The 106,607-nt window shown below is 70.1% G+C and carries 109 protein-coding genes; 46 read left to right on the forward strand and 63 right to left on the reverse strand.

The window, feature by feature from the left end:
• Positions 1-192: 192 nt before the first annotated feature.
• From QN152_01295 to QN152_01310, 4 genes are all read left to right on the forward strand, one after another.
• A complete protein-coding gene (locus QN152_01295) occupies positions 193-2,103 on the forward strand; it encodes a histidine kinase (protein MDR7538153.1) in 1,911 nt (636 codons plus the stop codon).
• Between the two features lies 1 nt (position 2,104).
• Positions 2,105-2,761 (forward strand): response regulator transcription factor, encoded by a 657-nt coding sequence (locus QN152_01300; protein MDR7538154.1) that lies wholly within the window; start codon positions 2,105-2,107, stop codon positions 2,759-2,761.
• Between the two features lie 132 nt (positions 2,762-2,893).
• The gene (locus QN152_01305; protein MDR7538155.1) at positions 2,894-3,328 is read left to right on the forward strand and encodes a transcriptional repressor; all 435 of its coding nucleotides are present in this window, start codon (positions 2,894-2,896) and stop codon (positions 3,326-3,328) included.
• Positions 3,285-3,779, forward strand: a complete 495-nt coding sequence (locus tag QN152_01310) for a ferritin-like domain-containing protein (protein ID MDR7538156.1) — start codon at positions 3,285-3,287, stop codon at positions 3,777-3,779. Before QN152_01305 ends, QN152_01310 begins: the two co-directional genes overlap by 44 nt.
• A 511-nt stretch (positions 3,780-4,290) precedes the next feature.
• On the opposite strand, the gene hypE is transcribed toward QN152_01310, so the two are convergent.
• From hypE to QN152_01360, 10 genes are read right to left on the reverse strand one after another with little or no spacing between them, the layout of a single operon-like run.
• Positions 4,291-5,349: a hydrogenase expression/formation protein HypE gene (hypE, locus tag QN152_01315; protein MDR7538157.1), complete on the reverse strand. Its 1,059-nt coding sequence runs from the start codon at positions 5,347-5,349 to the stop codon at positions 4,291-4,293.
• Between the two features lie 58 nt (positions 5,350-5,407).
• On the reverse strand, positions 5,408-6,511 hold the full coding sequence (gene hypD / locus QN152_01320; GenBank protein ID MDR7538158.1) for a hydrogenase formation protein HypD: 1,104 nt from the start codon (positions 6,509-6,511) through the stop codon (positions 5,408-5,410).
• A 30-nt stretch (positions 6,512-6,541) separates the two neighbouring features.
• Positions 6,542-6,826, reverse strand: coding sequence for a HypC/HybG/HupF family hydrogenase formation chaperone (locus tag QN152_01325; GenBank protein ID MDR7538159.1), 285 nt, complete (start codon positions 6,824-6,826; stop codon positions 6,542-6,544).
• Between the two features lie 6 nt (positions 6,827-6,832).
• Positions 6,833-9,190, reverse strand: coding sequence for a carbamoyltransferase HypF (gene hypF / locus QN152_01330; GenBank protein ID MDR7538160.1), 2,358 nt, complete (start codon positions 9,188-9,190; stop codon positions 6,833-6,835).
• On the reverse strand, positions 9,183-9,653 hold the full coding sequence (locus QN152_01335; GenBank protein ID MDR7538161.1) for a hydrogenase maturation protease: 471 nt from the start codon (positions 9,651-9,653) through the stop codon (positions 9,183-9,185). Before QN152_01335 ends, hypF begins: the two co-directional genes overlap by 8 nt.
• Positions 9,654-9,656: 3 nt before the next feature.
• Positions 9,657-10,988, reverse strand: a complete 1,332-nt coding sequence (locus QN152_01340; protein ID MDR7538162.1) for a Ni/Fe hydrogenase subunit alpha — start codon at positions 10,986-10,988, stop codon at positions 9,657-9,659.
• Entirely contained in the window at positions 10,936-11,721 is a 786-nt protein-coding gene (locus QN152_01345) for an oxidoreductase (protein MDR7538163.1), read from the reverse strand. The genes QN152_01340 and QN152_01345 overlap by 53 nt, the downstream gene beginning before the upstream one ends.
• Complete coding sequence (locus QN152_01350; protein MDR7538164.1) at positions 11,721-12,566, reverse strand: FAD/NAD(P)-binding protein; 846 nt, start codon at positions 12,564-12,566, stop codon at positions 11,721-11,723. The genes QN152_01345 and QN152_01350 overlap by 1 nt, the downstream gene beginning before the upstream one ends.
• Entirely contained in the window at positions 12,550-13,017 is a 468-nt protein-coding gene (locus QN152_01355; GenBank protein MDR7538165.1) for a cyclic nucleotide-binding domain-containing protein, read from the reverse strand. The genes QN152_01350 and QN152_01355 overlap by 17 nt, the downstream gene beginning before the upstream one ends.
• Positions 13,004-14,161, reverse strand: a complete 1,158-nt coding sequence (locus QN152_01360) for a 4Fe-4S dicluster domain-containing protein (GenBank protein MDR7538166.1) — start codon at positions 14,159-14,161, stop codon at positions 13,004-13,006. Before QN152_01360 ends, QN152_01355 begins: the two co-directional genes overlap by 14 nt.
• 149 nt (positions 14,162-14,310) lie before the next feature.
• Here QN152_01360 and QN152_01365 point away from each other — a divergent pair, with 149 nt between their 5' ends.
• Complete coding sequence (locus QN152_01365; protein ID MDR7538167.1) at positions 14,311-14,415, forward strand: helix-turn-helix domain-containing protein; 105 nt, start codon at positions 14,311-14,313, stop codon at positions 14,413-14,415.
• Positions 14,416-14,473: 58 nt separating this feature from the next.
• Here the strand turns inward: QN152_01365 and QN152_01370 are convergent, their stop codons facing one another.
• The 15 genes from QN152_01370 to QN152_01440 all read right to left on the reverse strand — a co-directional run bounded on the left by QN152_01370 (position 14,474) and on the right by QN152_01440 (position 30,696).
• Positions 14,474-14,824, reverse strand: coding sequence for a hydrogenase/urease maturation nickel metallochaperone HypA (locus QN152_01370; protein ID MDR7538168.1), 351 nt, complete (start codon positions 14,822-14,824; stop codon positions 14,474-14,476).
• The gene (locus QN152_01375; protein MDR7538169.1) at positions 14,806-15,360 is read right to left on the reverse strand and encodes a hydrogenase maturation protease; all 555 of its coding nucleotides are present in this window, start codon (positions 15,358-15,360) and stop codon (positions 14,806-14,808) included. The genes QN152_01370 and QN152_01375 overlap by 19 nt, the downstream gene beginning before the upstream one ends.
• Positions 15,357-16,844 carry a Ni/Fe hydrogenase subunit alpha gene (locus QN152_01380; GenBank protein ID MDR7538170.1) on the reverse strand — a complete coding sequence of 496 codons (1,488 nt, stop codon included), beginning with the start codon at positions 16,842-16,844 and terminating at the stop codon, positions 15,357-15,359. Before QN152_01380 ends, QN152_01375 begins: the two co-directional genes overlap by 4 nt.
• Before the next feature lie 160 nt (positions 16,845-17,004).
• Positions 17,005-17,997 (reverse strand): oxidoreductase, encoded by a 993-nt coding sequence (locus QN152_01385; protein MDR7538171.1) that lies wholly within the window; start codon positions 17,995-17,997, stop codon positions 17,005-17,007.
• Positions 17,997-18,497, reverse strand: coding sequence for a hydrogenase iron-sulfur subunit (locus tag QN152_01390; protein MDR7538172.1), 501 nt, complete (start codon positions 18,495-18,497; stop codon positions 17,997-17,999). The genes QN152_01385 and QN152_01390 overlap by 1 nt, the downstream gene beginning before the upstream one ends.
• Positions 18,490-20,481: a CoB--CoM heterodisulfide reductase iron-sulfur subunit A family protein gene (locus tag QN152_01395; protein MDR7538173.1), complete on the reverse strand. Its 1,992-nt coding sequence runs from the start codon at positions 20,479-20,481 to the stop codon at positions 18,490-18,492. The genes QN152_01390 and QN152_01395 overlap by 8 nt, the downstream gene beginning before the upstream one ends.
• A gap of 5 nt (positions 20,482-20,486) precedes the next feature.
• Entirely contained in the window at positions 20,487-22,595 is a 2,109-nt protein-coding gene (locus QN152_01400) for a (Fe-S)-binding protein (protein MDR7538174.1), read from the reverse strand.
• Positions 22,595-23,581, reverse strand: a complete 987-nt coding sequence (locus tag QN152_01405; protein ID MDR7538175.1) for an electron transfer flavoprotein subunit alpha/FixB family protein — start codon at positions 23,579-23,581, stop codon at positions 22,595-22,597. The genes QN152_01400 and QN152_01405 overlap by 1 nt, the downstream gene beginning before the upstream one ends.
• A gap of 13 nt (positions 23,582-23,594) precedes the next feature.
• Entirely contained in the window at positions 23,595-24,377 is a 783-nt protein-coding gene (locus tag QN152_01410) for an electron transfer flavoprotein subunit beta/FixA family protein (GenBank protein ID MDR7538176.1), read from the reverse strand.
• Positions 24,378-24,405: 28 nt separating this feature from the next.
• On the reverse strand, positions 24,406-25,278 hold the full coding sequence (locus QN152_01415; protein MDR7538177.1) for a CoB--CoM heterodisulfide reductase iron-sulfur subunit B family protein: 873 nt from the start codon (positions 25,276-25,278) through the stop codon (positions 24,406-24,408).
• Positions 25,275-25,838 (reverse strand): 4Fe-4S dicluster domain-containing protein, encoded by a 564-nt coding sequence (locus QN152_01420; protein ID MDR7538178.1) that lies wholly within the window; start codon positions 25,836-25,838, stop codon positions 25,275-25,277. Before QN152_01420 ends, QN152_01415 begins: the two co-directional genes overlap by 4 nt.
• 9 nt (positions 25,839-25,847) lie before the next feature.
• Positions 25,848-26,267, reverse strand: coding sequence for a response regulator (locus tag QN152_01425; GenBank protein MDR7538179.1), 420 nt, complete (start codon positions 26,265-26,267; stop codon positions 25,848-25,850).
• Positions 26,264-27,418, reverse strand: coding sequence for a hybrid sensor histidine kinase/response regulator (locus tag QN152_01430; protein ID MDR7538180.1), 1,155 nt, complete (start codon positions 27,416-27,418; stop codon positions 26,264-26,266). Before QN152_01430 ends, QN152_01425 begins: the two co-directional genes overlap by 4 nt.
• 2 nt (positions 27,419-27,420) lie before the next feature.
• Positions 27,421-29,430 (reverse strand): cache domain-containing protein, encoded by a 2,010-nt coding sequence (locus tag QN152_01435; GenBank protein ID MDR7538181.1) that lies wholly within the window; start codon positions 29,428-29,430, stop codon positions 27,421-27,423.
• A gap of 54 nt (positions 29,431-29,484) precedes the next feature.
• Positions 29,485-30,696 carry a (Fe-S)-binding protein gene (locus QN152_01440; GenBank protein ID MDR7538182.1) on the reverse strand — a complete coding sequence of 404 codons (1,212 nt, stop codon included), beginning with the start codon at positions 30,694-30,696 and terminating at the stop codon, positions 29,485-29,487.
• A 352-nt stretch (positions 30,697-31,048) separates the two neighbouring features.
• Here QN152_01440 and QN152_01445 point away from each other — a divergent pair, with 352 nt between their 5' ends.
• The 4 genes from QN152_01445 to QN152_01460 all read left to right on the forward strand — a co-directional run bounded on the left by QN152_01445 (position 31,049) and on the right by QN152_01460 (position 34,321).
• The gene (locus QN152_01445; GenBank protein ID MDR7538183.1) at positions 31,049-31,360 is read left to right on the forward strand and encodes a hypothetical protein; all 312 of its coding nucleotides are present in this window, start codon (positions 31,049-31,051) and stop codon (positions 31,358-31,360) included.
• Between the two features lie 4 nt (positions 31,361-31,364).
• Positions 31,365-32,258, forward strand: a complete 894-nt coding sequence (locus tag QN152_01450; protein ID MDR7538184.1) for a 4Fe-4S dicluster domain-containing protein — start codon at positions 31,365-31,367, stop codon at positions 32,256-32,258.
• Positions 32,255-33,379: a Ni/Fe-hydrogenase cytochrome b subunit gene (hybB, locus tag QN152_01455; protein ID MDR7538185.1), complete on the forward strand. Its 1,125-nt coding sequence runs from the start codon at positions 32,255-32,257 to the stop codon at positions 33,377-33,379. Before QN152_01450 ends, hybB begins: the two co-directional genes overlap by 4 nt.
• 96 nt (positions 33,380-33,475) lie before the next feature.
• The gene (locus QN152_01460) at positions 33,476-34,321 is read left to right on the forward strand and encodes a hypothetical protein (protein MDR7538186.1); all 846 of its coding nucleotides are present in this window, start codon (positions 33,476-33,478) and stop codon (positions 34,319-34,321) included.
• A 90-nt stretch (positions 34,322-34,411) separates the two neighbouring features.
• Here the strand turns inward: QN152_01460 and QN152_01465 are convergent, their stop codons facing one another.
• From QN152_01465 to QN152_01530, 14 genes are all read right to left on the reverse strand, one after another.
• A complete protein-coding gene (locus QN152_01465) occupies positions 34,412-34,615 on the reverse strand; it encodes a DUF86 domain-containing protein (GenBank protein MDR7538187.1) in 204 nt (67 codons plus the stop codon).
• Positions 34,561-35,112 carry a nucleotidyltransferase domain-containing protein gene (locus QN152_01470; GenBank protein ID MDR7538188.1) on the reverse strand — a complete coding sequence of 184 codons (552 nt, stop codon included), beginning with the start codon at positions 35,110-35,112 and terminating at the stop codon, positions 34,561-34,563. The genes QN152_01465 and QN152_01470 overlap by 55 nt, the downstream gene beginning before the upstream one ends.
• Before the next feature lie 69 nt (positions 35,113-35,181).
• Entirely contained in the window at positions 35,182-36,201 is a 1,020-nt protein-coding gene (locus tag QN152_01475) for a radical SAM protein (GenBank protein ID MDR7538189.1), read from the reverse strand.
• 466 nt (positions 36,202-36,667) lie between these two features.
• Complete coding sequence (gene hemG, locus QN152_01480; GenBank protein MDR7538190.1) at positions 36,668-38,104, reverse strand: protoporphyrinogen oxidase; 1,437 nt, start codon at positions 38,102-38,104, stop codon at positions 36,668-36,670.
• Complete coding sequence (hemH, locus tag QN152_01485) at positions 38,101-39,075, reverse strand: ferrochelatase (protein ID MDR7538191.1); 975 nt, start codon at positions 39,073-39,075, stop codon at positions 38,101-38,103. Before hemH ends, hemG begins: the two co-directional genes overlap by 4 nt.
• Positions 39,072-40,091: a uroporphyrinogen decarboxylase gene (gene hemE, locus QN152_01490; protein ID MDR7538192.1), complete on the reverse strand. Its 1,020-nt coding sequence runs from the start codon at positions 40,089-40,091 to the stop codon at positions 39,072-39,074. The genes hemH and hemE overlap by 4 nt, the downstream gene beginning before the upstream one ends.
• Positions 40,088-41,356, reverse strand: coding sequence for a glutamate-1-semialdehyde 2,1-aminomutase (gene hemL, locus QN152_01495; GenBank protein ID MDR7538193.1), 1,269 nt, complete (start codon positions 41,354-41,356; stop codon positions 40,088-40,090). Before hemL ends, hemE begins: the two co-directional genes overlap by 4 nt.
• Positions 41,353-42,513, reverse strand: a complete 1,161-nt coding sequence (locus tag QN152_01500) for a TIGR04053 family radical SAM/SPASM domain-containing protein (GenBank protein MDR7538194.1) — start codon at positions 42,511-42,513, stop codon at positions 41,353-41,355. The genes hemL and QN152_01500 overlap by 4 nt, the downstream gene beginning before the upstream one ends.
• 8 nt (positions 42,514-42,521) lie before the next feature.
• A complete protein-coding gene (locus QN152_01505; protein MDR7538195.1) occupies positions 42,522-43,178 on the reverse strand; it encodes a chlorite dismutase family protein in 657 nt (218 codons plus the stop codon).
• 14 nt (positions 43,179-43,192) lie between these two features.
• Positions 43,193-44,182 carry a porphobilinogen synthase gene (hemB, locus tag QN152_01510; GenBank protein MDR7538196.1) on the reverse strand — a complete coding sequence of 330 codons (990 nt, stop codon included), beginning with the start codon at positions 44,180-44,182 and terminating at the stop codon, positions 43,193-43,195.
• The gene (locus tag QN152_01515; GenBank protein ID MDR7538197.1) at positions 44,157-44,948 is read right to left on the reverse strand and encodes a uroporphyrinogen-III synthase; all 792 of its coding nucleotides are present in this window, start codon (positions 44,946-44,948) and stop codon (positions 44,157-44,159) included. Before QN152_01515 ends, hemB begins: the two co-directional genes overlap by 26 nt.
• On the reverse strand, positions 44,945-45,856 hold the full coding sequence (hemC, locus tag QN152_01520; GenBank protein ID MDR7538198.1) for a hydroxymethylbilane synthase: 912 nt from the start codon (positions 45,854-45,856) through the stop codon (positions 44,945-44,947). Before hemC ends, QN152_01515 begins: the two co-directional genes overlap by 4 nt.
• Complete coding sequence (gene hemA, locus QN152_01525; GenBank protein ID MDR7538199.1) at positions 45,849-47,072, reverse strand: glutamyl-tRNA reductase; 1,224 nt, start codon at positions 47,070-47,072, stop codon at positions 45,849-45,851. Before hemA ends, hemC begins: the two co-directional genes overlap by 8 nt.
• Positions 47,069-47,689, reverse strand: a complete 621-nt coding sequence (locus QN152_01530) for a helix-turn-helix domain-containing protein (GenBank protein ID MDR7538200.1) — start codon at positions 47,687-47,689, stop codon at positions 47,069-47,071. Before QN152_01530 ends, hemA begins: the two co-directional genes overlap by 4 nt.
• Before the next feature lie 271 nt (positions 47,690-47,960).
• Here QN152_01530 and QN152_01535 point away from each other — a divergent pair, with 271 nt between their 5' ends.
• The 21 genes from QN152_01535 (at position 47,961) to QN152_01635 (ending at position 67,668) form a co-directional block, all read left to right on the forward strand.
• Positions 47,961-48,896: a Phenylacetic acid catabolic protein gene (locus tag QN152_01535; GenBank protein ID MDR7538201.1), complete on the forward strand. Its 936-nt coding sequence runs from the start codon at positions 47,961-47,963 to the stop codon at positions 48,894-48,896.
• 14 nt (positions 48,897-48,910) lie between these two features.
• On the forward strand, positions 48,911-49,267 hold the full coding sequence (locus QN152_01540; GenBank protein MDR7538202.1) for a metal-sulfur cluster assembly factor: 357 nt from the start codon (positions 48,911-48,913) through the stop codon (positions 49,265-49,267).
• A gap of 47 nt (positions 49,268-49,314) precedes the next feature.
• Entirely contained in the window at positions 49,315-49,509 is a 195-nt protein-coding gene (locus QN152_01545) for a hypothetical protein (GenBank protein ID MDR7538203.1), read from the forward strand.
• Positions 49,506-49,715 (forward strand): hypothetical protein, encoded by a 210-nt coding sequence (locus QN152_01550; GenBank protein MDR7538204.1) that lies wholly within the window; start codon positions 49,506-49,508, stop codon positions 49,713-49,715. The genes QN152_01545 and QN152_01550 overlap by 4 nt, the downstream gene beginning before the upstream one ends.
• Complete coding sequence (locus tag QN152_01555; protein ID MDR7538205.1) at positions 49,712-50,476, forward strand: Phenylacetic acid catabolic protein; 765 nt, start codon at positions 49,712-49,714, stop codon at positions 50,474-50,476. The genes QN152_01550 and QN152_01555 overlap by 4 nt, the downstream gene beginning before the upstream one ends.
• Positions 50,477-50,692: 216 nt before the next feature.
• On the forward strand, positions 50,693-52,141 hold the full coding sequence (locus tag QN152_01560; protein ID MDR7538206.1) for an aldehyde dehydrogenase family protein: 1,449 nt from the start codon (positions 50,693-50,695) through the stop codon (positions 52,139-52,141).
• A gap of 42 nt (positions 52,142-52,183) precedes the next feature.
• The gene (locus tag QN152_01565; GenBank protein MDR7538207.1) at positions 52,184-52,984 is read left to right on the forward strand and encodes an enoyl-CoA hydratase/isomerase family protein; all 801 of its coding nucleotides are present in this window, start codon (positions 52,184-52,186) and stop codon (positions 52,982-52,984) included.
• Between the two features lie 8 nt (positions 52,985-52,992).
• Positions 52,993-54,183 (forward strand): ABC transporter substrate-binding protein, encoded by a 1,191-nt coding sequence (locus QN152_01570; protein ID MDR7538208.1) that lies wholly within the window; start codon positions 52,993-52,995, stop codon positions 54,181-54,183.
• On the forward strand, positions 54,167-54,943 hold the full coding sequence (locus QN152_01575) for an ABC transporter ATP-binding protein (GenBank protein ID MDR7538209.1): 777 nt from the start codon (positions 54,167-54,169) through the stop codon (positions 54,941-54,943). The genes QN152_01570 and QN152_01575 overlap by 17 nt, the downstream gene beginning before the upstream one ends.
• A 4-nt stretch (positions 54,944-54,947) precedes the next feature.
• The gene (locus QN152_01580; GenBank protein MDR7538210.1) at positions 54,948-55,649 is read left to right on the forward strand and encodes an ABC transporter ATP-binding protein; all 702 of its coding nucleotides are present in this window, start codon (positions 54,948-54,950) and stop codon (positions 55,647-55,649) included.
• Positions 55,650-55,680: 31 nt separating this feature from the next.
• The gene (locus tag QN152_01585) at positions 55,681-56,538 is read left to right on the forward strand and encodes a branched-chain amino acid ABC transporter permease (protein MDR7538211.1); all 858 of its coding nucleotides are present in this window, start codon (positions 55,681-55,683) and stop codon (positions 56,536-56,538) included.
• A 23-nt stretch (positions 56,539-56,561) separates the two neighbouring features.
• Entirely contained in the window at positions 56,562-57,488 is a 927-nt protein-coding gene (locus QN152_01590; protein MDR7538212.1) for a branched-chain amino acid ABC transporter permease, read from the forward strand.
• Positions 57,489-57,525: 37 nt separating this feature from the next.
• Complete coding sequence (locus tag QN152_01595) at positions 57,526-58,965, forward strand: aldehyde dehydrogenase family protein (protein MDR7538213.1); 1,440 nt, start codon at positions 57,526-57,528, stop codon at positions 58,963-58,965.
• Between the two features lie 15 nt (positions 58,966-58,980).
• Positions 58,981-60,537 carry a benzoate-CoA ligase family protein gene (locus tag QN152_01600; protein ID MDR7538214.1) on the forward strand — a complete coding sequence of 519 codons (1,557 nt, stop codon included), beginning with the start codon at positions 58,981-58,983 and terminating at the stop codon, positions 60,535-60,537.
• Between the two features lie 72 nt (positions 60,538-60,609).
• Positions 60,610-60,831, forward strand: a complete 222-nt coding sequence (locus tag QN152_01605; GenBank protein MDR7538215.1) for a hypothetical protein — start codon at positions 60,610-60,612, stop codon at positions 60,829-60,831.
• 221 nt (positions 60,832-61,052) lie between these two features.
• A complete protein-coding gene (locus QN152_01610) occupies positions 61,053-61,916 on the forward strand; it encodes an IclR family transcriptional regulator (GenBank protein MDR7538216.1) in 864 nt (287 codons plus the stop codon).
• Position 61,917: 1 nt separating this feature from the next.
• The gene (locus tag QN152_01615) at positions 61,918-62,448 is read left to right on the forward strand and encodes a (2Fe-2S)-binding protein (GenBank protein ID MDR7538217.1); all 531 of its coding nucleotides are present in this window, start codon (positions 61,918-61,920) and stop codon (positions 62,446-62,448) included.
• 1 nt (position 62,449) lies between these two features.
• Positions 62,450-64,810 (forward strand): molybdopterin-dependent oxidoreductase, encoded by a 2,361-nt coding sequence (locus QN152_01620; protein ID MDR7538218.1) that lies wholly within the window; start codon positions 62,450-62,452, stop codon positions 64,808-64,810.
• Complete coding sequence (locus tag QN152_01625; GenBank protein ID MDR7538219.1) at positions 64,807-65,838, forward strand: FAD binding domain-containing protein; 1,032 nt, start codon at positions 64,807-64,809, stop codon at positions 65,836-65,838. Before QN152_01620 ends, QN152_01625 begins: the two co-directional genes overlap by 4 nt.
• A gap of 8 nt (positions 65,839-65,846) precedes the next feature.
• Positions 65,847-67,178 carry an AMP-binding protein gene (locus QN152_01630; protein ID MDR7538220.1) on the forward strand — a complete coding sequence of 444 codons (1,332 nt, stop codon included), beginning with the start codon at positions 65,847-65,849 and terminating at the stop codon, positions 67,176-67,178.
• 64 nt (positions 67,179-67,242) lie between these two features.
• Positions 67,243-67,668 carry a MaoC/PaaZ C-terminal domain-containing protein gene (locus tag QN152_01635; protein MDR7538221.1) on the forward strand — a complete coding sequence of 142 codons (426 nt, stop codon included), beginning with the start codon at positions 67,243-67,245 and terminating at the stop codon, positions 67,666-67,668.
• On the opposite strand, the gene QN152_01640 is transcribed toward QN152_01635, so the two are convergent.
• The 12 genes from QN152_01640 to QN152_01695 all read right to left on the reverse strand — a co-directional run bounded on the left by QN152_01640 (position 67,665) and on the right by QN152_01695 (position 78,232).
• Entirely contained in the window at positions 67,665-68,390 is a 726-nt protein-coding gene (locus QN152_01640; GenBank protein ID MDR7538222.1) for a TetR family transcriptional regulator C-terminal domain-containing protein, read from the reverse strand. The genes QN152_01635 and QN152_01640 overlap by 4 nt on opposite strands.
• 232 nt (positions 68,391-68,622) lie before the next feature.
• Positions 68,623-70,614 (reverse strand): ferrous iron transport protein B, encoded by a 1,992-nt coding sequence (gene feoB / locus QN152_01645; protein ID MDR7538223.1) that lies wholly within the window; start codon positions 70,612-70,614, stop codon positions 68,623-68,625.
• On the reverse strand, positions 70,611-70,871 hold the full coding sequence (locus QN152_01650) for a FeoA domain-containing protein (protein MDR7538224.1): 261 nt from the start codon (positions 70,869-70,871) through the stop codon (positions 70,611-70,613). The genes feoB and QN152_01650 overlap by 4 nt, the downstream gene beginning before the upstream one ends.
• A gap of 116 nt (positions 70,872-70,987) precedes the next feature.
• On the reverse strand, positions 70,988-71,692 hold the full coding sequence (locus tag QN152_01655; GenBank protein MDR7538225.1) for an ABC transporter ATP-binding protein: 705 nt from the start codon (positions 71,690-71,692) through the stop codon (positions 70,988-70,990).
• Positions 71,679-72,410: an ABC transporter ATP-binding protein gene (locus QN152_01660; GenBank protein ID MDR7538226.1), complete on the reverse strand. Its 732-nt coding sequence runs from the start codon at positions 72,408-72,410 to the stop codon at positions 71,679-71,681. The genes QN152_01655 and QN152_01660 overlap by 14 nt, the downstream gene beginning before the upstream one ends.
• A complete protein-coding gene (locus tag QN152_01665) occupies positions 72,376-73,350 on the reverse strand; it encodes a branched-chain amino acid ABC transporter permease (protein MDR7538227.1) in 975 nt (324 codons plus the stop codon). The genes QN152_01660 and QN152_01665 overlap by 35 nt, the downstream gene beginning before the upstream one ends.
• A gap of 1 nt (position 73,351) precedes the next feature.
• Positions 73,352-74,227 (reverse strand): branched-chain amino acid ABC transporter permease, encoded by an 876-nt coding sequence (locus QN152_01670; GenBank protein MDR7538228.1) that lies wholly within the window; start codon positions 74,225-74,227, stop codon positions 73,352-73,354.
• A gap of 63 nt (positions 74,228-74,290) precedes the next feature.
• Positions 74,291-75,487 (reverse strand): ABC transporter substrate-binding protein, encoded by a 1,197-nt coding sequence (locus QN152_01675; GenBank protein ID MDR7538229.1) that lies wholly within the window; start codon positions 75,485-75,487, stop codon positions 74,291-74,293.
• A 119-nt stretch (positions 75,488-75,606) separates the two neighbouring features.
• Positions 75,607-76,353, reverse strand: a complete 747-nt coding sequence (locus tag QN152_01680; protein ID MDR7538230.1) for a cytochrome C — start codon at positions 76,351-76,353, stop codon at positions 75,607-75,609.
• Positions 76,350-77,303: a cytochrome c3 family protein gene (locus tag QN152_01685; protein ID MDR7538231.1), complete on the reverse strand. Its 954-nt coding sequence runs from the start codon at positions 77,301-77,303 to the stop codon at positions 76,350-76,352. The genes QN152_01680 and QN152_01685 overlap by 4 nt, the downstream gene beginning before the upstream one ends.
• Before the next feature lie 306 nt (positions 77,304-77,609).
• Positions 77,610-77,861 carry a hypothetical protein gene (locus QN152_01690; protein ID MDR7538232.1) on the reverse strand — a complete coding sequence of 84 codons (252 nt, stop codon included), beginning with the start codon at positions 77,859-77,861 and terminating at the stop codon, positions 77,610-77,612.
• A gap of 14 nt (positions 77,862-77,875) precedes the next feature.
• Positions 77,876-78,232: a hypothetical protein gene (locus QN152_01695; GenBank protein MDR7538233.1), complete on the reverse strand. Its 357-nt coding sequence runs from the start codon at positions 78,230-78,232 to the stop codon at positions 77,876-77,878.
• 343 nt (positions 78,233-78,575) lie between these two features.
• Here QN152_01695 and QN152_01700 point away from each other — a divergent pair, with 343 nt between their 5' ends.
• Positions 78,576-79,325 carry a metalloregulator ArsR/SmtB family transcription factor gene (locus QN152_01700; GenBank protein ID MDR7538234.1) on the forward strand — a complete coding sequence of 250 codons (750 nt, stop codon included), beginning with the start codon at positions 78,576-78,578 and terminating at the stop codon, positions 79,323-79,325.
• Between the two features lie 186 nt (positions 79,326-79,511).
• On the opposite strand, the gene QN152_01705 is transcribed toward QN152_01700, so the two are convergent.
• Both QN152_01705 and QN152_01710 read right to left on the reverse strand, forming a co-directional pair.
• Entirely contained in the window at positions 79,512-80,162 is a 651-nt protein-coding gene (locus QN152_01705) for a response regulator transcription factor (protein MDR7538235.1), read from the reverse strand.
• On the reverse strand, positions 80,134-81,771 hold the full coding sequence (locus tag QN152_01710; GenBank protein ID MDR7538236.1) for a sensor histidine kinase: 1,638 nt from the start codon (positions 81,769-81,771) through the stop codon (positions 80,134-80,136). Before QN152_01710 ends, QN152_01705 begins: the two co-directional genes overlap by 29 nt.
• On the opposite strand from QN152_01710, the gene QN152_01715 reads away from it, so the two are divergent.
• Together QN152_01715 and QN152_01720 are read left to right on the forward strand one after the other, a co-directional pair.
• On the forward strand, positions 81,770-82,546 hold the full coding sequence (locus tag QN152_01715) for a hypothetical protein (protein ID MDR7538237.1): 777 nt from the start codon (positions 81,770-81,772) through the stop codon (positions 82,544-82,546). The two genes, QN152_01710 and QN152_01715, sit on opposite strands and share 2 nt — an antisense overlap.
• A gap of 6 nt (positions 82,547-82,552) precedes the next feature.
• A complete protein-coding gene (locus QN152_01720) occupies positions 82,553-83,503 on the forward strand; it encodes a cytochrome c3 family protein (GenBank protein ID MDR7538238.1) in 951 nt (316 codons plus the stop codon).
• 85 nt (positions 83,504-83,588) lie between these two features.
• Here the strand turns inward: QN152_01720 and QN152_01725 are convergent, their stop codons facing one another.
• Together QN152_01725 and QN152_01730 are read right to left on the reverse strand one after the other, a co-directional pair.
• Positions 83,589-84,290 (reverse strand): CBS domain-containing protein, encoded by a 702-nt coding sequence (locus QN152_01725; GenBank protein MDR7538239.1) that lies wholly within the window; start codon positions 84,288-84,290, stop codon positions 83,589-83,591.
• 29 nt (positions 84,291-84,319) lie between these two features.
• Positions 84,320-86,593 (reverse strand): NADP-dependent malic enzyme, encoded by a 2,274-nt coding sequence (locus QN152_01730; GenBank protein ID MDR7538240.1) that lies wholly within the window; start codon positions 86,591-86,593, stop codon positions 84,320-84,322.
• A gap of 424 nt (positions 86,594-87,017) precedes the next feature.
• On the opposite strand from QN152_01730, the gene QN152_01735 reads away from it, so the two are divergent.
• Genes QN152_01735 through QN152_01750 form a run of 4 tightly spaced genes read left to right on the forward strand, consistent with a single transcriptional unit; the run spans position 87,018 to position 92,054 of the window.
• Positions 87,018-88,376, forward strand: a complete 1,359-nt coding sequence (locus tag QN152_01735) for an NADP-dependent malic enzyme (protein MDR7538241.1) — start codon at positions 87,018-87,020, stop codon at positions 88,374-88,376.
• A gap of 45 nt (positions 88,377-88,421) precedes the next feature.
• On the forward strand, positions 88,422-89,321 hold the full coding sequence (locus tag QN152_01740) for an NAD(P)/FAD-dependent oxidoreductase (GenBank protein MDR7538242.1): 900 nt from the start codon (positions 88,422-88,424) through the stop codon (positions 89,319-89,321).
• Between the two features lie 19 nt (positions 89,322-89,340).
• The gene (locus tag QN152_01745) at positions 89,341-90,759 is read left to right on the forward strand and encodes an NAD(P)-dependent oxidoreductase (GenBank protein MDR7538243.1); all 1,419 of its coding nucleotides are present in this window, start codon (positions 89,341-89,343) and stop codon (positions 90,757-90,759) included.
• Between the two features lie 23 nt (positions 90,760-90,782).
• Positions 90,783-92,054: a Glu/Leu/Phe/Val dehydrogenase gene (locus tag QN152_01750; protein MDR7538244.1), complete on the forward strand. Its 1,272-nt coding sequence runs from the start codon at positions 90,783-90,785 to the stop codon at positions 92,052-92,054.
• A gap of 83 nt (positions 92,055-92,137) precedes the next feature.
• Here QN152_01750 and QN152_01755 read toward each other — a convergent pair whose 3' ends face one another.
• From QN152_01755 to QN152_01765, 3 genes are all read right to left on the reverse strand, one after another.
• Positions 92,138-94,087: an aconitate hydratase gene (locus QN152_01755; protein MDR7538245.1), complete on the reverse strand. Its 1,950-nt coding sequence runs from the start codon at positions 94,085-94,087 to the stop codon at positions 92,138-92,140.
• 66 nt (positions 94,088-94,153) lie between these two features.
• The gene (locus QN152_01760) at positions 94,154-94,582 is read right to left on the reverse strand and encodes a response regulator (protein MDR7538246.1); all 429 of its coding nucleotides are present in this window, start codon (positions 94,580-94,582) and stop codon (positions 94,154-94,156) included.
• Positions 94,583-94,769: 187 nt separating this feature from the next.
• Complete coding sequence (locus QN152_01765; protein MDR7538247.1) at positions 94,770-95,462, reverse strand: response regulator transcription factor; 693 nt, start codon at positions 95,460-95,462, stop codon at positions 94,770-94,772.
• 154 nt (positions 95,463-95,616) lie between these two features.
• Between QN152_01765 and QN152_01770 the strand changes: the two genes are divergently transcribed.
• The 3 genes from QN152_01770 (at position 95,617) to QN152_01780 (ending at position 97,478) form a co-directional block, all read left to right on the forward strand.
• Positions 95,617-96,177, forward strand: coding sequence for a TlpA disulfide reductase family protein (locus QN152_01770; protein ID MDR7538248.1), 561 nt, complete (start codon positions 95,617-95,619; stop codon positions 96,175-96,177).
• Between the two features lie 47 nt (positions 96,178-96,224).
• Positions 96,225-97,001, forward strand: a complete 777-nt coding sequence (locus QN152_01775; protein MDR7538249.1) for a vitamin K epoxide reductase family protein — start codon at positions 96,225-96,227, stop codon at positions 96,999-97,001.
• A gap of 123 nt (positions 97,002-97,124) precedes the next feature.
• On the forward strand, positions 97,125-97,478 hold the full coding sequence (locus QN152_01780) for a DUF3795 domain-containing protein (GenBank protein MDR7538250.1): 354 nt from the start codon (positions 97,125-97,127) through the stop codon (positions 97,476-97,478).
• A gap of 54 nt (positions 97,479-97,532) precedes the next feature.
• Here the strand turns inward: QN152_01780 and QN152_01785 are convergent, their stop codons facing one another.
• The 5 genes from QN152_01785 to QN152_01805 all read right to left on the reverse strand — a co-directional run bounded on the left by QN152_01785 (position 97,533) and on the right by QN152_01805 (position 100,664).
• Complete coding sequence (locus QN152_01785; GenBank protein ID MDR7538251.1) at positions 97,533-98,648, reverse strand: HAMP domain-containing sensor histidine kinase; 1,116 nt, start codon at positions 98,646-98,648, stop codon at positions 97,533-97,535.
• Entirely contained in the window at positions 98,641-99,339 is a 699-nt protein-coding gene (locus QN152_01790; GenBank protein ID MDR7538252.1) for a response regulator transcription factor, read from the reverse strand. The genes QN152_01785 and QN152_01790 overlap by 8 nt, the downstream gene beginning before the upstream one ends.
• Positions 99,340-99,357: 18 nt before the next feature.
• Positions 99,358-99,696, reverse strand: a complete 339-nt coding sequence (locus tag QN152_01795; GenBank protein ID MDR7538253.1) for an SHOCT domain-containing protein — start codon at positions 99,694-99,696, stop codon at positions 99,358-99,360.
• 12 nt (positions 99,697-99,708) lie between these two features.
• Entirely contained in the window at positions 99,709-100,455 is a 747-nt protein-coding gene (locus QN152_01800; protein ID MDR7538254.1) for a hypothetical protein, read from the reverse strand.
• A gap of 86 nt (positions 100,456-100,541) precedes the next feature.
• The gene (locus QN152_01805) at positions 100,542-100,664 is read right to left on the reverse strand and encodes a hypothetical protein (protein ID MDR7538255.1); all 123 of its coding nucleotides are present in this window, start codon (positions 100,662-100,664) and stop codon (positions 100,542-100,544) included.
• 226 nt (positions 100,665-100,890) lie between these two features.
• Between QN152_01805 and QN152_01810 the strand changes: the two genes are divergently transcribed.
• From QN152_01810 to QN152_01835, 6 genes are all read left to right on the forward strand, one after another.
• Complete coding sequence (locus tag QN152_01810) at positions 100,891-101,484, forward strand: DoxX family membrane protein (GenBank protein ID MDR7538256.1); 594 nt, start codon at positions 100,891-100,893, stop codon at positions 101,482-101,484.
• Between the two features lie 195 nt (positions 101,485-101,679).
• Complete coding sequence (gene glyA / locus QN152_01815) at positions 101,680-103,005, forward strand: serine hydroxymethyltransferase (GenBank protein ID MDR7538257.1); 1,326 nt, start codon at positions 101,680-101,682, stop codon at positions 103,003-103,005.
• Between the two features lie 86 nt (positions 103,006-103,091).
• Positions 103,092-103,778 (forward strand): hypothetical protein, encoded by a 687-nt coding sequence (locus tag QN152_01820; GenBank protein ID MDR7538258.1) that lies wholly within the window; start codon positions 103,092-103,094, stop codon positions 103,776-103,778.
• Complete coding sequence (locus QN152_01825) at positions 103,775-104,893, forward strand: hypothetical protein (protein MDR7538259.1); 1,119 nt, start codon at positions 103,775-103,777, stop codon at positions 104,891-104,893. The genes QN152_01820 and QN152_01825 overlap by 4 nt, the downstream gene beginning before the upstream one ends.
• 95 nt (positions 104,894-104,988) lie before the next feature.
• A complete protein-coding gene (locus QN152_01830) occupies positions 104,989-105,672 on the forward strand; it encodes a phosphopantothenoylcysteine decarboxylase (GenBank protein MDR7538260.1) in 684 nt (227 codons plus the stop codon).
• A gap of 76 nt (positions 105,673-105,748) precedes the next feature.
• Positions 105,749-106,607 (forward strand): hypothetical protein (locus QN152_01835; GenBank protein MDR7538261.1); only part of this gene is annotated, 859 nt, incomplete at its 3' end.

Consider the following 106,607-nt stretch of genomic DNA (forward strand, 5'->3'; position numbering starts at 1 on the left):
CCGTCTACCCCAGAGGCTGTCTGCAGCCAGTGCGCGTGCGGACTCCCGAGAAGACGGGTGGATGTGGATACTCTGTCGGCCCGATGGTTCAGCCTGTCCCTGAGGGGGCATGCTGGAGGTGTGGCGCGCTCCGGCGGACATCGGCGGGCCGCTGGCGGCGCGCCCGGGTGGGAGGCCCCGGGGGGCGGGGCGGTGCGTCTGCACCTGAAGATCACCCTGTGGATCGTGGCCATCTTCCTCATCGTGGGAGCATTCTCCATCTACGCCCTGGTCCTCTTCCAGCGCAGCGCCACCCTGCAGCAGTTCGAGGCCATGGCCAAGACCCTCACCGGGACCATCCTGCACAGCCTCACCACCACCATGATCAACAACAACCCCCGGGAGATGAAGCAGATCATCGGGCACATCGAGGAGACGCCAGGGATCCATCGCGTGCGCATCTACTCCCCCAACGGGAGGGTCTGGGCCTCCTCCCGGGTGGAGGAGGTGGGCGTTCTGCGGCCCTCCGCCCTCCTGGCCCGCGTCCTCAGCCGCCGGGAGGCGGCGGCGGAGGAGCGCCCGGAGGCCGGGGAGCTGCTCGTCCTCACCCCCGTCGAGAACCGCGCCGAGTGCCGCGCCTGCCACGCCGCCGACGGCCCGGTGCTGGGGGCCATCGGCGTCTCCCTGGGCACGGGGCAGGTATCGGCACACCTGCGCTCCACCGCCCAGCTTCTGGCCGGCCTGGTGGGCTTTACCTTCCTCCTGGCGCTGGGGACGCTCAGCGTCCTCCTTGGCCGCTTCGTCCTGGATCCGCTGTCGGCCATGGTGGCCGCGGTGCAGGAGCTCTCCCGGGGGAACTACCGGGCCCGGGCCGCAGTGAGCACCGGGGACGAGCTGGGGGTGCTGGCGGCGGCCTTCAACGACATGAGCGCCCGGATCGAACGATCCACCGCCGCGCTGGCCGAGGAGATCAGCGACCTTACCCGGCGCCTCTCCACGCTCACCGTCTTCAGCAGGACCCTTACTGCGGCGGCAGACCTCTCTTCAGCCCTGCACGAGGCGGCGGCGGCCATGCGGGAGGCGGTCCGCGCCGATGCCTGCGTTGTCTACGGCCGCAGCGACGGGGGCCTGCATCCCATGGCCGCAGCCGGAGACCCCACACCGGTCGCCCCCTGGGGGGCGGCGGTGGCGGAGGAGCTGGCCGGCCGCTCCCTCTCCACTCCGGGCGGCCCAGGCGAGGTCCAGCACCCCATCCCCGGGGTCGGCGCGGTCCTGGCCCTCCCCCTGCGCACGCGGGACCAGGACCTGGGAGCCATGCTGGTGGCCCGGGCGCAGGAGCAGCCGTTCGAGCGCACCGACCTGATGCTGCTGCACACGGTGGCCAACCAGCTGGCCATCGCCATCGAGAACGTCCGTCTCTTTGAAGAGGTGCGGGAGAAGGAGAACCTGCGTCGCGAGCTGCTCAGCCGGCTGATAAGCGCTCACGAGGACGAGCGCTTCCGCATCTCCCGCGAGCTGCACGACGAGGTCAGCCAGTCGCTGACCGGGCTGATGATGCGCCTCAATGCCGCTGAGGAGGTTGTCCCCCAGGACCTGGAGCAGGCGCGGGCCACCCTGGCCGCGGTGCGGGGGGTGGCCGAGCAGACGCTGGAGGAGGTGCGCAAGATCATCTTCGCCCTGCGTCCTACGCTGCTGGACGACCTGGGCCTGATCCCCGCCGTGCGCCACTACGCCAAGAACCTGCTGGAGCCGGCGGGCGTGCAGGTCCGCCTCTCCGCCAGCGGGTTCGGGCAGCGGCGGCTGCCCCGGCCCGTGGAGACCACAGTCTTCCGCGTGGCCCAGGAGGCAGTGACCAACGTCGCCCGCCATGCCCAGGCCCGCCTGGCCACCATCACCCTGGAGCTCACCGACGGCACCGTCCGCCTGACGGTCACCGACGACGGTGTGGGCTTCGACCCGGAGGCGACCCGGGCCGACCCCGCCCGGCGGCGCCTGGGGATCGTGGGGATGGAGGAGCGGGTGGCCCTGCTGGGCGGCAGGCTGCGGATCAGCTCACGCCCCGGGGAGGGGACGACGGTGCAGGTGGAGCTGCCCGTGGACTTGGCTGTCCCCGGTGGGGTGTGAGATGGCCCTGCGGGTACTGATCGTGGACGACCACACCCTGGTCCGGGCGGGCATCCGCGCCCTGCTCCAGGCGGCCCCCAGCGTGGAGGTGGTGGGAGAGGCGGAAGACGGACTGGGCGCCCTGGATCAGGTGCGCGCCCTGCGCCCGGACGTGGTCCTGATGGACGTGGCCATGCCCCGGCTGGGCGGCGTGGAGGCGACGCGGCGGATCAAGGAGGAGTTCCCCCAGATGCAGGTGCTGGCCCTGACAGTGCATGACAACGAGGAATACCTGTTCCAGATGCTGCGCGCCGGCGCCTGCGGCTACGTGCTGAAGAAGGCCAGGCCGGCAGAGCTGGTGGACGCCATAGAGGCCGCCTCGCGCGGCGAGACCTATCTGTACCCGTCCATGGCCACAGCCCTGGTAGCGGACTACCTGCGACGGGTGGAATCCGGCGAGGAGACCGGAGCCTACGAGGAGCTGACGCCGCGGGAGCGGGAGATTCTCAAGCTTATCGCCGAAGGGTACACCAGCGCTGAGATCGGCGAGCTGCTGCACCTCTCGGTGAAGACCGTGCAGGCCCACCGGCAGCACATCATGGAGAAGCTGGACCTGCACCGGCCGGCGCAGCTCATCAAGTACGCCATCCGCAAGGGGCTGGTGGAGGCCGACTCCTGAGGCCGGGGCAGCGGCGGTCCACCTCCCTCTTGCGTCGCTACCTCAATGGCGATAGAATCTTTGTTGAGAATGAATCTCAACAAGCCAGAGGTTCTGCCCTTCCTCCGGTCTCTGCGGGCGGCCGGGCACCGGGTGACCCCGCAGCGCCTGGCCCTTTTTGCGGCGCTGCGCGCCGCCGTCGACCACCCCTCGGCGGAGACACTGTTCCGCCGGGTGCGGCAGCGCCACCCCACGCTCAGCCGGGCGTCGGTCTACAAGACCCTGCACCTGCTGAGCGCACTGGGGCTGGCGGTTCCGCTGGAGGGCGCCGACGGCGTCACCCGTTACGACGGCCGCTCCGTCCCCCACGTGAACGCCGTCTGCGTGAGCTGCGGGACCGTGGTCGACCTGGCCGCGGATGTGAGCCGGCTGCTGCCGCGGCTGGCCCGGGCCTCCGGGTTCCTCCTGGAGCGCCACCTCACCGTGTACGGTCTCTGCCCGCGGTGCCGGCAGGCAGGGCAAGCCCACTCCAAGGAGGTGCAGCATGGGAGAGCAAGGTCGGTCCGTCGTCGAGGTGGACGTCGCTGAGGTCATCCGCGAGTTGAAGAAGGCCTACCTGGATGAGCTCCTGGCGTTCTACTCCTACTGGATCACCTCCCAGGTGGCAGAGGGCTTCCACGGGGAGGAGCTGATGGAGCACTTCAAGGAGGAGGCCACTGACGAGCTGGGCCACGCGGCCAAGCTGGCCGCCCGCATCATCGAGCTGGGCGGGGATCCGGTGGTCCACCCCCGTGACTGGGAGGCAGGGGCGAACGCGCCCTGGACCGCCCCCCGGCAGGACTGGGCGGACGCGGACGGCATGGTGGAAGACCAGATCAAGGCCGAGCGCGGCGCCATCGCCGCCTACAACCGTCTGGCCAAGCTGACCCTGGGCAAGGACCACGCCACCTACGCTCTGGCCACGGAGCTGCTGCGGGACGAGGTTCGCCACGAAGAGTTCCTGGAGAACCTGCTGGCGAAGCCGGGTACGCGGCGCTAGATCCCCTTCAGGTTCGAGGCCGGCCCGCGACTCTTTCCCCTGAGCCAGAGGAGACGGCGTGGGGCTCGTCGGTGCGGGCGGTGCTGCTGCTCCCGGAGGCGCTGGTGGCAGCTACCAGCGCCTCCGGGACACACCACCCCCGTTGTCTGTAGTGCACTTCGCTGGAGAAGACGACGGATCGGGCTGGGGGCGTTATGTATTCTTGATCCGATTCTCTTTACCTTTTAATTGAAGTATGAAAAGCAGGATCTCCTCCAAGGGTCAGGTGACCGTTCAGGTAGAGGTGGGGAACAAGCTGGGGCTGCAGCCTGGCACCGTGGTGACGTTGGAGATTCATAAGGACGGCGTTCTACTGCGGAAGGGGGGTGCGGGCGGAAGCCCTGTCGACCTCATCTTTGGGATCCTCAGGCTTCGCAAGTCCACAGATTCCCTCCTGGACGAGATGCGAGGGCCCAGAGGGTGAAGAGTCGCGATGGCGCGCCGACGCCGACCCGGGGCGCGAGCTCATCGATCAGCAGATCCGTGGCAGCTGCTCACCACTTAGCATGTCAACAACCCGCGAAGCACCGATGGTCGTCGTCATGGTGACGAGACCTCCCTTGCGGGCGGCCTCCACGCGGCCGATGATCCGTGCCTCTGCGCCCAGAGCGGTGCCCCACAGGATCTCCAGCGCCCGCTGTGCGTCCTGTGGCGCCACAAAGGCCACGAAGCGCCCCTCGTTGGCCACGTAGAGGGGGTCCAGGCCCAGCATCTCGCAGGCGCCCTGCACGTCGGGGCGCACGGGGATGGCCCGCTCCTCCAGCTCCACGTGCACCCCGGCGGCGCGGGCGATCTCGATGACCGCCCCGGCCAGCCCCCCGCGGGTGAGGTCGCGCAGGCAGTGCACCTGAACCCCACCCTCCAGCAGGGCCATCACCGGCTGCACCAGCGGAGCGCAGTCGGAGGTGATCTCGCTTTCGAAGCTCAGCCCCTCGCGCACGGCCATGACCGCCATTCCGTGCCGGCCCACGTCGCCGTTGAGCAGGAGGACGTCGCCGGAGCGGACCCGCTGCGGGCGGATGTCCCGCCCGGGGGGCACGATCCCCAGGCCGGCCGTGGTGACAAAGAGGCCGTCCCCCTTGCCCCGGTCCACAACCTTGGTGTCGCCGGTGACGATGGGCACACCGGCGGCGGCCGCAGCGTCCTGCATGGAGCGGACCACGCGCCACAGCGTCTCCATGGGCAGCCCCTCCTCCAGGATGAAGGCGGCGCCCAGCGCCAGCGGCCGGGCGCCGCACATGGCCAGGTCGTTGACGGTGCCGTTTACGGCCAGCGTGCCGATGTCCCCCCCGGGGAAGAAGAGCGGGCGGACCACGTAGCTGTCGGTGCTCAGGGCGATCCGACCCCCGTCCGCCTGCAGCACCGCCCCGTCGTGGCGCACCTCCAGGGGCGGATTGCGGAAGGCAGCAAGAAACATCTTCTCGATCAGCCCGTGCATCAGCTTGCCCCCGCCGCCGTGCGCCAGCAGGACCTGCGGGTACTCGCTGATGGGGATGGGGCAGGAGAGGACGAAGTCCTCCGCGTCCCTCATGGCGGTGCGCACCTCCCTGGCGTCGTGGCGGAACACCCTGTGCCGGCGCGCAGCGCTGTCACAGCGCCCCCTGCGCTGGAACGCGCCGGTAGCGGTAGTAGGCGGCGCAGGCGCCTTCCGATGACACCATGGTGGCCCCCAGGGGGTGCTCCGGGGTGCAGCGGGTGCCAAAGGCCGGGCACTGCGGCGGCTTGAGCACCCCCTGCAGCACCAGGCCGCTGCGGCACTCGGTGGACTCCTCCACGCCCCGCCCGGCCAGGCCGAAGCGCCGCTCCGCATCGAAGTCGGCGTAGGCCGGCTGCAGCCCCAGGCCGCTTTTGGGGATCTCCCCGATGCCCCGCCAGCGCCGCGGCACCACGCAGAAGACCTGGGCGATCAGCTCCCGGGCTGCGCGGTTGCCCTGGGGGCGAACGGAGCGGACATACTGGTTCTCCACCTCCGCCCGCCCTTCTTCAAGCTGCCGCACGCACATGTACACTCCCTGCAGGATGTCCAGGGGCTCGAAGCCGGTGACCACGATGGGCACACCGTAGCGCGCGGCCAGGGGACGGTATTCTTCGTAGCCCATCACCGTGCAGACGTGCCCGGCGGCCAGAAAGCCCTGGACCCGGTTGCCCGGCGAGGCCAGAATCGCCTCCATCGCCGGCGGGACCAGGACGTGGGCCACCAGCAGGCTGAAGTTGCGCACGCCCTGCCGCTGCGCCTGGACCACCGCCAGGGCGTTGGCCGGTGCCGTGGTCTCGAAGCCCACGGCGAAGAAGACCACCTGCCGCCGGGGGTGGGCCCGGGCCACGGCCAGGGCGTCCAGTGGGGAGTAGACCACGCGCACGTCTGCCCCCCGCGCCCTGGCCGCCAGCAGGTCGCCGTGCGTCCCGGGGACGCGCAGCATGTCGCCGAAGGAGCAGAAGATCACCCCGGGGATACTGGCGATCTCCACGGCCTTGTCGATGAGCTCCAGCGGCGTTACGCACACCGGGCAGCCCGGCCCGTGCACCAGCGTGATCTGTGGCGGGAGCAGCTCGTCGACACCGAACTTGACGATGGTGTGGGTCTGACCGCCGCAGACCTCCATGATGGTCCAGGGGCAGGTGGTGGTCCGGGCGATGGCCGCGGCCAGCCGCCGCGCGGCCCGCGCGTCGCGGTACTCGTGGATGAACCTCACGGCCTCCTCACCCGCCTCCGGTCAGGTCGGTCACTCCCCGGAGTAGCGCGGCGGCAGCTCCGCGGACACCGCGTCTCCCGCTGGCTCCTGCGCCTCCAGCTCGGCCAGGTAGGCGAAGATTTGCTCCGCCTCCCGCTCGTCCACCCGGCTGAGGGCGAATCCCACGTGCACCATGACGTAGTCGCCGACCTGCGCCTCGGGGACGAAGGCCAGGTTGACCTCCTTGATGACGCCCCCGAAGCTCACCCGGCCGCTGCGCTCCAGACCCTCACCGGGGGTGATGCTGACGATCTTTCCGGGAACCGCCAGGCACATCTGGTCTCACTCCTCCCGCTGCAACCGCGCCCCCACCACCTGGCCCAGGGACAGGCCGCCGTCGTTGGGCGGAATGCGCTGGTGCCAGTAGGGGCGGAATCCCTCACCGCGCAGCCGCCGTACCGCCCGTTCCAGTAGGTAGGCATTCTGAAAGCAGCCGCCGGTGAGGAGGACACGTTCCTCCCCGATGCGGCGGGCTACGGCCAGCGTAGCCTCTACCAGCGCGTTGTGGAAGCGGGCGGAGATGAGCCCGGCAGGTGAGCCCCCGCCCTGGTCGTCGAGGACGGCCCGCACCATTGGCTCCCAGTCCAGGAGAAAAAGGAGCCGGCCGGCGGCGTCTGCGGACTCGGTCACCGGCAGGGGGTAGGCCTCCCGGGTGGTCACGCCGTCCAGCAGGAACTCCAGCTCCATCGCCGCCTGTCCCTCGAAGCTGCACCGCTGCCGGATCCCCAGAAGGGCCGCCATTGCATCGAAGAGGCGCCCCACGCTGGAGCAGGCCGGCGAGTTGACCCCGCGGGCCAGCATCTGCCGCAGCACCTGCCGTTGGGCTGCGGAGAACGAGGCGACCGGAGCCAGGTGCACCATCTCCAGAGCGGGGTCACCGAAGGCAGCGTGGAGCAGGCCGACCGCCGTCCGCCGCGGCTCCCGCACCGCCTGCTCGCCACCCGGCAGGGGGAAGCGCCGGAAGGAGGCGACGCGGCTGAAGCCCTCCGCAGTCACCAGGAGGAACTCCCCGCCCCAGACCGTGCCGTCCATCCCGTCCCCGCTGCCGTCCCAGGCCACACCCAGGACAGGGCCGTCCAGCTCGTGCTCGGCCATGCAGGCCAGGACGTGCGCGTGGTGGTGCTGCACCCGCAGCAACGGCAGGCCCCAGCGCTCCGCGTGCTGCGTGGAGAGGTAGTCGGGATGCGCGTCGCAGGCCACAACGCGGGGCGGAGCCTGATAGAGGCGGGAGAAGTCAGCGATGACCCTGATGAAGGCCTCGTAGGCCGGGGCGGTCTCCAGCGTGCCGATGTGCTGGCTGATGAAGACCTGCTCCCCCACTGCCAGGGCCACGGTGTTCTTCAGGTGGCCGCCTACGGCCAAGAGGGTCCCGTCTCCAGCAGCCGGGCCGCGCAGGGTCACGGGCAGAGGGGCGTAGCCGCGAGCCCGCCGCAGTAGCAGCGGGCGTCCCAGCACCACCCGGGCCACCGAGTCGTCCACATGCCGGGCGATGGGCCGGTCGTGCACCAGGAAGAGGTCCGCGATCCCGCTCAGGCGATCCAGAGCCTCTCGTTCGTCGGTGACGATGGGCTCCTCCGCCAGGTTCCCGCTGGTGGCCACCACGGGGAACCCGAGCTCGGTCATCAGCAGGTGGTGCAGGGGGCTGTAAGGGAGCATCACTCCCAGGAAGGGATTGCCCGGGGCTACCGCGGCGGCGACGGATGCACCGGCCCGGCGGCGCAGCAGGACGATGGGGGCCTCAGGCGAGACAAGGAGCGCCGCCTCTTCACCCGAAACCAAGCAGTCTCTCCTTGCCGCCTGCAGCGACGGGTAGAGAAGGGCGAAGGGCTTCTCCTCGCGCCGCTTGCGGTGGCGCAGACGCTGCACCGCCTCCTCGCTGCGCGCATCCACCAGGAGCTGGAAGCCGCCCAGTCCCTTGAGCGCCACGATGGCGCCCCGGCGCAGCGCCGCGGCCGCCTCCTGCAGCGCCGCCTCCCGGACAGCCAGAACGCGCCCCCGCTCGTCCCACAGCGCCAGGTGCGGGCCGCATACGGGGCAGGCGATGGGCTGGGCGTGGAAGCGGCGGTCCAGCGGGTCGTCGTACTCCGCCCGGCAGGCCGGACACATGGCGAAACCGCGCATGGTGGTGTTGGGACGGTCGTAGGGCAAGTTCTCGATAATGCTGAAACGCGGCCCGCAGTTGGTGCAGTTGATGAAGGGATAGCGGTAGCGGCGGTCTCGTGGGTCGAAGAGCTCCCGCAGGCAGTCCGGGCAGGTGGCAATGTCTGGGAGTACGGCAACCGTCCTGGCGCCCTCCACCGTGCTCTCCCTGATCTGGAACCCCACAAATCCCACCGCATCCAGGTAGACGGCGTCCAGGCTGACTACCGCCGCCCGCGGGGGCCGCTCCCGCTGCACCCGCCGCAGGAAGGCGCGCAGGGCCTCTTGCGGGCCTTCCACCTCGATGAAGACCCCTTGCGTGGTGTTGCTCACCCATCCGGCCAGGCCCGTCTCCGTGGCCAGGCGGTAGACGAACGGCCTGTAGCCCACCCCCTGGACGGCGCCGCGGATGGTCACCCGGAGCCGCTGCGCAGGGGACTCCTGCGCGCGGGGCCGCTTCCTCACCTGCCGGGAAACGTGCTGCACGCGCAGGTCAGCCATCCCGCTCACCGCCAGCCTGCAGGTCCTGCAGGATCGATGCTACCACCCCGCGCACCGCCCTCCTCACCTCCGGGGAGAGCCCCACACCGGCGGTAAAGTGCTCCCCCTCGATCCCGTAGACCAGCAGGCGGCGCGGCAGCCGCCCCAGGGCCCGGGCCAGCTCCACCGCGTCCGCCACCCCCACGGCGTGCGTGGAGTCCCGAAGCAGCGTCGCCGGCAGCGGGCCGTCCGCCGCGTCGAAGCGGTACACCGTGCCCGCCGCCGCCCCCGAGGCTACGGCGTCCACCAGGATCACCAGGTCGGCTCCCTCCCACGCCTCCAGCAGGGCAGCCCCCTCGCCGCCGTGTTCCGCCAGGCGGACGTCACCCCGCACCCGCCGCCGCAGGCGGCGCACCACCTCCCGCCCCGCAGCGTCGTCACGCCGGTAGGGATTCCCCACTCCGATCACCAGAGCCGGCCGCATGCCCTACTCCCGGTCCACTCGCAAGGTTAGGAAGTGGGTGGCGCAGGAGATGCAGGGATCGTAGTTGCGGATGGCCTGCTCGCACTGCCAGGCGAGCGTGGCGTGGTCCAGGTCGATGCGTGGCGCGACGAACGCCCGCAGGTCCTCCTCCATCGCCTTCTGGTTCTGCGCCGTGGGGGGGACGATTTTCGCCTCGGTAATCACCCCGTTCCCGTCGATGGTGTAACGGTGGTAGAGGATGCCCCGCGGGGCTTCGGTGCACCCGTAGCCCGTCCCCGCCCGCGGACGGACCTCCACGAACGGCCGCTGCGGGGGCTGGTACAGGTCGATCAGCCGCAGGGCTTCCTCGCAGGCGTAGAGGACTTCCACGCTGCGTACCACGATGCTCTGGAAGGGGTTACGGCAGACCGGACCAAGCCCCCCCTCCCGCGCCGCCTGCTGTACCGCGGCGGGGAGGCGGTCGAAGTTCAGGTTGTAGCGGGCCAGCGGCCCCACCAGGTAGGCTCCCCTGACCCGCAGCCGGGAATGCAGGGCGTTGGAGTGGGGGATGTGCTCCTCGACGAAGTGGGTGTCGTAGTCGCGCACGGGAATGTCCAGCCCCCGGGTGGAGACGAGCCGCCCCTCGATGATGGGGTACTCGGTGGGATGGCGCAGGGCGACGAACTCGTAGTCGTGTTCGTAGTCGGGGAACGGCAGCGTCCCCGCCCAGCGCACCGTCTCCAGTGCCGCATCGCGCGCCCACTTCAATTGCTCGGCGACCCGGGCCAGGTCGGCCCTGACCGGCACATGGTAGAACCCGCCCACGCGCACGGTGATGGGGTGGACTTCCCGCCCGCCAAGCAGAGCCATCAGGTCGTTGCCCGCCTTTTTCAGCCGCAGCCCCCGCTGCACCACCTCCGGGTGGTCGCGGGCCAGGTGGATGGCGCTCTCGTAGCCCAGGAAGTCCGGGGCGTGCAGGAGGTAGATGTGCAGGGCGTGGCTTTCCATCCACTCGCCGCAGTAGAGCAGGCGGCGCAGCAGGCGCACCGGCTCCTCCACCTGGACGCCGCAGACATCCTCCATGGCCGCCACCGCGCTCATCTGGTAGGCCACCGGGCAGATGCCGCAGATCCGTGCCGTGATGTCCGGGGCCTCGGTGAAGCGGCGGCCCCGCAGAAAGGCCTCAAAGAAGCGTGGCGGCTCGAAGATGCGCAGGCGGGCCTCGGTCACCCGGCCGCCGCGGACGCGCACGTCCAGGGCGCCCTCGCCCTCGACGCGCGCCAGGTAGTTCACTTTGATGGTCTTAGTGCGCTTCACGGCGCTCGCTCTCCGCACGGAAAGCCTCTGCTCCCGCATTGAAGGTGCGCAGCACCCGCACCAGGTCACCGTCCTCCACCCCCAGGCCCTTCCACCAGGACATCAGGGAGGTGGGGTTGGGCGTCTCCGTGGGGCCGTAGCAGCCGTAGCAGCCGCGGCCGTAGGCGGGGCAGATGGCCCCGCAGCCGGCCTGCGTGATGGGACCCAGGCAGGGCGTCCCCCGCGCCACCATGACGCAGGGCGTGCCCCGCCGCTTGCACTCCATGCAGACGCTGTGGGACGGGACCGCCGGGCGCCTGCCGTGGAGGAAGGCGCTGATCACCTCCACCAGCTGCGTCTTGCTGATGGGGCAGCCGCGCAGCTCGAAGTCCACGGGCACGTGGGCGGCTACGGGCGTGGAGGTCTCCAGCGTCTGCACGTACTCGGGACGAGCGTAGACCAGCCTCCGCCACTCCTCCACCTGGGAAAAGTTGCGCAGCGCCTGGATGCCCCCCGCGGTGGCGCAGGCGCCGATGGTCACCAGGACCCGGGAGATCCGCCGCACCGCCTTGATGCGTTCCGCGTCGTGCGGAGTAGAGATCGACCCCTCCACCAGGGAGATGTCGTAGGGACCGCGCCCTGTGGCCCGCGAGGCCTCGAGAAAGTAGGCGATCTCCATCTGGCTGGCGATGGCCAGCAGCTCCTCCTCGCAGTTCAGCAGGGAGAGCTGGCAGCCGTCGCAGGAGGCAAACTTCCAGACGGCCAGCTTCGGGCGGCGAAGGCTGCGGACCATCACAGCTCCCTCAGGCGGAAGAACGGGGCGATTCGCCGGTAGGGGAAGACCGGTCCGTCCCGGCAGACGAAGAACGGTCCGCACTGGCAGTGGCCGCACTGCCCGATGCCGCAGTGCATGTTGCGTTCCATGGAGAGGTAGATGCTCCCGTCCGGCACGCCACGGGCCTGCAACTCGCGCACCACGAAGCGCATCATCACCTCCGGCCCGCAGACCAGGGCCACGGTGCTGGCCGGCTCGAAGCGCGCCCGCGGGATCAGCGTGGTCACCACTCCCACGTCACCCCGCCAGCCGTCGGTGGCCGCGTCCACCGTCACCTCCACCTCCAGATCCATCCGAGCACGCCACCGCCGCAGGTCCGTCACGTACAGCAGATCTCCCGGGGTGCGCGCCCCGTAGAGCAGGACGATGCGCCCGAAGCGCTCCCGCCGCGCCAGGAGAGCGTACAGCGCGGGGCGCAGCGGCGCCAGCCCCATACCCCCGGCCACCACGACCACGTCGCTGCCGGCTGCCTCCTCCAACGGCCAGGAGGTGCCGAAGGGACCGCGCACGCCCACGGCCCCGCCGCGGGGGAGGCGGCCCAGGGCGCGCGTCACCGCCCCCACCATGCGCACCGTGTGCACCAGCCGGCCCGGGTGCGCCGGGTCGCCGCTGATGGAGATAGGGACCTCGCCCACGCCAAAGACGTACAACATGTTGAACTGCCCGGGGGCGAACTCTCCCAGCCCCGGCCCCACCGCCTCCAGCTCCAGGGTGACGGTGTCCCGGGTCTCCCGTCGCCGCGCGTGCAGGCGGCAGGGGAGGGGCCACAGGGGTGCAGGGGAGGCCTCAACGGTGGGGGACATGGCCGTAGACGTCCAGCAACTGCAGCCTGGTGGCCTGCAGCCGCTCCACGATGACCTGGGCGAAGCGCTTTACCAGCTCGTAGCCCAGACTGTGGTCCTGCTCGCACTTGTCCCTCAGGCACTGGCCGTCCATGGCGATGGCCCGCACCAGCTCCACGGCCCGCGCGTCGAAGTGCCAGCGGTGGGGAGGAAAGAGCCACGCCCAGCCCAGTACGTCCCCCTCCCTGATGGTCTGGATGGTCAGGGAGCCCCGTCCCGGTACGGCCATCTCCAGAGCCACCCGGCCGTGGCGGAGGAGGTAGAAAGTCTTCGCCTCCTCCCCTTCCCTGAAGATGTACTGCCCCGCCTCGAAGCGCACGTTGGCGGCGCAGCCCACCAGCACCTGGAGGTGCTCGGGGCGCAGGTCCTTGAAGAACGGATGTGCGGCCAGCAGCCGCTCAAGAGTCTCCATCGGTCTGCTCCTTCCCTCCGCTCGTCGCGGCCCGCTCTTCCCCGCGCAGGGCGCGGACCTCTTCCGTGATGTCGATCCCCACGGGACACCAGGTGATGCACCGCCCGCAGCCCACGCACCCCGACGTCCCGAACTGGTCGATCCACGCTGCCAGCTTGTGGGTCAGCCACTGCCGGTAGCGGGAAGCTGTGGAGACGCGCACGCTGCCGCCGTGGATGTAAGAGAAGGTCAGGGAGAAGCAGGAGTCCCAGCGGCGCCAGCGCTCCGCGTGCTCCCCGGTCAGGTCGGTGACCTCCACTACCGCGTGGCAGAAGCAGGTGGGGCAGGCCAGAGTGCAGTTGCCGCAGGCCAGGCAGCGGGCGGCGGTCTCCTGCCAGCGGGGGTGCTCCGCGTTCCGGTAGAGCACCTCCCGGATGTCGCGGGTGTCCAGACGGCGGCCCATCTGCGCCGCGGTGCGGGTGACGATGGCCGCGGCGGCCTCCCCGTCGGCGGCTTCGGCCGGGCGGGAGGGTACATGACTCAGGATCTCCGCCCCCCGCGCCGTACCCACCTCCACCAGGAACTCATGGCGCCCTTCTCCCACCATCTCGGTGAGCGCCAGGTCATACCCCTCGCTGGCCCGGGGTCCGGTGCCCATGGAGGCGCAGAAGCAGGTCCCCCCGGCCCGCCCGCAGTTGACTGCTACGATGAAGGCTCCCCGGCGCGCGGCGTAGGCGGGGTCGGGGACAGCGCCCTGCAGGAAGACCCGGTCCTGGATCTGGATGGCATGCAGGTCACAGGCCCGCACCCCGAGGAAGGCGTACGGCCTGCTCTCCTCCTCCCGGTCCACCCGCTGCCACCCGCCGTCGGCCCGCCGGGCCCTCCACAGGCGCAGTTCCGGAGGAAAGAGGTAGCGCTTCCAGGAGGCGGGGCTGGAGGCGTAGCCAAAGAGAGCCCCGTCGTCGCGGCGCTGCAGGCGGTAGGCCCCCGGCCCCTGCTCCTCAGTCCACCCGGCGGGCAGGTCGGCCAGGGAAGAGATCTCCTCGTAGACGATGGCGCCCTCGCGCCTCACCGGGCCGACCAGCGTATAGCCAGCCTCCCGCAGCCGGGCCAGGAGCTCATCCAGGCCCTGTCGGTCGATGACCCGCTGCTTTGCGGGCTGCATGCTCAGGCTCCCCTATGACTGTATCGGTCTCCACCCTGAGGTCCTATCGGGCTCATGCTCGATCTGCGGGTCGGACAGACGTCCGATCGCCGGTGGTACTATACCCATCGATGGGACTGAAAATGGCGCAGAAGGAAAATCCTGTCCGCATGACCCACCAGGAGATCGCACCCGAGCTGGGCACTTCCCGGGAAGTCGTCAGTCGCGTTCTTGAGGATTTCACGGCCGGAGGAATGATCCGGTCGGCCAGCTAGTGGCCGCTGGAGTCAGTGCGGGACCGGAGCGGCGCGCGGCTCCGGTGAAGCGCCGGCATCAACCCGCGGGCACGTCGACCTCGATGTCTTCCAGGGTCATTTCGGGGTCCGGGGGCTCGGGCAGGGCCGGCGCGCCGCAGGCGGGGCAGGTGAGGTCGGCCGTCACCACGAACTTGCGGGCACAGTAGCGGCAGGTCTTTTCCACGGATCGCCTGGTGAAGACCAGCTCGGCGCCCTCGGCCGGCGTGCCCTGGCTGACCAGGGCGAAGTGCAGGCGCACCGTCTCCGGCTCGATGTGCGAGGCGCTGGAGAGCACCAGGTGCAGGCGACGGATGGCACAGGCGCCCGCCCGCTGCGCCGCCTCCAGGGCTGCGGCCAGAAGCTCTTCGGTCAGAGCCAGCTCGTGCATCTGGAGACGGGCGCCGGCTGGGCCCAATCCTGCAGAATGCCCACCACCAGCTCCACGACCAGGGAAACCGCCTCCTGCAGGGCCGGGTGCATCGCCCCGCCAATAGTGGTGCAGTCGGAAGCTTCCACGGCCAGGACCACCACTTCCTGCGGGGCCGGCAACCCCAGCGTGCGGGCCAGGTGCAGCATCTCCAGCAGGCCCACATAGTGGGGTGACGGGCCGGGCGCGGACCGCAGGTCATCCTCCCGGATGAGGTGCACTGTGCCGGGCGGGCCCGTCCCCGTGCGTACCGTGTCCACGACCACCAGGCGCGGGACCTCCAGGAGGTCGTCCAGCAGCCCGAACCCCGTCAGCTCGTTCTGCACTACCTCCGTCCCGGGAGGCAGACGCCCCGCCAGCGCACCGGCCACCTCCGCCCCCAGGGCGTCATCGGCCAGCAGTGGATTGCCCAGGCACAGGACCCGGGCGGCCACACGCTCCCGCGGCTCTGGCGGAGAGGCATACATGCTCAACCTGCCCACCTCCCCTCCGGTCACGTCCGGTGCACCCTGCCGTCGTGGTCCCGTCGCAGCAGCCCCAGCACGTTGCCCTGCCGGTCGCGCAACCGCAGCACCAGCGGCATGCTTCCGGGGAGAGAGTGGGTGGCGCAGGCGTGACAGGGGTCGTAGGCACGGAAGGCCATTTCCACCATGTTCAGCAGCCCCTCGCTGAGCTCCCGTCCGGAGAGCACCCCCTTCGCCGCCTTCTCCACGCTCATGGCGATGCGCGCAGCGTTGTTCTGCGTGGCCACGATGAGGTTGGCCCGCTGGATCACCCCTCGCTCATCGGTCTCGTAGTGGTGGAAGAGCGTCCCCCGCGGCGCCTCCACCACGCCCACTCCCGCACGCGGTGTGGCCGTGGGCAGGGTGCGCACCACTGGGTCGATGATCTCCGGGTCGTTGGCCAGCTCCCGCATCCGCTCTGCGGCGTAGAGCAGCTCGATCACCCGCGCCCAGTGGTTGGCCAGGGTGTGGTGCACCGGCTTGCCGCCCAGGGTGGCGTAGAACTCCTCGTAGGCCTCCTGGGCCAGAGGCGTGGCCATGCCGTCGGCCGCGTTCAGCCGGGCCAGGGGGGCGACGCAGTAGATGCCGCTGTCGGGCCCGTCAACAAACCCCTTCCACCCCACCGGCTTCAGGTAGCAGAACTTGACGTAGCTCCACGGCTCCACGTGTTCGGCCACGTAGTCCAGGTAGTCGGCCGCGGCGAACGTGGTTAGCTCTCTCCCCTCGGGGGAAGTCACGCGAATCCGTCCGTCGTAGAAGTTGACTCGGTTGCGATTGTCCACCAGCCCCATGTAGTAGGTGCGGTGGGTGAAGGCGTCGTCGCGGATGAGGGCCACGTAGTCGGAGTTCTTCAGGACCACATCCTGGAACAGCTTCAGGGTGAAGCGGGCAAACTCCACCGCCTCCCCCGCCACCTCCTGGAAGCGGGCCTGGTCCTGGGGGGTGAGGCGCCTGGCCACCCCGCCCGGCAGCCCCAGCACCGGGTGAACCGCCTTTCCCCCGACCAGAGCGATCAGCTCGCGCAGCCGTCGGCGCATGGCGATAACCCTCTGCCCCACCTCCAGCCCGACGCGGGCGATCACTCCCAGGACGTTGCGCTCGGCGGCGGGCGCGGTGGGCCCCACGACGAAGTCGGGGCCGCCCAGGAAGTAGAAGTGAAGGGCGTGGTCCTCCGTCATGAAGGTGCTGTAGACCAGCTCACGGATCTTCCGCGCTGCCGGCGGGGGGGTCACCTGGTAGAGGGCATCCAGGGCCTTGGTGGAGGCCATGTGGTGCGCGGTGGGGCAGACCCCGCAGATGCGGGAGGTGATCTGCGGCATCTCCTCCGCCGGCCGCCCCTCGGCAAATTTCTCGAAGCCGCGCAGCTCGGGCACCTGGAAGTAGGCCCGCTCCACCTGCCCCTGCTCGTCCAGGAAGATGTCGATCTTCCCGTGCCCTTCCAGGCGGGTGATGGGGTCGATGGTGACGCGTCGCCGCACGTACTCGGCGGTGGCCCGCCTCGCTCCCTCCTGCCACGCCCTCTGAGCTGTCTGCTGCTCTTCCTGCGCCATCCCAGCCACCTGCCTTGCCCGCCCCCCAGAGTTCGCAGGCGAACTCTGGGGACCCCGGGCCCGTTATGCGCTGTTTCCCCGCATACTCCTAAGCCGCCCTGACCTCCCGCCGGCGGCGCAGCAGTGAGGCGGGCAGACTGTACCGGTACAGCGTCCCGGTGGGATCCGGGATCTGCTGGAAGATGCGCACGATCTCCTCCCCGGCGTTGCTGGCCACGATGGAGGCCAGGGCCGAGAGGGCCTTGCCGCCGTAGTCACGCACCCGGCTGGTGGGCCCGAAGCACCCCGAGCAGGGCATGTTGCCCTTGACGCACAGCGCCCCACAGCCCGCCCGCGTGGCCGGGCCCAGGCAGAGCAGCCCCTGCGCCAGCAGGCACGTCCCCTCGTCGACCAGTACCTGGTGTGGCCGCTTGAACTCCACCAGGCCCAGGCGCTCCGGCTTGGAATCCTTGCGCGGGCACTCCTCGCACAGCGCCTGGTCGGGGGCGAGGACCGATCCCCGCGCCGGCAGCTCGCCGCGCAGCAGGGCCCGAACCGCCTGCAGGATGATGTTGGGCGTGGGCGGGCAGCCGGGGAGGTAGTAGTCCACCGGGACCACCTGGTCCAGGGTGCGCACGGTGTCGAAGAAGCCGGGGAGGGTGAGGGGACGGCCGTCGTCCTCGTAGCGCACCTGGGGCAGGACGCCGTCCGGGTTGTCGGTGCTGGGCGACTCCAGGTAGACCCGGCGGAAGATGCTCTCCCGGTCCCAGAGGTTGGCCAGCCCGGGAATCCCGCCCAGATGGGCACAGGCGCCGAAGGCAATCACCAGCTTCGACTTCTGCCGCAGCAGCTGCGCCATCTCCGCCTGCTCCGTGGTGCGCACCGCCCCGTTGATGAACGACGCCGCCAGGGATCCGTCCTCCATGGCCTCCACGTCCCGGCGCTTGAAGTCCAGGGCCACCGGCCAGAAGGCGATGTCCACCGCGCCCACCACCTCCAGGATGGCCTCGGCCAGGTCCACTACGGCCTCCTCGCAGCCGCCGCAGGAGGCGCACCAGTAGAAGGCCACCTTGGGCTTGCCCGTTTGCGGCGCATCCGCCATCAGGCCGCCACCTCCTCTCGCTGCCGCGGCACCGGGACCTCCTGCGGCACCTCCAGCCGCAGCGGCCCCAGAGCGCGCACCTGCTCCACCATTTCGTTGACCACCGCCCGCACCCGCTCCGCCTCCGAGGCCGAGATCCACTCCAGGCGGAAGCGCTGCGGCTCGATGCCCAGGGTGGCCAGCACCTGGCGCAGGAGCGTGTAGCGGCGCAGGGTCTTGTAGTTGCCCTCCTGGTAGTGGCAGTCCCCGGGATGGCAGCCGCCGATGAGCACCCCGTCCGCGCCGCGGGCGAAGGCCTCCAGCACGAACTGGGGATCGACCCGCCCCGAGCACATAGTGCGGATGACCCGCACGTTGGGAGCGTACTTCATCCGGGAGGTCCCCGCCAGGTCGGCGGCGATGTAGGTGCACCAGTTGCAGAAAAAGGCGACGATCCTGGGCTCGAAACCTTCCGGCGCCGCCCGCGCCCCGCCTTCCGTAGTGTGTGTTGCCTCAGGCATGGGTCAGCACCCCCTCGATCTCCTCGAAGATGGCCTCGTCCTCGAAGAGGTTCTGCTTGATGGACCCCGAAGGGCAGGCGGCGACACAGACCCCGCACCCCTTGCACAGCACCTCGTTGATCTGGGCCTTCTTCGTCTCGGCCACAAAGCTGATGGCGTTGTAGGGACACAGGGGGATGCAGGTCTTGCAGCCGGAGCAGTCCTCCTCCACCACGTAGGCGGTGTAGGGCTCCAGCTCCACCGCCCCGGCGTCGATCAGGGCCAGGGCTTCCGCGGCGGCCGCCCCCGCCTGGGCCACGCTGTCGGGGATGTCCTTGGGGCCCTGGCAGGCTCCCGCCAGGAAGATCCCGTCGGTGAAGGTGGACACCGGGGCCAGCTTGGGGTGTCGCTCCAGGAACCACCCCTCGGTGGAGCAGCTGATGTTGAACAGGCGGCGCACCTCTTGGGCATCCGGGCGTGGCTCCAGCCCCACGGAGAGCACCACCATGTCCACGGGGATCTTGCGCACCTTGCCCAGCAAGGTGTCCTCCACCTGCACCACCAGCCGCCCATCTCCGCCAGGGTAGAGGTCGGCCACCTTCCCCCGGATGAAGTGGGTGCCCTCCTCCTGCACTCGGTTGTAGAACTCCTCGAAGCTCTTGCCCGGGGCGCGGATGTCGATGTAGAAGTTGTAGACCTCCGCCTGGGTCTTCTCCTTGATCAGGTGGGCCAGCTTCAGGGAGTACATGCAGCAGACCCGGGAGCAGTAGCGGTTGGTGTTCTCGTCCCGGCTGCCCACGCAGTGGATGATGGCCACGCTCTCCGGCCGCCGGCCATTGCGCAGCACCACCTCACCTCCGGTGGGCCCGGCGGCGTTTACCAGCCGCTCCACCTCCAGCGCCGTGTACACCTGCGGATAGGTGCCGTAGCCGTAGTAGGGGATGCGCCGGGCGTCGAAGATCTTGAAGCCGGTGGCCAGGATGATGGCCCCCACCCGGATGGTCTCCAGACGCTCCTGCTGGCTGAAGTCGATGGCCCCCCGCTCCCCGCAGGCCTCCACGCAGGTCTTCTTGCACTTCCCGCTCTTGAACTCGATGCAGGCCTCCCGGTCGATGACCACCACCTGAGGCACGGCCTGAGGGAAGGGCATGTAGATGGGTTTGCGCCGGGACAGCCCCAGGTTGAACTCGTCAGGCGTCTTCCCTTCCTTGTAGACGCAGGCCTCGATGCACTCCCGACAGCCCACGCAGAGGTCCTCGTTGACGTAGCGCGGCTTGCGGCGCACGGTCACCTGGTAGTTCCCCACATAGCCGCCGACCTGCGTCACCTCCGAGTAGGTCCACAGGGTGATGTTGGGGTGGGCCTTCACCGCGGTCATCTTCGGGGTGAGGATGCAGGCCGCGCAGTCCAGGGTGGGGAAGGTCTTGTCGAACATGGCCATGTGCCCGCCGATGGTGGGCTCCCGCTCCACCAGGTAGACGTGCTTGCCGGCGTTGGCCAGGGTCAGGGCAGCGTGGATCCCGGCTATCCCCCCGCCCACCACCAGCACGTCGGGGTTGATGGTCACCCGCCGCCGCTCCAGGGGGCGGTGCAGGGCCACACGGCGCACGGCCGCCCGGATGAGGTCCCCGGCCTTGGCCGTGGCCGCCTCCCGGTCTTCGTGCACCCAGGAGTCGTGCTCGCGGATGTTCACCATCTGCACCTGGAAGGGGTTTAGGCCGCCACGGGCGGCGGCGCCGCGGAAGGTGTGCTCGTGCAGCAGCGGCGAGCAGGAAGCCACCACCACACGCTGCAGGCGGTGCTCGGCGATATCCTTGACGATGAGCTCCTGGCCGGGGTCGGAGCACATGTAGCGGTAGTCCCGCGCCACTACCACCCCGGGCAGCGTGGTCGAATAGGCTGAGAGCGCCTGCACGTCCACGGTGCCGGCGATGTTGGTGCCGCAGTGGCAGATGTAGACGCCGATCCGGGGTCTGCCGTTGGGACCTCCAACTCCTTCCGCCATATGCATCATCCCTCCGAGGGAGCTGTGGCCTCGTCCACCAGCTCCACCACGTCCCTGATGGTCAGCTTCCCCTCCAATCCGGTGGTCTTCAGGGCATCCTGAAACATGACGCGGTCCTTGGGGCAGGCCACCACCAGGGTGTCCACCCCCAGCGCGGCCGCCTCCCGCACGCGGCTCTCCGCGGGACGCTCTCTGACTCCCGGAACCTCCTCCATCCAGATCCTCCCCCCGCCGGCACCGCAGCAGTAGCTGCCGCGGCGGTTGCGTCGCATCTCCCGCAGCTCCACCCCCAGGGCCCGCAGCACCCGGCGCGGCGGGTCGTAGATCCCGTTGCCCCGTCCCAGGTAGCATGGGTCGTGGTAGGTGGCACGCAGCCGCAGCGGCCGGGCCACCCTAAGGCCACCTGTCCGCAGCAGCTCCTCCACCACCTCGGAGTGGTGGCGCACGGGCGGAGGGCCCTGTCCGTCGCCGGCGAGGGCGTACTCGTTGCGCAGCGCGTGCAAGGTGTGCGGGTCGGTGGTGAGCAGGCGGCGGAAACGCGCCCTGGCCAGCGCCTGCAGGTTCTTCTCCCGCAGCATCTCGAAAAGGCCCTCCTCGCCGGCACGACGCGCGTCAGTGCCGGCGTTGCGCTCCTCCTCGTAAAGGATGGCCACGTCCAGGCCGGCGCGGTGGAAGACCCGGGCCGCCGCCCGGGTGGCCGGCTGCACCCGCGGGTCGTAGGAGGCGTAGTCGCCGAGGAACCACAGGTAGTCGGCTGCCTCCTTCCGTGCATCTTTGAGGGAGAAGCCCAGCCCCTGCGTCCAGCGGGTGCGGGCGCGGGAGGGCTGCCCCATGGAGTTGCCGTAGCGGGACAGGTTCTGCAGAGCCGCCTGCAGGCGCTCTTCCACTTCGCCCTGCGCCACCAGGAAGCGTCGCAGCTGCAGGATGAGCTCAAACGGCGAAGCACCCACCGGGCACCGGTCGACGCAGCCCAGGCAGGCGGTACACGACCACAGCCAGTCCACCGGAACCAGGCTGACCCCGGGGGGGACCGGAGGGCCAGGATTGGCCGGGGCAACCGCCGGCGTCGCCGGTCTGCCCGCAGCAGGAGAGGCCAGTCGATCGGCCAGCCCGCGCAGCGCGAGCATGAAGTCTCTCGGGGACAGAGGAAACCCGCTCCCCGCCGCCGGGCAGGCGGCATGACACCGACCGCACCGGGTGCAGGCGTCCAGCATGAGCAGCTCACCGCGGCTGAAGTCTTCCAGCCGGGTGTACGAAGGTGCCTCGCCGAGGATGGGTGCGCGGACCGTCCCGGGAGGGGCATTCCCTCCCAGGGCCAGGCTGAACCACCCGGCCACCATGTGCCAGGCCTTGCCGTAGGGGATGTAGGCAACAAACACCAGGGCCATCAGCGCGTGTGCCGACCAGGCGTAGGGAAAGGCCAACCGCGCGGCTTCCGGGGCCAAGCCTACCCCGAGCAGCACCTGTGCCAGGCCCCACCCGGCAAACGACACTCGTTCGAAGGCCGGCTGTGTGGTGCTGATGCGCAGCGCTTCCACCACGAACCCGCCCAGGCCCACAGAGAGCAGCAACAAGAGGAACAGCCAGTCCTCACGCACCAGTGACCGGGGCGAATACGGCGTATCCGCCGAGGACCTGTACCTCAACTGGGGTGGAGGAAACACCCAGCGGCGCAGGGCAAACATTACCAGACCGCCAAGCAATGCCAGGCCAAAGAGGTCTGCGGCGAGAGAGAAGCCCAGGTAGAACGCCCCGGAGAGGAACCTCCACTGGGGAGCCAGCGGCTTGAGCAGGTCGTTGTCTACCAGCACCAGGAGGGTGGCGACGAACAGCGCAGCAAATCCCCAGAAAACGGCCAGATGCGCCAGCCCCGGGTACAGATTTCCCTGCAGGACCGTCCGGTTCCCCAGGATCGACAGGACCGCAGAGCCCAGTCGTCTCCAGGTCAGCCGCTCTTCAGGCTGCCGCCGGCCGCGGAGGTACTTGCGCACCTTAAAGTAGACGCCACGGAAGAACAGACCGAGTGCCCCGGCACTCAGGAGGTAGAAGACCACCACCAGCCAGGCAGGCAGCAGGAAGAACACCGGGCGTCCGATAAGCTCCGCGTCCGTCATCAGCTCGCCGCCTTCTGCCGTGCGGCCCTTATCCGGTCGATCAGGAGCGGCACAATGTCAAACAGGTCGGCCGTCACCCCGTAGTGCGCGACTCCGAAGATGGGGGCCCGCGGATCGGTGTTGATGGCAATGATCAGCCTGGCGCGCTTCATCCCCTCCACGTGTTCCGGCGCTCCGCTGATGCCAAGGGCCAGATACATCTGGGGCTCCACGATCATCCCGGAGGTGCCGACCTGGCGGGATGCGGGCAGCCAGCCCTGGTCGACCACGGGCCGCGACCCACAGACGGCACCCCCCAGCGCTGCGGCCAGCTCTTCTGCCAGGGCCACGTTCTCCTGGCGCTGAATCCCTCGTCCCACGGCCACCAGAACGTCCTCCCGGGTGATGTCTACATCACCGGGCGGCGGCTCGGTGTAGCCGCGGAACTGGACCGGCGGCGTTGCCGGGAGGTCGACGGAGACCGCCGCGCATGGAGGCGTGCGATCAATCCGCCCCTGCTCCCGGGGGCGAGCTCCAGGCAGGATCCCCAGCACAACAGGCGTCCTTTCTGGGACCACGGCTGCCTCGACCTTTCCGCCGTAGAGCAGACAGCGGGCCAGGAGTCGCCCCTGGTCCAGGTGGACGTCCCGGCAGGAATTGATGCAGGACAATCCCAGTCGCGCCGCCAGTAGCGGTCCACACCCCATCAGGGCGTTCGTCTGGGGGATCAGCAGCGCCTCCGGCTGGCGCCGGGGAATGACCTGCGCCAGGACCAGAGCATAGAGATCCGGTTCTGGTTCCCCCAGCGCGGTGTTCTCGGCGACCAGAACGCCGTCGGCGGCTCCCAACGAGGGAGGCACCTCGGCAACGCCGGGCCCCAGCAAGACTGCCTGAAGACTTCCGCCCGTGGCTGTGGCGAGTTCGCGACCAAGCGCCAGCACCTCGTACGTCACGTCGGTGACCTGGCCCCGCCACTGTTCCACCAGCACCCAGATGTCCCCGGCCATCTGCCTCACCGCCTCAGACCAGCCCGCGTTCTCGCAGGAGGTCGCAGATCTGTGCGGCGACCTCCTCGGGCGACCCTTCCAGCATCACGGCGCCACCGCCAACCTGCGGCTTGCTCAACTGGAGCACCTCCAGATGCGCCGGCTCCTCCTCTACCGCCGCCGGCAGCACCTCCAGGCGCTGAGCCTTCATGGCCGCGCGCACCCTGGCTACCGGCACGTAGCGCGGCGGCTTCTCGGCGGACTGAACGCCCAGGACCACCGGCAGCCGCACCTCGAAGGTGCCGGTGACGCCTCCGGCGTACTCGCGCGCCACGACGGCCTCATGCCCGGCCGGGTCAACCTCCACCCGGGAAACCATGCTGACATAGGGCAGCTCCAGCAGCCGGGCCACCACAGGACCGGTCTGGCCGTCCAGGTCGTCGATAGCCTGTACGCCGGTGAGGATGAGGTCCGCGGGCAGCAGCCCCGGCGTTACGCGCAGGGTCCTGGCCAGGGCCGCAGCGGCTGCCCAGGTGCTCATCCCCGGCTCCACCCCGGAGACCTTCACCGCCCGGTCCGCGCCCTTGGCCAGGGCGGTGAAGAGGACGTCGTCCACCTCGGGAACGTCCAGGGCCACGGCGGTGACGGTCCCCCCGTAGCGCTCCTTGAGCAGAAGCGCCTCCTCCAGGGCATGCTCGTCCCGCTCGCTGACCACCAGACGCACCGAGCTCGGATCCAGCGACCGTCCGTCCGCAGCGATCTCCGGCTCTTCCACCACGTCCGGGACCAGCTTGAGCAGCACCAGCACCTTCACCATGCCACCTGCCTCCTCACCCCTCCGGCCATCATCCCGCCACCTTTGCCAGCACCGGGGCCGGGGAAACCAGCTCCGTGCCCACGCCCAGCCGCTGCGGCGGGATCCCCAGCGCCAGCCCCACCAGTTGCGTGAAGTAGAGGACGGGCAGGCGGAAGCCGGTGCCGAAGGTCCGATTGACCTGCCGCTGGTAGCACTCCAGGTTCACCTGGCACAGGGGGCAGGCGGTGGCCACCACCTCCGCGTCGTGGTCTGCCGCGTCCTGCAGCAGGGCGTAAACCATGCTTAGAGCCGCGGGCCGGTGGGTGACGATCAGCGAGCCCCCGCAGCAGCGGTCCCGCAGGGGGAACTCTACCGGGGTGGCGCCGATGGCGGTCAGGAGATCCTCGAAGAAGCGAGGTGCCTCTTCTCTCGCCCCGGGCTTGTGCGGCCGCAGGATCTGGCAACCGTAGTATGGGGCGACACGCAGGCCGGCAAGCGGCCGGGTGACGCGCCTGCGGATCTCTGTCAGGCCCACCTCCTGCACCAGGACCTCCAGCAGGTGACGCACGTGCACGGTCCCCCGGAACTGCAGCCCGTCCTCGGCCAGGGCCGTGTTCACGTGCTCCGCCAGGTCGGGGTCCTGTCGCAGGTGCTCCCGGGCGAAGTACATGTTCTTGTAGCAGCCGCTGCAGGGCGTGACCACGTCCAGCCCCTGCTGCTCCGCCAGGGCCAGGTTGCGTGCGGAGAGGGTGGTGGCCAGCAGCTCGTCGATGTGGAAGTAAGCCGTGGCCCCGCAGCAGTTCCAGTCCTCCAGTTCGCGCAGCTCCACCCCCAGCGCCCGCGCCGTCTCCATCGCCGAGCGGTGATAGGACGCGGCCATTCGTTCCAGGGAGCACCCGGGGTAGTAGCTGTAGGCCCTCATGCCAGCCCTCCTGCCGGCAGGATCTGTCCGATCACCCGCCGCAACCGGTCCACGCGCCTGATGCGCCGCGGCAGCAGGGGCAGCCGCCCCCGCCGCAGCAGCCCCAGCGCCGTGCGCACTTCGTCCAGCAGGTCGCGCAGGCCGCGCCGCAGGAGGTAGGGAGCGGCCAGAGCGGGCTCGTAGGAGCGGCCGTAGCGGGTGATCAGGCGGACGAAGCGGCGGGAAAAGTCCGCGCCCGGGGGGACCCGGCGGTAGTGGTTGCGCCAGAGGGCGTAGCGCTTCAGCCCGTACATCATCGCCGCCACGTCGATCCCCTGGGGACACTTCACGCTGCAGGCGTAGCAGGAGGCGCAGGCCCAGTAGGCGTTGCTGGCCAGGACTGCCGTCTTCTGCCCGGCCCGAATCATGGCAATGATCGCCCGGGGAGAATGCTGCATGAAGGCCACCGCCGGGCAGGTCCCGGAGCAGAGCCCACACTGGATGCACGCCTGCACCGGATTGCTGTCCATGACGTAGAAGAGGTTGGCGATCTCCTGCTCGAAGGTCAGCGCCCGGGCCATGCTCGCTTCCTACCCCGCCTCCCGCCGGGCGGCGGCTGCCTGCAGCAGCGCCCGCACCCGATCCAGAAGCAGCTCCGGGTCCACGGGCTTCTCCATCAGCTCGTCCACAGGGAGGATGTGCGGGTGGACCGCCTGTCCCGGGAACAGGAAGGCGATCTGCTCCCGGATGCCGGTGATGATCAGGGTGGGAATCCGGGAAAGCTGGGGGTCCTTGCGCATCTTCCGCGCCAGCATCACCCCTTCCGCTCCCCGGCCCATGAGGATGTCCAGCAGAAGCAGGTCGGGGGGACGGCGCTTCAACGTCTCAAACCCGCTTCGGGGATTGTAGGCGGCCTCCACCTCGTACCCCGCCCCCTCAAGCACCCCGCGGATTGCATCCACGAATTCCGGGTCGTCGTCGATGATCAGCAGCCTGGCCTTCTCCTTCATGCCGCACCCTCCAGTGATGCCGCGGGCCGGTCCAGCCCCACCGCCACCTGCCCCGCCTGCCCGGCTACGGGCAGAGCCACGGTGAAGGTGCTGCCCTTCCCCGGCGTGCTCTCCGCCGTGATCACCCCGCCGTGCGCCTCCACGATCTTGCGCGTCACCGCCAGCCCCAGCCCCGCACCCACCTCCCCGGCCATCCCGGCCCGCCCGCGGTAGAAGGCGCCGAAGATGTGAGGGAGCTCGTCGGGGGGAATACCCACGCCCTGGTCGCTGACGCCGATGTGTACCTGCTCCCCCTCGACCCGCGCCGCCACGGTGATGCTGCCACCGGGGTAGGAGTACTTGACCGCGTTGTGCAGGAGGTTGACCAGCGCCTGCACCAGGGTCACTTCGTCCCCGACCACCGGAGGCAACCCTTCGGGGAGAGCCGTGCCGATCTGCAGATCCTTGCGTCGGGCGAAGGGCTGTACCGCCTCCACCGCCCGGGCCACCAGGTCTGCCACGGCCGTGGGCCGGAAGCGTTCCCGGATGCCACGCAGGTCCACGGAGATCGCCCGAAGCCAGGTATCCACCATCTGCAGGAGGTCGGCCAGGCGCGCCTGCAGGCGGGCCAGCCGCTCCCGTTGCGCCTCGGTCAGGGCTTCCCGCAGCTCTGCCGCCAGCAGATAGAGGCTCTGCTGAACCGCCGCCAGAGGGGACTTCACCTCATGGGCGATGATGGCGGCGAAGTGCTCCCGCAGCATCTCCTGCTCTCGACGCAGGGCCATCGTCTCCTGCACCAGCCGCCTTCGCTCCAGGCCGCGGCGGGTGATCAGTCGCAGCTCCTCCGGGGTGAAGGGCTTGGGCACGAAGTCGTAGGCCCCCCGCTGCATGGCCTCCACAGCTGAGGCCAGCGTGGCGTAGCCGGTGACGACGATGGTGACCACGGAGGGATCGGCGGCGCGGATGCGCTCCAGTACCTCCATCCCCGACATCCCCGGCATCTTCAGGTCCAGGTAGACCAGGTCGGGGCGAAACTCTTCCACCTGCCGCAGTCCCTGCGCCCCGTCGGAGGCTGTGGCCACGGCGTAGCCGGCGGCGCGGAGGATCTCGCTGCAGGAATCCAGAACGATCTCCTCGTCGTCCACGATGAGGATGCGCCCGGTGACCTCCACCGCTACGCCTCCTGTCCGGCGGCGGGCAGGCTCACCGTGAAGGTGGTTCCCCTGCCCACCTCGCTCTGCACGTTGATGGCACCCCGGTGTTCCTGGACGATGCGGTAGCTGATAGCCAGCCCCAGCCCGATCCCCCGGCCTGAGGGCTTGGTGCTGAAGAACGGGTCGAAGATCCGCTCCAGGTCCTCGGGGCGGATGCCGCGCCCGGTGTCGCTGATGGCGATGTGGATCATCCGGGCCACAGGGTCGTAGGACGTGGTGGCGATCAAGGTGCCGGTCCCGTCCATGGCCTCCGCGGCGTTTACGATGATGTTCATGAACACCTGCTGCATCTGGGCGGGGTCCGCCATCACCGACGGCAGGCCTGGCTGCAAGTTGCGGATGACCCGGATGTTGTGGAACATCGCCTGGTGCTCCACCAGGCCCAGGCATTCCTGGAGGATGCTGTTAACGTTGGCCGGTCGCACCTGCGGCGGGCGCGGTCGGGCAAAGTCCAGCAGCCCCTGGATGATCTCCCGGCTGCGGTCGGCCTGGACGGCGATCTTCTGCAGCGCCGGCCGCAGCGGGTCATCCGACGGGACCTTCTCCAGCAGCATGTGCGCGTAGGCCAGGATCCCCTGAAGGGGGTTGTTCAGCTCATGCGCCACCCCGGCGGCCAGCTGCCCGGTGATGGCCAGCCGCTCGGACTCGCGGATGCGGCTCTGGGCGTACTCCCGCAACTGCGCATCGCGCTGCTGCAGGGAGGCGGCCATAGCATTGAAGGCCTCCGCCAGCTCCTGCAGCTCATCGTTGGTGCGTAGGAACACACGCACATCCAGCTTCCCCCGGGCCATCTCCTGCGCGGCGTGAGTCATCCGGGCGATCCCGGCGGAGACACGGCGAGAGATGTAGTAGGAGACGACCATGGAGAGAATCCCGCCCATCAGGCTGATGGCCAGGAAGGCGGCAATGGTCCGCCGCCGGATAGCCACGTACTTCCCCTCCAGCACGCCCACGTAGAGGATCCCGATGATTCGGTCATCCAGGGCACGGATGGGCTCGTAGGCTGCGATGTACCAGTTGTTCACCACGAAGGCCCGGCTGGTCCAGCGCTGTCCCTGCTCTACCACCCGGCGGTAGACGTCCGAGGCGACACGGGTGCCCACGGCACGGCTGCCGTCAGCATTGGGCACGTTGGTGGCGATACGCAGGTCGTCAAGGAAGATGGTGGCGGTGCCCACGTCCCGCCCGCCGTAGCGCAACCCCTGGAAGACGGTCTCCTTCACCCTGTCCACGATCTCGTAGTTGCGGTTCAGCAGCACGCCGCCGTAGAGAAAGCCGATCAGCCCGCCGCGCCCATCCAGGACGGGCGCCACTGTCTCCAGCACCATGCCGGCGGTTTCCTCGGTCTCCGGGCGCGGCCGCGCCCTGGGCGTGGGAACGAAACGGATGTAGGCCCGGTCCGCCAGGAGCGGCGACTCCAGTCGCAGGTCGGTCCCGGGTATGACGCTCACCGCAGCCACCGGCACCTTCCGCGCCCGTGCCGCGGCCAGCAGCGGGTCGTGGTTGCGGTAGTCGCCAGCCACCCCCGGATTGCTGGTTCGCAGCAGAACCCTGCCGGCGGCGTCGGTCACCGTGAGGAAGTCCAGCCCCTCGCTGCGGGCGACGCGGGCCAGCTCCGCCGCCGCCTCCTCGATTTTCCCCCTCTCCAGAGCGCTCCTGAGGAAGAAGCGGTCCGCGGTCAGCCGGACCACGGCGTGCACGTTGTTCAGGCGGCCATAGAGGAGCTCCCGCGCCGTGTTCAGGGCGTTGGTGACCGAGGTCTGCGCCTCGGAGAGGATCAGCCGGCCAACCAGCTGCGTCCCCACCACCATGAAGACGATTACGGCGATGAAGATGATCAGCAGGTAGCTGAAGACCAGCTTGGCGCCGATGGACAGCCGTCGCCGGACGGCCGGTGCCAGCCAGCGCCGCACCGCGGGCAGCACAGGCCGTGCGCTCGCCTGGCGGAAAAGCTGATGCACCGTACTCACGTGCGTCGTCGCCCTACCGCTCCTCCTGCGGCAGATCAAGCCGCGTCACGCCGGCTAGCTGACCAGGGCTTCGGCCAGCAGTTCCACCACATCGCGCACGACCATCCGCTTCTCGTAGCCCAGCACCTTCAGCGCGTCCTCGAAGCGGGCGACCTCGTAGGGGCAGGAGACGGCCAGCACGTCCGCACCGGTGGCCACCGCCTCCTGCACCCGCCGCTCCGACAGCCGCTCGTAGCCCTTGGCCTTGTAGTAGGCGTCCAGCCACATGCCTCCACCGCCCCCGCCGCAGCAGACCGTGTTTACCCGGTTGTGTGCCATCTCCAGGAGTCGTATCCCGGGGATCGCCGTCAGGAGCTGCCGTGGCTCGTCGTAGTAGCCGTTGTGCCGGCCCAGACAGCAGGAGTCGTGATACGTTACGGCATATCCCAGGCGTCGTCTCAGCAACGGCCGGAGGCGCTCCAGGTGCCGCACCAGGAAGGGGACCGTGTGTTCCACTGGGAAGGCAAAGCCCAAGGCGGGGTATTGATACTTGAAGGCGTCGTAGGCGTGCGGGTCCCCGGTGACCAGACGGTCAAAACGGTACTTCTGCAGTACGGCCATGTTGTAGTCAGTGAGGGTACCGAAGAGGCCCGCTTCGCCCACCAGCCGGGAGCACTCCCCGGCGCACTTCTCTTCGTGGGCCAGGATGGCGAAGTCCACGCCCAGGGCGTGGAAGACCCTGGCGGTGGCGCGGCTGACCTCCTGCCCGCGCGGCGTGTAGGAGGGGTAGCACTCCACGAACCAGAGGACGTCCACCGGTCGCGGCGTCTCCGCCAGGATGCGCACAGGTACCTCCGCACCCTTCGTCCATTCGCCCCGGCGCCGCGGCGGGAGGCCCATAGGGTTGCCGTAACGCAGGGTGTTGTCCAGGGCCCGCCGCAGCTCCGTCGGCACGTCGGGTAGGCGGAGGAAGACCTCCTCTTTGACCAGGGGCAGGAGGACCTCGGTCAGACGGATGCCTCGGGGGCACTTGGCCATGCAGGCGTAGCAGGCGACGCAGGTGAGCATGCTGTCACTGGAGAGCGCCTCCTCCAGCATCCCCGCGCGCAGCAGTCCGATGATCCGCCGCGGCGGGTAGTCCATCACCTCCCCGTGGGGGCAGGTCCCCGCGCAGACACCGCACTGAATGCAGGTGAGGATCCGCCGCCCCTCAGGAGTCGCCAGCAGATTTGCCAGTGCCGGCTCCGCTACAAACTCCGAGCCGCCGGCCGCGACTGCGTCAGACATCGGCCCACCGTCCTCGCAAGATGTATCTCCGGGACCATGGTAGGCGCGGCCGGCCGCCGGTGGCATCGGGCAGGCAGTTGAAACACCCTGCGCAGGGGTGCTGCGGAAACCGCACGGCCACTGTATGCGCACCACCCGTTAGAACTATTCCCATTGTCCCATCGGGCCAGAGGTAGGCCGCAGGCAGATCGGGCCCGGCACCCTCCTGGCCGCTATCCGCAGTGCGCATACCGCCGGCACCGGGAGTGGGACAACACCGCCCCGGTTCAGGCTCTTCTCCCCCGGGATACTAGGGAGCTTGCTCGATGCGCCGCCCTGGCCCCGCACCTAGCGTGAGACGGGGGTGGGTTCTATGACGTCCATCGTGCCGCGGCAAGCGGGGCAGCCAAACCCCGCCGGAGCGGCCGACCGGTCGGTCTGCCCGGCCGCCGCCCTCAGCTTCGCCCTGGGGCTAATGGCCCTGCGGCTGTGCTGGTTGCCGGGGGTGAACTGCGCGCTGGCCCTGGGGGCGGTGGGGGCGGGCGTCCTGGGGTTCTTGCGGGTGGTGCGCAGCCGGGGCGGCCTGTGCGGGCTTGACGAGGCCGTCTCCGGCATCGTCCTGGGGGTGATCGTGCTGGGCCTCTCAGTGTTCTTCGTCTCGGCATTCGTGGGGGCCTGGCGCTAGGACCATGGCTGTACGGCTGAACAGGCGCCAGTTCCTGCAGCTGGCGGCGGCGGCAGGCGCCGGGGTGACGGTGCTCTCGGCGGCGCCGCCTGTCGCGGCCCGGGCGGGTTGGGCCACGGGAACCGCCGCGGCAGCGATCCTCATCGATATCGCTCGCTGCATCGGCTGCCGGTCCTGCGAGGCAGCCTGCAAAGCCTATCACAACTTCCCGCAGGGCGAGGCGCGGGACCTGAGCCCTACCGCCTGGACCTATGTCCGGACCATAGCGCTGCAAAGCCCGCGCCCACACCTCAACCTGGGGGATGGGGGAGCTGGTCGTCGGACGTTCAAGGTCCAGTGCATGCACTGCCTGACGCCGGCGTGCGCCTCAGCCTGCCCGGTGGCTGCACTGCAGAAGACGCCGCAGGGACCCGTGGTCTACGATGCCAGCCGCTGCATCGGCTGCCGTTACTGCATGGTGGCCTGCCCCTTCCAGGTGCCCCGCTTCGAATGGCGCAGCCCGCTGCCCCGGATCACCAAGTGCAACATGTGCGCGGAGCGGCAGCAGCGGAGGGAACTCCCCGCCTGCGTGGAGGCCTGCCCTGTGGGGGCGCTGCAGTTTGGCCTACGCCCCGCCCTGCTGGCCGAGGCGGCCCGGCGGATCAGTGCGGACCCTCGCTACGTGCCGGCCATCTTCGGAGCGGAGGAGGCAGGCGGCACGTCCGTCCTGTACATCTCCGACGTCCCGTTTGAGGAGCTCGGCTTCCCGGTGGTGGTCTGCGAGCCTCTTCCCGCGTACACCTGGCGCGTCCTGGGCAAACTGCCTGGGATCGTCCTTACGCTGGGGGCGTTGCTCACCGCCGTGGAGGCCCTGGCCCGCCGCCGCAATACCCTGCCGCCTCCGGGGGGCGCAGCATGAGGATGTGGCGGCGGCGTCCCTCTCCTGGACGGCTCGTGCTGTGGGTGCTGTTTCTGGGCGCGCTAGCCATCAGCGCACGCCGCTTCGCCTTCGGCCTCGGGTCCGTCACGCACCTCTCGGACCGCTTCCCCTGGGGGCTGTGGGTCGCCGTCGACGTGCTCGGTGGGGTGGCCTTGGCCGCGGGAGGCTTCACCATGGCCGCCGCCGTCTACGTGCTGCACAACGAGCGCTACCGCCCTCTGGTGCGGCCCGCGGTGGTCACGGGGTTCCTCGGGTACGTACTGGTCATTGCCGCCCTGCTGGTGGACCTCGGCCGCCCCTACCGGATCTGGCATCCGGTGATCATGTGGAACCCGCACTCGGTGATGTTCGAGGTAGCCTGGTGCGTGCTGCTCTATACGCTGGTGCTCGCCCTCGAGTTCGGACAGATGGTGCTGGAGCGGCTGGGACGCCTGACCATGCTGCGCCTGACCCGTCTGGCCATGCCCCCCCTGGTGGTGGCGGGGGTAATCCTCTCCATGCTGCACCAGTCGTCCCTGGGGACGCTCTTCCTCATCGTGCCCGGCAAGCTCCACCCGTTGTGGTACACGCCGCTGCTGCCGGTCTTCTTTTTCGTCTCCGCCCTGGCCGTCGGGCCGGCCATGGTCCTGGTGGAATCGTTCCTGAGCTCCCGCGCCCTCAAGCGCGAGCTGGAACTACCTCTCCTGAGGGACCTGGCCCGTATCTCCTTTGTCATTCTCTCCATCTACCTGGGGCTAAAGGTCACGGATCTGACCGCCCGGGGGGCCTGGACGCACGCCCTGACTCCGTCGGTAGAGGGACGCCTGTTTGCCGCAGAGCTCCTGCTGGGCGTGGTCATTCCCCTGGTCCTTCTGGCCACGAACGGCGGCCCAGGGGCGAGCCGGCATGTGCTGGCCGCGACGCTGGTGGTCCTGGGAGTGCTGCTCAATCGCCTGAACGTGGCCATCACCGGCATGCTGGCCGGCAGCCACGCCACCTACGTTCCCGCCTGGACGGAGGTGGTAGTGACCCTGGGCATTACCTCCGCAGGGATCCTGGCCTACCTGTGGGTCGCCGAGCATTTGCCGGTGTTTCCCCAACGCAAACACGCCACCCTGTAGAGGGCACCTTCCTCAGGAGGAGTGCCATGCCGGGAGCGAGGGTAGGGGCAGGTGGTGACCCTCGCGAAACCTGTAGTGGACGGACCAGGGGGAGCCGTGAACCGCCACGCCTCTGCCACCCTGCGAACGCTGCTGTCCCGCGTGGCTCTCCTCGAACAGCAGGTGGCCCGGATGGCGCCCACCGTCGATGCCACCTTGCGCCACCGGGGATGGCCCGCTGCCGTCCACTCCCGCGACGACCGCCTGCTCCTGCCGCACCCCGCCAGCCAAGCCCTCATCGACCGCTACTACGCCGATCTCCGCCACTACCACTTCCGCCGCATCCTTCAGGAGGCGGCCGAGCGGCGGAGGCTCGGCCCTGTCGCCGTGCGTCGGCTGGTGGAGCGATGGGGCCCACGCAGCGCAACCACCCTGGATCGGCTGGTGGAGTACGGCCTGCTCACCCGGCGGGGGAAGGGGTTTGTGCTGACGGCGGAGGAGACAAAAACCTTCGGGGAGACGCTGGAATGGTTCGTCGCCCAGGTGTTTGCCCGGGAGTTCGCGGCACCGGCGGCCTGGGATGTGCGGGTCCGCGGCCTGGAACGCGGCGGGGACTTCGACGTCCTGGTGGTGCTGGACGGCCGCCTGGGCTACGTGGAGTGCAAGGGCAGCCCCCCGTACAACGTCTCCGCGGACGTCCTGGCCCGCTACCTGGAGCGCACCCGCCACCTCGGCCCGGACTTCACCATCCTCCTCCTGGACACGACGCTACGCATCGAGCGCAACATCATCGACAACCTGGTCCGCCTGCTGCGCGGCGGGGGTGAGCCGCCTCAGGTGCTCCGGGTGACGCCGGGCGTTTATGAAGTAGCTGGAGGTATCCCGTCGTTCGTGGTCACCAGCCGCCGCAGCCTGGTGGCCAATCTGGCTGTCTGCCTCCGCCGCCTTCACGGCGCGCGGTAAACGGCGGGAAACCTGCAGGGACGACCGAGGGGCTTCCGGCCCGCAGCGGGCGTGTCCGGCTATTCTGGCGCTTTCACTGCAGGCACCCCGCTACTCCGGCAGATTGTGCAACCATTCTTCCACGGCGCGGATGAACCCGCGGAATGTGTTAGGCACGCCGTGTAGCGCTGCCGCCACCTCCCCCAGGTCAACCCTGACATACTCGTGCACCAGGACGTTGCGGAACCCTCCCGATCCCCTCAGCTTCTCGTAGAGCGAAGGCGGGAGGACTCCCGCATCCCGCAGCTCCTGCAACAGCCCTTCGTACGTCTCCGGATGCCGGTGAAAGTGGGCGGCCAGGATGTGTCGCACACCTGAAAGACGATGGTCAGGCCCGCCAGCAGCCCGCGCTCGACAGTCCATCGCAGGCTGAGGTCCTGGGCCATGACGGCAGCAGCGACAAGGCGCTCGTAGGCGGCGGCCTCCTCAGGACTGGCTGCCTCAAGGAGGCGGCCGGTGGTGACTACCTCCCACTGCAGCAGCACGGAGGCACACCGCATGTCCGCCAGGTCCAGACGGTCGGTACCGAGCGCCCTGGAGAGGTCGGCGTACAGCCTGGCGTAGCTGAAACCGTCCGCGGGTAGCACCGCCAGGTCGATGTCGCTGGCCGTTGCCGGATCCCGGGCGGCGGACCCGAACAGGTAGGCGAGTCGCAGCGGGTGGCCCACCAGAACCGAAGGCAGCGCCTCCAGCCGCCGGGAGATGTCCGGCGGAAGAGGCGGAAGCCGCGCGTACCTCTCCTTTATGCCCACGCCCTGGTGTTCGCGGCGCCTGCGCCTGCGGCCTGCTTCAGCCCCAGGGGAATCCCGGGAGCCCCCGGCTCAGTACTCTCGCGAAAGCAGGTGCCGGTTGCCGATGCGCACGTTGGTCAGGCCGGCGTCCAGTGCCGCATCGGCCGCCTCCTGAGCATGGCGCACCGAGGTGCATGGGAGGTCCGGCATGTAGAAGTTGGGGGCGAATCCAAGCAGGGCGTAAGGGATGTCCCGGCTGAAGGCGGCGATGAAGCGGGCGATGCGTCCCACCTCCTCGGCGTCCACGTAACCGGGCACCAGCAGGGTGCTGGCCACCAGAAGCGGGGGGTCGGCCCGCTCGGCGACGCGACAGGCGGCGCGGGCGAAGTTGGCCAGCGTCTGGCGGTTGGTGTGACCGGTCAGCGCCACGTGCAGGGTCTCGTCAAAGGCCTTCAGGTCGAACTTCACCGTGCCGCCGCTACGCAGGGAGAGCTCCACCGCCCGGTCCAGCAGGCCGGGGCTGGAGGTGCCCGCGCTCTCCCAGCACACGGCCACCCCCCGCGCGGCCAGCAGGGCTGCGGAGGCCAGGGCGTGTGGCATCTGGGAGGCCGGGTCGCCACCGAAGTAGCAGACGCAGAACGTCTGCGCATTGGCCGCTGCGGCCAGCTCCACGGCGCTGATAGCCCGCTGTCGTAGCGCGGGCGCCACCTCCGCAGGCTCACCGCCACGAGTGCCCGCTGACTCTGCAGCTGTGGGCAGCAGCTCCCGGTAGTGCCAGTTCTGGCAGAAAAGGCAGTTCAGGGTGCAGCTACCGTAGAAGACGGCGAGGTTGTGCCCATCCCGCCGCCCGCGCCCGCCGCAGGCCCACATGGCCACACAGTTCGTGGGCAGAGGATCGCGGTACCAGTGCAGCAGGCCGCGCGCAGGGACTCCGGCCAGGTGCACCAGCCGCCCCCGGCGCACCGTGCGCAGCCCGCAGTAGCCGGTCTCCCCCTCCCCGATGACGCAACCATGCAGGCACAGCCCGCAGCGCACCCCGCCCGCCGTCCGCGGCGGAGCCGGCGGCATACGGAAGGCGCGGCGCACCGCGGCGTGAGCAGCGGCGGCCACCTGCCGTGCTTGGTCAGGCCTTTGGCGGATGCAGGGGCCGCAGACGCCCAGGTGAGCGGCGATGAGAAGGGAGGAACGGCCGCACAATCTGCAGCGCTGCGGAAGCGGTGCGCGGATAGTGGCGACCATCCACCATCACGCTACTGTCTACGCGGCTGGCGGCTCGGAGCGACCGTCCAGAACATTCCAGACTCCTGCGGCTTCCTCCTGGGTCTCGCGGTCGTCCAGCACCCGCGCTCCTGCGACCGCGGGGATGAAACGCTGCCCCGTAGCCTTCTCCAGTATGGCCGCCGGGCGCGATGGACATCGTGGGCCATGACAACCCCGGAGACCTCGCTGGGACGCTGCTCGCTCCCGGTAGCGGCGTTCCAGACTCTCCCCCTTGAGGCCGGCGGCGTCGCGGACCAGGATCCGCACGGTCTGCTCTGTGTCCCGCTGGGCGGCAGCCAGCTCCTCTACCCGCTGCTCAGTCCGCCGCTAGACCTCCGCCAAGAGCTTGACTTCCTGAGCCAGCTCGCGAACCACCGATTCTAGCATGCACCGCGGCTGCGGCAGTCAGCCCCTGCCTGATGCAGTCGGGCAGGCCGATCCCCCGGTAGCCGGCGCCGGCCAGGAAGAGTCCGGGGAGCCCGGCCAGCGCTGCCTCCGCCGCCGCCAGGCGCTCCAGGTGGCCCACGGTGTACTGGGGCATCGAGGCCGGCCAGCGGACGATGCGCCAGAGGACGGGCCAGGCCGTAATCCCCATGGCCGAGTGCAGCTCCTCGCTCACCACCCGGAGGATCTCCTCGTCGCTCCGCTCCAGTACCGCAGCGTCGCTGGCGCTGCCCACATAGGCCCGCAGCAGGGCGAAGCCCGGCGGCGCCCGGTCTGGCCACTTGGCCGAGGCCCAGGTGCAGGCCGTGATCCGCCAGCCCTCGCCGCGCGCCACCACGAACCCATGCCCCCGCAGCGGAGGGAGGTCACCCTCTCGGAACGCCAGCGAGACGGTGGCCGTGGAGGCGTACGGGATCTGCCGCAGCATAGAGGCGGCCTCCGGCGACAGGGGCTCCAGCAGAGAGGCGGCAACGAACGCCGGAGTGGTCAGGATAACCAGATCGGCTCGTGCCCGCCCCCCGACGCTCAGCTCGAGGAGGTATCCCGCCCCTTCTCGGGCGATCGCCTCCACTCCGACTCCGGTGCGCACTTCCACCCCCTCCAGGGCGGCGCCCAGCCGTTCCACCAGCCGGCCCAGTCCTCCCCTCAGCGTGACGAACAGGGGGAGGTGGCCGTCGGCATCCGCCGCCGTGCGGCGCCGGGCCAGCATACCGGCGATCACCGAGCCGTGCCGCCGCTCCAGCTCCCGCAACAGGGGGAATGTCGCCTCCAGGCTGAGCTGCTCGGCGTCCCCGGCGTAGATGCCGGCCAGCAGCGGCGCGGCGATGCGGTCCAGGGCGGCCTGTCCCAGACGGCGGCGGACGAAGGCACCCAGGCTCTCGTCGCTGTCCACCCTCCGGGGCGGAAGGAGGAGCTCTGCGCCGATCCGCGCCTTCTCCGGCAACGTGAAAAGCCCGCTGCGCATGAAGGGGAGGACCCTGGTAGGGGCCACGAGCGCCAGCCCCTCGGGCAGCGGGTGGAGGCGTCCGCGGGACAGCACGTAGACGGTGCGGTCAGGCCCGGTGCCCACCAATTCCTCCCCCAGCCCCAGGGCCCGCGACAGAGCCACCGCCTCCGGCTTGCTGGTGAGGAAGGAATCCGGTCCCGCCTCCAGGAGGAAACCGTCCAGGCGTTCGGTGAGGATCTTACCGCCCAGCCGCGGAGCCTGTTCGTAGAGGGTCACCTCCGCGCCGCGCAGCTCCTTGGCCTGCACAAGCCCGTAGGCCGCCGCCAGCCCGGTGATGCCCCCGCCGACGACGGCGATCCTCACGGCACGCGCGCCCCCAGGTGGGGTGCGACCAGGTCGGCCAGCGCGGTGATGAAGTCCGGGGCGTCGTTGGGCATAGCGGTGCGCTCCAGCCGCAGCCCCAGCCGGGCCGCCAGGCCCTGCGCCTCCACGTCGATGTCGTAGAGCACCTCCAGGTGGTCGGCGACGAACCCGATGGGGCAGACCAGGACCTCCCGCTCCCCCTCCCTGCGCAGCCGCTCCAGCGTCGAGAGCAAGTCGGGGCCGAGCCAGGGCTCCGGCGTCCGGCCCGCACTCTGGTAGGCAACCGTCCACCGGGGCAGGGCAGCGAGGCGGGCCGCGCCCGCAGCGCTGCGGTTGACCTCCTCCGGATAGGGATCATCCCAGGTGCGGATGCGCTGGGGCAGGGAGTGCGCCGTGAACACCACATAGGGGGCTGCGGGGAAGCGCTGCGCCGCCGCGCGCAGGCGGGCGGCGACGGCGGCCAGGAAGCCTGGATGATCGCCCCAGCTCGTGATGTAGGTGAGGGTCAGCCCCGGGGGCCGCGCCTGCTCGGCCGCCTCCACGTACACCCCCACGCTCAGCCGGGAGTAGTGGGGGGCCAGGGCCATCCCCACCGCATGCCGGATCCTGGCGGCGGCCATCTCCCGGATCACGTCGCCGATGAAGGGGGGCGCGTGCCGCATCCCCGCACGCACGGAGACGGCGTACCCCCGCGCAGCCAGCGTCGCCTCCAGCGCCGCAGCCTGACGATGGGTTATTTCCACAAGCGGCGACCTTCCGCCGATGGCGCGGTAGCGCTCCACCAGCTCGGCCAGCAGTTCCGCGGAGGGCGGACGACCTCCCCGGATGTGAGTGTAGTAGGCCCCGACCTCGGCCAGGGTGGCCGGGGAGCCGTAGGCCATGAGCAGGACCGCCTCCCGGGCGGGCGTCGCTCTCCACCCGGTCTCGCCTCCCTCGGCCAGCCGACCTCCGTGCGCCACCTCCGCGCTCACCTGGCCACCTCCGCACCCGCGTGCACCAGGTCCACCAGGCGGCGCAGGTTGTCCACCGGCGTGTGCGGCAGCACCCCGTGCCCCAGGTTGAAGATGTGCCCGGGGCGGCCGGCGGCAGCGCGGAGAATGGCCGCAGCCTGCTCCCGGACCACCTCGAACGGGCCGGCGGCCACCGCGGGGTCGAGGTTGCCCTGGATCCCCCTGGGGCCTATGCGCGCCCAGGCCGCGTCCAGCGCCACGCGCCAGTCCACACCAATCACGTCTCCACCCGCCTCCGCCATCAGCTCCAGCAGGCCCGCCGTCCCCGTGCCGAAGTGGATGGCGGGGACCTGGGGCAGGGAGGCGAAGAGACGGCGCATGTGCGGCAGCACCGCGCCCCGGTAGTCGTGGGGGCTCAGGCAGCCCACCCATGAGTCGAAGACCTGCAGCGCCTGCGCCCCGGAGGCCACCTGCGCCCGGAGGAAGGCCACTGCGGCATCTGTGAGCCGTTCCATCAGCCGGTGCCAGACGTCGGGCGCGCTGTGGATCATCGCCTTGACCTTGAGGAACTGCCGCGAGGAGCCGCCTTCGATGAGGTAGGAGGCCAGCGTGAAGGGCGCGCCGGCAAAGCCGATCAGGGGGACGGGCGAGGCCCTGCGCACCAGGGCCACAGCCTCCAGCAGGGCCGGGGTGTGTTCATAGGGGTCGAAGGGCCGCAGCCGCTCCACGTCGGCGGCGCTTTTCAGCGGCTCGGCCACCACCGGTCCCACCCCTTCGCACAGCTCCAACGCCACCCCCATCCCGGCCAGGGGCAGGGTGATGTCGGCGAAGAGAATGGCCGCGTCCACACCCAGGCGGTGCACAGGCTGCAGTGTGACCTCGGCGCAAAGGTCGGGGTGCCAGATGATCTCCAGGATGCTGTAGCGCTCGCGGACCGCCCGGTACTCGGGGAGCGCCCGCCCGGCCTGGCGCATGAACCACACCGGAGTCCTGCTGGCGGGCTGGCAACGGCAGGCGCGCAGGAACGCGTCGTTCACGCCACCGCCTCCCGCGCTGCGGCCACCGCGGCGTCCACCTCCTCCTCACCGTGGGCCAGCGTGAGGAACCACGCCTCGAACTGGGAGGGCGGCAGGAGGATCCCCCGGGCCAGCATGGCGTGGAAGAAACGGGCGAAGCCCGAAGTGTCGCATTCCACGGCCTGCGCGTGGTCGGCCGGAGGGGTCTCCCGGAAGAAGACGGTGAGCATGGCGCCGACCTGGGCCACCGCGGCCCGCCCGGCCAGGGCCGTGCGCAGCCGGTCGGCCAGCGAGGCGGCGCGCTCCTCCAGCGTGCGATAGACGGCGGGGTCGGCCAGGCGGCGCAGCACCACCGCGCCCGCCGCCATGGCCACAGGGTTCCCCGACAGGGTGCCCGCCTGGTAGACGGGACCCAGCGGGGCCACGCGTTCCATGATCTCCCGCCGGCCCCCGTAGGCTCCCACGGGCAGCCCCCCGCCGATGATCTTGCCCAGGCAGGTCAGGTCGGGAGTGACGTCGTAGCGGGCCTGCGCTCCACCGAAGGCGACGCGGAAGCCGGTGATCACCTCGTCAAAGATCAGGAGGGCGCCGTGGGCGGTGGTGAGGTGGCGCAGCGCCGGCAGGAACTCCGGATGCGGAGGGATCACACCCATGTTGGCGGCCACCGGCTCGACGATCACCGCGGCAATCTCCTCTCCGAACTGACGGAAGAGCTCAGCGACAGCATCCACATGGTTATAGGGCGCCACCAGCGTGTCCCTTACCGCGGCGGCGGGCACGCCGGCGGAACCCGGCAGTCCCAGAGTGGTCACGCCCGAGCCGGCCTGCACCAGCAGCACGTCCGCGTGCCCGTGGTAGCACCCGGCGAACTTGACGATCTTCTCCCGTCCGGTGAAGGCCCGGGCCAGGCGCAGGGCGCTCATTGCGGCCTCGGTGCCGGAGCTGACGAAGCGCATCCGCTCCATGGCGGGGAAGGCCGACTGGATCAGGCCGCCCAGCTCGACCTCTTCCGGGGTGGGCGCCCCGAAGCTGGTCCCCCGGGTGGCAGCAGCCTGGACCGCTTCCACCACCTGGGGGGCGGCGTGGCCCAGGATGACCGCTCCCCAGGAGGCGATGAAGTCCAGGAGGCGCTGTCCCTCCGCGTCCCACACGTAGGCGCCGGAGCCGCGGGTGATGAAGCGGGGCGTCCCGCCCACCGCGCCGAAGGCCCGCACCGGACTGTTCACCCCGCCGGGGAAGAGGTGCTGGGCCCGGGCGAAGAGGTCCGCGTTGGTCGTCCCCGTCACGGCTGGTAGGGACAGAGGGGGTCGCTAGCCATCTCGTCGCCGGTCCAGGCGTAGGCCCGGGCGCGGGAGCCGCCGCAGATGGCCTTGAAGGAGCAGGCGCCGCACTTGCCTGTGAGGCGATCCACGTCGCGCAGGCGGACGAACAGGGGCGAGGCCCGGTAGAGGTCGACGATGCTGCCCTCACGCACATTCCCGGCGGCCAGCGGCAGGAACCCTGAGGGATAGACCTCCCCGGTATGCGAGACGAACATGATCCCGTTGCCATCACGTACCCCGAACCCCCGCCCCACGGGGGTGCGGGCGATGGCCGCATCGTCCATTCCCGCCGCCCGCATGCGCACCACCGCCACCCGCCGGTAGTGGGTGGCCTCGGTGGTCTTGATGGCAAAGGGGGCGTCCCGGGAGAGATCCAGCAGCCAGTGGAAGAGCCGCTCCGACTGGCCGGGCGTGATCTCGCGCAGCAGGCGGCCCCGACCCACGGAGATGAGGAAGAAGAGGCTCCAGCGCATGATGTCCAGGCCGCTAAGCAGGGCGTAGAGGTCCGGCAGGTCCTCCAGTGTCTCCGCCGTGACCAGCGTGTTGACCTGCAGGGGGATGCGGGCCTGGCGCACCCATCGGGCCGCCTGCAGCGTCACCGCGAAGCACCCCGGGACTCCGCGGAAGGCGTCGTGCCTCTCCGCCGTGGACCCGTCCAGAGAGAGCGACATGCTCTGGATTCCGGAAGCGGCCAGACGGCGAACTACCTCCCGCGTGAGCAGGACCGTCCCGCTGGGAGCCAGGGAGACACCGAAGCCCTGCTCCACCGCCGCGGCGATGAGGTCCCACAGGTCGGGACGCTTCAGGGGATCGCCCCCGGTGATCACCAGGTGGGGCGGTGGCTCGCCAAAACGCCGCGCCTCCCGCAGCATCGCCCGCCCCTCCTCCGTGGAGAGCTCCCCGGGGTGACGCGTTGCCACCGCCTCGGCGCGGCAGTGGCTGCAGGCCAGGTCGCAGGCACGGGTCACCTCCCAGTAGATCAGCAGCGGCGCCCGGGCGAAGACGTAGGGGACGGTACCAGTGGAGGGTCGAAGGTGCGCCTCCCGCTCCCCCTGCCGGGGCTCCGGGTGCCAGGACTCCAGATCTTGTGCCTCCACCCGCTGCGTTTCCAGTGGATTCATGGCCCCTCCTATCCCAGCAGGCGCAGCGCCTCCTCCAGCGGCCGGTGGATTCCGGTGAGGATGGGCACGTCGCGCACGGTGGCCCGCCGCGCCTCCGTCTCCCGCAGGGCCATGACCAGGTCCTGAAAGGCGGGCAGGTCGTCTGTCTCGTAGGTGACGATGAACTCCTGGTCGTCCAATCCGAAGGAGTAGGCCAGGCACTGCCGCACCTGCGGGTAGGTACGTCCCACCCGGATGTGCTCGGCCATGATCTTCTGCCTCTCGGCCCGCGGGGTGAGGTACCAGTCGGCCGACTTGACGAAGGGGTAGACGATCAGGTAGCGGGAGCGCTCCCCCGCCAGCATGGCCTGCTCCTGTTCGCTAACCCGCTGCACGTAGACCGACGGCCGCAGTAGCCCCAGCAGAGAGTGGGCCGGGGTACACCAGCGGCCCACTCCGGAACGCAGCAGCAGGCTGGCCGTCTCCTCCAGGTCCTCCGGGGTGGCCCCCAGGCGCCAGAGGAGGAACTGGGCGTCGGCGCGCAGTCCCACCATGGAGTAGGTGTGTGTGGTCACTCGCCTCGCCGCCTCATCTGCCGCCCGGACGAAGGCGGTTAGATCCGCTTCCCGCTCGGCCGCGGTCGTCCGCCGCCAGGCCGGGTCCAGGCGCAGGGTAAGGACGTGCACGAAGGATCCCTCTCTCATGCGATGAGCCGTGCCGCTTCCTTGGCAAAGTAGGTGATGATCACATCAGCGCCGGCGCGGGCGATGGCGGTGAGGATCTCCAGCGCTGCGGCCGGCCCGTCCAGCCAGCCCCGCTCGGCGGCAGCCTTAACCATGGCATACTCCCCGCTGACGTTGTAGGCGGCCAGCGGCACCGGGACTATTTCGCGGGCGGCGCGGATGACGTCCAGGTAGGCCAGGGCCGGCTTTACCATGACCAGGTCGGCACCCTCCTCTACATCCAGGGTGATCTCCCGCAGCGCCTCGCGGACGTTGGGCGGGTCCATCTGGTAGCCACGGCGGTCGCCGAACTGCGGGGCTGAACCGGCGGCCTCGCGGAAGGGGCCGTAGAAGACGGAGGCGTACTTGGCCGAGTACGCCATCACCGCCACCTGTTGTTGCCCGGCGGCGTCCAGCGCCCTGCGGATGGCACCCACCTGGCCGTCCATCATTGCGCTGGGGGCGACGACATCCGCCCCCGCCGCCGCCAGCGCCGTGGCCGTCTGTGCCAGCAGCTCCAGTGTGGCGTCGTTGTCCACCTGGCCGTCGCGGATAACGCCGCAGTGGCCGTGGGTGGTGTACTCGCACAGGCAGACGTCCGCGGCGACAACCAGCTCCGGGTCCGCGTCGCGCAGCGCCCGGATGGCCTGGGGGACGATGCCGTCGGGGTCGTAGGCTCCGCTCCCCAGGGCGTCCTTGCGTTCGGGGATCCCGAAGAGCAGCACCGCGCGGATGCCGAGCCGGCGCAGCTCGGCGGCCTCCCCGGCCAGCAGGTCCACCGAGAGGCGGAACTGCCCGGGCATGGGGCCGATGGGCTCGCGCACACCGCGCCCGGCTCGCACGAAGAGCGGGTAGATGAACCGCTCCGGGGTAAGGCGGGTCTCACGGGTCAGGGTCCGCAAGGTGGCGGTCCGCCGCAGCCGGCGCGGCCGCCGGACGAGCTCATGTGGGGCGGTGAGCTGCTGCACGTGCCTCCCTCCTCTGCAGTGCGGCGATCAAGCCTTCGGTGGTGTGCTCTTCGGCCACCAGGTGCGGGTGGAGCCCCAGCTCCCGCACGGCCCGCGCGGTCACAGGGCCGATGCAGGCCACGAGGACCCCGGCCAGTGCGGCGGCGGGGTCGTCCACCAGGCGGGCGAAGCCGCGCACGGTGGAGCCGCTGGTGAACAGGACGACGTCGATCCCCTCGGCCAGGAGGCCGCGCAGCGGCCGGCGCGATTCCTCTGGGCCCTCGACGGTGCGGTAGGCCACCACCTGATCCACATGCGCGCCCCGTTCCCGGAGCAGGCGGGGCAGCTCCGCTGAAGCGGCGTCCGCGCGCGGTAGCAGGATGCGTCGCCCGGCCACCTCGCCCAGGCCGCGGGCCACCGCCGCGGTGAGGTAGCGGTCCGGTACGAAGGCGGCGGTGACCCCTTGGGCCTGCAGCGCCGCTGCGGTCGCCGGCCCCACCGCCGCCCATCGGGGAGCGGCAGGGACCGGCAGGCCCAGGCTGTGTAGACGCTGGAAGACCGCACGTACCCCGCCGGCGCTGGTGACCACGACCCAGTCGTAGGTGTCCAACCGGCGCAGGGCCACATCCAGCGGGCCACCCGCCTCGACCTCCACAAGGGCCACCGTGGGAACCCAGCGCGGGTCCCACCCCAGAGCCTGCAGGCGTGCACAGAGCTCGCGGCCCTCGGGCCGGGTTACCAGCACCCGCCGCCCGCCTGTACCGCTCCCGTTGCCACGCCCGCTCACGTCCGCCCTCCCCCCGCCAGCACCGCGGCGCCGCGGGCAAGCAGGCGCGCCCCCAGCGCCGAGCCCAATTCCTCGGCCATCTCCACCGCGCCCTCCGCCCGGTCCCGCACCATGCTCCGGCCGTCGGGGGAGACCACAGCACCCTCCAGCACCAGGCGCCCTCCGTCGACGCGGGCCAGCGCGGCGATGGGCGCCCGGCACCCGCCTCCCACCGCCCGCAGGAAGGCCCGCTCCGCCACCAGCTCCTGCCGCGTGGGCAGGTGGTCCAGCGACGCTACCAGCGCGGAGGAGGAGCCATCCACCCGTACCTGCACCGCCACCGCACCCTGGCCGACAGCCGGCAGCATCACCTGGGGGGAGAGCGGCGCCGTGATCCGACGGGCGAGCCCCAGGCGCTGCAGCCCTGCGGCAGCCACCACGATGGCATCCAGGGAGCCTGCGTCCAGGCGGCGCAGCCGGGTGTCCACGTTGCCGCGCAGCCCGATGATCCGCAGGTCGGGACGCAGCGCCAGGAGGAAGGCGGCCCGTCTGGGGCTGTCGGTCCCCACCCGGGCTCCGGGAGGCAGGTCCGCCACCTCCCGGCCGCTGCGACTGATCAGCGCGTCGCGCGGGTCACTGCGAGGCAGGTAGGCCGCGACGGAGACCCCGTCTGTCTCGGCGGTAGGGAGGTCCTTGGCGCTGTGCACCGCCAGGTCGATGCGTCCACCAAGCAGCGCCTGCTCCAGCTCCTTGACGAAGATCCCGCTGCCCCTCCGTAAGGCGCCCGCACTCCGGTCGCGGTCCCCGGTCGTGCGCACAGTGACGACCTCGACCGAGATGCCCCTGGCGCGCAGCGCCTGGGCCACCAGCTCCGCCTGCGCCAGGGCCAGAGCGCTCCCCCGGGTGCCCAGGCGCAGCCGGTCAGCCATCCCGCCACTCCGGCTCGCCGCCGTCGGAGTCGTTGAGGGCGAACAGGTCCCGGGCCACGTCCAGGTAGATGGGCCCGTGTGTCGCCGCGCGGTCCCGCATCCGCACCAGCGGGTAGTGCAGGAACTTGTTCAGGAGGCGACGGCCAAAGGCCCGCAGGACCGGGTCGGGTGAGGAGGCCGCAGCCAGCTCCTCCTCCAGCAGGGCCTCGGCCCGACGGCGCAGCGCCCGGATCGTGGGCACGGCCTGGCGGCCAGCCAGCCAGGACAGGAACTGCGCCGTCTCCTCCTCCACAATGGCCTCCGCCCTTGCCAGCACCTCCGGGGAGACAGCCTGGGAGGCGCGGCTGCGCAGGTCGTCGAGGTCGAAAAGGCGGACACCGGGCAGGTGTCGCACCTCGGGAGCGACATCGCGCGGCACCGCCAGGTCGATCAGGACCAGGGGCCTTCCTCCCCGCGCAGAGGCCACCCTACCAACCAGCTCCCGGTCCAGAAGCGGAGCCTGAGATCCGGTGCAGGAGATAACCAGGTCGGCCTCCCGCAGGAGCCGCTCCAGGTCCCCTAACGGAGCCGCCTCCCCGCCGACGGCGCGCGCCAGCTCCACCGCAGCCGCCGGGGTGCGGTTGGTCACAACAATGGGCCCCGCGCCGGCATCCCGCAGCGCCTGCGCCGTCAGCTCTCCCACCTTTCCCGCCCCGACTACCAGGACCGCTCGATTGTCGGAAGCGGCAAGCACCTCGGCGGCCAGTACGGCCGCCGCCTTGGGGATGGAGGGGCGGTCGCGCCCCAGGGGGGTCTCGGTGCGCACACGACGCCCGGCGGCCAGCGCATGCTGCCCCAGGCGGTCCAGTACCGCTCCCAGCCTGCCCAGGCGCCGGGCCACCGCCAGCGCCTCCCGCACCTGCCCCAGGATCTGCGGCTCGCCCAGCACCATGGAATCCAGCCCTGCGGCCACAGCCAGCAGGTGGCGCACGGCGCCGCGGCCGCGCAGCACCACCAGCGGGGTCTCCTGGGGGGCGCCCGCCGCCTCCAGCAGGGCGCGGCGCAGTTCCTCTACCGACGCCGTGCCGTAGAGCTCGGTGCGGTTGCAGGTCACCAGCAGGAGGGCTTCGCCCCCCAGACCGGCCAGCAGGCGCTCGGCTGCATCCGCTCCCAGGGCGAACCGCTCCCGCAGGGCCAGGGGAGCGGTCTTGTGGCTGAGCCCGACGCTGGTGATCACGGTGTCCCCCGCCCAGGCGGGGCCTCGTAGGCCTGCACGATGGCCAGCAGCATCTCGTCCAGCAGCCGACCCAGGTCTCGTGCTGTCCTGACCTGCGCCTGGCCCGCCGGCAGCGCCTGCACCGTGCGGGCCAGCACCAGGTCGCGGAAGAAGCAGTAGCCTTCTACAGCCTGGGAGAGCGTAAGGCCGGCGGCACGCAGTTCGCGTCCGTACCCCTGCCCCAGCAACCGCAGACGGCGTCTCGCCTCCCGCCGCTCCACGGTGCCGCCCACCGAGTTTGCCAGCAGCTCCACCACCTGCCGCCCGTGTTCTCGCGCCTTGGCCCGGAAGGCGTTGTTCAGCGCGGCGAACCAGGGGGCCGCGCGCATACGGCGCGCCGGCAGGCCGGAGACCAGGTGGAGGGTGTGACGGCGCAGCGTAGCCGCCACATCGCCGCGGGCCGGGCGCGCCGGAGCCATGAGGGCGCGCAGGTCCTCCTCGAGGAAGCGGCGGTGTCCACCCGGGGTACGGAAGGTCTGCACCTTGCCCTGGTCCGCCCAGTGGCGCAACGTGGCTTCGTCCACGCCAAGCAAGGCGGCGGCCTGACTCAGAGACAACCAGCGTCGTACCCGGGCCACGGGGCAGTCCACGGGCTAAATTCTACAGTTTTCTGCAAGACCCTTTACAAATCTGCACAAAAGGGGGCAGCCTGTCCATCGGGGGAGTGCCCGATCTTATGCTCGGCCGGCGAGCGGAGGTCCTCCACTCCCGCCAGAGGAGGCCCATGAGCGGGTACGCACCTGCTAGATGTGCACTGCTTGACCGTTTGGTCAAATCCTGCTATTGTCACCAACATAGTAGCCGGGGAGCAGCGGGCGGCGCTGTGTTCTTTCTGCACGGGGGAAGCGGGTGGCTCCAGTCACCGAGGAGGCCCTCCGGGCACGTCTCGACCGGGGCGAACTGGTGGAGGGTCCCGAGTACGCAACCTCAGCGTACGTCGAGTCACTCCAGCGCACCCTGATCGTCTCGGCGGACACCGAGCTGATCAGCGCGCCGGCCTACCTGCGTGCCGCGCAGGACGCCCCCAGCATCAACTCCTACATTTCGGCCATCGGCATCATCCAGGACGAACTGGGCCACGCCCACATCGCCTACCGCATGCTGCGCGACCTGGGCGTCGATACCGACGCGCTCATATATGAGCGCGACCCGGCGCAGTTCAAGCATCCTTTCGCGTTCGACGTGCCGCTGGAGTCGTGGACGGAACTGGTGGTGGCCAACGCCTTCTATGACCGCGCCGGTTTCGTCCTGCTGGGCGATATTTACCGGCACACCACGTACGGGCCGTGGAAACGGGCGCTGGCCAAGGTGGACCGCGAGGAGAACTTCCACCTGCGTCACGGGGAGAAGTGGATGCATACGCTGGCGGCCGCCCCCGCCACCCGGGCCGAGCTGCAGCGGGCGGTGGACTGGATGTTCCTCCTGACCGTGGAGTGGTTCGGGCTGCCCGACGACCTCAAGCGCCACAAGGAGCAGATCGGCTATGGCCTCAAGGGCTGCACCAACGACGAGCTGCGCCAGCAGTGGCTCTCCACCGCCGTCCCCCTCTGCCAGGCGCTGGGCCTGGAGGTGCCGGCGCGCTACGACCCATCCGCCCGCCGCTGGGTCATCACCTGCCCGTTCCCGGCGCGATTCGACGCAGCGCAGAAACGCTGGCGCCTGGAAGAAGGCGCCACCACCTGGGATGAGGTCGTGGGGCGCTGGAGGCAGCGGGGACCTGCCAACGCCGAGCTGGTGGCTGAAATCCAGCGAGGCTATCGCCAGCTGCAGCAGCTCCAGGCCTGAGAGGGTGGGACCAGATGGCAGGACCGCCGGTCGACCCTCCGCCCGCAGCGCTGGCGCCGGGTGAGCGGTGCACGGCGGAGGAGGCTCTGGCCGCCCTGCGCGAGGTGCTCGACCCCGAGTACCCTGTGAGCATTGTGGACCTGGGCCTGATCCGCGGTGTGGCCGTCCAGGGTGACACCGTCCGGGTCCGGATTACCTTCACGTCCATGGGCTGTCCGTGTGTGGACCTGATCCAGGACGACATCACCGCGCGGTTGCGGCGTCTGCCGGGCGTGCGCCAGGTGGATCTGGAGGTGGTCTGGGAGCCGTGGAGCCGCGCCGACATCACCGCGGAGGGGTCGCGCCGCCTCCGCCGGCTCGGGGTGGTCTAGCGTCTGGTCTGACCTCCGGCGTCCCCGGCCATGTCCTGAGGGTGCGGATGAACGAAGAGTACTACGAGGTGTTCGCCGCCCGCGCGGAGGCCGGTGAGCCGCTGCGCAACGTGGGCGCGGTGCGGGCCACGGGCTCACGCGAGGCGGGTATCTTTGCGCACAAGCTGTACGACGAGTGGAGGTGGCGGGCCATGTTCGTGGTGCCGCGCCGGGCGTTGCTCCCGGTGATCCGTCCCCAATGACCGGCCGGGTGCGCTTCCTGGTTCTGGCGCGGCGCGCCTACTCGGAGGCGCTTGAGTATCACGGGGTGCTGGAGGTGCCCGCGGGTGAGGACGCCGCCCGGCTGGCCCGGGAGCGGTTCGGCTCCGACTGGCTGGAACTGGTGCTGGCACCGGATGCGGCGGTGCACTGGGTTATCGGGCCGCCGGCTCTGGAGCCGACCGCATGAACCACGAGGTCACCTCCGCCCCCGAGCTGGCGCTGCCGGCGCTGGTCAACCTCATCGTGGTCCTGGCGGATACCAAGTACTTCCTGGGGCGACGCCTCTCCGAGTGGGCGCCGGCCGCGCCGTTTCTGGAAGCGTCGGTGGCGTGCGCCGCCATCGCCCAGGAGGACCTGGGGCACTCGCGGGCCATCTATCCGCTACTGGAGGATCTGGCGTACCCCAACCGGCCCGCGCCCCTGGAGCGCGAGACCGACCGCGACCGCCGTTTCTGCGTGCGCTTCCTGGATGCGCCGTTTCCCACCTGGTCTCACGTAGTGGCCGCCGCTGTCCTGGTGGACACGGCGGTCACCACCATGTTTGAGGCGTTGGTGGCTTCTCGTCACGAGGCGCTGGCCAGCCGCGTACGGCGCGCGCTGGAGGAGGAGCGCGCGCACCTGGGCTACGCGGAGAGCCTGGTCCGCCGGCTGGCGGCGATCCCCGGGGGAGCGGCGGCCCTGCAGGCGCGCGTGGACGAGGCACTGACAGAGATGCTGTGCTGGTACGGACCGACCGGGGAGGCGGGCGTGGAGATGCTGCGGAGCCAGGGTTTCCTTGCCGCTGCCAACGACGCTCTCCGCCAGGCGTACCTCCGCCGGGTGGCGCCGCTGCTGCTGGAGGTGGGCGTGCATCTCCCGGTGCGGTGGAATCTCGAGGAGGGCAGCTGGGAGGTGCCGCCGCTCCCGTGGGAAAGGTGGAACGCGACACAGCGCCGGCTCGAGGCCTGACCCGCCCGGGCGCGCCCCCCGGGGACGGGCCGCGGTGCCCCTGGTGCCAGTCGACGGACGTGGAGCGGGTCGGTGCCTTCGGACCGCAGCTGATGTCCGAGCAGTACCTGTGCCGCGCCTGCCACAGTCCTTTCGAGCGGATCCGCCGATAGGGGCGGTCGCGAGCGGCGGGGGCAGGTGCCGGGCCTCGAACGGTGGGGACGAGGAGGTCTGGCCATGGCGTTGCTGGTAATCAACGGTGAGATGGTCCCGGCCAGAAGCGGCCAGCAGATGCCGGTGCTGAACCCGGCCACCGAGGAGGTGGTCGACACCGTGCCCAGGGCCGGGCCCGAGGACGTCGACGCCGCGGTGGCGGCGGCGCGGCGGGCGTTCGACACCTGGGCGAAGACCGACCCGGACGAGCGCGCCCACAAGATCCGCGAGGGCCTGGCCCGGGTCCGGGCCCACGCTCCGGAGGTGGCCGACCTCCTGGTGCGTGAGCAGGGGAAGCCGCTGCATGAGGCCAGCGGCGAGCTCACCCACTTTCTCCACGGGATGGAGTTCTACGCGGACCTGGCCAGCAAGCAACGCGGGGTCTATGCTCCCCTGCCGTCGGCGTTGGGCAGGGCCTACGGCCTGGTGATCCGCCGGCCCGTGGGGATCTGCGCCGCCATCGTGCCGTGGAACTTCCCGCTCACGCTGATGGGTACCAAGATCGGCCCGGCGCTGGCGGCCGGCAACACCGTAGTGATCAAGCCGGCGAGCACTACCCCACTGGCGACGCTGCGCGTCATCGGTCTGATGAACGAGGTGCTGCCGGCCGGCGTCCTCAACGTGATTACAGGCCCCGGCCCGCTGGTAGGTGAGGCGCTGGCGGGGCATCCAGATGTGCGACGTGTGGCCTTCACCGGGCAGACCACCACCGGCCGGCGGATCATGGAGGTGGCCGGGCCGTCGTTCAAACGCGTGACGCTGGAGCTGGGTGGCTCCGACCCGGTCATCGTCTGCGCGGACGCCGACCTGGACAAGGCCGTCCGCGGCGTGCTGATCGGTCGCTTCTGGAACTGCGGTCAGGCGTGTCTGGCGGCCAAGCGAGTCTACGTCTTCGCCGAGGTCTACCAGGCCTTCCTGGAAAAGCTCCTCGCCGGTGTGGCGCGCTATGAGCCGGGGGAGGGATGGGTGAAGGCGGAACGGCCCCGGATCCGCCTGGGTCCCCTGCACACCGCCGAACAGCGTCAGGAGATCGTCGAGCAACTCCAGGATGCCCTGGGCCGGGGCGCCCGGGTGGCCTATGGGGGCGCGGTGCCCGAGGGGCGCGACAAAGGGTACTTCTTCACGCCCACCGTGGTCACCGGGGCGCCGCACGACAGCCGGGTGGTTCAGGAGGAGACATTCGGGCCGCTCCTGCCGGTGTTCAAAGTCTCGGGCATCGATGAGGCGATCCGGCTGGCCAACGACTCGGTCTACGGTCTGGGCTCGTCTATCTGGACCTACAACGTCCGGTGGATCCACCGGGCGGCCCAGGAGATCGAGGCCGGAATGACCTGGGTGAATCAGGTCCACTATGGGTACGACGAACTGCCGTTCGGCGGGGTGAAGGCGTCGGGGATCGGACGCGAGCACGGCATCGAGGCCATGGACTACTACGTCGAGGGCAAGTCGGTGGTCGTCGGCGACCTGGAATAGTTCGTGCCGCCGCATCGTCCCTCGACGATCAGGAGGGGAAGGATGGCCGTCGAGTACACGCGCGAAGGGTCGGTGGGGTTCATCACCCTCAACCGCCCGCCCGCCAACTCCTACGAGATCACCTTCATGGAGGAGCTGGAGCGGGCCATTCGGGCGGCCGCCGAGGATGCCGGGGCCCGGGCGGTGGTCGTCCGCAGCGCGCTGGAGAAGTTCTTCTGCGCCGGTGCCGACATCAAAGCCTTCGGCGAGAACACCCCCGAACAGAACATGGCGATGTGCCGCCTGGCCCACCGCGCGCTGGCCCGCATTGCCGCCGTTCCCAAGGTCTTCATCGCCCAGATCGCCGGGCACGCGCTGGGGGGAGGCCTGGAGATAGCCCTGGCCTGCGACCTGCGCTTCGGCGCCGACGGCACCTACAGCCTGGGCGTCCCCGAGGCGACCCTGGGACTGCTGCCCGGCAACGGCGGCACGCAGCGCCTGCCGCGTCTGATCGGCTGGAGCCGGGCGCTGGACCTGATGATCACCGGCCGGCGCATCTCACCCGGAGAAGCGCAGGCCCTGGGGATCCTGGACCGGGTGTTTCCTCCTGACCGTCTCGACGCCGAGACCCTCGCCTACGCCCAGGCGCTGACCGAAGGCTCCGCCTCGGCGATCGGGGCCATCAAGCTGGCCGTGCACCAGGGGCGGGAACGGCCGCTGGACGACGGGCTGCGCATCGAGCGTGAGCTGCTGGACGGCCTCTTCCGCAGTCCGGACGGCCAGGAGGGGGTGCGCGCGTTCATTGAAAGACGCAAGCCACAGTTCGCTCCGATAGTGGAACCGGCAGATCTGCAGAGGGGGTGAGGAGTGCCATGCGGACCATGATTGCGGCCGCCGCCATCCTGACGCTCTTGGCGGCGACCCTGGGGCCGGCCGCGGCGCAGCCGCAGCCGGTGCGGATCGCCTTTCTCAGTTCGCTCAGCGGTCCATTCGCCTTCTGGGGCGTCAACGCCCGGGACGGCATGAAGATGGCCGTCGCGGAGGTGAACGCCGGCGGCGGGGTGCTGGGGCGGCCACTCGAGCTGGTGGAACGGGACGACCGGAACAACCCGGCGGAGGCCATCACGGCCTTTCGGTCCCTGGTGGAGCGGGACCGGATTGTCGCGGCCGGAGGGGTGATCTCCAGCGATGTGGCCCTGGCCGCAGCTCGCGAGGCCGAGAGCCTGCGCGTTCCTCTCTTTCTGACCATGGCCGGCTCCCACGCCATCCTCACCCGCCGGACCCGGTTCACCTTCCGGACGTGCCTGGTGGCCGCGCCGATGTACGTCCAGGCCATCGCGGGGATGGTGCAGCGAGAAAAGTACACGCGTGTGGGAGCCATCGTCGCCGACTATGCCTGGGGACACTCCATCCGGGAGGCGTTTGAGCGGTATGTGGCTCCCCTGCCCGGCGTCCGCACGCAGCAGGAGGTCGCGCCGGTGGTTACGCCTGACTTCACGCCATACCTGCGGCGGCTCCAGCCGCTGAATCCTCAGCTGCTGGTGGCGGCGGGCCATCCTCCGGGCAACCCCACCATTGTCCGCCAAATGTGGGAGCTCGGCATGACGGCGCCGGTGATCGGCTCCGTGTTGCCGCCGGAGTTGATGGTGCAGCGGGCGGGGGACGCCGTCTACGGCCGCTTCCAGGACTACTCCTGCGTCGACTTTCAGAACCCTACCTGGGCGCGTCTCGCCGCCAGGTTCCACACCGAGTACAAGCGCTACTTCGACAACAGCGCGCTCTCCGGGTATGTCATCGTCAAGATGGTGGCGGACGCCGCCCGGCGGGCGAAGAGCACGGACCCGCCGGTACTCGCGGACACGATTCGCAAGGGGCGCTTCATCCAGGCCGGCCACGGCTGGCCCCTCTCCTATACTGAATGGGGAGAGATGAAGGAAGCTCGCCCGATCATCTTTGTCATCGAGCGTGGGGAGGCCCCCGGCGGTGCCAACCCCGGCGCGGGCTGGTTCCAGAAGTGGCTGTTCCGTCCCCCGGCCGTCGAGCCGTATGTCCCCGCAGAGTGACGGACCGTTCCTGGAGTGCCACCGGCTCACCAAGATGTTCGGGGGCATGGTGGCGGTGGCGGAGGTGAGCTTAGCGGTCTCTCCCCGGAGCATCGTGGGGCTTATCGGCCCCAACGGGGCCGGGAAGACTACCGTGCTCAACCTGATCAGCGGTGTCCTCCGTCCCAATGCCGGTACCGTCCGGCTGCGCGGACGGGACATCACCGGGCTCGCCCCCCACGCCGTGGCGCGGCTGGGCGTGGGACGTGTGCTCCAGATCCCCCGGCTCTTCCCGGGGATGACCGTGCTGGAGAACGTGACGGTGGGGGCGCTGTTCGGCGACGGATCTCCTCGGCGGTCTCAAGCAGAGGCCCGGCGCCAGGCCCAGGAGACCCTGGCCCTGGTGGGACTGGAGGACAAACAGGACCAGCCCGTCGCCAGGCTAACATTACAGGAGAAGAAACTGGTGGACCTGGCCCGCGCCCTGGCGGCTCGGCCCCAGTTGATCCTGATCGACGAGGTGATGAGCGGACTCAACCCGGGGGAGGTCGAGGAGTGCGTGCAGTTGCTCCGCCGCGTGCGGGATGAGCGGCACGTGGCCATTATCTGGGTGGAGCACGTGATGAAAGCCATCATGAGCGCCGCCGAGCGCGTCTTCGTCCTGAACTACGGTCGGTTGATCGCCGCGGGCACGCCCGATGTCATCGCCAGGGACCCGGCCGTCATCCAGGCGTACCTGGGTGTGACGGAACCGGCGCAGCGGGGAGGGCCAAGCCGCTAGGTGTATGCTGTCCGTTGAGGGATTGGCGACGGCCTACGACGACATCCCCATCCTGCGGGACGTCAGCCTGAAGGTCCGGCGGGGCGAGGCTGTGGGGGTGATCGGCCCCAACGGGGCGGGCAAGACTACCCTCCTGCGCACCATTGCCGGACTGGTGCGGCCGCGTGCCGGGAGCATCGCCTGGGAAGGCCTGCGGCTGGACGAGCTGCCAGCGCACGTGGTGGCGCGGCTCGGCATCGTGTACGTGCCGGCCGAGCGCGAGCTGTTCCCGCAGATGACGGTCCTGGAGCACCTCCGGCTGGGAACCTACCCGCACCCCGCCGGCTTCAAGGCCCGCGTCGAGTTCGTCTACGACCTGTTCCCGCGACTGGCGGAGCGCCGCCACCAGCGGGCGGGGACCCTGAGCGGCGGAGAACAGCAGATGCTGGCCATCGCCCGCGGCGTAATGATGCAGCCCCAGGTCCTGCTCCTCGACGAGCCCTCCACGGGCCTGGCCCCCCTGCTGGTGGCGGAACTATACCACCAGCTCGGCCGGCTGCGTGACGCCGGCCTCACCGTCCTGCTGGCCGAGCAGCAGGTGCCGCGGGCGCTGGAATTCTGCGAGCGCCTGTACGTGCTGGAGAACGGAGAGGTGGTTCTGGCGGGGGCCCCGGACGACCTCCTGGCAGACTCCGCGCTGAAGCGCGCCTACCTGGGGGTGGCCTGACGGTGGGCGCGACGGTGGCGTCGCGGCCGTGGTGATCGCCGTCCTGATCGACGGGATGGTGCAGGGGCTACAGCTGGGGCTACTCGGGGTCGGCATCACCCTGGTCTACGGCCTGGGCGGCGTGCTGAACCTGGCCCACGGGCAGCTGGCCGTGACCACGGGGGTAGCGGCGGCCCTGCTCATCGGCGCTGGCCTCCATCCCGCGCCCGCCGCCATGCTCGGGGTCCTGGGCGCCGGTCTGCTGGGTGTGGTCATGGATCGGACGCTGTTGCGACCTGCGTACCGTCGCCGGGGGGAAGAGCGGCTCCTGCTGGCGCTTATCCTGACCCTGGGCTTCGCCTTCGTCGTCGACGGCTTCCTGGCCTATCGCTATCCGAGCGTGGCGCTGACGCTGCGGCTGCCGGCCCCCGCCGTGGTCCTGGCAGGGGTGCGCATCCGCACGGTCAGCCTGGCGGTGGCAGGTCTGGGGCTGGCGGCCTTTGTCCTCCTGGGCCTGTTCCTGCGGAGCACGCTCCTGGGAAGCGCGGTGCGCTCCATCATGCAGAACGAGACGGGCGCGGTCCTGTGCGGCATCGACGTGGACCGGGCGCGCACCATCGTCGTCGGCCTGAGCGCCCTCCTGGCGGGGCTGGCCGGTCTGGCCCAGGGGCTCTTCTCGCACGTGGGGCCGGAGATGGGGCCGGAGTTCACCGTCCTGGCCCTCATCGTTGCGGTTGTCGGTGGGGTGCGCAGCCTGACCGGTACCTTCGTCGCCGGCCTGCTCCTTGGCCTGGTGAATGCCTTTTCCAGCTTCTACGTGGGGACATATCTCACGTGGATCCTGCTCCTCCTGGCGGCTCTGCTCACCCTGCTGGTGCGCCCCGAGGGCCTGCTGGCCTACTGGACATGAGGGAACGACCGCGCTCCAGACGGATGATACCGGTCCTGGTAACGGGGGCGGTCCTGGCCCTCCTCCCGTGGGTCTTCGGCACTGGCGGCTACTCTCTGCGCATCACCACCCTGATGCTGGTCATGATCATCTACACCGTAGCATTCAACATCATCTTCGGACACACCAGACAGCTCTTTCTCTGCCTGGGCGCCCTGGCCGGACTCTCCGCCTACCTGTCGGTGATTCTGGTGCGGGAAGCGCGGCTGGCCCCGGCGGCGGGCATTGCCCTGGGCACTCTGGGGGCTGGCACGCTGGGCGCGTTACTCAGCTACGTGGCCGCCCGCCGGGGGCTCGGGGTAATCTTCGCGGGCATCGTGACCCTGGTGGTGTCACTCATCTTCCAGAACCTCCTCCTGGGGCTCCGGCGGTACACGAACGGCGAAACCGGGATCGTCACCCAGGGGCTGGGGGTTGGTCTAGCCGGATACCCGGTGGTCGCGTACTACGCCCTCCTGGCCCTCCTGGTCCTGGCCCTGGGGGTGTACCGGTGGCTCATGGACGGCCGGCCCGGGCTGGCCTTCGGCGCGCTCAGCGAGGACGAGCTGACCGCGGAGCTGGCCGGGATCGACGTGACGCGCTACAAGGTGCTGGCGGCCGCGGTGGGATCGGGCCTGATCGGCCTGGCCGGAGCCCTGTTCGCCGACTTCAACGGGTTCATCAGTCCCAGCATCTTCTCCCTGGCGCACATCGACATCGTGGTCCTTATCGCCCTGCTGTTGGGCGGGATGCGGACGCTGCTTGGGCCTGTCATCGGTGCCGCCGCCTTCACCCTTATCGACGAGCTTGTGCGACCGTTCGGGCAGGCCACGGTGCTGGCGTACGGCGTTCTGCTGATCGTTCTTTTCCTGGCGTTTCGGCAGGGACTGGTACCGTTCGTGCGTCGCCTGGCCCGCGTGCCTGTGCCCTGAGCAGCCGGCCGGGTTGCGGTGCCCCTGGAGGCGTGGGATGGCTGAGATGTTCATCGACGGGCAGAGCGTCTCGTTCGCCGGGCTTGACCGGCTGGCCGTGACGAACCCGGCCAGCGGCGAGGTCATCGACACCGTGCCCCGGGGCGGATCCTCCGAGGTCGACGCGGCCGTCAACGCCGCGGCCACGGCTTTTCCCGCCTGGCGCGACCTCCCCGCCGCCCGCCGCGGGGAGCTCGTGGCCGCCGCGGCGCGCGCCGTCCTGGGGCGGCTGGACGAGCTGGCCCCGCTGCTCGTGGCCGAGCAGGGCAAACCCCTCCGCGAGGCCCGTCTGGAGATCCGGCGCTTCGTGCACACGCTGGAGTACTACGCCGGCCTGGCCAAGAACCTCCGGGGCGGATACGTACCCAACCTCGACCAGGGCGCCTACGGAATGATCCTCAAGCAGCCCATGGGTGTGGTGGCCGCCATCGTCCCCTGGAACTTCCCGGTGTCGCTGCTGGGCAACAAGCTGGGCCCCGCCCTGGTGGCCGGCAATACCGTTGTGGCCAAGCCGGCGGAGACCACCCCGCTCGCCACCCTGCGCGTGGCGGCCATCATGCACGCCGCTGGTGTGCCCTCCGGGGTGTTCAACGTCGTGACCGGTCGGGGCTCCGAGGCCGGCCGGGCGCTGGTGGAACACCCCCGGGTGCGCAAGGTGGCGTTCACCGGCTCCACGCCCGTGGGCAGGGAGATCCTGGCCCGCGCGGCGGCCGACCTCAAGCGCGTCACGCTGGAACTCGGCGGCTCCGATCCCATGATCGTCTGCGACGACGCCGATCTGGAGACCGCCGCCGGCGCGGCCAGCGTGGGGCGCTTCTTCAATTGCGGGCAGGCCTGCCTGGCGGTGAAGCGGCTCTACGTCTTCGAGCGCGTGGCCGACGAGTTCCTCCGCCACCTGCAGGCCCGCGTCGGCAGGTTGCGTCTGGGGCCGGGCGACGCCGAGGGGGTCCTGATCGGGCCGCTACACACCGCACAAGGGCGCGAGACCATCGAGGCCCAGGTGGCCGACGCCCTGGCTGGCGGCGCCAGGGTCCTGCTGGGCGCCAGGCGTCCCGCCGGGGCGACCTTCGCCCGCGGCTTCTTCTACGAGCCCACGGTGCTGCTGGAGCCCGCGCCCGATGCCCGCGTGGCCCGCGAGGAGGTCTTTGGTCCCGTGCTGCCCGTCTGGCGCGTGCGCGACCTGGATGACGCCATCCGCCGGGCCAACGACTCGATCTACGGGCTGGGGTCGTCTATCTGGACCCGCGACCTGGACCGCGCCTCGTATGCCGCCGAGCGGCTGGAGGCGGGGTGGACCTGGATCAACTCGCCGCCCAAGATCTATGACGAACTCCCCCACGGCGGAGTCAAGCAGAGCGGGATCGGCAAGGAGCACGGCAGCGAAGCCCTCGATTACTATATGGAGACAAAGTCGGTGGTGGTGCGCAGGTCCTCGTGAGGGGAGGGGGCGCGGATGGTGGAGGTACCGTTGCAGTACAATGCCTCGCTTGTGCTGGACCGCAACGTGGAAGCGGGGCGGGCCGGCAAGGTGGCCATCAGGTGCGGGGACGAGCAGGTCACCTACGGAGACCTGCTGGCACGGGTCTGCCGGTGCGGTAGCGCCTTGCAGCGGCTGGGGGTGCGGCGGGAGGAGCGGGTGGTCATGGTGCTCAACGACACGCCCGCCTTCCCCACGGTCTTCTACGGCGCGCTACGCATCGGCGCGGTGCCGGTGCCGACCAACCCGCTGCTGCGGTGGGAAGATCACCGCTACTTCATCCAGGACAGCTATGCCCGGGTGGTGGTGACGGACCTGGAGCACCTGGAGAAGGTCCGGCAGGCCGCCGAAGGCGTCGCCGACCCGGTCACGCTTGTCGTGGCCAACGGCCGGGCGGAGGGGGCGCTGGCGCTGGACGACCTGCTGGCCTCAGGCCTGCCCGACCTGGCGCCCGCCTCCACCCACCGCGACGACATGGCCTTCATCCTCTACAGTTCCGGCAGTACCGGACTCCCCAAGGGCGTGGTGCACCTGCACCACGACATCCCCTACACGTGTGAGACCTACGCCCGGCACGTACTGCAACTCACCGACGCCGACATCACCTACTCCGCGGCCAAACTCTTCCACGCCTACGGCCTGGGCAACAACATGACCTTCCCCTACTGGGCGGGTGCGGCCACGGTCCTGGTGCCGGGGCGCCCGGCTCCCCAGCCGGTGCTGGAGACAATACAGCGGTTCCGGCCCACGGTGTTCTTCGGGGTACCCACCCTGTACAACGCCATCCTCAACTTCCCCGACTGCACGCGCTACGACCTCTCGTCGCTGCGACTGTGTGTCTCGGCGGCCGAGGCCCTCCCGGCCGAGATCTGGCGGCGGTGGAAGGAGACGTTCGGGCTGGTCATTCTCGACGGCATCGGCACCACCGAGATGCTGCACATCTTCGCCTCCAACACCCGGGAGGCGCTCCGCCCCGGCTCCAGCGGGAAGCCGGTGCCGGGCTACGAGGTCAAGATCGTGGATGATGAGGGGCGGCCGGTGCCGCCCGGCGGCGCTGGCCACCTGATGGTCAAGGGGGACTCGGCGGCGCCCTACTACTGGCACTTCCACGAGAAGTCCAAGGCCACCATGGTCGGTGAGTGGATGCGCACCGGTGACTGGTACCGGATGGACCGGGAAGGCTTCCTCTGGTACGAAGGCCGCTCGGACGACATGCTGAAGGTCGGGGGCCTGTGGGTCTCCCCCATCGAGGTGGAGAACAGCCTGATCGAGCACCCGGCGGTGCGGGAGGCCGCGGTGGTGGGGATCGAGGTCGAGGGCCTGACCAAGATGAAGGCCTTCGTCATTCTGCGGGAGGGGTTTGTGGGGTCGGCGGCGCTGGCGGCGGAGCTGCAGGAGTGGTGTAAGACGAAGCTGGAGCGGTATGAGTACCCGCAGTTCGTGGAGTTCGTGGCCGACCTGCCCAGGACGGTGACGGGGAAGATCCAGCGATTCAAGCTACGGCAGGCCCACCCCACGCCGGCCTCGTCGTAGGTCTGGCGGCCCGCCGCGGTGCGGGCGCCCGGCCCGGAGCTGAGCGATGCCGTATGCCCATTCAATAAGCTCATGAGCCTGGCCGAGGCCATCGCCCGGTTCGTCCCTGACGGCGTCGCGGTGGCCATGGTCACCTCCCTGGAGTCGCTGATCCCGTTTGGGGCCGGCCATGAGATCATCCGCCAGCGCCGGCGCGATCTGACCCTGACTGGGCCCATCTTCGACATCGTGGTGGATCAGCTCATCGGCGCCGGCTGCGTCTCCCGGGTCGGGCCGCCTGGGTCGGCAACGTGAGCGCCGGATTGGGCCATGCCTACCGCCGCGCGGTGGTATCCGGGATTCCTCGCCCGCTTGCCGAGGTGGATCGCCCCGGGAACGTGAATTCGTCCTACGGGACGGGTTAGCCGGAACCGCATCCTGAGCGCCAGCCGCCGGGCGGGGCCTTCCCGGCAGGAGGAGGGGTGTCCGCTGGCGAATCCGGGTGCTGTTCGACAGACCGAAACAGGTTCACAGTTATGAACACGGTCCCCGCCGCCAGCTCGGGCCGGCCGAGAGCGCCCCGCCTGGTGCCCGCAGTGGACCGGGCCGTGCGGGTGCTGCGCGCCCTGGCCGCGGACGGCGCGTCGCCCCGCCTCTCCGATCTGAGCCAGGCACTGGGCGTGAGCAAGAGTTCCCTCTCGGGCCTTTTGGCCACCCTCGAGCACCACGGCCTGGTCGAGCGCGACGCCGAGTCGCGCGTCTACCGGCTGGGCGGGGCGCTGATGGAGCTTGGGAGCGCGGCCCAGCGGGAGCTCGATCTCGCCCGCGCCGCCCGCCGTCCGCTGGAGCGCCTCCGCGATACCGTGGGCGAGACCGCCGTGCTACACGTCCCCGCCGGTGACGGGGCCGTCATCGTCGCCCGCGCCGAGTCTCGCCACGACCTTAAGGTCGTGGCGCCGCTGGGGCACCGGCTGCCGCCGCTGGCGGGCGCCGTGGCCAAGGTGCTCCTGGCGCACCGCCCGGAGGCCGACCTCGCCCCGCTGCTGCGTGGGGGGCTCCCCGCGTTTACCCGGCGCAGCGTGACCGACCCGCAGCGTTACTTGGAGGAACTGCGCCGGGTGCGCCGTCGGGGCTATGCGCTCGACGACGAAGAGTACCTGCCCGGGGTATGCGCGCTCTCCGCCCCCGTGTACGACGTGCTCGGCCGGCTGGCGGGCACGGTGACCGTGGTGGGGTCCAGTGCGCGGCTCAGCCGCTCACGGCTCCGGGCGGCGGCGCGGGAGGTGCGGGCCGCGGCCAGGGAGATCTCGCAGCGGCTGGGTGCCGGCGGTGCGGAGGCAAGGCTGGGTGACGCCGGTGCGGCGGCGGAGGCATCCACCGGACGCTCCCGGGGAGGCTGAGATGCCCAAGGTGCTGGTGACGCTGAGGGTCAACGGCGAGGCCTGCGAGGTCGCCGTGCCCGTGCACAAGACGCTGCTGGAGGTGCTGCGCGAGGACCTGCGCCTGACCGGCACCAAACACGGCTGCGAACTTGGGGAGTGCGGCACCTGCACCGTCCTGGTGGACGGCGAGCCCTGGCTGTCGTGCCTCACGTTGCCGGTGGAGGTCGAAGGGCGGGAGATCCTCACGGTGGAAGGTCTGGCGCAGGGAGGGCGCCCCCATCCCCTCCAGGCCGCCTTCGCCGAACTGGGCGCGGCGCAGTGCGGTTACTGCACCCCGGGGATCCTGGTGACGGCCAAGGCGCTCCTGGACGCCACGCCACGCCCCACGCGCCAGGAGATCGCGCAGGCCCTCTCGGGCAACCTGTGCCGGTGCACCGGCTACGTGAAGATCTTCGAGGCGGTGGAGCTGGCGGCGCGGCGCATGGCCGAGGAGGCGGCGCCCGCGGGCGCTCCCGTCAGCGCGCCGGCCGGGGCCGCCGGGGGGGAATAGGATGGCCCACGACTTCTCCGTCATCGGCCGGATGTTGCCCCGGGTGGATGGACTGGCCAAGGCCACCGGGCAGACCAGGTACGCCGACGACCTGGACCTGCCCCGGATGCTGTACGGGCGCCTGCTGCGCAGCACCTGCGCCCACGCCCGCATCGTGCGCCTCGACACCAGCCGCGCCCGGGCCCTCGCCGGGGTGCACGCGGTCATCACCGGGCGGGACCTTCCGGTCAAGTTTGGCATCCTGCCCGTCAGCCAGGACGAGCACGCTCTGGCCCTGGACAAAGTGCGCTTCGTGGGGGATCCGGTGGCCGCCGTGGCCGCGGTGGATGAGGAGACCGCCGAGCGGGCCCTGGAGCTCATCGACGTGGAGTACGAGCCGCTTGAGGCCATCATGACCATCGACCAGGCCCTGGCGCGCGACCACGTGCGGATCCACGACTACGGCGACGGACCGGCCAACGTCCACAAGATGGTGGCCCTGGAGTTCGGCGACGTGGAGTATGGCTTCCGCCAGGCCGAGTACGTGCGCGAAGACGTCGTGTTCTACCAGGGCAGTACGCACCTGCCCATGGAGCAGCACGCCGCGGTGGCATCCTACGAGGCCGACGGGAAGCTCACCGTCTGGACGTCGACGCAGACACCGCACTACGTGCACCGGGCGCTGGCGAAGGTCCTGGAGTATCCGGCCGGCCGGATACGCGTGATCGCCACGCCCGTGGGGGGCGGCTTCGGCGGCAAGTCCGATCCCTTTGCCCACGAGATCGTGGCCGCCAAGCTGTCGATGCTGACGGGCCGGCCGGTGAAGATCACCTGCACCCGCGAGGAGGTCTTCTACCTCCACCGGGGGCGGCATCCGGAGCTGCTGTGGGTGCGGACCGGCTTCACCCGCGACGGCCGCATCACCGCCATGCACTTCAAGGCCTTTCTGGACGGCGGGGCCTACGGTTCCTACGGCGTTGCCACCCTGTACTACGCCGGAGCACTGCAGACCACCACATACCGGATCCCCGCCTACCGCTTCGAGGGCCTGCGCGTCTTCACCAACAAGCCGCCCTGCGGCCCCAAGCGCGGCCACGGCACGCCGCAGGCGCGGTTCGCCCTGGAGGTGCACCTGGACCGGGCGGCCGCCGATTTGGGACTGGACCCCGTGGAGCTGCGGCGCCGCAACCTGGTGGAGCCCTACTCCATGACGGTCAACCACCTGCGCATCACCTCGTGCGGGCTGCGGGAGTGTATCGACCGGGTGGTGGAGGCGTCGGGTTACCTGGAACGGCGCGGCCGGCTGGGACCCGGCCGCGGGCTGGGGTTTGCGGTGAGCGCCTACCTCTGCGGCGCCGCCCTGCCCATCTACTGGAACGAGATGCCGCAGTCGGAGGTGCAGATCAAGATCGACCGGGGCGGCGGTGTCACCGTCTACTCCATGGCCATCGACATCGGCCAGGGCTCCGATACGGTGCTGGCTTCCGCGGTCGCTGAGGTGCTGGGCCTCGATCCGGCGGAGGTGGCGCTGGTGACGGCCGACACCGACCTTACCCCGATCGACCTGGGGGCCTATTCCAGCCGCGTGACTTTCATGGCCGGCAATGCGGCGGTGGAGGCCGCCCGCCAGATGCGCGGGCGGATCTTCCAGGCCGTGGCCGAGAAGCTGGAGGTGCCGGTGGAGCTGCTGGCGGCGCGCGGCGGGCGCATCTTCAACATGGAGAAACCGGAGCTTGGCCTGGAGTGGGTCGAGGCCGTGCGCGTCGCCGAGGCGCGTTGGGGCCTGCTGCTCACCTCCGGCTCGTACCGGCCCCCCCGGCTGGCCGGCCCGTACAAGGGCTCGGGCGTGGGACCCTCCCCTGCCTACTCCTACACCGCCTGCGTGGCCGAGGTCACCTGCGACGCCGAGACTGGCTGGGTCACCGTCGACCGGGTCTGGCTGGCCCACGACATCGGCCGGGCGATCAACCCCCTGCTGGTCGAAGGGCAAATCGAGGGCAGCGTCTACATGGCGCTGGGCGAGGCCCTGATGGAGGAGCAGGTCTTCCGACGGGGCGTCCACAAATTCCCGTCGATGCTGGAGTATAAGAGCCCGACGACGCTGGAAGCGCCCGAGATTCACTCCTTCCTGGTCGAGAGCGTCGACCCCGAAGGGCCGTTTGGGGCCAAGGAGGTCGGACAGGGGCCCCTGCTGCCCGTCGTTCCCGCGGTGGTCAACGCGGTGGCCGACGCCCTGGGCGTGCGCATCGACGAGGTCCCCCTCACCCCCGACAAGGTGCGCGCCGCCCTGGCCGACCGCGAGCGGGGCGGGCCCGGCCGTGTCGGGCCCAGGGGGGTCCCGGCGGTGCGCTTCAAGGATCCGATCCGGGTGCAGCCGCCATGATGCGGCTACCGCCCTTCACCTACCTGGCGCCGCGCCGGCTGGAGGAGGCCGTTCGCCTGCTGGCCGACCACGGCCCCGAGGCGGTACCGGTCGCCGGCGGGACCGACCTGTACCCCAACATGAAACGCCGCCAGATCGAGCCGAAGGTGCTGGTGGGCCTGCGGGGGTTGCCGGAACTGCAGGGGATCTCGGGGGATGCGCGAGCGGGCCTGCGGGTCGGCGCCGGGGTCGTGCTGCAGCGGTTCCTGGACCATCCGGTGGTGGCCCGGCACTACCCGGCGCTGGCGCGTGCCGCAGGGTTCATCTCCAACCCGCAGATCCGCCACATGGGCACCGTCGGGGGCAACCTGCTCATTGACACGCGGTGCAACTACTACAGCATGCCCTACTGGTGGAGGCGCTCCATCAACTTCTGTCTGAAAAAGGACGGCGACGTCTGCTGGGTGGCTCCGGGTGGGGGGCGCTGCTGGGCCATCTCCTCGTCGGACCTGGCGCCCGTGCTGATCGCGCTTCAGGCCCGGGTCCGGCTGGTGGGAGCGGCGGGCGAGCGCACGGTGCCGGTGCACGATCTCTATAGAGACGACGGCATCGCGTACCTGGCCAAGGCCGCTGACGAGATCCTGGTGGACATCCTGCTGCCGCCCCCGGACGACCTTCGCGTCACCTACTGGAAGCTGCGGCGCCGCGGCGCCATCGACTTTCCCATCCTGGGCGTGGCCGCCGCCGTGGGGCTGGAGACGGATGGGACCTGCCGCCAGGCCCGGCTGGTGCTGGGTGCGGTGGCGTCGCGACCGGTCCGCAGCGAGGCCGCCGAACGGGTGCTGCTGGGCCAGCGCCTCACACCGGAGGTGATCCAGGCTGCGGCGGAGGCCGCCTGGAAGCCCTCAAAACCCCTGGACAACGCCGACCTGACTCTGGGCTACCGCAAGGCGATGGTGCGGGTCTACGTACGCCGCGCCCTGCGGGAACTGGCCGGGCTGCCGCCTGAAGCGGGGTTGAGCCAGACTGCCGGGGAGGTCTCGGCGTAGCGGCGGCGATGGCGACGCGCGGCACTTCCACCGAGGTTCCCTTCTTCCAGAGCGAGGTGGAGACGCTGGAGCGTCCCGCTCTGCGGGCGCTGCAGCTGGAGCGACTGCGCCGCCTGCTCGAGGAACTGGTCGACGCCAACCCGTTCTATCGGCAGAAGTGGCAGGCGGCGGGCGTGCGGCCGCTGCAGGACATCCGCGGACTCGACGACCTGCCACGCCTCCCCCTGACGACCAAGGCGGAGCTGCTGGCCGATCAGGAGGCTCACCCGCCCTTTGGTACGGTGCTCACCTACCCGCTGGAACGCTACAGCCGCCTCCACCTGACCTCCGGCTCCACCGGCCGGCCGCTGCGCTGGCTGGACACACCCCGCTCCTGGGAGTGGTGGTGCCATTGCTGGGGGTTCGTCTACGCCGCCGCCGGTGTCGGCCCCGCCGACCGCGTCTTCTTCCCCTTCTCCTTCGGCCCGTTCATCGGGTTCTGGGCTGGCTTTGACGCCGCGACCCGCCTGGGCGCCCTGGCGGTGCCGGGGGGAGGGCAGGACTCCGCCCTGCGCCTGCGCACTATGCAGGAGATCGGCGCCACTGTGCTGGTGTGCACACCCTCGTACGCGCTGCGCCTGGCCCAGGTGGCCAGGGAGCAGGGGCTTGACCCGGCGGCGCTGCCTGTGCGGGTGACGATCCACGCCGGCGAACCCGGCGCCAGCATCCCCGCCACGAAGCAGCGGATCGAGCGGGCCTGGGGCGCGCGCTCCTTCGACCACTACGGCATGACCGAGGTGGGCGCGGTGGGCTTCGAGTGCCTGGCCCGCACCGGCGGCCTCCACCTCAATGAGAGCGAGTTCATCGCCGAGGTCCTCGACCCGGCGACGGGTGAGACGGCGGCGGAGGGCGAGGGGGAACTGGTGCTGACGAACCTGGGCCGGGCGGGATCGCCCGTGATCCGGTACCGCACCGGCGACCGGGTCCGCCTGGTGACCGCGCCCTGTCCCTGCGGCCGGACCTTCGCCCGGCTGGACGGCGGCGTGCTGGGCCGGGTGGACGACATGGTGGTCATCCGGGGGGTTAACGTGTTTCCCAGCGCCATCGAGGAGATAGTGCGCCGCCACCCCGCCGTGGACGAGTTCCGCATCGAGGTCTACCGGCAGGACGAGATGGACCGGGTGCGGGTGCTGCTGGAGATCGACGAGGGGCGGCACGGGGCCGCTGTGCGGGACCAGACCGTGGCGGCCGTGGCCGAGGCTCTGCGCCTGAGCTTCGGGCTGCGGATCGAGACATATGCCGTAGCCGCGGGGACCCTGCCGCGGTTCGAGCTAAAGGCGAAGCGCCTGGTCCGCATATAGCCCGGTAGAAGCGGCGGTGGAGATCGAGCGGCAGCGGCTCTACTTCGACGACCTGGCGGTGGGGATGTCCTTCACCACGGCCGGCCGGACCGTCACAGAGGCAGACCTGGTCGCCTTTTCCGGTATCACCGGCGATTTCAACCCGCTGCACAGCGACGCCGAGTTTGCCAGGAGAACGATCTTCGGCCAGCGGGTTGCGCACGGGACCCTGACCCTGTCGCTGGCGGTGGGCCTGCGGCAGCGCACCGCGCTCTTCGAGGGGACGATGATAGCATTTCTGGAGATCCGGCACTGGAAGTTCCTGCGGCCGGTCTTCATCGGGGACACCGTCCGCGCCGTGACCGAGATCACCGGCCTGCAGCCGGGCCGACACCCCGACCGCGGGGTCATGGTCCAAACGGTACGGGTGCTGAACCAGCGGGACGAAGTCGTGGCCGAGGGGGAGTTCGTGAACCTGGTCCGGCGGCGCACCCCCGTGCCGCCGGGCTAGGCCGGGGATTCGACCCCGGGCCGGGAGGCGGCCCCGCCGCGCAGGTAGCCGAGCACCGCCCGCTTGCAGAGCTCGCGCACCTGGGGGTGCAGCGCTTCCCACTGCGGCTCTTCCAGCCACTGGAGGAAGAGGCCGTCCATCATGGCCCGGACCACGGCGGCCGCCTCCGCCGCGTCGCCCACGCGGAAGACCCCCTCCCGGATTCCTTCAGCGATGAGCTGCGCGTAGGCTCCGTTCACGATGTGGCGGAACGTGGCATTGAGGCGGTCGAACCGGTCCAGGCGCGCCGCGTAGGTGAGCAGGTCCATGAACACCAGGTAGAAGTCGCGATTGGCGCGGGGGTCCACGAAGATGGAATCGATCATCGCCGCGACCTTCTCCTCGGCGGAACGAGCCGGGAGGACCGCGTTCTGGATACGGCGGGCCACGCGCCCCAGCACCCAGCGCATGGTGGAGAGAATCAGGTTCTCCTTTGAGCCGAAGTAGTAGAGCAGGATGCCCTTGCTCACACCGGCGGCCGAGGCGGCCTCCCGCAGGGAGAGGCGCTTCACCCCCCGCTCGGCCATGGCCCGATAGGTGCTGCGCAGCAGCCGGATGTGCTTTTCCGTGAAGGCGGGCTCGTCCAGGGCCGCGGCGCCGCGAGGTGGGGGCAGTGGGGAGAAGCCCGCGCTGCCAGCCAGGCGACGGGCCGCCTTCTTGGGCCTGATCAGCGGGTCGTCCACGGCCAGGTGCCGCTCTCCAGCATACGTCAGGGGCCTTCAGGACGACAACATGTGTTCCATGATGTCGGCCGGGACTTTCACCGACGTCTTCGGCTATGAGACCCGGACCGCCGCCCCCGGCCTGATTTGGGGATCGATCGGGCGCACGCCGGCCTCTTGCCAGCCGCGGGCCCGGCGGGGTTGCCAGGCCGCGTCGGACTGGCTGGCGCCCCGTGCCGCGTCCACCACCGGGCTACACCATTCTGAGGAAGCGCGCGGCGACGCCCCCAATCAGCACCGCCAGGGTCACCGTGCCCAGGGAAATCAACGCGGCCCGGCGGCGGCCGAGAGCGCGGACCAGCACGGAGATGGTGGCGATGCAGGGGATGTAGATGGTGTTCACCAGGGCATAGGTGAAAATCTGGTCCGCGGTCATGAAGCTTCTCAGGTTCTGAGCCCCCCGCCCATACTCCATGACGGCCAGCGCCACCAGCAGCTGCAGCGCCAGCTCCTTGCGCAGCACGGCGAACAGCAGCGTCAGTCCCGCCACCGTGGGCAGGCCCAGCCAGCCTTCCACCAACGGGGCCAGGGGCCAGGCGGCCAGGCGGATCAGGCCGGTCTCGTAAAGGGCGCCCAGAGCCACACTTCCCCAGAGCACGATGGGCACCGCCACGAAGACGAAGTCCCGCACCCGGACCCACGTCTTCCGCAGAACGGTGCGCGCTGTGGGCAGGCGGAAGGGGAAGACCTCGGCCAGCAGGTCCGGGATCCTCCCCGGGATGAGGCGATTCAGCCCCCAGCCCGCCGTCAGCACCACAGCGGTGACGATGCCGTAGAGCGCCAGGGCCCACGGCCACCCCAGGTAGTAAGCCACCGCCCCAAAGATGACGGCGGTGCGGGCGCTGCAGGGGATCATGGTGATCAGGGTCCCGGCGATCAGGCGCTCCCGTTCGGTGCGCAGCCCGCGCAGCCCGATGATCGCCGGGACGTTGCACCCTGCTCCGGCCACCAGTGGCAGCGCCGCCCGTCCCGACAGCCCCAGGCCACGCATCAGGCGGTCGAGCAGTACGGCGGCCGCATTGAGGTACCCCGTGTCCTCGAGGACGCCCAGGAGGATGTAGAACGTGAGCACGTAGGGGATGCCCACCGAGAGCACGGCGTTCAGCCCTGCGTCCAGACCCCACAGCAGCGTGCGCCCTACCACGCCCCCGCCGAAGAGGGCCAGCACCAGCGCCCGGATGGGCGGTGAGGCAAGCCGGCCCCACAACCCGTCCACCAGCGCGGCCAGCGCACCGCCACCCCAAAAGAGGGTGGTGAAGACCACAGCCAGGACGGCCAGCAGCAGGGGGACCCCTGTGGCCGGCCGGATGGCAGCGCGCCAGGCGGCCCGACCGCGGAACTCCCCCGGCGAGACCGTCACCCTGGCTGCGAGGCGCTCCGCAAGCGCGTGACGCTCGCGAGCCACCGCGACCGATGCCGGCTCCCCGCTTGCCGCCTCCAGGCGGGCGGCAGCGGAGGCGGTGCGCTCCGCCAGGGGCGCCCGTGCCTGCGGCGCCAGCCCCGGGAGATTTTCCGGCTGCAGCGCACCTTCCAGGAGCAGAAGCGCTGTCCCCCGCCTGGACAGGGGAATGTGGCCGTCCAGGGAGGAGGCCAGCCGCGCCACTTCCCGCTCCAGGAGGGGGCTGTAGCGGTGCCGGACCGCAGGCGCCTGGCCGGCCGCCCGCAGGGCCTCGGCCAGGACCTCACGCAGCCCCCACCCCCGTACAGCCACCGTCGGGATCACCGGGACACCCAGGAGCTCGCGCAACTGCTGGACGTCGATACGGATACCCGCGCGCTCCGCGACATCCGCCAGGTTGAGGGCCACGACTACAGGGAAGCCCAGGTCGATCAGCTGCAGGACCAGGTAGAGGTTGCGCATCAGGTTCGTGGCGTCGACGATGGCCACCACCGCGTCGGGCGGCCACTCCAGCAGGGCCTGCCGGGCGGCGCACTGGTCGCCCGAAGTGCACGTCAGGCAGTAGAGTCCCGGCAGGTCCACCAGCGTCACCACTTGCCCATCCAGCCGGACGGTGGCCGCGTTCACCTCAACGGTGGCCCCGGGGTAGTTGGTGGTGAGCACCTCCAGCCCGGTGAGCCGGTTGAAGATCGTGGACTTCCCCACGTTGGGGTTGCCGGCGAGGGCAACGGTGGTACCCGCTCGCTGGTCGTAGGGCGCCAGCTGGTGGCAGGCCACGGCACTCATGGGTTGTCGCACACCTCGATGCGCGCGGCCAGTCGCCGACCCAGGGCGTAGACCCCGCCCGCGGTCTGCACTACGACCGGTCCCCCCAGGGGAACCACCTCGATCACCCCGACCGGCTCACCCGGAAGGAGGCGCAAGGCGGCCAGCTCCGCCGCCATACCCGGGTCGTCCAGAGGTATGCGCACGATGGTCCCGCAGCTCCCTGCGCCAAGGCCGGCCAGGGGGCGCGTCCGCGCCGCGGCAGCAACGTGCTCCATCACCGGACCTATTTGTTGAGCCCCATTCTCCTAAATCACAGTGTCCAGGCTGCCGGCCGGGGCGGCAATCAGGCCGGCGCTGTATTCGACCACGCGCCAGGGGGAACGGCTCCCCCTCAAACTCCCAGGTAGGCGCGGCGCACGTCGTCGCGGTCCAGCAGCTTCCGGCCGGCGCCCTGCAGGGTTATGCGGCCGTTCTCCAGAACGTAGGCGCGGTCGGCGATGGCCAGGGCCTGCTTCACGTTCTGCTCCACCAGCAGGACGGTGGTGCCCTGGCGGCGGATCTGCGCGATGACGTTGAAAACGTTGCGCACGACGATGGGAGCCAGCCCCAGGCTGGGCTCGTCCAGCAGGAGCAGGATGGGGGCGCTCATCAACGCCCGGGCGATGGCCAGCATCTGCTGCTCCCCGCCGGACAGCGTCCCTGCGTCCTGCCGCCGCCGCTCTCGCAGCACGGGAAAGATCTCGTAGACGCGCTCCAGGCTTTGCCGCCGCGTGCGCCGGCCGCGGGGGGTGTAGGAACCCAGGAGGAGGTTCTCCTCGACCGTCATCAGCGGGAAGAGCTGTCGCCCTTCCGGCACGTGGGCGATCCCCCGGGCGGTGATGTGGTGCGCGCCCAGCCCGCCGATGCTCTCCCCGTTGAAGCGGATGGACCCGGCGCGGGGACGGAGCAGACCGGAGACGGCCCGCAGGGTCGTGGTCTTGCCCGCGCCGTTGGCCCCCACCAGCGCCACCAGCTCACCGGCGTTGACGGTGAAGGAAACGCCCCACAGCGTCTGCAGGTCCCCGTAGGCCACGTCCAGGCCGTCAACCTGCAGCATCTCCCGCCTCTCCCAGGTAGGCTTCGATCACCTGCGGGTTGCGGGCCACCTCCTGCGGTGGCCCCTCGGCGATCTTCTGCCCGTAGTTCAGCACCACCACCCGGTGGCTGATGCCCATGATCACCCGCATCACGTGCTCCACCACCAGGATGGTGAGGCCGCGGTCACGGAGCTGCCGGATCAGGTCCATCACCCGGTCCGTCTCCGTCGGGTTCAACCCCGCCGCCACCTCGTCCAGCAGGAGGAGCTGCGGCTGCAGCGCCAGCGCCCGGGCCAGCTCCACGCGCTTGCGGCCGGCCAGGGTCAGCGAGGCCGCCGGCCGCAGCGCCACCTGGGCCAGGCCCACGAACTGCAGCGCCTCCCAGGCCTTCCTCTCAGCCGTCCGCCGCTGCGGGTGACGCAGGAACGCACCCACCAGCACGTTCTCCAGCACGGTAAGGCGGGGGAAGGGACGCACGATCTGGAAAGTGCGTCCCACCCCCAGGGCCGCCATCTGGTGGGGCGGAGTTCCGGTCACGTCGCGGCCGGCATAGCGCACGCGGCCGCTGCTGGGCGGCAGGTATCCGTTGACCACGTTGAAGAGGGTGGTCTTGCCCGCGCCGTTGGGCCCGATCAGCCCCAGGATCTCCCCTTCGCCCACGGTGAAGGAGACGTCGTTGACGGCGGCGAGGCCGCCGAAGTGCTTACTCAGCCGGTGCAGCTGCAGGACGTCTGGCACGCGGCCACCTCCGGACGAGGAAGGTCCACCCGCCCGCGACCCCTTCGGGGGCAAAGCGCACGATCAGGATGATCAGGATACCGTAGATCAACAGGTTCGCTTGCTGGAAGTAGTTGCGAAAGAGGTCTCCCGCCGCCAGCAGCAGCACCGCGCCGATGGTGGGGCCGAAGACCGTCCCCGCCCCGCCGATGTAAGCGATCAGGGCCAGCTCCACGCTCACGCCGATGTCGAAGATGATGTGCGGCTCGAAGAAGGAGACGTAGAGGGCAAAGAGCGCCCCACCGGCGGCGGTGAAGGCGGCGCTGATCATGAACGCCAGAATCTTGTAGCGGGTGGGGTTGACGCCCATGGCCTGTGCCGAGTCCTGGTCCTCGCGGATGGCCTGCAGGTAGTAGCCGAAACGGCTCCAGGAGAGCCACCAGGCCACCAGCAGGGTGAGTCCCAGCAGCCCCAGCCCCAGGTAGAACTCCACCGTGCGGTCAAACAGGTTCAGGCCAAAAGGCTGGGGCAGGGTCTTGATGAACAACCCCTCGGCCCCGCCGGTGACGCGCTTCCAGTTGATCGCCACCAGGCGCAGCATTTCCGCCACGGCGATGGTGGAGAGGGCGAAGTAGGGACCGCGCAGGCGGAAGACCAACCACCCCCACCCCGCGGCGAAGAGCGTGGCCAGAGCCACACCCGCCAACATCCCCCACCACGGAGCCACGCCCAGGCGCAGCGACAGCAGCGCCATGGTGTAGCCGCCGATCCCCAGGAGTGCGGCGTGCCCCAGGGATAGCTGCCCGCCCCACCCGCCCAGCACATCCCAGGCCGTGGCCATGGCGGCGAAGAGGACGATGGCTACGCCCAGGTTCAGCCGGGTGGGGAAGAGCTGCGGGTAGAGGGCGAAGGCGGCGACGACCGCCGCCACAGCCAGCAGCATGCGCCCGGCGCGTTCCATCCTAGACCCGGCTCCTGCCGAACAGCCCCGCCGGCTTGAACAGCAGGACGAGGAGGAAGGCGATCAGGCCGAAGGCGTCGCGGTAGCCGCTGCTTACGTAGGTCGCCCCCAGCGACTCCGCCACCCCCAGGATCAGCCCTCCGCCGATGGCCCCCAGGACGTTGCCCATGCCCGCCAGCACCGTGACTACGAAGGCCTTCAGGGTGAAGACGCCGCCCACCGTGGGTATGACATACAGCACCGGCAGCAGCAGAGTCCCCGCCAGCATGGCCAGGGCGGTGCCGATGCCGAAGGCCAGCCCGCGGATCTGCGCCGTGTTCACTCCTACCAGCTCCGCCGCGTCCCGGTTCTGCGCCGTCGCCCGCATCGCCCGCCCCACCTCGGTGCGCGTAAGCACGGCGTACAGCCCGGCGATGGCTCCCACGGTGATGAGGAAGGACACCGTCAGCGGCAGGCTGAAGGTCACCGCACCCAGCCGCAGCGTGGAGGTGGAGTAGACGGTGTAAATGCTCTGCGGCTGGGCGCCGAAGCCAAACAGCAGCAGGTTGCTGATCACCAGTCCCAGGCCCACCGTCATCAGGATGGAGGAGTGCTCCGGGGCATGGGCGATGGGCGCGATGAAGAGCTTCTCCGCCGCGTAGCCCAGCAGCATCGCCGCCGGGAGGACGATGATGCTGGCCAGGTATGGGTCGAGGTGGAAGCGGGAGAACAGGAAGAGCGCCGCATACATCCCCAGCGCCAGGAACTCTCCGTGGGCGAAGTTCACCACGCGCATGACGCCGAAGATCAGCGAGAGGCCGATGCCCACGATGGCGTAGACGCCACCGGTGAGGATCCCGCTCACCACGACCTGGACGAGGGAGGTGATCTCGGTCATGCTCCCGTCACCACGCCCTCCAGCAACGCGGGCGGGAGGGATACCCTCCCGCCCGCAGGGTCGCTACCGCCGGTTCCAGGGAGGAGTGGGGTACCTCGGCCGCCCTGGAGCGATCTGCGTCGGGAAGACGGTAACGAACTTCCCGCCCTGGACCTGCTCCACCACCATAGGGATGGGGTTCTGGTTGCGGAACCCGGCGAAGTTCTGGAACTGGACCGGACCCACCGGGGTCATGAGGTTGGTGGCGGCCAGGGCGCTCATGATCGCCTTCTTCTCCATGCTCCTGGCGCGGTTGAGCGCGTCTGCGGCGACGATGAGAGCCATGTAGGCTTCCGCGGCGTGGTAGGAGGGTTCCCCTCCACCCAGGGCCGCCTTCAGCCGCTCATACAGCTCCCGCGCGCCCGGATACTTGACGTCCGGCGTCCAGGAGGTGGCGGTGAAGACCCACTCCGCGGCGTCGCCCGCGCCCTTGATGAAGGACTCGATGGCGAATCCTGCTGCGGCACCGGCGAAGAGCTTGGGGTTCAGGTTGACCTCCTTGGCCTGCCGCATGATAGCCACGGCGTCCTCCTCGTAGGAGACCATGAACACCACGTCGGTGTTGAGGATACGGAAGCGATTCAGCAACGGTCGGAAATCGGTCAGCCCGCGGTCGTAGGCTTCGCGCGCCACCAGCTTGTAGCCGCGCACCTTGGTGAAGGCTTCCGCAGCGTCGGCCACCGACTGCTCGAAGGCGCCGGTGCCCGCCAGGATGGCCACAGTCTGGATCCCGCCGAGAAAGTCGAACAGGTCGAACAGAGTGCGGGCGTAAGTGCTGGAGACGCTCTTGGCCCGGAAGACGTAGGGCGACCCGGGCTTGGTGATGCTGTCGTCGGCGCTGCCGGAAACCAGGAGTGGCATCTCCCGCCGTTCCATGTAGCCGGCCAGCGGCTTACTCACCCCGCTGCTGTAGGTGCCCAGGATAAGGGGCACGCCCTTGGCCAGCAGACGCTCCGCAGCGGATAGGGCCGCGGGGACGGCGCTGGCATCGTCCTCGATGAGCAGCTCCAGCGGCCGGCCCAGCACCCCGCCTTTCCCGTTGATCTCCTTCAGGGCGACGTCATAGCCGGCCATCTGCATCTTGCCGAAGGTGGCGAACCGACCGGTGAGGGAGGTGATCACGCCGATGCGCACCGGCTCCGGCGCAGCGGCTGGGGACGGCGGCACTAGAGCCGCCAGCAGGGCTACCACGGCTATGGTGACCACCAGGCGTACGCGCATGGCCTCTTCCTCCTCTGCAGGTTCCCCTGGCCAAGATACAGTGACGGGTACACCTGCCAGTAGCCTAGGATCTTTCGGGCACCGCCACATCGGGCCGACGCCTGATTCCGGAATCAGTCCTACTGCGGAGGGACGGACGGCAGGGCGGGCTGATCGGCGCCCTCCGGGAGCGGGCGCACAATCCCCGCCTCCACCAGGCGAGCGTACTCCTCGGCGTGCTCGCGGCGCAGCCGCTCCACCTCCACCTGCCCCGTGAACATGGCCGGGTCCATGGGGAATACCTCCGGACGGAAGTGCGCGTTGTAGAAGTGCCAGATGATCACGGCGGCCACGGCGAGAATGGCCTCCCCCCCGTGGGCCACGCGCGCTGCCGGCACCAGCACGCCGGGGAGGAAGCGGGCCAGGAACTCAGGGAACCACATGATCAGCCCAGTGGTGGCCATGATGGCCGTCCCCCAGACCACCGCCCAGTACTCAAACTTCTGCCGGTAGTCATAGCGGCCGAAGACTGGCCTTTCCCGGCGCATCCCCGCCAGGTAGGCGATGTCCAGCAGAACGTCGCGCACGTCGCGGAAGGTGATACTCATGGTACCGCGCTCGCGGCCGGCCCGCCGCGCCGCCAGGACCGCGCCGATGTGGTAGAAGGATTGCAGGATGAGTAGGACGGCGAAGGTGCGGTGGATCAACCGGGTAGTCTCGATCCCCCCCATCAGCCGGATGATCCGCTCCGCCCACCCGGTGAAGAAGTACTTCTGAGGCAGGCCGGTGAATGCCAGGACGTTGAACGTGATGATGAGCAGAAAGTGCTCGATCCGCTGGGCCAGGGTGAAGCGCTGCACCGCAGGGCCGGGATGGCGGGATCTCACCTCGGTCTCCCCTTCAAGCGGTCCCCTGCCCAGCGGCTCAGGTCCAGCACGGTGAGCACCGCCAGGAAGCCCAGGACCGCGGGAATGAGCACACGGTAGAAGATCTGCACGTACCACACCAGGGGCGAGGCGCCGGGGCCGGGCGTTTTGTGCTCGGTCCAGGCGCTGGCGAAGAAGCGGCCTGCGGTGGGATGGCACCGCCGGCAGGTCGTCAAGATGTTTCGCGGGGCCACTGGGGCCGCCGGGTCCTCGGTGTCCTTGATGTCGTGTACGCCGTGGCAGTCGTAGCAGATGGCTGCCGGGGTGGGACTGTAGGGTTTGGTCAGCTTGTAGAGAGCGGTGGTCACCCCGTGAAACTCTCGGGTGTATGCTTCATACACCGGGAGCAGCCCGTAGCGAGCCATGATCTGCGGGTCTCCGTGGCAGGTGCCGCACAGCTGCGGTGTGTTGTTGCGAAAAGCGGGCGCGCTGGCCCGGACCACATCGTGGGCGCCGTGGCAGGAGGTGCAGGTGGGCACGTCCGGAAAGCCCATGACTAGGGCCCGCCCGTGGATGCTGCCGGCGAACTGGCCTGCCTCCTGGCTGTGGCAGGTGGTACAGATCTGTGCCCGCGCCACCCGGTAGTCGCGCAGCGTCCTGGCGGTCAGCGGCGGGTGCGGGTAGCGAGTGTGGTCGGGGTGGCAGGTGGCGCAGGTGAGCGCGCTGCCGTGGGTCGAGCGCCGGAGGACGGCGGGGTCAACGCTGATGGGGAAGGATTCCCCGCCAGGAAGGGTCAGGGTGAGGCCCGCGGCGCCGTGGCAGGCGAGGCAACCCTCCTCCTGGGAGGCGGCTCCAGCCGCCGCCGCGACCACGGTGCCGACACCCACGGTCAGCAAGGCTACGGTCCCGGCAAGGGCGACGAGGGAAACTGCAAGCAACCGGCGACGGCCCACCGCAACCTCCGGCTTCACTGTACCCATCGCGCGCAGTGAAGCTATCGGGTCTTGGGCCGATTTGCCATCCTCCCCTCACATCATGGCGACGCGGGCGAGATGCCCTGTCGCTTCAGTTCAGAAGCAGACGGCGTTGATCCAGGAGACAATGAAGGTAGCCACGGCGGCCGTTAGCAGGAGCAGGGCCAGGTAGCCCCAGACAGCGTACCGCTCTCCCCGGTCTGGCATCTCTCCTCCCCTCCCCCGGTACAGAAAACCGCTGGCTCCCCACCAGAGACCGCCAATGCCTGGTGCTCGGCCGCACCCGGGCCCCGGGTACGGGGGCTAGCGGGCCAGGAGCACGACGTAAGTGGCGTACAGCCCCGCGACGATCAGCAGCGCGCCTACCAGGCCCATCATCAGGTGGAGGCCGATGGCCAGGCTGTCGGCAGCGCTCACGGGCAGCACTTCCGCTTGCGACGTTCTCCGCGCCGCAGCCCGGCGCAGCCGTGCGACCGCCGTGAGCAGCAGGAAGCTCCCCACCGCCACCAGGGACCAGAAAACCAGAAACGCCAGCGCGATGCCCACCGGATGCATCGTTACCCCCCCTCTCAGGCCGCGGGGGCAGGGTGGGGGACAGCCTCCTCGATGGCTTGCACGATGGCCTCCAGCCTTCCCGCCCCGCTCCCCTGACCGTCGTAGATACGCATCCCGTCCTCGATCAGGTCGAGCACCAGCACGCGGATCCTCTGGCAGACCCGGATGATCTCGGTGATCGCCAGCGGGTGCTCCCGCTCCACAATGCTGTCGGCGACGACGACGTCCGGACGACAGCGCAGGATGGAGGCTACCGCCTCGCCCGCCTCTCCCGCGACGCCCACAAGCTCCATCCCCTGGCGCCGCAGCAGCGCCTCCATCGCGCGGGCGAAGAGCGGGTGGCCGTACCAGACAAAGACCCTCGCCGGCATCGCCATCGCCTCCACCTCCACCGTAAACCGCAGGCTTGTCCGGACTCATCGAGCGGGTAGGCGATTCGTGGGCACAAAAGCGGACCAGCGGGCAGCTCCCCGGCCAGGGGGGTTCCGGTTGGCCCAACCGGATCAGCCGGGGAGCCGCCCTGGAGGCCTGCCGACACTCCCGGGCCGGTGCGAAAGGACTGGCCCCTTTGTCCCGCAGCCAGCCGCCGATCCCGCCCTTTCCGGGAGCGCAGCCACATGTGTAAACATGGACGGACCGTCGTTGCTTGCACATGTGACGGGCCGGTTTGACCCCCCGAAAGGCTGGCGGACCAGGCGATAGAGAAGGGTGGAGATGCCAACACGCCGAGAGTTTGCCCGTACAGCCCACGCCGCCAGGCTGCTCTCCTCTCCTACCCGGCTGCGCATCCTGGCGAGTCTCCTCCAGGCTGAGGCGTCGGTGAGCGAGCTGGCATCCCGGATCGGGGCCGACCGGTACCGACTCTCCTACCACTTGGCCATCCTGCGCCGGTACGCGGTAATCCAACCGGCATGGCACGGCCGTCTCATCGTCTATCGGATCGCAGCCGACGAAACCAGGCAGATTCTGGCCGCACTGGAGCGGTTTCGGATGCGCCATCTCCCCTCGGCCTCCGGCCGGGCGAAGGGCGCAAAGTGGCGAGGAGTACAGATGGAGCTGCAGCAGGCAAGAACGTGTTACGACCACCTGGGAGGCCTGGCCGCCGTCTACCTCCTGGCGGAATTCCTGCGCCGTCGCTGGCTCGTCCGGCGCAGAGACCGGGAGAACCCCGCCCGCATCTCGCCCGCGTACACGCTGACGATGCGCGGGGCGCAGGCGCTCATGCGCCGCCGTGTTAACGTGTTCTGGGCTCGGCGCAGCAGGAGGCGGCTGGCTTACGGGTGTCCGGACTGGTCTCCCAGCCGGCTACATCTGGGCGGCGCACTGGGGGCGGCGGTGCGGGTAAGTCTGGTCCGCAGCGGCGTCGTCCGCCTGCACAGGGACGATCGAACCGTGGTACTGCGGCGTCCTCTGGCTGCCTGGCTCGACGCCGGCGGAAGTGGAAGTGCGGCTGGAAGTCGATGACCATGGGCAGGCGCTGGGGCAGGGCGTCACTGGGCTCGGTGACGAACACCCGGGCAGCAGCAGGTGGGGCAGGCCGGCGCGGGCCAGGTGGCAGGCGGTACTCAGCCCGGTCACCCGCCGCCGATGATGACCACGCGGGGACCCGTCAGCCGGTTCTCCTTATCCAGCGACGACAGTTCCCGGCGCTCAGTGATCTCGGGACTTGTCCACCAGCCCCGCGCGTACGGCGTAGAGGGCGGCCTGGACCCGGTTTTGCAGGTGCAGCTTCTCCAGGATGTTACGCAGGTGGTTCTTCACCGTATTCTCCGAGATCTTCAGGTGAAAGGCGATCTCCTTGTTGGCCATGCCGCGGGCCAGCAGCTCCAGGACCTCCCGTTCCCGCGCGGAAAGGGCCTGGATGGAGGGTTCCGCGGGCGCAGCCAGCTCCCGCAGGATCTTGGCCGCCATGGTGGGGGCGATGGGCACCTCGCCGCGCTGCGCCTGGCGGATGGCCGTGACCAGCTGGTCCGGGTCCACGTTCTTCAGCAGGTAGCCTTGCGCGCCCACCTTGATGGCCTCAAAGAGATCCTCGTCCGTTTCGGAGACGGTGAGCATGACGATGCGCACGTAGGGCATCTCTTCCTTCAGCCGGCGGGCCGCGGTCAGACCGTCCATGCGCGGCATCTTGATGTCCATCAGCACCACGTCCGGCATCAGCTCGCGCGCGCGTTCCAGGGCCTCGTCCCCGTCGCTGGCCTCGCCCGCCACCTCCATCCCTTCCTGCTGCGCCAGCAGGTTGACCACCCCGCGGCGCCAGAGAGCGTGGTCGTCAACGATCAGCACGCGAATCGGCTCCATGCTGGGCCCCTCCCGGAATCCACAGACGTACCGTCGTCCCCTGTCCCGGGGCGCTCTCGATACTCAGCGTACCACCTATGCTCTCGGCCCGTTCCCGCATGGTGAGCAGGCCGAAGCGCGTCCCCCGCCCCGCCTCCACGGCTGCCAGGTCGAAACCCTGCCCGTCGTCGCTCACGGTGACCACCGTGCCGCCCCCGGGGTGGGGAGCGAAGCGGACGGTAACGGTCGTCGCCCTGGCGTGCTTGCGCACGTTGGTCAGCGCCTCCTGCACGATGCGGATCACCTGCGCCTCCACCGCCGGAGGGAAGTGCAGGTGGTCGCTCGCCTCCAGGCGCACTTCCAGCCCCGACTGCTCCCGCAGTCGCTGGACGTACTCACGCAGGCTGGCCACCAGTCCCAGGCCCGGGGCCGTGGCCCGCAGGCTGAGGATAGCCTGGCGCACCTCCTGGTAGGCCTCCTGCACCGCGGTGCGCATCTGCTCCAGCTCCTCCGCGGCCACGGCAGCCTGCCCGCGGTTGATCAGGTCCGCAGCCACCTTGGCCTTCAGGTTAACAAACCCCAGGACCTGCCCCAGGCTGTCGTGCATCTCCCGGGCCAGGCGGTCCCGCTCCTCCAGGATGGCCAGGCGGCGCACCTGCTCAAAGAGCTCTTCGGTGCGTTCCTTCACCTTCCCCTCAAGCTCCCGGGTCCAGGCCTCGGCAGCCTGCGCCGCCTGCCGGGCCATCTCCAGGGCCTGAGCCTGCGCACGCATTTGCCCCTCCCGTGCCTCCGTGAGGCGCCGGGTGAACTCCATGTCGAAGACCCGGAGGATGCGCACTCCGAAGACGGCAATCAGCCCCGCCAGCGCAGCGCGGAAGACCTGGGGCGGCATGCCCACCACGGAGAGGAAGCGGTCATAGTTCAACCAGGAGGCGGGGGCAAAGGGTGCCGGGGGGACGACCAGGCCGGCCACCAGGGCGTTGCCCAGGAAGGCCAGCGCCATCCAGTCGCAGTCCCGCCCGATGCGGGGGTAGCCGCCGCCGCGGAAGTGACGCCCCTGCAGGACCAGGGCTGCGGCGGCCAGCAGCGAGGCCGGCAGGTAGATCAGGTAGTGCGCCCAGATGTCCGCCACCGTCACCGATGAGCCCCAGGCAGGGGGCACCCCCGCCACACCGAGGGTCCCCTGGTCATGGCAGCGCAAGCAGGAGGGTGCCGCCGGGCTCCACCGCGCCGTCGCCAGCGGGTTGAGGTGCGGGGCCACCCCCCAGTTGGCCAGCCAGAAGAGGAAGAGGCCCAGGGGAATCCAGTTGAGCCAGCGGTAGCGAGGGGAGAGCCGCCCGATCAGCGTGGTGCCAAACAGCGCCAGCAGCACCGTGCTCGTGGCAAACAGCGCCAGGCGCACCACCCGCAGGGCAGTGACGGTGGAGGAGGCCAGGGGCACGGGGACCAGCAGCCACATGTCGATCCACTGCACGGCCCCATGCAGCAGGCCGAAAGCGGCCAGGTACTTGAGACTCTGGGCCAGGCGCAGCTCGGTGGTGCGGCGTGCCTCCAGGGCGATGGCCAGGCCCATGGCGAAGAAGGCCAGGCCGTAGGCAAAGAACACCAGCACCAGGCGCGGCGCGGCCATGCCGGTCGACTCCGCGTCCATCGTAGCGCGGGTACAGGGGCATCACATCCGCCCCTCGCCCGATGCCGATAGGGTTACAGCCCGATTCCGGGCGCTTCCCGGCGCTCCCTATGATGGGGTGGGCCAGTGCGACACGGTCTGGCGCAGCGGTGATCAGATGGCGCAGGACCCCAGGCAGCAGAGCCGCCGGCCGCAGCAGACATACGACCACGTGGTCCTGCCCACGGAAGCCTCCCTGCGCCGGCGGTCCTGGTACCGGAGCAGACCTCGGGCGCTGCTCACCGGCGCGGGGTCCATAGCAGTGCTGGCGGTGGTGGTGGCCGCGTTCCTGGCCAACACGGGCATCCCCACAGCGGGTCACCCCACCGCCGGCGCTCCCGTCTTCCCCCAGGTCCTGGCGGGCGCATCGCTGGTGCATGCGCTGCAAGGCCCGAGGGCGCTGGGCGAGGTGGCCCGGCTGCACGGTCGGCGCATCGACGCCGCCGATGCTGTCATCGGGCACTACGAGGGCGGCATCGTCCTCTGGATGACCAGGTCGCGCAACGCACTGCGGGCGACCACGCTTCTGTGGCGGATGAACCGGCGGATGGCGGGCGGGACGGCTGTCTTCACCTCTCCCCAGGCGAAAGAGGTCCACGGCCGCACCGCCTTCACCACCACAGGTCTGGGCGCACGTCACTTCTACTATCAGAGCGGCAGCAGGGTGCTGTGGCTGCAGGCCCCCGAGCGCCTGGCGACCTCCGCGCTTCAGGACCTGCTGGCGCACTATCCCTGATTCCCGATGCCGCCGGCACCGTCGGGCTGGCGCGCGACCGTACACAGATTCAGCGCCTGGCTGGGAACGCTGCCCCGTCCCATCCTCGTCGCCGGGGCGGCCCTGGTCCTCCTGGGCCTGGCCGCCGCGGCCTTCGCCGGGTACACCGCCTACGACTACACCATGAACAACCCGGCGTTCTGCCGCTCCTGCCACATCATGGAGGCGGCCTGGACCCGCTGGGCCTCCAGCGAGCACCGCATCGTGGCCTGCCACGCCTGCCACGAGCAGAGCATCACGGAGTCGGCCCGCCAGGTCATCGTCTTCGCCATGCGCCGCCCGGAGCGGGTGGGGCGGCACGCCCAGGTGCCGGCGGAGCGCTGCGCCAGCTGCCACGCCAGTGGCGACCCCCGCTGGCGGCAGGTGGCGGAGACGGCCGGGCACCGGGTGCATGCCGGGCAGAAACGCATCGAGTGCGTGGTTTGTCACTCACAGGCGGTGCACCGCATCCGGCCGGTGGAGGCGGTCTGCGCCCGGTGTCACCAGGCCCAGACCGCCGGCGCCCGGGCCATCAAGATCCCGCAGATGGCGGACTTCCACTGCGTGGACTGTCACCAGTTCCTGCGGCTGGACAGCCCGCTGCGGCCCACCCGCCTCACCTGCCTGAGCTGCCACCAGGCGCTGCCGCCTAAGAAGACCGCGGGCTTCCCGCCCCCGGTCGTCCACATCACCCTCACCTGCAGCACCTGCCACAAGCCGCACGAGCGGGCGCAGCCGGTGGTGGTCTGCACGGGCTGCCACACCGCGACCCGCCCGGCCCTGCACCGGCAGCCGGCCCACGTCGCGACCACCTGTGCCACCTGTCACCGGCCGCACGCCTGGCGGGTGGAGGCGCGGCAGACCTGCCTGACCTGCCACCAGGACAGGGCCACGCACAACGCGCCCCTGCCCTGCGCCACCTGTCACGCCTTCAAGTAGCTGGGCTCTGCGGTCGGGGAGCCAGGCTCACCAACCCTCAGGACGCGGGCCCTGCGCACCTCCGCCCGGGGAGCGGGCGCGAGCGCTATTCGCCGCTGGCGCGCACGTGGGCGGGAAAGGCGTGGTCCAGGTCGGCGGCATCTACGGCGATCAGGCCAGTGATCTGCTCCAGGCGCTGCAGCAGGGTGGCCCGCCGGCCGGGGGAAGCCAGGTGGCCGCGCACCGTGAGGACGCCGCGCCTGACGGTGACCCGCACCTCCTCCGTCGGCCAGAGGAAGCCCTCCACCGCCTGCCGCGCCTCTGCCGCCAGCTCCGCGTCTGGGCGCAGGAAGACCTTGAGGATGTCCGCCCGGGTGACGATGCCCACCACCTCCCGGCCACGGACGATGGGCAGGCGGTTGACCTGGTGGTGCACCATCCGCGCCGCCAGCTCGCCTACGGGCGTCTCCTCGGTGGCGGTGACCACGTGGCGGGTCATCACCTCGCCTACCGTGCGCCCCGCGGCCTTGCGGTGACCGCCCAGCCACCGCTCCAGCCACAGCCACGGCCCCGACCACTCCAGGAGCGGCTCCGCCGGCTTCGGTTCCGACGCCTTCGGCAGAAGGTCCGCCTCCGAGATGATTCCCACCAGGTGGCCTTGCGCGTCCACCACCGGCAGGCCGCTGATGTGGTTCCCCAGCATGAGCTGCACGGCGTCACGCACCGGCGTCTCCGGCGTCACCGTCAGCACCGGCGACGACATGATCTCTCTGGCCTGCACCGCATCTCCTCTCTTACCGCCGTTCATCTGCCTCGCCTCCCCTGGCCCGCGGCCGGTCAGCCGGCCCGGAAAGCCGTAGTGCCGCCACGGGCCATCTCCGCTGCATCCACCACGGCGATGGCGGCCATGTTGACGATGTCGCTCACCTCTGCGCCGCGGCTGAGCACGTGCACCGGCCTGGCCATGCCCATGAGGATGGGCCCGATGGCTACGGCCCCGGCCAGGTGCTGCAGCAGCTTGTAGCCCGTGTTCGCCGCCTCCAGGCTGGGGAAGATGAGTACGTTGGCCTCTCCGACCAGCGTGGAGAAGGGGTAGTCTGCCGCCCGCAGCCGCGGCGAGAGGGCAATCTCCACCATCATCTCCCCGTCGATCATCAGCTCCGGACGGCGGCTACGCACCAGCGCCGTGGCCTCGGCCACCTTCGCCGACCGCGGGTGACGGGTGGAGCCGAAGTTGGAGAAGGAGAGCATGGCCACCCGCGGAGTGATGTCGAACTCCCGTGCCTTCTCCGCCGCCATGATGGCGATGTCGGCCAGCTCGGCGGCGCTGGGGTCGAAGTTCACCGTGGGGTCGGCCAACAGATAGACCCGACCGTCGTGTACCACCACGTACAGACCGGCCACGCGGCTCACCCCCGGTGCCGGCCCGATCACCTGCAGCGCCGGGCGGATGACGTCGGGATAGTGGTAGGTCAGTCCCGCTACGAAGGCGTCCACATCACCCGCCCGCAGCATCAGGACGGCGAAGTAATTAGGCTGGCGCACCAGCGCCTGGGCCTCGCGTAAGGTGACGCCCTTGCGCTGCCGCAGCTCGTACAACGCTGTGGCGTATGCCTCCAGACGCGGGGAGAGATCGGGGTCGACGATCTCCGCGGGGATGGCCACCCCCATCTCCTCCATCCGCGCACGAATCACCGCCTCCCTCCCCAGGAGCACTGGCCGGGCCAGCCCGTCGCGGTGCAGGATGGCTGCGGCACGGATGATCTTGGGCTCCTCGCCCTCAGAGAAGACGACACGCTTGGGCGCCGCTCTGGCCTTTTGCGCGATTATGCGCGTCACCTCGTAACCGCGCACCAGGCGGTGGCTCAGCTCCTCGCGGTAGGCAACCAGGTCCACGGGGCGGCGGGCCACGCCGCTGGCCATGGCTGCCGCAGCCACGGCCGGAGCCACCCACAGGGGAACGCGCGGGTCCAGGGGCTTGGGAATGAGGTAGTCCCGCCCGAAGCGCAGGCTCTCCAGGCCGTAAGCGCGCAGCACGCTGTCCGGCACCTCCTCCTTGGCCAGGGCGGCCAGCGCCCGGCTGGCGGCGATCTTCATGTCGTCGTTGATGGCCCGGGCGCGCACGTCCAGTGCGCCGCGGAAGATGAAGGGGAAGCCCAGGACGTTATTCACCTGGTTGGGGTAGTCGGAGCGCCCCGTGGCCACGATGGCATCGGGGCGCGCTGCCCGCGCCTCCTCGTAAGGGATCTCCGGGTCGGGATTGGCCATGGCGAAGATAATGGGCTCACTGGCCATGCGCTGCACCATTTGCGGCGTGACGATGTTGGGGCCGGAGAGGCCGATGAAGACATCGGCACCAGCCAGGGCCTCCGCCAGCGTCCGCGCCGTGGTCTCCACAGCGAAGCGCGCCTTGTAGGGGTTCATCCCCTCGGTCCGCCCCCGGTAGATCACGCCCTTGGTATCCACCAGCATGATGTGCTCCCGTGGTGCGCCCAGCTTGACGAAGAACTCGGCGCAGGCGATGGCCGACGCCCCCGCGCCGCTGATAACGATGCGCACCCGATCCAGGGGCTTGCCCGTGATCTCCAGGGCATTGAGCAGGGCCGCGCCGGTAATGATGGCGGTGCCGTGCTGGTCGTCGTGGAAGACGGGGATGTCCAGCAGTTCCTGCAGCCGCTGCTCGATGTAGAAGCACTCCGGCGCCTTGATGTCCTCCAGGTTGATCCCGCCGAAGGTGGGGGCCAGGGCCCGGACGATGCGCACCACCTCATCGGGATCGGTGGCGTCGATCTCCAGGTCGAAGACGTCCACGTCGGCGAACCGCTTGAAGAGCACCCCCTTTCCCTCCATCACCGGCTTGCTGGCCAGGGCACCGACGTTGCCCAGCCCCAGGACGGCGGTGCCGTTGCTTACCACCGCCACCAGGTTGCCCCGAGCCGTGTACTGGAAGGCCTGGAGGGGGTCTTGCTGGATCTCCCGCACTGGCTCGGCCACCCCCGGCGTGTAGGCCAGGGAGAGGTCGCGCTGGGTGCCGCAGGGCTTGGTCACGGCTGTGGCGATCTTGCCGGGGCGCCCCCGGCTGTGGTACTCGAGCGCGTCCTGGCGTAGCATGCACAGTACCCTCCTTCCGCCGGCGAGGAGGTTGCCCGGGCAGTCGTACCCGGACCAGCCTATCGCCGCTTCTGTGGCCCTTCATCGGGCCGCAGCCCGATTTTACCCCTACACGGGAGAGCGGATGGGCGCGATGCAAAGAGCCTCCTCGCGCCGAGGGCACCGCAGGCGGTAAAATGCCTGTTGGGGCTGCCCGTGATCCCGCACCGGAGGGGCCGTCGAGCCATGGGCGGCGAGAGGCAGAGGTGAGGGTCGCGGTGATCTTCACGGCGGGCGGTCCGCGGGCTGGCCAAGCGCTCTTATTCCTGCGGACGGCGGCCGCCGCCACCCGTTTCTTTTCCCCCAGCCACACCGCCGTGCAGCGCGGCGACGACCAGTTCCCGGCGACCTGTTTCACCGCAGCAACCCAGGAGAGGAGGCTTCCATGACCCACCCGGATCCTGCCCCTACCGTGGAAGAACTGCTGGCCAAGGCACGGCAGCCGTCGGCCGACGCCCTGCGGCTGCATCCCTTCTACCGCGGCAAGGTCGAGACCGCCCTGAAGTGCCGCGTGCAGAGCTTTGACGACTTTGCCATCTGGTACACGCCCGGTGTGGCCGCGCCCTGCCGGGCCATCGCGGAGAACCCCGACCTGGTCTACGAGCACACGCATAAGTGGAACACCGTGGCCGTGGTCTCGGACGGCACGCGCGTGCTCGGCCTGGGGGACATCGGCCCCAAGGCCGGCCTGCCGGTGATGGAGGGTAAAGCTCTGCTCTACAAGTACCTGGGCGGCGTGGACGCCTGGCCCATCGTCCTGGACACCAAGGACCCCGATAAGATCATCGAGGTGGTGCTCCTCATCCAGCCCGGCTTCGGCGGGGTAAACCTGGAGGACATCGCCCAGCCCAAGTGCTTCCGCATCCTGGACACGCTGCGGCAGCGGGCGGAAATCCCGGTGTGGCATGACGACCAGCAGGGCACCGCCACCGTGATCCTGGCCGGCCTGCTCAACGCGCTGAAGGTGGTGGGCAAGAGTCTGCCCGAGGTGCGCATCACCTTCGTCGGCTGCGGCGCGGCCAACGTGGCTTCCGCCCGCCTGATCTTCGCCGCGGGCGCCACTCCCGGCCGCTGCCTGCTGGTGGACAGCCGGGGCATCCTGCACCGCGGGCGGCAGGACGTGGAACTGCGTAAGGCGGAGTTCGTGGACAAGTGGCGCTTCTGTCAGATCACCAACGCGGAGGGGCGCACCGGTGGCATCCCCGAAGCCATGGAGGGCGCCGACGTGGTCATCGCCATGTCCAGGCCTGGCCCGGGGACCATCCTCCCGGAGTGGGTCCGTCACATGGCCCCCGGCGCCGTACTCTTCGCCTGCGCCAACCCGGTGCCGGAGATCTGGCCCTGGGAGGCGACCGCCGCCGGCGTGGCCGTGATGGCCACGGGGCGGTCGGACTTCCCCAACCAGGTGAACAACTCCCTGGGCTTCCCCGGCATCTTTCGGGGAGCGCTGGACGTGCGGGCGCGCACCATCACCGACGGAATGTGCATGGCGGCGGCGGAGGCGCTGGCGGGCATGGCCGCGGAGAAGGGCCTCTCACCCGACTACATCCTGCCCACCATGGAGGAGTGGGAGGTCTTCCCCCGCGAGGCCGCGGCGGTGGCGGTCCGCGCGGTGGAGGATGGGGTGGCCCGCAAGGCCCTGACGTACCAGGAGGAGTTAGCCCAGGCTGAAGGGCTGATCCGTCGCGCCCGGGAGCAGACGCGGGTGATGATGGCCGAGGGGTTGATCCCCTCCGCCGCCTGACCCGCCCGGGACAAGGGAGCGGACAGAGGTCCAGGAGGGAGAGCCATGTACGATCTGATCGTCATCGGCGGCGGACCGGCCGGCCTGACGGCCACCGTCTACGCGCTGCGCAAGCGGCTGAACGTCCTGCTGCTGACCCGGGACCTGGGGGGCAAGACCAACTACCGGCTCCAGCTCCCCTTCGTGGAGCACCACCTGGTGATCACCGGAGAGGAGACGGTGAGCCGCTTTGCCAACGAGATACAGTACGTGGAGTTCGCGCGGGTCTTCACCCGGGTGGAGCGCGTGGAGCAGATCCCCGGAGGGTACCGGGTGCACACCCAGGCCGGGGCCTCCCACGAGGCCCGGGCGCTGATCATTGCCACCGGAGCCCTGGGCCGGCTGCTCAACGTCCCCGGGGAGCGCGAGTTCATGATGCGCGGCCTGTGCTACAGCGCGGTCTCCTATGCTCCTCTGTTCATCGAGCGGGAGGTGGCGGTCATCGGCGACAGCGCCCTGGCTCTGCGCTCCACGGCGGAGCTGGCGCGCACCGCCCGTCGCGTCACCCTCATCGCCCCCACCCGGGGAGAGCTGGACTCGCCCCTGGGGGCGCGGGTACTGGCCGCGACCAACGTGGAGGTGCTGCACGGGTTCCGGGTGGAGCAGTTCGTGGGGGACCAGTACGCGCGCGCCGTGGTGCTGGCCCGCGACGGGGAGCGGCGCGAGGTCCAGGCGGACGGTTTCTTCGTGGAGCTGGAACTGGTACCACAGTCGGAGCTGGTGGCCCACCTGGTGGAGCGCGACGCCGCGGGGCGCATCCGGGTGGACAGCCGCAACCGCACTTCTGCCCCGGGCATCTTCGCCGCCGGTGACGTCACCGATGTCTTCGCCGAGCAGGTGTTGATCGCCGTCGGAGAGGGAGCCAAGGCTGCGCTGGCGGCCTATGAGTACCTGCTGACCCAGTGAGCGCGGGAGCTCGGTAGGCATGCCGCGACTGGAGAAGAGGGAACGGCTGAAACTGCCGCACGTTCCGGTTCCCAGGCGCCCGCCGCAGGATCGAATCACCGACTTCCGGGAGGTAGGACTCACCTACACCCCCGAGCAGGCAGCCGCCGAAGCCGCGCGCTGCCTGGAGTGCGGCAAGGCGCCCTGCGAGGCGGCCTGCCCCCTGCACAACCGCATCCGCGGCTGGCTGGCCCTGGCCATGGACGGTCGGTTTGTGGAAGCGGCCCACCTCTCCCGCAGCACCAACCCCATGCCGGAGATCTGCGGCCGCATCTGCCCGCAGGACCGGCTCTGCGAGGGCGCCTGCACCATCGGGGTAAAGCGGGAGCCGGTGGCCATCGGCGCCATCGAGAAGTTCATCAACGAGTACGCCATCGCCCGGGAGGGGCTGCCCCTGCCCGACGTGGCGCCGGCCACGGGCCTGCGGGTGGGGGTGGTGGGTGCCGGTCCCGCCGGCCTGGCCTGCGCCCAGGAGCTGGCCTGCCGCGGCCACCACGTCACGGTCTACGAGCGCCAGCCTCTCCCCGGCGGACTCTTGCGCTACGGCATCCCCGGCTTCAAGCTGGAGAAGCATGTGGTCGACCGGCGGATCCGCTACCTGGAGCGTCTGGGCGTCCAGTTCGTCACCGGCACGCGGGTGGGAGACGACATCGCCCTGGAGGAGATGCGGACGTACTTCCACGCCGTCTACATCGCCAGCGGTGCCACCACACCCAAACGCCCCGCCCTCCCCGGCAGTGACCTGCCCGGCGTGGAGGACGCGCTGCCCTTCCTGGCCCGCAACGCCATGGACGATCTGGACCCGGCGGACCGTGACGACCTGCGCGGGCAGCGGGTGGTGGTCCTGGGCGGCGGCGACACGGCCATGGACTGCCTGCGGGTGGCCCGGCGGCTGGGTGCGGCCGAGGTGGTCTGCCTCTACCGCCGGGACGAGGCCAACATGCCGGGCAGCCGGCGGGAGGTGCAGGCGGCCAGGGACGAGGGGGTGGTCTTCCGCTGGCTCAGTGCGCCTGTGCGCTTCCTGGCGGACGGAGGGCGGCTGCGCGGCATAGAATGTGTCCGCATGGAGCTGGGCGAGCCCGACGAGGAGGGCCGGCGACGGCCGGTGCCGGTGGAGGGGAGCACGTTCCAGGTGCCGGCCGACCTGGCTATCCTGGCCTTTGGCTTCGACGGCAGCCCCCTCCCGGCGGCGGATGGGCCAGCCCTGCGCGGGGACGGGACCTACGTGGTGGACGAGGACGGCGCCACCACCGTGCCCGGTGTCTTCGCCGGCGGCGATGCCGTGCGCGGTCCCGACCTGGTGGCGACAGCGCTGCGCGACGGGCGGCGCGCCGCTGCGGCCATCGATCGCTATCTGCACCGGCGGCTCACTCACCCGCGAGACGCCGCGCCGGTGTAACCTGCTACATAAGGAGGGAGACGATGAGCGCCAAGATCGCAGCCCCCATCGTGCGAGAAGATCCCTGGGAGATGGCGTTACGCCAGTTCAACCATGCCGCGGACTACCTGACGCTGAAGCGGGGCATCCGCGAGTTCCTCGCCTACCCCAAGCGGGAGCTGACGGTGAACTTCCCGGTGAAGATGGACGATGGGTCGGTGCGGATCTTCACCGGCTACCGGGTGCACCACAGCACTGTTCTGGGCCCCACCAAGGGCGGAATCCGTTACCACCCTGAGGTCACCCTGAACGAGGTGCGCGCCCTGGCCATGTGGATGACCTGGAAGTGCTCCGTGGCCGGCCTGCCCTACGGGGGGGGCAAGGGCGGCGTGGTGGTCAACCCCAAGGCGCTCTCCACCGAGGAGCTGGAGCGCCTCACCCGTCGCTACGCCACGGAGATCAGCGTCCTGATGAGCCCCGAGGGCGACATCCCCGCACCGGACGTGGGCACCAACCCCCAGACCATGGCCTGGATCATGGACACCTACAGCATGCACCACGGCTACTCCATCCCCGCCGTGGTCACCGGCAAGCCCATCTCCATCGGCGGCTCCCAGGGGCGCCTGGAGGCCACAGGGCGCGGCGTGACGATCGCCGCGCGTGAGGCCGCCCGGCACGTGGGGCTGCCGCTGCAAGGGGCCAGGGTCGTAGTCACCGGCTACGGCAACGTCAGCTCGGTGGCCGCCTACCTCCTGGCAGACCAGGGGTGCGCCATCGTGGGCGCCAGCGATTCCCGCGGAGGCATCTACAGCCCCAGGGGATTCGACCCTCGGGCATTGCTCAGGCACAAGGCGGAAACTGGCTCGGTGGTGGACTTCCCGGGCACGGAGCAGGTGCCCATCGAGGAGGTGGTCACCCTTCCCTGCGACATCCTGGTGCCCGGCGCGCTGGAGGGGGAGATCACCGCGAAGAACGCGGCCCAGATCAAAGCCCGGATCATCTGCGAAGGGGCCAACGGCCCCACCACGCCCGACGCCGACGAGATCCTGGAGAAGAAGGGGATCCTGGTCGTCCCGGACATCCTGGCCAACAGCGGCGGGGTGATCGTCTCCTATTTCGAGTGGGTGCAGGGACTGCAGCAGTTCTTCTGGACGGAGGAGGAGGTCAACGCCAACCTGGAGCGCACCATGGTGCGCAGCTTCGCCCAGGTGCTCAAGACAAGCCAGGAGAAGAAGACCAACCTGCGCACCGCCGCCCTGGTCCGGGCCATCGAGCGCGTGGCCGAGGCGCTGATGGTCCGCGGCATCTACCCGTAGGCCCTCCGCCGGCGGGACCGGGTGGCGTCAGATCCGGAGCTGCGCTGCCTGCAGGAGCGGGCAGCGTCGGCGTGGCCGGCCGGTCAGGCCGCCGGTGCGGGATGTTTATCCCGCATCATCCGCAGCACTCCGCCCCCCAGCAGGATCTCCACTTCCCGCGGGGTGAAGGCAGTGCGCAGCGGGATCTCCTCTCCGGTAGCCGCATGGCGCAGCACCAGGGGGTCTTGGCGGGCCAGGCGCGCCCGCACGTCGGGGATCTCCCACATCTCCCCCTGCTGCACCCTCGCGTAGTCTTCCTCCCGGGCAAATTCCAGCGGCAGGATGCCGAAGTTAATCAGGTTGCTGCGATGGATGCGGGCGAAGCTCTTGGCGATGACCGCTTTCAGGCCTAGGTACATGGGCGCGATGGCGGCGTGCTCGCGGCTGCTCCCCTGTCCGTAGTTGCTGCCCCCGACCACGAAGCCACCGCCGGCCTCCCGTGCCGCCTGAGCCCGCGCCGGGAAGTCGGGATCGATGCGGTGGAAGGTGAACTCGCTGATCGCCGGGATGTTGGAGCGCAGGGGCAACACGCGTGCTCCCGCAGGAAGGATGTGGTCGGTGGTGATGTTGTCCCCCACCTTGAGCAGCACCGGGCCGCGCAGGGAGGCAGGCAGGGGCTCGGGGATGGGCACGGGCTTGATGTTGGGACCCCGCTCGATCTCCACCGTCTGCCCTTCCGCCGGCGGCCGCAGGATCTGCCGGTCGTCCACCGGGTACACCTCGGGCTCTCGCACCTGCGGCGGAGGGCCCAGGCGGCGGGGGTCGGTGAGCTCCCCGGTCAGCGCCGCAGCGGCGGCCACCTCAGGGCTGGCCAGGAAGACCCGGTCCTGGGCTGTGCCGCTGCGCCCGGGGAAGTTCCGGTTGAAGGTGCGCACGGAGACGGCCCCGCTGGGCGGCGCCTGCCCCATGCCGATGCACGGCCCGCAGGCCAGCTCCAGGATCCGGGCGCCGGCGCGGGCGAGCTCCGCCAGCGTGCCGTCGGTGGCAGCCATCTGGTAGACCTGCAGGGAGCCCGGCGTCACCGTCAGGCTCACCGCCGGGTGGACGGTCTTGCCCCGCAGGACTTCCGCGGTGACCCGCAGGTCGCGGTAGCTGCTGTTCTGGCAGGACCCGATGCACACCTGGGCCACCGGCGTCCCCGCCACCGCGGAGACGGGCACCACCGCGTCCGGGCTGGAGGGCTGCGCCACCAGCGGCTCCAGCGCCCCCAGGTCCAGCTCGATCGTCTCCTGGTAGACGGCGTCCAGGTCCGGCTCCAGGGGAGCCCAGTCGCCCTCGCGGCGCTGAGCACAGAGAAAGCGGTAGGTCTGAGCGTCGCTGGGAAAGACGGCGGCGGTGGCGCCCAGCTCGGCGATCATGTTGGCGATGGCGGCGCGCTGGTAAACGTCCAGGTGCTCCAGCCCCTGGCCGCAAAACTCGAATATCTTCCCCACACCGCCCTTCACCGAGAGGCGGCGCAGCAATTCCAGGATCACGTCCTTGCCGGAGACCCACGGCCCCAGACGACCGGTCAGCCGCACCTGGACTACCACCGGCATGACCAGCCGGTAAGGCTCGCCAGCCATGGCCAGGGCCACGTCCAGGCCTCCCGCGCCAATGGCCAGCATCCCCAGCGCCCCGGCCGCGGTGGTGTGGCTGTCCGCCCCCAGCAGGACCCGCCCGGGGACGGCGAACCGCTGCAGGTGCACCTGGTGGCAGATCCCGTTGCCCGGCCGGCTGTAGAGCAGCCCGTAGCGCGCGGCGAAGGTGCGGAGGAAGCGGTGGTCGTCGGCGTTCTCGAAGCCGACCTGCAGCATGTTGTGGTCCACGTATACCACCGCGGGCCAGGTGCGTACCCGCTCCACGCCCATAGCCTCAAACTCCAGGGCGGCCATGGTGCCGGTGGCATCCTGCAGCAGCGTCTGGTCCACGCGCAGGGCGATCTCCCTCCCCGGCGTGAGTTCACCTTCCACCAGGTGCGCCTGGATAATTTTCTCGCTGACAGATCCGCTCATGGGCTCACCTCAACTGTCCGGAGGCAGTAGGCGGCAGTGCAGCCGGGGACAGCGAGCGTCCCGGGCTCACCGACCGCGGGCGCCGGTAACCTCCCGCAGGACCGGCATCAGGTCCCGGGTGATCAGGCGCTTCTGCAGCGAGGCGTCGGCGCCCAGGGCCTGAGCAGCCCGGATGTACTCCTCCCGCTCCTCCGGCAGCAGGGCTACCAGCAGCATGCCGGGACGGAACTGCTTGGCGGCCACGCAGGCGGGCAGCCCGGCGGGGCCGGAGAGCCACGGGTCCACCAGGAGGATGTCTGGCTGCGCCTCCCGGATCAGGCGGACCGCCTCCTCCATGGTACCCACCGAGCCAACCACAAGGAAGCGGCTGTCTGCGGCCAGCACCTGGCCGATGACCTCGCGGGTCGCCGGATAGGCGTCCGCGATGATCACGCGCAGCACCGCAGATGCCGCAGGACGCGAGACCTCTTGTCCCGGGGAGAATGGTACGGACATCAGCACTCCTTCTGCTATGCGGGAGCGGGCGACGCCTGGCCCCGAGGCGAGGATGGTGTCTCCGGGAGGCCGCCTCCCGGAGGTCGCGCCCGCTCCCACGGTGAGCCTACTGCCCTGCCAGCATCATCACCATCCGACACCCGGCTGATTCGTCATCAGGTGCCCGCCCGAAGAGCCCGCTGGCGAGCTAGGGGGGAATCAGGCCCTTGCGCACCGCGTAGCGCACCAGGAGGCTGCGGTCGTGCAGGTCCAGCTTCTTCATGATGTGTGCGCGGTGCGTCTGCACGGTCTTCACGCTGATAACCAGCCGTTCGGCGATCTGCGCGTTGGTCAGCCCCTCGGCGATGAGCACCAGGATCTCCCGCTCCCGGTAGGTCAGGCCGCCGTAGCGCTCGCTGCCCTCCCCGGTGCGCAGACGCTCCAGGTAGTCCTGCACGATGCTCTGGGCCACCGCAGGATAGAGGAAGGTCTCTCCGCGGGCCGTGGCCCGCACCGCCTCCACCAGGTCGCTGGCCGCCGCCCGCTTGAGGACGTAGCCCGCCGCGCCCAGCCGCAGCAACTGAAAGAGGTAGGACTGCTCCTCGTGCATGGTCAGGATCAGCACCTCCACTCCGGGGAGCGCCTCCTTGATGGCCTGGGTCGCCTCCACCCCGGAGAGCTTGGGCATGCTGATGTCCATGACCACCACGTCGGGGTTCAGCCGGCGGGCCAGCTGGACCGCCTCCTCCCCATCCGCCGCCTCTCCCACCACCTCGAAATCGGGCTGCGCCTCCAGGATCATGCGGATCCCTTCCCGGACCACGGCATGGTCATCCGCCAGGAGGATCCGTACTTTGGTAGAGGTGGACTGGGGAGAGGTGGGCGGGACTGACCGGGACATCGATCGCCTCCTGCAGCCAGCCTACCAGCGCCGCCCGAGGCAACACATCGGACGAAGATCCGATTTGCGCCATCGGGCGAAAGCAGGAGGGAGGGGAAAATCGGGTTTGAGCCCGATGGACGCCTCCGGGCCTTGCCCCCGACCATGGGAAGCGATGCGTCTCCGCTCCCTGCTGCTGCGGCTGGCCTGGATTCTTCCCCTGGTGGCGGTCCTGGCTGTCCTGGGTGCGGCGGTGCTGCGGGCGGGACGGTCGACTTCCATTGCCGCCGCCCTGGCCCGGGGGCACCGCCCCCCCGCCCCGGCCTTCCGCCTATCCACTCTGGAGGGGCGCGCCCTGGACCTTGTGGAACTGCGGGGCCGCCCGGTGGTGTTGAACTTCTGGGCGTCGTGGTGCGGACCGTGCAGGGAGGAGGCCCCTCTGCTGGAACGGGCCTGGCAGACCTACCGCTACAGGGGGCTGGTGGTCGTGGGGGTGAATATTCAGGACCTGGAAGCCGACGCGCGGCGCTTCATCCGGGAGAACGGGATCACCTATCCCAACGTGCGCGATCGCGACGGCAGGGTGAACCGGGCCTACGGGGTCACGGGCGTTCCGGAGACGTTCTTCATCGACCCCGTCGGCCGCATCGTCAGGAAGTTCCCGGGGGCGGTGGTGACGTGGCGACCGTGGGAGGAGGCTATCGAGCAGCTGCTGGGGGACGCGGGGGCAAGGTAGCCAGGGGACGGGGAAAGGCGATAGCCCCCCGGGCGGTCGACTCCTGGTTGGCACTACTGGCCGGCACCGGCGTGCTGCTCTCCGGATACCTGGTGGCTACGCGGGCGCTGCACGCGCCGGCGTACTGCCCGGCAGGATCTGGCTGCGACATCGTGCAATCCAGCCGCTACGGCGTGCTATTCGGTATCCCCGTCAGCGTCCTGGGGCTACTTTTCTACGGGTTCCTGCTGGCGCTGGCCCTGCGCCGCCTCACCCATGTGGCCCGCTTTGCGCTGTTGCTCCCCACGGCCTCCGCAGGCGTTGCCGCATCGGCGGTGTTCGTGGGTATCCAGCAGCTGGTCGTGCGCGCCACCTGCACTCTCTGTCTGCTATCCGCCTTCCTCGCCCTGGGCATCCTGACCCTGGCGCTGGTCCGCCGACCGCGTCCGGCATCCGCCGGCTCGTGGTTGTGGAGCGGCGGTGCCGCGCTGGCCGTGGTTGCCCTCCTGGCGGTGGGCTATGGGCGCTCGGCCCCGGGGCCGGCGGTCAGTGGGTATGCCGAGGGGCTGGCCCGCCACCTGGCCGCCAGCGGGGCGCGCTTCTACGGCGCCTACTGGTGCCCGCACTGCCAGGACCAGAAGGCCATCTTCGGGCGGGCGGCCCGCGCGCTCCCCTACATCGAATGCGACCCTCGCGGCGTTGCCGCGCAGCCCCAGGCCTGCATCAGCGCAGGCATCCGCGCCTACCCCACCTGGGACATCGGCGGGAAGCGCTATGAGGGCTTCCTCAGCCTGGACGAGCTGGCCCGCCTCTCCGGCTATCCACCGCCAGGGGGAGGGCAATGATGTATATGGCCGCCAGAATACGTTGGAGGCCTGATAGGCACCGTGCGGCCAGGTGCTACGCTGAACTAAGGGGTGAGGGCGATGAAGGCGGCGGCTTCCGCGGGAAAGCAACGGAGGGAGAAAGTGCGCCCCCAGGACTTCGCCGGGATCTGCGGCATCTACTGGGAGGGCAGCGCCTGGTACGATGTCCTCCCAGCGGAGTGTGCCACGCAGGAGGAGGTGGACCTGGGCAAGTTCTGCCCGGTCTACGCCTGCGCCAGGGAACGCGGTGTCCCCCACTGCGGCGTCTGCACCGACTTTCCCTGCCACCTGCTGGTGAACCTGGCGGCGCAGAGCGGAGGCAACGACCTGCGCATTGAGTCGGCGGCGCGGCGCGCCCAGGTGGGCGACAAGGCCTGGGCGGACTGGGCCCGCGACCAGAAGCTCTGGCTCACCGCCTTCTGCCCGCTGCGCAACCAGCCGCTGCGCCCGGCCTGATCGTCCCGTCCCCCTCGCCGTAGCCTCTCGTCCGAGAGGGGCGTCCCCGCCAGGTCAGCTGACCGGGCCCGGAGGCTGCAGCGGCAGGGCGAACCCGAAGGTGCTGCCCCCACCCGGACGGCTGCGAGCCCAGACACGGCCCCCGTGGGACTCGACCAGGGCCTTCACGATGGTCAGGCCCAGCCCCGCGCCCCCCGTCGTCCGGGCGCGCGAGCGATCCACCCGGTAGAAGCGCTCGAAGACGTACGGCAGCTCCTCCTCCGGGATACCGGGACCGGAGTCGCTTACCTCCACCACACCCTCGGTGGCATCGCGCCGCACGGCAACGGCCACGCCGCCACCCTCCGTGTAGCGCAGTGCGTTGGACAGCAAGTTTTGCAGGACCTGGGCGATGCGGTCGCGATCGGCGACCACGGGAAGGGCACCCGCGGCGTGCACCGTCAGCGCAATCCCCTTCTCCTCGGCCAGCGGCCGGGAGAGCTCCACCACCTCACGGGCCAGGGCGGCCAGGTCTGTAACCCGCCGATCCAGCGGGAGCTGCCCCTGCTGCGCCAGGGAGAGGTCGCGCAGGTCGCGCACCAGGCGGGTCAGCACCCGGATCTGCGCGTGCAGCGAGGCCAGACGATCAGGTGACGTCTCCACCACGCCGTCCAGCATCCCCTCCACGTTGGCCTGGAGGACGGCAAGCGGGGTCCCCAGCTCGTGGGCGATGTCGGCAAGCAACCGGCGCCGGGCCTCCTCCGCGCGGCGCAGGTCCGCAGCCATGGCATTGAACGTACGGGCCAGCTCCCCCAGCTCGTCGTCGCCTTCTGCCGGCACCGTGGAGGTCAGGTCTCCCGCCCCGATGCGCCCGGCGGCGTCCGCCAGTCGCCGCAGCGGAGCGGTGATGCGGCGCGCCGTCAGCGTCCCCACCACCGCAGCCAGGACCGCGCCGGCCAGGGCCGCCAGCCAGGTGGCGCGGCGTACATCCGCCAGCAGCCGCCGCTCCGGGGCGCCCATCATCTGCGTCATCATCTGGCGCATGCCCGGCATGGGCATCCCCGATGCGTGCCGCAGGTAGGTGTCGACACGCTGCGCCGTCAGCCTGGCGCTGATCAGCCCCACCGCGGCCACGGACAGCCAGGCCGCCGCCACCATGGCCAGGACCAGCCGCCAGCGCAGGCTACTCACGGGAGGCCTCAGCCAAGCGATAGCCCACGCGGTGCACGGTGAGGATGTAGCGGGGATGCCTGGGGTCGGGCTCCAGCTTCTGCCGCAGGTTCTTGATGTGGGCGTCGATGGTGCGCTCGTACCCTTCGTAGGCGTAACCCTGCACCTGATCCAGCAGCTGCAGTCGGGTGAAGACACGCCCGGGGTGGCGGGCCAGGGTGAGGAGCAGGCGGAACTCGGTAGGGGTGAGGTGTAGCGGCGTCCCGCCGCGGAAGGCCTCCATCCGGGAGGGATCGATCTCCAGGTCCCCCACCCGCACCACCTCGCCCGGGGCCGCCTCCGTGCCCCGGGCGCGCCGCAGCACCGCGCGCACCCGGGCCACCAGTTCCCGCGGGCTGAAGGGTTTGGTGATGTAGTCGTCGGCGCCCAGCTCCAGACCCACCAGCTTGTCCGCCTCGTCGTCGCGAGCCGTGAGCATGATCACGGGGGTGGAGCCCTCCTGCCGGATGCGCCGGCAGACCTCCCACCCGTCCAGCCCGGGGAGCATCAGGTCCAGCAGGACGAGGTCGGGCCGCAGACGCCGGAACTCGTCCACGGCCCGTTGCCCCTCGGATGCCACCACCACCCGGTACCCGTCCCGCTCCAGGTAGCGGCGCACCACGTCCACGATGGCGGCCTCGTCCTCCACCAGGAGGACCGTCTTCCCCTGCATGGCCGTCCCAGCCGCCCGCTACTGCAGGGTCTTTTTCAGCTCCGCGTACTGCTCCGGAGTGATTTCGCCCCGGGCCAGCCGCTGCTTAAGGATCTCCAGTGCTCCGTTGGGGGCTTCGCGCCGGGTGAAGGCCAGCACGATGAGCACCACACCCGCCACCAGCAGCAGGAGCGTCAGCAGCCCGAACCCGCCGATCCATCCGAAGCCCCGGCCGTATCCCCAGCCGCCCATCATGCCGGGCCCCATCATCCCCGGGCCCATCATCCCGAACCCGCCCAGGGTCATCCCCAGCACAGGCAGGAGCACCAGCACGCCCAGAACTACCAGCAACACCACCGTCAGATCCCGCGAGGTCATGACTGTCCTCCTTTAAAGCTCCTTCTCCCGGATGAATGTCCCGTGCCAGGTGTGATACCAGACCTGGCCGGTGTAGGCATTGACGCTGAGCATGCCGAAGGTCTTGCCGTTGCGCTCCGCGTCAAAGGTGAAGTAGCCGTAGAACTCTGTCCCGTGGTCCGGCGCTGCTCCCGGAAAGGCGCGGCTGAGGAACTCCCGGGCGATCTGCCGCGCCCGCTCTCGGCCAAGCGGTGCCGCCGCCTGTCCCGGAGCATAGCCGGGCCCGTATCCGGGACCGCCCGGACCCATCATCCCCGGAGCCCAGCCCGGGCCCCCGGGGCCCCATCCCGGGCCACCCCATCCCATCATCCCGGGGCCGCCCATCATCCCGGGGCCAAAGCCGAAGCCCCCCATGTGGCCGTACTTGACGTTCCACATCATGTTGGGGCCGGGCTCGGGACGGACGACGCCGTTGCGCTCAACGATCAGCTCCATGGCGCCCTTTCCCGTGCTCTTCTCCACCACCAGCACGTAGAAGTGGTTGGAGAACTCCATCACTTCCTTGGGCTGCAGGTCCGCATAGCCGACCGCAGCCAGGACCTCCTTCACCCGCTCGACGGCGCCGTCGATGGTCAGGGGCCCGCGGACTGTCAGGCTGGGGGCGGCGGAGCCGAATCCCCAGCACCCCGCACCCCACCCGGGTTGGGCCACCGCTGGTACAGCCAGAGCTGCGGCCAGGGCAAGAACACCCAGACCGGCAAACAGGTAACGTCGAGACATCTCTCATCACCTCCAACGTCACCGTAAGGCCCCGGGGTGAATCGCCGGTGCAGCGATTGTGAAGAAATTTTGAACGTGCCGCGGGCCTACGCCCTCATGGCGCGAAACCACAGCCTTGCCACATAGGCGGTGTAGACGCCCATGGCCGCGATGGCAAGTCCCAGGGCAAATCCTAAGATAAGAGCCAGAGAGCGGGCGAATCGCATCATCCGCAACCTCCTGTCCCCACCATACACTACGCTTCCCCCTCCCGAACACCACGCTTCCCCCCTCCCGTCGCCCCGCCCTCCCCATGCCGCCGGGCCCGGTCCTTTCCGCCTATCAGCACCCGATCCGAATGGAGAATGCCGCATCCGCCTGATGCCCGAATCGGACTTTCGCCGTATTTCTCCGCCTAAACCGGTAGGATAGGCTGTGCTCGGGAGGTGACAGTCGATGGCAAGAGTCGTAGTCAAGGATCACGTGATCGAGGACCCCCCGGTGGCCCGGTTCCTCTTCAGCAGTACCACCATGGCCTGGGTCTGGCTCGTGGTGCGGGTCTGGGTGGGGTATCAGTGGATCAACGCCGCGTTGCACAAGATCTCCGACCCCGCCTGGATGCAGACGGGCGCTGCCCTGAAGGGTTTCTGGGAGCGGGCGGTAGCCATCCCGCAGGGGGGAAGGCCGCCCATCGCCTTCGACTGGTACCGGGAGTTCATCCGGTGGCTGCTGAACACCCAGAGCTACACCTGGTTCGCCAAGCTGGTCACCTACGGCGAACTCCTGGTGGGCATCGCCCTGGTGCTGGGCGCCTTCGTGGGCGTGGCCGCCTTCTTCGGCGCCCTGATGAACTGGAACTTCATGATGGCGGGAGCCGCCAGCACGAACCCCGTCCTCTTCACCCTGGCCATCCTGCTGCTGCTGGCCTGGAAGGTGGCCGGCTACATCGGGCTGGACTACTACCTGCTGGCCTGGCTGGGCACCCCCTGGCGGCCGGGACGGATATTCAAGATGCGCGACCAGAACCAGTCGGAGACCTCAATGGCCTGATCCCGTGAATACCATCCGGGCTGGCAGAGCAGAGCCAGGCCGGGAGGGTGCAGCGGGGCGGCGTCGGAGATGCGGCGCCGCCTTCGCCTTGTCATGGGTGATGGAGGCGCATCCAGTTCCCCTGGCGGCGTGAAAACCCGGGATGCGGGGTTGTAGTATGGAGCGGGCACCCTGGACCTCCTGGAGGAGAGGCGCATGGCCCTGAGGGAACAGGATCCCGCTGTCTACACCATCCTGGAAGCAGAGCGACGTCGCCAGCTGGAAGGCGTCGAGCTCATCCCTTCCGAGAACTACGTCTCTGCCGCCGTGCTTGCGGCCATGGGGTCCATCTTCACCAACAAGTACTCGGAGGGCTATCCCGGACGGCGGTACTACGGCGGCAACGAGCACGTGGACGAGGTCGAGCGCCTGGCCCAGGAGCGGGCGAAGGCGCTCTTCGGCACCCCCCACGCCAACGTCCAGCCGTACTCCGGCAGCCCCGCCAATCTGGCCGTGTACTTCACCACCTGCCGGCCCGGGGATGTGGTCATGGGCCAGAACCTGCCCGACGGCGGCCACCTCACCCACGGCTGGAGCGTCAGCATCACCGGAACCTACTATCGCAGCGTTCCCTACCACGTGAAGGCGGATGGCTACATCGACATGGAGGAGGTGCGCCGCCTGGCCCGGGAGCACCGTCCCCGGCTGATCTGGTGCGGGGCCACCGCGTACCCCCGAGAATTCCCCTTCGAGGAGTTTGCCGCGGTGGCCGACGAGGTGGACGCCTACTTCGCCGCCGACATCTCCCACGTCGCCGGCCTGATCGTGGCCGGCGTGCACAAGAGCCCCACGCCCTACGCGCATGTCATCACCACCACAACCCACAAGACGCTGCGCGGTCCTCGCGGCGCCATGATCCTGGTCACCCAGCGCGGGCTGTCCCGGGACCCGGAGCTGGCCGAGAAGATCGACCGTGCCGTCTTCCCCGGCCTGCAGGGCGGCCCCCACGACCACACCACCGCCGCCATCGCCGTGGCCCTGGGGGAGGCCATGCGCCCGGAGTTCAAGGCCTACGGGGCGCAGGTGGTGCACAACGCCAGAGCCCTGGCCGCCAGCCTGGCTGCCCGCGGCTTCACGGTGGTCACCGGCGGCACCGACAACCACATGCTGCTGCTCGACCTGACCCCCACCGGCCCGGGGCGCGGCCTCTTCCTGCAGGAGGCCCTGGACCGTGTGGGCATCACCGTGAATAAGAACACCATCCCCGGCGAGCCCAGCACCCCCTTCTATCCCTCCGGGGTCCGCCTGGGCACGCCCGCCGCCACCACCCGGGGGATGCGCGAGGGGGAGATGGAGCAGCTGGCGGCCTGGATTGCCGCCGTAGCCGAACGGATCGAGGCGTTCCAGATGCCCGCCGACCGCAAGGCCCGCGCCCGGGTGCTGCAGGAGTTCCGCCGGACCGTACAGACCGACACGACCCTGGCCCGCCTGCGCGAAGAGGTCCGCCGTTTCTGCGTGCGCTTCCCCCTCCCGGGGATGTAAGCACGAGCGCACCATGCGTTTCCTTCCATGCCCTTCATCCGCCGCGGCCACGTGTGCTGTCTTCGACGGTCCGTGGATGTTTACACATGTCGATGCACAGGACTGACGCCCCCTTAAGCCGCCGCGGGCTGCTGCTGGTCAGCCTGCCGCGCAACGACCGCGACCTGGCCCAGGCGGCCATCGACGGAGGGGCGCATCTCCTCAAGGTGCACGTCAACGTCCGCCACCGCGCCGCGGGGACGGTCTTCGGTTCGCTGGCGGAGGAGATGGACCGTCTGAACGCCATCCTGGAGCTGGGCCTGCCCACCGGGCTTGTGCCAGGGGAGGAACGCATGGTCAGCCCCGGAGAACTCCCCCTGCTGCGACGCTTCGCCTTCCTGGACGCCTACCTGACACACCTGCCGCTGTTCCTGTACGCCGCAGAGGTACCGGTGGTGCCGGCGATCCCCCACGACTACCCCGCGGAGGCCCTTACGTTTCTCCACCACCTCCCCGGGGAGTGGGCGGAGGCGGCCCTGGTGCCACCGGAGGGGTACGGGCGCCCTCCTGCGGAGGAAGACTTCGCGGCCCTGGCGCGCGCTGGAGAGAGAAGCGGCCGCCGGCTGATCGTCCCCACGCAACGGCACATTCGCCCCGAGGACCTGGAGCGCTATTTCGCCCTGCCCGCCGTCTGGGCGTTGATGATTGGCGTCGTCGTCACCGGTGGCGACCCCGGCGGCATCCGGTCGGCCACGCAGGCTTTCCGCCGCCGGCTGGAGAGGATTTTCGCATGATCGTCGAGGCCACCGCCCCCACGCGCATCGACCTGGCCGGCGGCACTCTGGATATCTACCCCATCTACCTGCTGGAGGACGGCGCCCTCACCATCAACCTGGCCATCACCATCGGCACCCGTGCCCGCCTGGAGCCCTACTCCGGCGGCGTCGCCGTCTACGCCCGGGACCTGGGGGTAGGCGTGGAAGCCCCCACCGCCGCCGCGCTCCCCGTAGGCGGACCGCTGGACCTGGTGCTGCGCACCGTTCGCTATTGCGGGCTGCCAGCGCGCACCCGTGTGATTACCGCCTCCCAGGCGCCACAGGGCTCTGGGTTGGGCGCCTCCTCCTCGCTGCTCGTTGGCCTGCTGGCCGCGTGCGCCCGGTGGCGCGGCCGGCGTCCGGGCTCCCTGCTGTCTCGGCGTCCGGGCCCCCTGCCGTCTCGCCCCCGCAGGCCGGTGAGCGGAGGCACCGTCTCCTCGCTCCCCTCGCCGCGTCCTGACCTGGTTGACCTCGCCTCCCGCCTGGAAGCGCAGTCCATCAACGCGCCCACCGGCAAGCAGGATTACTACGCGGCGCTCTGTGGTGGCCTCAACGCCATCTGGTTCGGCCTCGACCAGACAGTGGTGGAGCCCCTGCTCCCGCCCCGCCGCCTGGGCGGTCTGGCCGAGCACCTGGTCCTGACCTTCACCGGCGCGCCGCACACCTCGGGCCTGACCAACTGGAGCATGGTGCGGGCCTACCTGGACGGCGTCGCCGGGACGACGCGGGGGCTGCGCGCCATCGGCCGCATCAGCCGGGAGATGCGGGACGCCCTGCGGCAGGGGGACCTGCACGCCTGCGCTCGCCTGCTGCGTGCGGAGTGGGAGCAGCGGCGGGGACTGGCCGAGGGCGTGAGTACGCCCCAGGTGGAGCGGGCCATGGCCGTGGCCCGGAGGGCGGGGGCGCTGGCCAGCAAGGTCTGCGGGGCCGGTGGAGGCGGCTGCGTGGTCTCCCTGGTCCCGGCAGAACGCAGGGGTGCGGTAGAGCGCGCGCTGGAGGAGGCCGGATTCCGCGTCCTGCCCTTTCGGGCGGCGCGGCGGGGACTGCGGGTGGTGACCCGGCCCTCGCAGACCAGGACGCAGGCGGGCCAATGACGCGCCGCAACCTGGCCGTCGTGCTTACCTGGCAGGCGGCAGCAGTTCGCCCCGCCGCCGTCGAATAGGAGGTCGGTTAGGAGGTCGGTGCCATCATGAGCCTGCGCGGCAGGAAGTTCCTGATCACAGCCGGTCCCACCCGCGCCCCCATGGACGCCATCCGCTACATCACCAACAAGTCCACGGGCCGGCTGGGCGCGCTGCTGGCGGAGGAGGCGCTGCGCCGAGGCGCTTCCGTTACGTTCGTCCACGGGCGCCCCAGCGTCGTACCCACGGTCCGCGGCTGGGTACACGACCACCTGACCCTGATCGCCATCGACACCGTGCACGACCTCATCCGCACCTTCCGCCAGGAGCTGCCCAGGGGCTACGACGCGGTGATCCACAACATGGCAGTGCTGGACTTCGAGCCGGCGGAGCTCCGCCCGGGCAAGACCGGCTCCGGGGAGTCGGAGTGGGTGATCCGCCTGGTCCCCACGCCCAAGGCCGTCAACCTGGTGAAGGAACTGGCGCCGCAGACCTTCCTGGTCGCCTTCAAGCTGGAAGTGGGCCGACCGCGAAACGAGCTGATAGCCAGCGCGCTGGATCTGCTGCGCAAGAGCCGCTGTGACCTGGTGGTAGCCAACGATCAGAAGGAGATCGAGGCCGGCGAGCACACGGGCTACGTGGTCGATCCCTCCGGCGAGGTGCTGGCGGTGGCCCAGGGCAAGGAGGCCATCGCCCGCACGCTCATCCGCCTGGTAGAGGAGCGCCTGAACCGCCGGCCGCCCGGCGGGTAAACTTTGCTGTGTCGCGCTAGGCCCGCTGCAGGTAGATTCGCCTTGTGGCGCCCCGTCCTGTTCGGGTAGATTTGCCGTGTGGCGTCGCGCTCTCTATCGGATCCTGCTGGGGGTCGCCCTGGCCGCCGGGGGGTCCCTCTGGAATCTCCCCGGCGCATTGAGTTCTGGCGTGACGCAGGTCACCTTCACCGCGCTAGGCGTGGACATCCGCCCCGAGCACGACGACCCGCGGGTGCTGGTCATCTACCGCGGCACGCTCAGCGCCCAGGCCTCGCTGCCCTACCCGCTCACCTTTACCATCCCGGCCGGTGCGCGGGTGCACGCCGCCGCCTACCGCCGCGACGGGCAGCTCTTCGCCGCGCAGTACCAGACGGAGCGGGAGGGGGAGCGGACGCGGGTGACGTTCCTCACCCCCGTGCCGGGATTCCAGTTCGAGTACTACGCCGACCTGCTCACCGGACGCCCCCAGAGGACCTTTACTGTCGAGCTGGCCTTCCCGCTTGCCGTCGAGGCGCTGGAGGTCTCCGTGGAGCGGCCCCTGCGTTCGACCGGCTTCACCCTGACCCCGGCCCCTGCCCGCATCGCCACCGGCGGAGGTTTCACATACTACCTCTATGCCGAGGACCGCTGGCCGGCAGGCAAGGTGTGGAGCGTGCGCGGGACCTACCGCAAGGAGGACGATGAGCCATCGCTACCGCGCACTGCGGCCCTTCCGGGCCCCGCCTCTCCCGGCGTCCTGCAACCGGGGGTTGCGCCGCCGGGCGGACCCGGGCCTTTGGTCTGGCTCCTCCCGGCCCTGCTGGGGATCATCACCGGGGTGGCCGGAAGCCTGGCAGTGATGTGGCTGCGCGGGATCTGGACGGGCCGCGGCGCCGACACCCGCGGATGGGATCAGAACGGCATAGGTGGTCGCGGCACCGGCGCTGGCGGGCGGG

It is taken from the genome of Armatimonadota bacterium (assembly GCA_031459715.1).
Lineage (GTDB): Bacteria > Sysuimicrobiota > Sysuimicrobiia > Sysuimicrobiales > Humicultoraceae > Humicultor > Humicultor tengchongensis.

Coding starts and splice junctions, on each gene's coding strand:
- QN152_01300 (MDR7538154.1), top strand. CDS start 2,105: ATGGCCCTGCGGGTACTGATCGTGGACGACCACACCCTGGTCCGGGCG.
- QN152_01310 (MDR7538156.1), top strand. CDS start 3,285: ATGGGAGAGCAAGGTCGGTCCGTCGTCGAGGTGGACGTCGCTGAGGTC.
- hypE (MDR7538157.1), bottom strand. CDS start 5,349: ATGAGGGACGCGGAGGACTTCGTCCTCTCCTGCCCCATCCCCATCAGC.
- QN152_01325 (MDR7538159.1), bottom strand. CDS start 6,826: ATGTGCCTGGCGGTTCCCGGAAAGATCGTCAGCATCACCCCCGGTGAG.
- hypF (MDR7538160.1), bottom strand. CDS start 9,190: ATGGCTGACCTGCGCGTGCAGCACGTTTCCCGGCAGGTGAGGAAGCGG.
- QN152_01335 (MDR7538161.1), bottom strand. CDS start 9,653: ATGCGGCCGGCTCTGGTGATCGGAGTGGGGAATCCCTACCGGCGTGAC.
- QN152_01340 (MDR7538162.1), bottom strand. CDS start 10,988: ATGCGGGAGCAGAGGCTTTCCGTGCGGAGAGCGAGCGCCGTGAAGCGC.
- QN152_01345 (MDR7538163.1), bottom strand. CDS start 11,721: ATGGTCCGCAGCCTTCGCCGCCCGAAGCTGGCCGTCTGGAAGTTTGCC.
- QN152_01350 (MDR7538164.1), bottom strand. CDS start 12,566: ATGTCCCCCACCGTTGAGGCCTCCCCTGCACCCCTGTGGCCCCTCCCC.
- QN152_01355 (MDR7538165.1), bottom strand. CDS start 13,017: ATGGAGACTCTTGAGCGGCTGCTGGCCGCACATCCGTTCTTCAAGGAC.
- QN152_01360 (MDR7538166.1), bottom strand. CDS start 14,161: ATGCAGCCCGCAAAGCAGCGGGTCATCGACCGACAGGGCCTGGATGAG.
- QN152_01365 (MDR7538167.1), top strand. CDS start 14,311: ATGACCCACCAGGAGATCGCACCCGAGCTGGGCACTTCCCGGGAAGTC.
- QN152_01370 (MDR7538168.1), bottom strand. CDS start 14,824: ATGCACGAGCTGGCTCTGACCGAAGAGCTTCTGGCCGCAGCCCTGGAG.
- QN152_01385 (MDR7538171.1), bottom strand. CDS start 17,997: ATGGCGGATGCGCCGCAAACGGGCAAGCCCAAGGTGGCCTTCTACTGG.
- QN152_01390 (MDR7538172.1), bottom strand. CDS start 18,497: ATGCCTGAGGCAACACACACTACGGAAGGCGGGGCGCGGGCGGCGCCG.
- QN152_01395 (MDR7538173.1), bottom strand. CDS start 20,481: ATGGCGGAAGGAGTTGGAGGTCCCAACGGCAGACCCCGGATCGGCGTC.
- QN152_01400 (MDR7538174.1), bottom strand. CDS start 22,595: ATGACGGACGCGGAGCTTATCGGACGCCCGGTGTTCTTCCTGCTGCCT.
- QN152_01405 (MDR7538175.1), bottom strand. CDS start 23,581: ATGGCCGGGGACATCTGGGTGCTGGTGGAACAGTGGCGGGGCCAGGTC.
- QN152_01410 (MDR7538176.1), bottom strand. CDS start 24,377: ATGGTGAAGGTGCTGGTGCTGCTCAAGCTGGTCCCGGACGTGGTGGAA.
- QN152_01415 (MDR7538177.1), bottom strand. CDS start 25,278: ATGAGGGCCTACAGCTACTACCCCGGGTGCTCCCTGGAACGAATGGCC.
- QN152_01420 (MDR7538178.1), bottom strand. CDS start 25,838: ATGGCCCGGGCGCTGACCTTCGAGCAGGAGATCGCCAACCTCTTCTAC.
- QN152_01425 (MDR7538179.1), bottom strand. CDS start 26,267: ATGAAGGAGAAGGCCAGGCTGCTGATCATCGACGACGACCCGGAATTC.
- QN152_01440 (MDR7538182.1), bottom strand. CDS start 30,696: ATGTCTGACGCAGTCGCGGCCGGCGGCTCGGAGTTTGTAGCGGAGCCG.
- QN152_01445 (MDR7538183.1), top strand. CDS start 31,049: ATGACGTCCATCGTGCCGCGGCAAGCGGGGCAGCCAAACCCCGCCGGA.
- QN152_01450 (MDR7538184.1), top strand. CDS start 31,365: ATGGCTGTACGGCTGAACAGGCGCCAGTTCCTGCAGCTGGCGGCGGCG.
- hybB (MDR7538185.1), top strand. CDS start 32,255: ATGAGGATGTGGCGGCGGCGTCCCTCTCCTGGACGGCTCGTGCTGTGG.
- QN152_01500 (MDR7538194.1), bottom strand. CDS start 42,513: ATGAATCCACTGGAAACGCAGCGGGTGGAGGCACAAGATCTGGAGTCC.
- hemC (MDR7538198.1), bottom strand. CDS start 45,856: ATGGCTGACCGGCTGCGCCTGGGCACCCGGGGGAGCGCTCTGGCCCTG.
- QN152_01540 (MDR7538202.1), top strand. CDS start 48,911: ATGGCAGGACCGCCGGTCGACCCTCCGCCCGCAGCGCTGGCGCCGGGT.
- QN152_01545 (MDR7538203.1), top strand. CDS start 49,315: ATGAACGAAGAGTACTACGAGGTGTTCGCCGCCCGCGCGGAGGCCGGT.
- QN152_01550 (MDR7538204.1), top strand. CDS start 49,506: ATGACCGGCCGGGTGCGCTTCCTGGTTCTGGCGCGGCGCGCCTACTCG.
- QN152_01555 (MDR7538205.1), top strand. CDS start 49,712: ATGAACCACGAGGTCACCTCCGCCCCCGAGCTGGCGCTGCCGGCGCTG.
- QN152_01560 (MDR7538206.1), top strand. CDS start 50,693: ATGGCGTTGCTGGTAATCAACGGTGAGATGGTCCCGGCCAGAAGCGGC.
- QN152_01565 (MDR7538207.1), top strand. CDS start 52,184: ATGGCCGTCGAGTACACGCGCGAAGGGTCGGTGGGGTTCATCACCCTC.
- QN152_01570 (MDR7538208.1), top strand. CDS start 52,993: ATGCGGACCATGATTGCGGCCGCCGCCATCCTGACGCTCTTGGCGGCG.
- QN152_01575 (MDR7538209.1), top strand. CDS start 54,167: ATGTCCCCGCAGAGTGACGGACCGTTCCTGGAGTGCCACCGGCTCACC.
- QN152_01580 (MDR7538210.1), top strand. CDS start 54,948: ATGCTGTCCGTTGAGGGATTGGCGACGGCCTACGACGACATCCCCATC.
- QN152_01590 (MDR7538212.1), top strand. CDS start 56,562: ATGATACCGGTCCTGGTAACGGGGGCGGTCCTGGCCCTCCTCCCGTGG.
- QN152_01595 (MDR7538213.1), top strand. CDS start 57,526: ATGGCTGAGATGTTCATCGACGGGCAGAGCGTCTCGTTCGCCGGGCTT.
- QN152_01600 (MDR7538214.1), top strand. CDS start 58,981: ATGGTGGAGGTACCGTTGCAGTACAATGCCTCGCTTGTGCTGGACCGC.
- QN152_01605 (MDR7538215.1), top strand. CDS start 60,610: ATGAGCCTGGCCGAGGCCATCGCCCGGTTCGTCCCTGACGGCGTCGCG.
- QN152_01610 (MDR7538216.1), top strand. CDS start 61,053: ATGAACACGGTCCCCGCCGCCAGCTCGGGCCGGCCGAGAGCGCCCCGC.
- QN152_01615 (MDR7538217.1), top strand. CDS start 61,918: ATGCCCAAGGTGCTGGTGACGCTGAGGGTCAACGGCGAGGCCTGCGAG.
- QN152_01620 (MDR7538218.1), top strand. CDS start 62,450: ATGGCCCACGACTTCTCCGTCATCGGCCGGATGTTGCCCCGGGTGGAT.
- QN152_01625 (MDR7538219.1), top strand. CDS start 64,807: ATGATGCGGCTACCGCCCTTCACCTACCTGGCGCCGCGCCGGCTGGAG.
- QN152_01630 (MDR7538220.1), top strand. CDS start 65,847: ATGGCGACGCGCGGCACTTCCACCGAGGTTCCCTTCTTCCAGAGCGAG.
- QN152_01635 (MDR7538221.1), top strand. CDS start 67,243: ATGTCCTTCACCACGGCCGGCCGGACCGTCACAGAGGCAGACCTGGTC.
- feoB (MDR7538223.1), bottom strand. CDS start 70,614: ATGAGTGCCGTGGCCTGCCACCAGCTGGCGCCCTACGACCAGCGAGCG.
- QN152_01650 (MDR7538224.1), bottom strand. CDS start 70,871: ATGGAGCACGTTGCTGCCGCGGCGCGGACGCGCCCCCTGGCCGGCCTT.
- QN152_01655 (MDR7538225.1), bottom strand. CDS start 71,692: ATGCTGCAGGTTGACGGCCTGGACGTGGCCTACGGGGACCTGCAGACG.
- QN152_01665 (MDR7538227.1), bottom strand. CDS start 73,350: ATGGAACGCGCCGGGCGCATGCTGCTGGCTGTGGCGGCGGTCGTCGCC.
- QN152_01670 (MDR7538228.1), bottom strand. CDS start 74,227: ATGACCGAGATCACCTCCCTCGTCCAGGTCGTGGTGAGCGGGATCCTC.
- QN152_01675 (MDR7538229.1), bottom strand. CDS start 75,487: ATGCGCGTACGCCTGGTGGTCACCATAGCCGTGGTAGCCCTGCTGGCG.
- QN152_01690 (MDR7538232.1), bottom strand. CDS start 77,861: ATGCATCCGGTGGGCATCGCGCTGGCGTTTCTGGTTTTCTGGTCCCTG.
- QN152_01695 (MDR7538233.1), bottom strand. CDS start 78,232: ATGCCGGCGAGGGTCTTTGTCTGGTACGGCCACCCGCTCTTCGCCCGC.
- QN152_01700 (MDR7538234.1), top strand. CDS start 78,576: ATGCCAACACGCCGAGAGTTTGCCCGTACAGCCCACGCCGCCAGGCTG.
- QN152_01705 (MDR7538235.1), bottom strand. CDS start 80,162: ATGGAGCCGATTCGCGTGCTGATCGTTGACGACCACGCTCTCTGGCGC.
- QN152_01715 (MDR7538237.1), top strand. CDS start 81,770: ATGCCGGTCGACTCCGCGTCCATCGTAGCGCGGGTACAGGGGCATCAC.
- QN152_01710 (MDR7538236.1), bottom strand. CDS start 81,771: ATGGCCGCGCCGCGCCTGGTGCTGGTGTTCTTTGCCTACGGCCTGGCC.
- QN152_01720 (MDR7538238.1), top strand. CDS start 82,553: ATGCCGCCGGCACCGTCGGGCTGGCGCGCGACCGTACACAGATTCAGC.
- QN152_01725 (MDR7538239.1), bottom strand. CDS start 84,290: ATGAACGGCGGTAAGAGAGGAGATGCGGTGCAGGCCAGAGAGATCATG.
- QN152_01730 (MDR7538240.1), bottom strand. CDS start 86,593: ATGCTACGCCAGGACGCGCTCGAGTACCACAGCCGGGGGCGCCCCGGC.
- QN152_01735 (MDR7538241.1), top strand. CDS start 87,018: ATGACCCACCCGGATCCTGCCCCTACCGTGGAAGAACTGCTGGCCAAG.
- QN152_01740 (MDR7538242.1), top strand. CDS start 88,422: ATGTACGATCTGATCGTCATCGGCGGCGGACCGGCCGGCCTGACGGCC.
- QN152_01745 (MDR7538243.1), top strand. CDS start 89,341: ATGCCGCGACTGGAGAAGAGGGAACGGCTGAAACTGCCGCACGTTCCG.
- QN152_01750 (MDR7538244.1), top strand. CDS start 90,783: ATGAGCGCCAAGATCGCAGCCCCCATCGTGCGAGAAGATCCCTGGGAG.
- QN152_01755 (MDR7538245.1), bottom strand. CDS start 94,087: ATGAGCGGATCTGTCAGCGAGAAAATTATCCAGGCGCACCTGGTGGAA.
- QN152_01760 (MDR7538246.1), bottom strand. CDS start 94,582: ATGTCCGTACCATTCTCCCCGGGACAAGAGGTCTCGCGTCCTGCGGCA.
- QN152_01765 (MDR7538247.1), bottom strand. CDS start 95,462: ATGTCCCGGTCAGTCCCGCCCACCTCTCCCCAGTCCACCTCTACCAAA.
- QN152_01770 (MDR7538248.1), top strand. CDS start 95,617: ATGCGTCTCCGCTCCCTGCTGCTGCGGCTGGCCTGGATTCTTCCCCTG.
- QN152_01790 (MDR7538252.1), bottom strand. CDS start 99,339: ATGCAGGGGAAGACGGTCCTCCTGGTGGAGGACGAGGCCGCCATCGTG.
- QN152_01795 (MDR7538253.1), bottom strand. CDS start 99,696: ATGACCTCGCGGGATCTGACGGTGGTGTTGCTGGTAGTTCTGGGCGTG.
- QN152_01800 (MDR7538254.1), bottom strand. CDS start 100,455: ATGTCTCGACGTTACCTGTTTGCCGGTCTGGGTGTTCTTGCCCTGGCC.
- QN152_01805 (MDR7538255.1), bottom strand. CDS start 100,664: ATGATGCGATTCGCCCGCTCTCTGGCTCTTATCTTAGGATTTGCCCTG.
- QN152_01810 (MDR7538256.1), top strand. CDS start 100,891: ATGGCAAGAGTCGTAGTCAAGGATCACGTGATCGAGGACCCCCCGGTG.
- glyA (MDR7538257.1), top strand. CDS start 101,680: ATGGCCCTGAGGGAACAGGATCCCGCTGTCTACACCATCCTGGAAGCA.
- QN152_01820 (MDR7538258.1), top strand. CDS start 103,092: ATGTCGATGCACAGGACTGACGCCCCCTTAAGCCGCCGCGGGCTGCTG.
- QN152_01825 (MDR7538259.1), top strand. CDS start 103,775: ATGATCGTCGAGGCCACCGCCCCCACGCGCATCGACCTGGCCGGCGGC.
- QN152_01830 (MDR7538260.1), top strand. CDS start 104,989: ATGAGCCTGCGCGGCAGGAAGTTCCTGATCACAGCCGGTCCCACCCGC.